Source organism: Pseudomonas sp. 7SR1 (genome assembly GCF_900156465.1).
In the GTDB taxonomy this organism is placed as follows: Bacteria; Pseudomonadota; Gammaproteobacteria; order Pseudomonadales; family Pseudomonadaceae; genus Aquipseudomonas.
Map to the genome: position 1 here is coordinate 1584256 of NZ_LT707064.1, position 115343 is coordinate 1699598.

91 protein-coding genes (2 of these 91 only partly in view) are annotated in these 115343 nt (G+C 61.7%); 50 read left to right on the top strand and 41 right to left on the bottom strand.

Annotated elements, in window-relative coordinates; genetic code table 11:
- Window positions 1–49, top strand: partial view of a glutamine--fructose-6-phosphate transaminase (isomerizing) gene (glmS, locus tag BW992_RS07185; RefSeq protein ID WP_076405874.1) — the final stretch only. Its footprint begins 1784 nt before the window's first position; the window shows 49 of its 1833 coding nt (coding positions 1785–1833); its start codon lies beyond the left edge, outside the window; the stop codon is at window positions 47–49.
- A gap of 85 nt (window positions 50–134) precedes the next feature.
- Here glmS and BW992_RS07190 read toward each other — a convergent pair whose 3' ends face one another.
- Entirely contained in the window at window positions 135–560 is a 426-nt protein-coding gene (locus tag BW992_RS07190) for a VOC family protein (protein ID WP_072397477.1), read from the bottom strand.
- A 163-nt stretch (window positions 561–723) separates the two neighbouring features.
- Between BW992_RS07190 and nudK the strand changes: the two genes are divergently transcribed.
- A complete protein-coding gene (gene nudK, locus BW992_RS07195) occupies window positions 724–1320 on the top strand; it encodes a GDP-mannose pyrophosphatase NudK (protein WP_072397475.1) in 597 nt (198 codons plus the stop codon).
- 24 nt (window positions 1321–1344) lie between these two features.
- Here nudK and ftrA read toward each other — a convergent pair whose 3' ends face one another.
- Window positions 1345–2340 carry a transcriptional regulator FtrA gene (gene ftrA / locus BW992_RS07200; protein ID WP_072397473.1) on the bottom strand — a complete coding sequence of 332 codons (996 nt, stop codon included), beginning with the start codon at window positions 2338–2340 and terminating at the stop codon, window positions 1345–1347.
- 328 nt (window positions 2341–2668) lie between these two features.
- On the opposite strand from ftrA, the gene BW992_RS07205 reads away from it, so the two are divergent.
- The 5 genes from BW992_RS07205 (at window position 2669) to BW992_RS07225 (ending at window position 7566) form a co-directional block, all read left to right on the top strand.
- Window positions 2669–3895, top strand: coding sequence for a cation:proton antiporter domain-containing protein (locus BW992_RS07205; RefSeq protein ID WP_072397471.1), 1227 nt, complete (start codon window positions 2669–2671; stop codon window positions 3893–3895).
- A 58-nt stretch (window positions 3896–3953) separates the two neighbouring features.
- Window positions 3954–4748 (top strand): HalD/BesD family halogenase, encoded by a 795-nt coding sequence (locus BW992_RS07210; RefSeq protein ID WP_072397461.1) that lies wholly within the window; start codon window positions 3954–3956, stop codon window positions 4746–4748.
- A gap of 82 nt (window positions 4749–4830) precedes the next feature.
- Window positions 4831–5577: an iron-containing redox enzyme family protein gene (locus BW992_RS07215; protein ID WP_072397459.1), complete on the top strand. Its 747-nt coding sequence runs from the start codon at window positions 4831–4833 to the stop codon at window positions 5575–5577.
- Window positions 5574–6503 carry an EamA family transporter RarD gene (rarD, locus tag BW992_RS07220; protein WP_072397457.1) on the top strand — a complete coding sequence of 310 codons (930 nt, stop codon included), beginning with the start codon at window positions 5574–5576 and terminating at the stop codon, window positions 6501–6503. The genes BW992_RS07215 and rarD overlap by 4 nt, the downstream gene beginning before the upstream one ends.
- A 73-nt stretch (window positions 6504–6576) precedes the next feature.
- Window positions 6577–7566 (top strand): aspartate-semialdehyde dehydrogenase, encoded by a 990-nt coding sequence (locus BW992_RS07225; protein ID WP_072397455.1) that lies wholly within the window; start codon window positions 6577–6579, stop codon window positions 7564–7566.
- A 59-nt stretch (window positions 7567–7625) separates the two neighbouring features.
- Here the strand turns inward: BW992_RS07225 and BW992_RS07230 are convergent, their stop codons facing one another.
- Window positions 7626–9839 carry an LTA synthase family protein gene (locus BW992_RS07230; protein ID WP_083714545.1) on the bottom strand — a complete coding sequence of 738 codons (2214 nt, stop codon included), beginning with the start codon at window positions 9837–9839 and terminating at the stop codon, window positions 7626–7628.
- Between the two features lie 228 nt (window positions 9840–10067).
- Between BW992_RS07230 and BW992_RS07235 the strand changes: the two genes are divergently transcribed.
- Together BW992_RS07235 and BW992_RS07240 are read left to right on the top strand one after the other, a co-directional pair.
- Window positions 10068–10970 carry a LysR family transcriptional regulator gene (locus BW992_RS07235; protein WP_072397436.1) on the top strand — a complete coding sequence of 301 codons (903 nt, stop codon included), beginning with the start codon at window positions 10068–10070 and terminating at the stop codon, window positions 10968–10970.
- 126 nt (window positions 10971–11096) lie between these two features.
- Entirely contained in the window at window positions 11097–11723 is a 627-nt protein-coding gene (locus BW992_RS07240; protein ID WP_076405876.1) for a glutathione S-transferase family protein, read from the top strand.
- Between the two features lie 78 nt (window positions 11724–11801).
- Here BW992_RS07240 and BW992_RS07245 read toward each other — a convergent pair whose 3' ends face one another.
- Genes BW992_RS07245 through BW992_RS07280 form a run of 8 tightly spaced genes read right to left on the bottom strand, consistent with a single transcriptional unit; the run spans window position 11802 to window position 20805 of the window.
- The gene (locus BW992_RS07245) at window positions 11802–12932 is read right to left on the bottom strand and encodes a glycosyltransferase family 4 protein (RefSeq protein WP_072459056.1); all 1131 of its coding nucleotides are present in this window, start codon (window positions 12930–12932) and stop codon (window positions 11802–11804) included.
- Window positions 12933–14063 carry a glycosyltransferase family 4 protein gene (locus BW992_RS07250; RefSeq protein WP_076405878.1) on the bottom strand — a complete coding sequence of 377 codons (1131 nt, stop codon included), beginning with the start codon at window positions 14061–14063 and terminating at the stop codon, window positions 12933–12935.
- Window positions 14054–15421, bottom strand: coding sequence for a glycosyltransferase family 4 protein (locus BW992_RS07255; RefSeq protein ID WP_076405880.1), 1368 nt, complete (start codon window positions 15419–15421; stop codon window positions 14054–14056). The genes BW992_RS07250 and BW992_RS07255 overlap by 10 nt, the downstream gene beginning before the upstream one ends.
- The gene (locus BW992_RS07260) at window positions 15418–16683 is read right to left on the bottom strand and encodes an ABC transporter ATP-binding protein (protein WP_072397410.1); all 1266 of its coding nucleotides are present in this window, start codon (window positions 16681–16683) and stop codon (window positions 15418–15420) included. The genes BW992_RS07255 and BW992_RS07260 overlap by 4 nt, the downstream gene beginning before the upstream one ends.
- Window positions 16683–17480, bottom strand: a complete 798-nt coding sequence (locus BW992_RS07265; RefSeq protein WP_072397409.1) for an ABC transporter permease — start codon at window positions 17478–17480, stop codon at window positions 16683–16685. Before BW992_RS07265 ends, BW992_RS07260 begins: the two co-directional genes overlap by 1 nt.
- Entirely contained in the window at window positions 17480–18922 is a 1443-nt protein-coding gene (locus BW992_RS07270) for a mannose-1-phosphate guanylyltransferase/mannose-6-phosphate isomerase (RefSeq protein ID WP_072397408.1), read from the bottom strand. The genes BW992_RS07265 and BW992_RS07270 overlap by 1 nt, the downstream gene beginning before the upstream one ends.
- A gap of 3 nt (window positions 18923–18925) precedes the next feature.
- Window positions 18926–19894, bottom strand: a complete 969-nt coding sequence (gene gmd, locus BW992_RS07275) for a GDP-mannose 4,6-dehydratase (RefSeq protein ID WP_072397407.1) — start codon at window positions 19892–19894, stop codon at window positions 18926–18928.
- Window positions 19891–20805: a GDP-mannose 4,6-dehydratase gene (locus BW992_RS07280; protein WP_072397406.1), complete on the bottom strand. Its 915-nt coding sequence runs from the start codon at window positions 20803–20805 to the stop codon at window positions 19891–19893. Before BW992_RS07280 ends, gmd begins: the two co-directional genes overlap by 4 nt.
- 407 nt (window positions 20806–21212) lie before the next feature.
- Here BW992_RS07280 and BW992_RS07285 point away from each other — a divergent pair, with 407 nt between their 5' ends.
- The 7 genes from BW992_RS07285 to BW992_RS07315 all read left to right on the top strand — a co-directional run bounded on the left by BW992_RS07285 (window position 21213) and on the right by BW992_RS07315 (window position 30394).
- Window positions 21213–22850 (top strand): glycosyltransferase, encoded by a 1638-nt coding sequence (locus BW992_RS07285; protein WP_072431335.1) that lies wholly within the window; start codon window positions 21213–21215, stop codon window positions 22848–22850.
- Window positions 22844–24136: a glycosyltransferase gene (locus tag BW992_RS07290; protein ID WP_072431336.1), complete on the top strand. Its 1293-nt coding sequence runs from the start codon at window positions 22844–22846 to the stop codon at window positions 24134–24136. Before BW992_RS07285 ends, BW992_RS07290 begins: the two co-directional genes overlap by 7 nt.
- Entirely contained in the window at window positions 24133–25014 is an 882-nt protein-coding gene (locus BW992_RS07295; protein WP_072397384.1) for a class I SAM-dependent methyltransferase, read from the top strand. The genes BW992_RS07290 and BW992_RS07295 overlap by 4 nt, the downstream gene beginning before the upstream one ends.
- Complete coding sequence (locus BW992_RS07300; protein ID WP_072397585.1) at window positions 25011–26165, top strand: acyltransferase family protein; 1155 nt, start codon at window positions 25011–25013, stop codon at window positions 26163–26165. The genes BW992_RS07295 and BW992_RS07300 overlap by 4 nt, the downstream gene beginning before the upstream one ends.
- Window positions 26159–26971: a class I SAM-dependent methyltransferase gene (locus tag BW992_RS07305; protein ID WP_072397366.1), complete on the top strand. Its 813-nt coding sequence runs from the start codon at window positions 26159–26161 to the stop codon at window positions 26969–26971. Before BW992_RS07300 ends, BW992_RS07305 begins: the two co-directional genes overlap by 7 nt.
- An 80-nt stretch (window positions 26972–27051) precedes the next feature.
- Window positions 27052–28245: a DUF3142 domain-containing protein gene (locus BW992_RS07310; RefSeq protein ID WP_072397365.1), complete on the top strand. Its 1194-nt coding sequence runs from the start codon at window positions 27052–27054 to the stop codon at window positions 28243–28245.
- Window positions 28232–30394 carry a hypothetical protein gene (locus tag BW992_RS07315; RefSeq protein WP_076405882.1) on the top strand — a complete coding sequence of 721 codons (2163 nt, stop codon included), beginning with the start codon at window positions 28232–28234 and terminating at the stop codon, window positions 30392–30394. The genes BW992_RS07310 and BW992_RS07315 overlap by 14 nt, the downstream gene beginning before the upstream one ends.
- 57 nt (window positions 30395–30451) lie before the next feature.
- Here BW992_RS07315 and lpdA read toward each other — a convergent pair whose 3' ends face one another.
- Entirely contained in the window at window positions 30452–31852 is a 1401-nt protein-coding gene (gene lpdA, locus BW992_RS07320) for a dihydrolipoyl dehydrogenase (RefSeq protein WP_072397363.1), read from the bottom strand.
- 212 nt (window positions 31853–32064) lie between these two features.
- Here lpdA and hflK (BW992_RS07325) point away from each other — a divergent pair, with 212 nt between their 5' ends.
- From hflK (BW992_RS07325) to cfaB, 5 genes are all read left to right on the top strand, one after another.
- The gene (hflK, locus tag BW992_RS07325) at window positions 32065–34026 is read left to right on the top strand and encodes a protease modulator HflK (protein ID WP_076405884.1); all 1962 of its coding nucleotides are present in this window, start codon (window positions 32065–32067) and stop codon (window positions 34024–34026) included.
- Window positions 34023–35045, top strand: coding sequence for a protease modulator HflC (hflC, locus tag BW992_RS07330; protein ID WP_076405886.1), 1023 nt, complete (start codon window positions 34023–34025; stop codon window positions 35043–35045). Before hflK (BW992_RS07325) ends, hflC begins: the two co-directional genes overlap by 4 nt.
- Window positions 35042–36094, top strand: a complete 1053-nt coding sequence (gene hflK / locus BW992_RS07335; RefSeq protein ID WP_072459047.1) for a protease modulator HflK — start codon at window positions 35042–35044, stop codon at window positions 36092–36094. The genes hflC and hflK (BW992_RS07335) overlap by 4 nt, the downstream gene beginning before the upstream one ends.
- Complete coding sequence (locus BW992_RS07340; protein WP_076405888.1) at window positions 36091–37986, top strand: heavy metal translocating P-type ATPase; 1896 nt, start codon at window positions 36091–36093, stop codon at window positions 37984–37986. The genes hflK (BW992_RS07335) and BW992_RS07340 overlap by 4 nt, the downstream gene beginning before the upstream one ends.
- A gap of 188 nt (window positions 37987–38174) precedes the next feature.
- The gene (gene cfaB / locus BW992_RS07345) at window positions 38175–39362 is read left to right on the top strand and encodes a C17 cyclopropane fatty acid synthase CfaB (RefSeq protein WP_076405892.1); all 1188 of its coding nucleotides are present in this window, start codon (window positions 38175–38177) and stop codon (window positions 39360–39362) included.
- 89 nt (window positions 39363–39451) lie between these two features.
- On the opposite strand, the gene cls is transcribed toward cfaB, so the two are convergent.
- Entirely contained in the window at window positions 39452–40891 is a 1440-nt protein-coding gene (cls, locus tag BW992_RS07350) for a cardiolipin synthase (RefSeq protein WP_072397354.1), read from the bottom strand.
- A 141-nt stretch (window positions 40892–41032) separates the two neighbouring features.
- Here cls and BW992_RS07355 point away from each other — a divergent pair, with 141 nt between their 5' ends.
- A complete protein-coding gene (locus BW992_RS07355; RefSeq protein WP_072397352.1) occupies window positions 41033–41554 on the top strand; it encodes a DUF3617 domain-containing protein in 522 nt (173 codons plus the stop codon).
- A gap of 13 nt (window positions 41555–41567) precedes the next feature.
- On the opposite strand, the gene BW992_RS07360 is transcribed toward BW992_RS07355, so the two are convergent.
- The 5 genes from BW992_RS07360 to BW992_RS07380 all read right to left on the bottom strand — a co-directional run bounded on the left by BW992_RS07360 (window position 41568) and on the right by BW992_RS07380 (window position 45407).
- Window positions 41568–42443 (bottom strand): metal ABC transporter substrate-binding protein, encoded by an 876-nt coding sequence (locus BW992_RS07360; protein ID WP_076405894.1) that lies wholly within the window; start codon window positions 42441–42443, stop codon window positions 41568–41570.
- 10 nt (window positions 42444–42453) lie between these two features.
- Window positions 42454–43320 (bottom strand): metal ABC transporter permease, encoded by an 867-nt coding sequence (locus BW992_RS07365; protein ID WP_072431345.1) that lies wholly within the window; start codon window positions 43318–43320, stop codon window positions 42454–42456.
- Window positions 43320–43988 carry a metal ABC transporter ATP-binding protein gene (locus BW992_RS07370; protein ID WP_076405897.1) on the bottom strand — a complete coding sequence of 223 codons (669 nt, stop codon included), beginning with the start codon at window positions 43986–43988 and terminating at the stop codon, window positions 43320–43322. Before BW992_RS07370 ends, BW992_RS07365 begins: the two co-directional genes overlap by 1 nt.
- On the bottom strand, window positions 43985–44881 hold the full coding sequence (gene folE2, locus BW992_RS07375; protein WP_072431347.1) for a GTP cyclohydrolase FolE2: 897 nt from the start codon (window positions 44879–44881) through the stop codon (window positions 43985–43987). Before folE2 ends, BW992_RS07370 begins: the two co-directional genes overlap by 4 nt.
- A 106-nt stretch (window positions 44882–44987) precedes the next feature.
- A complete protein-coding gene (locus tag BW992_RS07380; RefSeq protein ID WP_076407331.1) occupies window positions 44988–45407 on the bottom strand; it encodes a glutamine synthetase in 420 nt (139 codons plus the stop codon).
- A 106-nt stretch (window positions 45408–45513) separates the two neighbouring features.
- Between BW992_RS07380 and zigA the strand changes: the two genes are divergently transcribed.
- Together zigA and BW992_RS07390 are read left to right on the top strand one after the other, a co-directional pair.
- Complete coding sequence (gene zigA, locus BW992_RS07385) at window positions 45514–46722, top strand: zinc metallochaperone GTPase ZigA (RefSeq protein WP_076405899.1); 1209 nt, start codon at window positions 45514–45516, stop codon at window positions 46720–46722.
- A complete protein-coding gene (locus tag BW992_RS07390; protein WP_172834651.1) occupies window positions 46722–47369 on the top strand; it encodes a DUF1826 domain-containing protein in 648 nt (215 codons plus the stop codon). Before zigA ends, BW992_RS07390 begins: the two co-directional genes overlap by 1 nt.
- A 73-nt stretch (window positions 47370–47442) precedes the next feature.
- Here the strand turns inward: BW992_RS07390 and BW992_RS07395 are convergent, their stop codons facing one another.
- Window positions 47443–47796 (bottom strand): NADH:ubiquinone oxidoreductase, encoded by a 354-nt coding sequence (locus BW992_RS07395; protein ID WP_072397335.1) that lies wholly within the window; start codon window positions 47794–47796, stop codon window positions 47443–47445.
- A 28-nt stretch (window positions 47797–47824) separates the two neighbouring features.
- Between BW992_RS07395 and BW992_RS07400 the strand changes: the two genes are divergently transcribed.
- Entirely contained in the window at window positions 47825–48790 is a 966-nt protein-coding gene (locus BW992_RS07400; protein ID WP_072397333.1) for a CobW family GTP-binding protein, read from the top strand.
- Window positions 48791–48802: 12 nt separating this feature from the next.
- Here the strand turns inward: BW992_RS07400 and BW992_RS07405 are convergent, their stop codons facing one another.
- A complete protein-coding gene (locus BW992_RS07405) occupies window positions 48803–49225 on the bottom strand; it encodes a DUF3301 domain-containing protein (RefSeq protein ID WP_072397331.1) in 423 nt (140 codons plus the stop codon).
- A gap of 119 nt (window positions 49226–49344) precedes the next feature.
- Between BW992_RS07405 and pdxY the strand changes: the two genes are divergently transcribed.
- Window positions 49345–50217, top strand: a complete 873-nt coding sequence (gene pdxY, locus BW992_RS07410; RefSeq protein ID WP_072397329.1) for a pyridoxal kinase PdxY — start codon at window positions 49345–49347, stop codon at window positions 50215–50217.
- A gap of 21 nt (window positions 50218–50238) precedes the next feature.
- On the opposite strand, the gene BW992_RS07415 is transcribed toward pdxY, so the two are convergent.
- On the bottom strand, window positions 50239–50724 hold the full coding sequence (locus BW992_RS07415) for an acyl-CoA thioesterase (protein WP_072397327.1): 486 nt from the start codon (window positions 50722–50724) through the stop codon (window positions 50239–50241).
- A gap of 259 nt (window positions 50725–50983) precedes the next feature.
- Between BW992_RS07415 and BW992_RS07420 the strand changes: the two genes are divergently transcribed.
- Complete coding sequence (locus BW992_RS07420) at window positions 50984–52747, top strand: cation:proton antiporter (RefSeq protein ID WP_072397325.1); 1764 nt, start codon at window positions 50984–50986, stop codon at window positions 52745–52747.
- 13 nt (window positions 52748–52760) lie between these two features.
- Here BW992_RS07420 and BW992_RS07425 read toward each other — a convergent pair whose 3' ends face one another.
- The 3 genes from BW992_RS07425 to uvrD form a co-directional block, all read right to left on the bottom strand.
- Entirely contained in the window at window positions 52761–53168 is a 408-nt protein-coding gene (locus tag BW992_RS07425; RefSeq protein WP_072397323.1) for an SMI1/KNR4 family protein, read from the bottom strand.
- A 139-nt stretch (window positions 53169–53307) separates the two neighbouring features.
- Entirely contained in the window at window positions 53308–54183 is an 876-nt protein-coding gene (locus BW992_RS07430; RefSeq protein WP_072397321.1) for a Tim44 domain-containing protein, read from the bottom strand.
- A 296-nt stretch (window positions 54184–54479) separates the two neighbouring features.
- Window positions 54480–56663 (bottom strand): DNA helicase II, encoded by a 2184-nt coding sequence (gene uvrD, locus BW992_RS07435; protein ID WP_072397314.1) that lies wholly within the window; start codon window positions 56661–56663, stop codon window positions 54480–54482.
- Between the two features lie 259 nt (window positions 56664–56922).
- On the opposite strand from uvrD, the gene BW992_RS07440 reads away from it, so the two are divergent.
- The 3 genes from BW992_RS07440 to BW992_RS07450 all read left to right on the top strand — a co-directional run bounded on the left by BW992_RS07440 (window position 56923) and on the right by BW992_RS07450 (window position 61209).
- Window positions 56923–59814: a putative bifunctional diguanylate cyclase/phosphodiesterase gene (locus BW992_RS07440; RefSeq protein WP_072397312.1), complete on the top strand. Its 2892-nt coding sequence runs from the start codon at window positions 56923–56925 to the stop codon at window positions 59812–59814.
- 145 nt (window positions 59815–59959) lie between these two features.
- Entirely contained in the window at window positions 59960–60826 is an 867-nt protein-coding gene (gene hexR / locus BW992_RS07445) for a transcriptional regulator HexR (RefSeq protein WP_003187110.1), read from the top strand.
- 173 nt (window positions 60827–60999) lie between these two features.
- Complete coding sequence (locus tag BW992_RS07450; protein ID WP_072397311.1) at window positions 61000–61209, top strand: PA3496 family putative envelope integrity protein; 210 nt, start codon at window positions 61000–61002, stop codon at window positions 61207–61209.
- Here BW992_RS07450 and BW992_RS07455 read toward each other — a convergent pair.
- Complete coding sequence (locus tag BW992_RS07455) at window positions 61151–62113, bottom strand: LysR family transcriptional regulator (protein ID WP_072397309.1); 963 nt, start codon at window positions 62111–62113, stop codon at window positions 61151–61153. The genes BW992_RS07450 and BW992_RS07455 overlap by 59 nt on opposite strands.
- 188 nt (window positions 62114–62301) lie before the next feature.
- On the opposite strand from BW992_RS07455, the gene BW992_RS07460 reads away from it, so the two are divergent.
- Both BW992_RS07460 and oadA read left to right on the top strand, forming a co-directional pair.
- A complete protein-coding gene (locus tag BW992_RS07460; protein WP_053149054.1) occupies window positions 62302–63717 on the top strand; it encodes an acetyl-CoA carboxylase biotin carboxylase subunit in 1416 nt (471 codons plus the stop codon).
- 12 nt (window positions 63718–63729) lie between these two features.
- Complete coding sequence (gene oadA, locus BW992_RS07465) at window positions 63730–65538, top strand: sodium-extruding oxaloacetate decarboxylase subunit alpha (protein ID WP_072397305.1); 1809 nt, start codon at window positions 63730–63732, stop codon at window positions 65536–65538.
- A gap of 180 nt (window positions 65539–65718) precedes the next feature.
- Here the strand turns inward: oadA and BW992_RS07470 are convergent, their stop codons facing one another.
- From BW992_RS07470 to BW992_RS07480, 3 genes are all read right to left on the bottom strand, one after another.
- Window positions 65719–67842, bottom strand: a complete 2124-nt coding sequence (locus BW992_RS07470) for an autotransporter outer membrane beta-barrel domain-containing protein (RefSeq protein ID WP_076405903.1) — start codon at window positions 67840–67842, stop codon at window positions 65719–65721.
- 211 nt (window positions 67843–68053) lie between these two features.
- Window positions 68054–68890: an amino acid ABC transporter permease gene (locus BW992_RS07475; RefSeq protein WP_072397296.1), complete on the bottom strand. Its 837-nt coding sequence runs from the start codon at window positions 68888–68890 to the stop codon at window positions 68054–68056.
- Window positions 68887–69708, bottom strand: a complete 822-nt coding sequence (locus BW992_RS07480; RefSeq protein ID WP_072397295.1) for an ABC transporter substrate-binding protein — start codon at window positions 69706–69708, stop codon at window positions 68887–68889. Before BW992_RS07480 ends, BW992_RS07475 begins: the two co-directional genes overlap by 4 nt.
- Before the next feature lie 111 nt (window positions 69709–69819).
- On the opposite strand from BW992_RS07480, the gene BW992_RS07485 reads away from it, so the two are divergent.
- Both BW992_RS07485 and BW992_RS07490 read left to right on the top strand, forming a co-directional pair.
- Window positions 69820–70719, top strand: a complete 900-nt coding sequence (locus BW992_RS07485) for a homocysteine S-methyltransferase family protein (protein ID WP_072397294.1) — start codon at window positions 69820–69822, stop codon at window positions 70717–70719.
- A gap of 118 nt (window positions 70720–70837) precedes the next feature.
- The gene (locus BW992_RS07490) at window positions 70838–76147 is read left to right on the top strand and encodes an OTU domain-containing protein (protein ID WP_305955630.1); all 5310 of its coding nucleotides are present in this window, start codon (window positions 70838–70840) and stop codon (window positions 76145–76147) included.
- A gap of 127 nt (window positions 76148–76274) precedes the next feature.
- Here BW992_RS07490 and BW992_RS07495 read toward each other — a convergent pair whose 3' ends face one another.
- The 3 genes from BW992_RS07495 to BW992_RS07505 are packed head-to-tail and all read right to left on the bottom strand — an operon-like array spanning window position 76275 to window position 78056.
- Entirely contained in the window at window positions 76275–76955 is a 681-nt protein-coding gene (locus tag BW992_RS07495) for a GNAT family N-acetyltransferase (RefSeq protein ID WP_076405905.1), read from the bottom strand.
- Between the two features lie 10 nt (window positions 76956–76965).
- On the bottom strand, window positions 76966–77412 hold the full coding sequence (locus tag BW992_RS07500; protein ID WP_072397290.1) for a GNAT family N-acetyltransferase: 447 nt from the start codon (window positions 77410–77412) through the stop codon (window positions 76966–76968).
- A gap of 2 nt (window positions 77413–77414) precedes the next feature.
- Window positions 77415–78056, bottom strand: coding sequence for an FMN-binding negative transcriptional regulator (locus BW992_RS07505; protein ID WP_072459035.1), 642 nt, complete (start codon window positions 78054–78056; stop codon window positions 77415–77417).
- Window positions 78057–78155: 99 nt separating this feature from the next.
- Between BW992_RS07505 and pdxR the strand changes: the two genes are divergently transcribed.
- Window positions 78156–79721, top strand: a complete 1566-nt coding sequence (pdxR, locus tag BW992_RS07510) for a MocR-like pyridoxine biosynthesis transcription factor PdxR (protein ID WP_072459034.1) — start codon at window positions 78156–78158, stop codon at window positions 79719–79721.
- A 35-nt stretch (window positions 79722–79756) separates the two neighbouring features.
- Here the strand turns inward: pdxR and BW992_RS07515 are convergent, their stop codons facing one another.
- From BW992_RS07515 to BW992_RS07530, 4 genes are all read right to left on the bottom strand, one after another.
- Window positions 79757–84370 carry a dermonecrotic toxin domain-containing protein gene (locus BW992_RS07515; protein WP_076405907.1) on the bottom strand — a complete coding sequence of 1538 codons (4614 nt, stop codon included), beginning with the start codon at window positions 84368–84370 and terminating at the stop codon, window positions 79757–79759.
- A gap of 123 nt (window positions 84371–84493) precedes the next feature.
- A complete protein-coding gene (locus BW992_RS07520; RefSeq protein ID WP_076405909.1) occupies window positions 84494–85594 on the bottom strand; it encodes a polyamine ABC transporter substrate-binding protein in 1101 nt (366 codons plus the stop codon).
- 11 nt (window positions 85595–85605) lie between these two features.
- On the bottom strand, window positions 85606–86637 hold the full coding sequence (locus BW992_RS07525; RefSeq protein WP_076405911.1) for a histone deacetylase family protein: 1032 nt from the start codon (window positions 86635–86637) through the stop codon (window positions 85606–85608).
- 350 nt (window positions 86638–86987) lie between these two features.
- A complete protein-coding gene (locus tag BW992_RS07530) occupies window positions 86988–87980 on the bottom strand; it encodes an AraC family transcriptional regulator (RefSeq protein ID WP_076405913.1) in 993 nt (330 codons plus the stop codon).
- Between the two features lie 176 nt (window positions 87981–88156).
- Here BW992_RS07530 and BW992_RS07535 point away from each other — a divergent pair, with 176 nt between their 5' ends.
- A complete protein-coding gene (locus BW992_RS07535) occupies window positions 88157–91582 on the top strand; it encodes a dermonecrotic toxin domain-containing protein (protein WP_148049132.1) in 3426 nt (1141 codons plus the stop codon).
- Window positions 91583–91627: 45 nt separating this feature from the next.
- On the opposite strand, the gene BW992_RS07540 is transcribed toward BW992_RS07535, so the two are convergent.
- The 3 genes from BW992_RS07540 to aspA all read right to left on the bottom strand — a co-directional run bounded on the left by BW992_RS07540 (window position 91628) and on the right by aspA (window position 96083).
- A complete protein-coding gene (locus tag BW992_RS07540) occupies window positions 91628–92632 on the bottom strand; it encodes an asparaginase (RefSeq protein WP_072397274.1) in 1005 nt (334 codons plus the stop codon).
- A 132-nt stretch (window positions 92633–92764) separates the two neighbouring features.
- Window positions 92765–94210 (bottom strand): alanine/glycine:cation symporter family protein, encoded by a 1446-nt coding sequence (locus BW992_RS07545; protein WP_072397272.1) that lies wholly within the window; start codon window positions 94208–94210, stop codon window positions 92765–92767.
- A 448-nt stretch (window positions 94211–94658) separates the two neighbouring features.
- A complete protein-coding gene (gene aspA / locus BW992_RS07550) occupies window positions 94659–96083 on the bottom strand; it encodes an aspartate ammonia-lyase (protein ID WP_072397269.1) in 1425 nt (474 codons plus the stop codon).
- Between the two features lie 204 nt (window positions 96084–96287).
- On the opposite strand from aspA, the gene BW992_RS07555 reads away from it, so the two are divergent.
- The 5 genes from BW992_RS07555 (at window position 96288) to BW992_RS07575 (ending at window position 100098) form a co-directional block, all read left to right on the top strand.
- A complete protein-coding gene (locus BW992_RS07555) occupies window positions 96288–97205 on the top strand; it encodes a LysR substrate-binding domain-containing protein (protein ID WP_072397267.1) in 918 nt (305 codons plus the stop codon).
- A gap of 333 nt (window positions 97206–97538) precedes the next feature.
- Complete coding sequence (gene purE, locus BW992_RS07560; protein WP_003196369.1) at window positions 97539–98030, top strand: 5-(carboxyamino)imidazole ribonucleotide mutase; 492 nt, start codon at window positions 97539–97541, stop codon at window positions 98028–98030.
- Window positions 98031–98042: 12 nt separating this feature from the next.
- Window positions 98043–99128, top strand: a complete 1086-nt coding sequence (locus BW992_RS07565; RefSeq protein ID WP_072397265.1) for a 5-(carboxyamino)imidazole ribonucleotide synthase — start codon at window positions 98043–98045, stop codon at window positions 99126–99128.
- 100 nt (window positions 99129–99228) lie between these two features.
- Window positions 99229–99474: a GlsB/YeaQ/YmgE family stress response membrane protein gene (locus tag BW992_RS07570; RefSeq protein WP_039593587.1), complete on the top strand. Its 246-nt coding sequence runs from the start codon at window positions 99229–99231 to the stop codon at window positions 99472–99474.
- A gap of 87 nt (window positions 99475–99561) precedes the next feature.
- A complete protein-coding gene (locus BW992_RS07575; RefSeq protein WP_072397263.1) occupies window positions 99562–100098 on the top strand; it encodes a DUF3299 domain-containing protein in 537 nt (178 codons plus the stop codon).
- 73 nt (window positions 100099–100171) lie between these two features.
- Here the strand turns inward: BW992_RS07575 and BW992_RS07580 are convergent, their stop codons facing one another.
- Entirely contained in the window at window positions 100172–101071 is a 900-nt protein-coding gene (locus tag BW992_RS07580) for a D-hexose-6-phosphate mutarotase (RefSeq protein WP_076405917.1), read from the bottom strand.
- Window positions 101072–101128: 57 nt separating this feature from the next.
- Window positions 101129–101533: an acyl-CoA thioesterase gene (locus BW992_RS07585; RefSeq protein WP_024777863.1), complete on the bottom strand. Its 405-nt coding sequence runs from the start codon at window positions 101531–101533 to the stop codon at window positions 101129–101131.
- Between the two features lie 470 nt (window positions 101534–102003).
- Here BW992_RS07585 and BW992_RS07590 point away from each other — a divergent pair, with 470 nt between their 5' ends.
- The 9 genes from BW992_RS07590 to BW992_RS07630 all read left to right on the top strand — a co-directional run bounded on the left by BW992_RS07590 (window position 102004) and on the right by BW992_RS07630 (window position 114010).
- Window positions 102004–103302 carry an MFS transporter gene (locus BW992_RS07590; RefSeq protein WP_072397261.1) on the top strand — a complete coding sequence of 433 codons (1299 nt, stop codon included), beginning with the start codon at window positions 102004–102006 and terminating at the stop codon, window positions 103300–103302.
- 157 nt (window positions 103303–103459) lie between these two features.
- Entirely contained in the window at window positions 103460–104458 is a 999-nt protein-coding gene (locus BW992_RS07595; protein ID WP_072397249.1) for a phosphate ABC transporter substrate-binding protein PstS, read from the top strand.
- A gap of 468 nt (window positions 104459–104926) precedes the next feature.
- On the top strand, window positions 104927–106960 hold the full coding sequence (locus BW992_RS07600; protein WP_172834652.1) for an ABC transporter permease subunit: 2034 nt from the start codon (window positions 104927–104929) through the stop codon (window positions 106958–106960).
- Between the two features lie 15 nt (window positions 106961–106975).
- The gene (gene pstA, locus BW992_RS07605; protein WP_076405919.1) at window positions 106976–108646 is read left to right on the top strand and encodes a phosphate ABC transporter permease PstA; all 1671 of its coding nucleotides are present in this window, start codon (window positions 106976–106978) and stop codon (window positions 108644–108646) included.
- A 138-nt stretch (window positions 108647–108784) separates the two neighbouring features.
- Window positions 108785–109618 carry a phosphate ABC transporter ATP-binding protein PstB gene (gene pstB, locus BW992_RS07610; protein ID WP_072397244.1) on the top strand — a complete coding sequence of 278 codons (834 nt, stop codon included), beginning with the start codon at window positions 108785–108787 and terminating at the stop codon, window positions 109616–109618.
- A gap of 109 nt (window positions 109619–109727) precedes the next feature.
- Window positions 109728–110489 (top strand): phosphate signaling complex protein PhoU, encoded by a 762-nt coding sequence (phoU, locus tag BW992_RS07615; protein WP_030139132.1) that lies wholly within the window; start codon window positions 109728–109730, stop codon window positions 110487–110489.
- A gap of 168 nt (window positions 110490–110657) precedes the next feature.
- On the top strand, window positions 110658–111623 hold the full coding sequence (locus BW992_RS07620; protein WP_072397240.1) for a response regulator: 966 nt from the start codon (window positions 110658–110660) through the stop codon (window positions 111621–111623).
- A gap of 252 nt (window positions 111624–111875) precedes the next feature.
- Window positions 111876–112961, top strand: coding sequence for a hypothetical protein (locus BW992_RS07625; protein ID WP_076405921.1), 1086 nt, complete (start codon window positions 111876–111878; stop codon window positions 112959–112961).
- Window positions 112962–113113: 152 nt separating this feature from the next.
- Entirely contained in the window at window positions 113114–114010 is an 897-nt protein-coding gene (locus tag BW992_RS07630) for a peptidoglycan DD-metalloendopeptidase family protein (protein WP_072397236.1), read from the top strand.
- Between the two features lie 84 nt (window positions 114011–114094).
- Here BW992_RS07630 and BW992_RS07635 read toward each other — a convergent pair whose 3' ends face one another.
- Window positions 114095–115343 carry the 3' portion of a hemolysin family protein gene (locus tag BW992_RS07635; protein ID WP_072397234.1) on the bottom strand. Its footprint extends 92 nt past the window's final position, so 1249 of the gene's 1341 nt are visible here — the last part of the coding sequence; its start codon lies off the right edge, out of view; the stop codon is at window positions 114095–114097.

Consider the following 115343-nt stretch of genomic DNA (forward strand, 5'->3'; position numbering starts at 1 on the left):
CGACGTGGACCAGCCGCGCAACCTGGCGAAGTCTGTGACGGTGGAGTGAGTGGGTTGCGCCGGGTGGCTGTACACACACGCTTAAGCCGCCCTGCCGTTAACGTGCTTACGCAAACGGATCTATCCGGCGCACCTCATCCCCGAGGGCCTGAAACAGGAGGCCCTTTCAGCTCCACCTTGTTGCCATCCGGATCATGGCAATAGATGGACGGACCGTTGCCTTCAGCCCCGTAACGCGTGGCGGCTTTCTCCGCCGGTACGCCTACCGACGCCAGGTACTGAAGGATATCTTCCTCGACGAACGGTTCGATGCGCAGGCAGACGTGGTCCACGTTCGAATGCTGATGATCGGCGAATCCGCCGCCTTCCCGGCCGAGGGGACCGTTCAGGTCCACCAGGTCGATCAGCGAAGAACCTGCGGCGAGGTGAATCATGCCCAGGTCATCGCGACGCTTCTGGATGGGGCATCCGAGTTTTTCCGTATAGAACTCCAGGCTGCGGTCCATGTCGAGAATACGCAGTACGACATGGTCGATATGACTGACTTTGAAGGGAGTCATTTTCCTATCTCCAGGGGGCGGGGTCTTCTCCAGTTGCCTGGGCCGGTGAGGCATGGACAAGACTATCAGGAAGTCGTCCGGCACGATTTGTTGTCTGTTCAAGTCGACAGGCTGGCAGGTGCGCTATCGTGCCTTTGGTTTTTCATCCTGATGGAGCGGCTCAATGACACAGGCAAGCAATACCCGGGATCGTGTCCGTATCAAGCAGGTCGAGGTCCTCTCGGACAATTGGTATGTGCTGCGCAAGACTACCTATGACTACCTCGGCCGCAATGGCCAGTGGCGCGAGCTGACGCGCGAGACGTATGACCGCGGCAATGGCGCCACTATCCTCCTGTATAGCAAGGCCAAGCAGACCGTGGTGCTGACCCGGCAGTTTCGCTTCCCCGCTTTCGTCAACGGGCACGATGGCCTGTTGATCGAGACCTGCGCCGGCCTGCTGGACAATGACGATCCGCACACCTGCATCCGCAAGGAAACCCAGGAGGAAACCGGTTACGTCGTCCAGCATGTGCGCAAGGTGTTCGACGCATTCATGAGCCCGGGGTCGGTGACCGAACGGGTGCATTTTTTCGTCGGCGAATATTTCGACGAAGACAAGCAACACGAGGGCGGTGGGCTTGAGGCCGAGGGCGAGGAGATCGAAGTGCTGGAACTCCCGCTCGATCAGGCCCTCGGCATGATCGAGACCGGAGAAATCTGCGACGGCAAGACCATCATGCTGCTGCAGTACGCCAAATTGCATCGGCTGTTGGATTAGATCCGGCAGAGCGCCTGTATGGCTTCAATAGTTGGCCACCCAGGCCGCCTGAGTGCTGACCTCGCCGCCGCCGAACCTTTCCCGATAGGCCGACGGCGGCAAACCGACAGCGTTCCTGAACGCCGCCCGGAAACTTTCCACCGACCGATAGCCACAGGCCTGGGCGATACCGGCTGTGCTCTGGTCGGTGGTTTCCAGCAGTTCCCTGGCACGGTTGAGTCGTTCCTGTTGCAGCCAGGCCTTGGGTGAAAGGCCCGTGGTTTCAATGAAGCGACGCAGGAAGGTGCGCTCGCTCATGGCAACGCGGGCCGCCATCTCGCACACGCTCAGGGGCTTATCCAGGTTTTCGCGGATCCACTGCAGCACGCGACTCAGCTCGTTGCGAGGCGACTTGCATACGGGCGCGACGATGAATTGCGACTGGCCCCCCGTTCTCTGCGGGGCCATGACCAGGCGGCGAGCCACGGAGTTGGCGATATGGGTGCCGAAATCCCGGGCGATCAGGTGCAGGCAGGCATCGATGCCCGCTGCGCTGCCGGCGGAGGTGATGATTTGCCCGGAGTCGACATACAGCACGTTCGGGTCCACCTTGATGAGCGGGAAGCGTTCGGCCAGTTCGCGGGAAAATTGCCAATGGGTCGTCACCGTCTCGCCGTCGAGCAATCCGGTAGCGGCAAGCACGAACACCCCCGAGCAGATCGACAGCAGGCGGGCGCCCCGGGCATGGGCCCTCCTGATGGCTTGCAGCAAGGCTTCTGGGGGCGGATCACGACGATTGCGCCAGCCGGGGACGACGATGGTCTGTGCCGTTTCAAGCTCTTCCAGCCCCGCATCGACGGAGATCTGCAGGCCGCCCAAGGCATGCATCGGCCCCGGATCGACTGCGACGATCCGATGGCTGTACCAGGGGACATCCAGCTCTGGACGAGGCAGGCCGAATATTTCCAGGGCGATACCGAATTCGAAGACGCACAGGCCTTCATAAACAAGGATGGCCACGGTTCCGGGTTGAGCGTGCATTTGGCGTAAAATCACCGTTTATTGTCGTCTGCTGCACTGTAGCGGACTGGCCCATGTCCCTACAATCGCTGACAGGCAATCAGGAAAAAACAAGACGGTTGCACCTTACAAAGGTGACAGTCGCATGACCGGTGTCCACCCCAACACACCGGTAGGGATTGTCACCTTCCAGAATTATTCCTGCTTTATACAAAAAATCGATTGAACGAATGGTTGATGCGCGCGCGCCCCATTGAGGTTTCTCAAGGATGTTGTCTGGCTGGCGATGGCGTTGCGGAAGTTTGACGGTTGTATCCGGATTAACCTGGACGTTGTGAAGGAATGGACTATGTTGCTGATCCAGATACTGTTTGTGATGTTGTCGGCAAAGCTTCTGGGCGCGGTATTCAATCGCTTGGGGCAACCTCAAGTGGTTGGGGAGATGATTGCCGGTTTCGTATTGGGGCCCGTCGTACTGGGGCAGTTGTTTCCGGTATTCCATCAACAACTATTCGATAGTCAGGCCATTACCCAACTGAAGGTACTGAGTGAACTGGGCATTCTATTGTTCATGTTCGTCATCGGTGCCGAGTTCCGTTTCCCATTGACCCAGAGCCGGACTGGTTTAAAGGCGATCATCATCGGTTGCTTCAGCATTGTCATTCCCTTCTCCCTGGGCGCCGCGATTGCCCCCTGGCTATTCGAGCATTTCGCCACGCCCCAGGTCTCCAGGCTGAGCTTCGTCCTTTTCATCGGCACGGTGTTCTCGGTCACTGCCTTTCCGGTGCTGGCGCGGATCCTCAAGGAGCGCGGGATGCTCGGCACGCAAACCGGAGCGATTGCCTTGTTGGCCGCCGCCATGAGCGATGTGGTGGCCTGGATGCTGATTGCCGCCGTGGCGATGGTGAACGGCCAGGACAGTAACTGGATGGCGCTGGCAGCCCGTGGCGCCTGTCTGTTGCTGCTGGTGGCGTTCTCTTTCCTGGTGCTCAAGCCACTGCTGGCCCGCTGGCTCGCCGCCGAAGGACGTCTCGCACAGCCCATGGTGCTGGTGGCGTTGCTGGCCGGTGTGCTGATCTACGGCAGCCTGACCCATGCACTTCAGGTGCACGCGGTGTTCGGCGCCTTCCTGTTCGGGCTATGCCTGCCACGGGAGCAGCGGTTGCTGGACATGATCATCGAACGTCTGGAGCACGTCTCGCTGATCATCCTGATGCCTTGTTTCTTCACGCTCGCGGGATTGAGCACCACCGCTTCGGCGTTCTCCGGCCTGGGCCTCCTGGGATTGCTGGTAATCCTCCTGGTGGCAGTGGTCGGCAAGGTCGCCGGCAGTGGGCTGGGCGCTCGGCTGGTGGGGTGCTCCTGGTCGACATCGTTGACCGTCGGCGCCCTGATGAACACCCGCGGGCTGATGGAACTGGTGGTGCTCAAGATCGGACTGGACATGGGCATCATCGGGAACGGGCTGTTCACGGCCCTGGTGATCATGACCATCATCACGACGCTGATGACCGGTCCGCTGATGAGTCTGCAAAACAGGAAAGTGTTTTCTTCGTGGGCCCTGAGCAAACCGTGATGCACGGTGCCCACATGGATTTGTACAACCGACCGATAACAATGGAATGGAGCGATAAATGAGCGAACAAAAATCCAGCCTGGTAGTCGAGGTAATGGAGCAGCAACTTTCCAAACACTTCCAGGCCCTCTTGCAAGACGAAAACCGCATGAAGCAGATTCGTAATGAATTTCGCCGCGATGGGTATTTCAACTTCAAGAATTTCTCGTTTCTCCCCAAGGATCTTCTGCAGAACGTTCACACTGAAGTTCATGCGCTGTTGGATGAGTACTCGGTCCGTCGCGATGTCACCGTTCCCTCGACCGGTAATACCTATCGCAAGATGTATAACGTCAACCAACCGGAAATCGCCGAGGGTGGCCAATACATTCCGGCGCTCTACAAATCTGAATCGCTGCGCAATTTCCTGGGCAACATCGCCGGCGACGACCTGGCCTCCTGCTGGGAGCAGGAGCAGTACCTGATCACCAAGCTGAGCCATCCAGGCGATACCCACGGCTGGCACTGGGGCGACTACCCCTACACCATGATCTGGATCATCGAGGCCCCCGAGGACCCGGCGATCGGTGGCGTCCTGCAATGCGTGCCGCACAGCGAATGGGACAAACAGAACCCACGGATCTGGGAATACATCCTGAACAATCCGATCAAGTCCTATCACCACCTCAAGGGCGACGTGTACTTCCTCAAGTCCGATACCACCCTGCACCACGTCGTGCCGATCCAGCAGGAAACCACCCGCATCATTCTCAACACCTGCTGGGCCAGCGCCCACGACCGCCGCACCGACGTGGCCCATGAAAGTATCGAAGTGATCTGGGATACCAAGGCCAGGACCGCCGAAGAGGCCTGACCAGTGAACGACCGGGCGGACGGGTGTCCGTCCGGTTTTCTATTCGAATCAACGTTGCCCCCGGGGCTCAAGGAAGCAGGCCATGTCCATTACTCAAGAAACCTTTCAATCCGAAACCGCCTACGTCGTGCGCAACGAAGGTGTCGACCTGGAGCTCAAGCTGTTCATGGATGAGCAGATCGACTACATCCTCAAGCACCGGGCCACCGAACACCCGTTCCTCAATACTTACGCGCAGCACGGCCTGCCGCCGGAGCAGAGCAAGGTGCTGTACCTGGAGACCTTGCACTACTTCAAGTACCTGCCGTTCTACGTGTGTGGCATTTCCACCATCACCCGCGACGAAGCGGTATTGCGCACCATCGCGTTCAACGCCCGTGACGAACTGGGCGAAACCCAGTCCCACTCGGACCTGTATCGCAAGTTCCTGCTCGACAAGGGCATCAGCGAAGAGCAGATCGACTCCTACAAGTGCCTCCCCAGCACCCAGGCCCTGAACGACGGTATCTGCGCGCTCTACAGCAAGCCACCGCTGCAGAAGGCGCTGGGCGGCCTGTTCGCCGACGAAGCGATGTCGGCGTCGATGGTTTCCAAGTACAACGACGGCTTGATCAAGGAAGGCGTGAGCGAGCGCGGCCGTTTCTTCTGGACCTTGCACATGGAAGTCGAAGTCGGCCACTCCAATGCCGTGTTCAACGTCATGGAGAAGCACCTGCAGACCCCGGAGGAGCGTCGTCTTTTCGCCGAGGGCATCGAACAGTACCTGCACCTGATGGAAGTGTACTGGGACGGCATCGAGCGCAAACTCAACAGTGAGGTACGTCAATGACCGTCAAGAACGAATCCGGGCAAGGCGTGGCCTTCGGGCTGGGCGCCACACTGCTCTGGGGATCCTACCCACTCTGGTACAAGCCCCTGGCCGGTCTCGACGCCTACCACCTGCTGTCGTGGCGGGTGGTGTTCGCCGAGCTGTTTCTCGTGGCCCTGGTACTGGTGACCGCACGGGTCGCAACCTTGCGTTCCACCCTCAAGACGGTTCGCCCGACCAACGTGCTCACCGTATCCGCCGTGCTGGGGCTGTGGTGGCTGATGTACATCTACGGAATCATGACCGGGCGGGTGCTGGAGGTGGCTTTCGGCTATTTCCTCAGCCCGATCATGAGCATGGTGGTGTCGCGGTTGATCTTCAAGGAGCGCCTCACGACCTTGCAGACCTGGGCCATTTTCCTGGCCGTCACGGGCGTGACCCTCATGGCGTTCGAGCTGCTGAACCTGCATTCCTTCCCTTGGATCGCATTGGTCATCGGCTTCTGCTATTCCTTCTACGGCATCTTCAAGAAGAAGGTTCCCGGCGATCCGGTGGTCATCCAGACCCTCGAAATCGCGGTACTGTTGCCGTTCGCGGCAGTGTTCCTGCTCTGGGCACAGGCCCAGGGGATGGGGCATCAGTTCCTGCAGTCGGGTACCCGGGATCTGCTGCTGGTTGCGACGGGGCTGATCACAGTATTGCCTTTGTGGTGGTACAGTCTGGCTGCCAAGCAACTGTCGATGATCACGCTGGGCTTCTTGCAATTTGTCCCGCCAATCTGCAACTTCCTGTTGGCGGCGTTCGTTTATGGTGAACCGGTCTCGTCGTTGAAACTGGCGGCTTTCTCGTTCATCTGGCTGGCGCTTGCGCTGTTTACCTGGAACTCCATCCGGGTCCAGCGCGCAGCGGCAGCCGCCAGGTTGTCCGTGCAGATGCGCACGGCATGACGTACCTGCCCGTGCCGCCGCCTGGCGGCGCGGGTTTGTCGGATAAGGTTTTGGATAAGGGAATCGAGTCGAAATGAAGAAAGTGGCCGTAGTGGGTTGTACCGGTGCAGTGGGCATGACCATGCTGCAATTGCTTGAGAACACCGATTACGAAGTGGTCTGCATGGCCTCTGAGCGTTCGGCGGGCAAGCGTTTGAAAGCGGGCAATACCGAGCACCTGATCGAACCCTTTTCGGTCGAAGGCTGTGCCTCGTGCGATATCGTTTTCCTGTGTGTTTCCGGCTCCTTCGCCCTGGAATATGGCGAGCGTCTGGCCGAAAACTCCTATGTCATCGACAACTCGTCGGCTTTCCGTTACCACAAGGACATTCCGCTGCTGGTGCCGCCGATCAACGGCCAGCGCTACAAGGGTGAGAAACTCATCGCCAACCCCAACTGCTCCTCGGCCATCGCGCTGATGGTACTGGGACCGCTGCATGACACCTATGGGCTGGAAAGCGCCATCATCTCCACCTACCAGGCCGCCAGCGGTGCGGGTCAGCCGGCCATGCTGGAACTGCGGGAGAAGGCCAAGGCCTTCAGCGATTATGGCGATCAGGACGGCAGCGAGAACTTCGCCCATAACCTGGCGTTCAACGTGATTCCCCAGGTCGATTCGTTCGAAGACAACGGCTACACCCGTGAAGAAATGAAAGTGGTCTGGGAGCTGCGCAAGGTCCTGGACGAGCCGGAACTGGCCATCAGCACCACCGCCGTCCGGGTGCCAACCCTGCGCTCCCACGCCGAGAGCCTGAGCCTGCGCTTCAGCAAGCCGATCAAGTCACTGGAGCAGGTGCGCGAATTGTTGCGCGCCGCGCCGGGGGTCGAGGTGGTGGATGAGCCTGCGAAGAGCATCTACCCGATGCCGATGACATCTACCTACAAGCACGCCGTGGAAGTCGGGCGGATCCGCTACAACCTGATCTATGGCGAGCACGGGCTGGACCTGTTCATCAGCGGCGACCAACTGCTGCGTGGTGCGGCGCTGAACGCGTTCGAGATCATGCAGTTGGTCAATGACTGATCGATCAACGCCCTGAACAGAAAACGCGCAGCCACATCCAGTGACTGCGCGTTTTTTGTTCAACTGGATTGCGCTTCGCTGTCGTCCTGCATGTCGTCCAGGTATTCCGGCTGGTCCGTCTGCTCCGGCAGTTCGGTGACGACGCTGAAGTCACTGATTTCGATGGCACCCTCCCCATGGCCCAGCAAGTGGAAGGAAAACGCCTTGCGCGCTTGAGGGTTATCGAAACTGATGTCCATCACCAGCGGCTGATCGGAGGTTACCGCCACGTCTGTCGGCAGGTCCATCGGCACATCCCGTTCGAACTCCTTGGCCTTGAGGGAAATGTAGGCCGCATGGTTCGCGTCCACGGCGCGGATATTCAGGCTGACACGGGTCTGGGAACCCTTGGGCATTTCCAGGTACTGGGCGCCGATCAGGTTATCGGTCCAGTCGTTGGAAACCTGGGCTGGAAGCGGGATCCTCTCGGAGCTGCCGAACTGATAGCGCTGGTTCAGGGGCGTGGGCAGCAGGGTCTGGTCCAGTGCCACGGCCCGGGCCTTGATCAACCTGGCGCGCCGGCCGCTGTATTGCCCGGCATAGGTGGCCTGGTCGGCGATGAAGCCTTCGCTGGCGTAATAACGGCACCGTTGCAGGAAGTCGCATTCGGTGAACGTGCCCTTGCCGTCGTGATAACGCAGCTTGCCGTTGGTGAACGACATGATTTCCCGACCCGTCGCGTAGTCCCTGAACAGCGAGCGGCCGGACAGTGACGTAGGCACCGCAAAACCGAAGTAATCGAGGACCGAGGCGGTCAGGTCCACATGGCCGTGCACACCGGGCTTGATCCTGGGCAACGGTTCCGGCGCCAGCGTCAGGTTGAACCCCCAGGACGATGCCAGGCGTATGTCGTCCAGCCCGTGGGACTCGTCCGAGGTAATGACCACCAGCGTATTTTCCAGGATGCCCTGACGTTCCAGGCCCGCCAGGAAACTGTCCAGGGCATCGTCCAGGTAACCCACGGCGGCCTGCTTGGCAGTGTCGTAGCGCAGCAAATAGTCTTCCGGCGCGGAATAGGGCTGGTGCGTACCGACCGTCAGCAGGGTGAGCATCCAGGGCTTGTCCGTTTGTTGCAGCTGCCCGACGTAGTTCAGCGCGCCTTCGAAGAATGTCCTGTCGTCCTTGCCCCAGGGGAAATCCAGGTAGGCCGGCTTGGTGAACCACTCCATGCCCAGGGTCGTGTCGAAACCGATATGCGGCATGATCCGGTCCTTGGCCATGAACCGCAGGCCAGCCCCTTGCAGGAAGTGAGTGGAAAACCCGTGCTGGCGCAGCTGCGCCGGCAGGCAGGCCCGGTTGCGCTGGGTCTGGTTCAGCATCTCGACACCCTTGGGTGTGCCGTCGTCGAGCTTGTCGTAGTCGCCACATAGCATTGCATAGAGGCCACGAATGGTCTGGTGGCTATGCAGGACATAATCGGGGGTGTTCATGCCGCGTTCGGCCCAGGCACTGAGGCGCGGCATCAGGTCTTCCTGGTAGCTGCTTTTCAACGCCTGGCGGTTGGCGCTTATGTAGGCGCCGGGGATGCCTTCCAGGGCAATGATCAGGACGTTGCGCGCCTGCCCCGGCGCTGCCAGCAGTCTTTGTCCATCGAGGTCCAGCCGGGTAAGGCCTTCCATTGGTGGAGTGAGGACGTCTTCACCGCCGTCGAGCCATAGCTGGGCCCGTTCCTGCCCGGCGGCAATGCCTGCGGTCACGAGCTGATGGGGCAGGTTGAACAGGTTCCACTGGTCTGCCTCGCTGGGGCGCCAGGATTGCACCGCGCCGTGGGCCAGCAACAGCAGCGTGGGCAATGCCCAGGCGTGGCGTGGCAAGCGTGGCGCCAGGGGCGGTGGGCTAGTCTTCTGGACCGCCAGCCAGAGCACCAGCGCCGTCAGCTGGAGGGCTGCCAGCCAGGGATGGGCGAAGCCACCGCTGGTGGAGTTCTCGACGAATTGCGGGTCGAGCAGGTAATGCAGGTCCGAAGGGTTGGGCATTCGACCGACCGCGCTGATCAGTTCGATATTGGCCAATGTCAGTGCACTCCAGGCCAGCAGTACGGGCAGTACCAACCATCCGGGACGACGGTGGAGCAGCGCGATCAGCAAGCCGCCGCTGCCCAGGTCCGACAGGTAACCCAGGGGCTCGGACCAGCCCAACGCCAGGCGCATGACCAGAGGAACGAGCAATACGCATCCGGCCAGGGCGACAAGGGAGGCGAGGGGATGGGTCAAAGCACGGTAAGTCTTGTTCATGAAACAGGCCTTTGAAGGGAGTCAGCCGCACACCAACCCTGGGAAGCAGGCTTGTCCACAGGGTTTTGACTTGTCATTGAAAAGGGAATGGTAACAAGCGAAGCCGTCTATGGCCGATTGTCCTGGCGCGTTGCGCTGTGGTTCGCTTGCCCGAGCCTCTACAATGGCCGTGCGGTGCGGCTTCGGGCGCGCACAAAACTTGTATCAGGATTTCTCGTCGGGGGATGGATGGACAGGTTCCAGGAAATGCAGGTGTTTGTCGCCGTGGCCCAGGAGTCGGGTTTTTCCGCGGCTGCGCGGCGTCTCGGATTGTCGGCAGCCAGTGTCACCCGTGCGGTGGCCGCGTTGGAACAACGCATTGGCACGCCTTTATTGGTACGCACCACTCGTAATGTGTATATGAGCGAAGCAGGCCAACGCTTCCTCGAGGACTGTCGGCGGATCCTGACCGACCTGCAGGAGGCAGAAGACTCGGCGGCCGGCAGTCACGCCCAGCCCCGCGGACAGCTGACGATTACCGCCCCCGTGCTGTTCGGCCAATCATTCGTTACCCCGGTGCTGGTGGATTACCTGCAGCAGTACCCCGAGGTCAGCGTCAATGCCTTGCTGCTGGATCGAGTTGTCAGCATGGTGGAAGAGGGCATGGACGTTGCCTTGCGGATCGGCGAGTTGCCGGACAGCAACCAGCATGCGGTGCGTGTCGGCGAAGTACGACGGGTCGTTTGCGCATCCCCGGATTTCTTTACTCGCCATGGCCGGCCCCGGCATCCGGAGGATCTGGAGCGCATGCCGGTGGTGGCATCTTCGGCCATTGGCCAGATCAGGCATTGGACCTTCCTCGACGCCGGGCAACCGTTGACGGTCCGGCCAGTGCCCCGCCTGGTGGTGACGGCCAACCAGGCCGCCATCACGGCGGCCTGTCGAGGCCTGGGGATGACGCGGGTCCTGTCTTACCAGGTGGCGGGTGAGGTCCAGAGCGGTGCGTTGGAAATCGTGCTGGCCGACTTTGAACTGCCGCCCCTGCCGATTCACGTGGTGTACCAGGGAGGGCGCAATGCGCCGGCGCGGGTTCGCAGTTTTGTCGATTTCACGGTTAACGCTCTGCGCAGACACCCGGCCTTGAAAGGCTGAGGCATTATTTCTCTTGGTGAAATGATGGATTGCGTTTCCGGGTGATTCTCCGATGTCCGGTGGAAGGGGAAGATGACCCCATCGACGCCGTTCTGCTGATGGCGTCACTTCCAGCGGAGTCGCCCCATGAAACCCATCAAGCTCTATCATTTCCCCCTTTCCGGCCATGCGCATCGTGTCCAGCTGATGCTTTCGCTGCTCGATCTGCCTGTCGAAGTGATCTTCGTCGACCTGGCCAAAGGCGCGCACAAGCAACCGGATTTCCTGGCCATCAACGCGTTCGGGCAGGTGCCGGTGATTGACGATGACGGAGTGATACTGGCCGATTCCAACGCCATCCTGGTGTACCTGGCACAGAAATATGGCGAAGGTCGCTGGCTGCCCACCGATCCGGTCGGTGCTGCCCAGGTGCAGCGCTGGTTGTCGGCGGCGGCCGGGCCGATTCATTCGGGGCCAGCCACCGCACGCCTGATCACGGTGTTCGGCGCGTCTTACAACGCCGAAGATGTGATTGCCCGCTCCCACGCATTGCTCAAGGTGGTCGACCAGCATCTGGGTGGTAGCGCTTATCTGGCGGGTGATGCCGTGACGATTGCCGACATCGCTGGCTACACCTACATTGCCCATGCTCCGGAAGGCAATGTATCCCTCGAGCAATACCCTCATGTGCGTGCCTGGCTGGCGCGCATCGAAGCCTTGCCAGGGTTCGTGGGCATGCCGCGTACCGCCGTCGGCCTGCAAGCACATGCCTGAAGAAGTGGTCATCATCTGGGGTGGGGGGACGGTTCCTCTCACCCCTTTGGCTTGTTTCCCCTTCGCAGAAAGACCTTTTCAGGCATAGCTGAGCGCTTTTTCCTGCAGCAGCCCTTCATACAACTCCACCCATTTGCGGCCCATTTCTTCAGCGGTGAACAACTGCTTGTAGCGGGCTTCTGCCTTGATACCCATTTCCTGGGCCCTGGTGGGGTTTTCCCACAAGGTGCGCATCGCCTCACGCAATGCCTCGGGCTGACTGGGGGGGACGACAAGGCCGGTTTCGTTATGGATATTGATGTAGCTGGTGCCCGTACCGATCTCGCTGGAGATCATCGGCTTGCCGTACATCGCGCCTTCGAGCAGGGAGATCCCGAAGGCTTCGGAGCGCAGGTGCGAAGGAAACACGATGGCGTAGCTCAGTTCCAGCAGGGCCACTTTGTCCTCGTCCCCCTGGTAGCCGAGAAAGTGCACATTGCGCAGCCCCAGCGCCGCCGTCTGGGCGTGCAATGCCTTTTCCAGTGGGCCTGCTCCCACGATGACGACCGGGTAGTCCACCCCCTTGAGGGCGTCGAGCAGGATATGCAGGCCCTTGTAGTAACGCATCACACCGACGAACAGGAAGAAGCGTTCACCCAGTTTCGCTTTCCACCGGGCCATGCGCTCGGCGTCGGGCTGTGGGTAACTGGCCTTGTTCAGGCCATAGGTGATGACCCGGGTCTTGTCGCGGTACGCCTTCAGTACCTCGCTGGTCTCCACATAGTTGGGAGACGCTGCGACGATGCGATCGGCGCCGTTGAGAAAGCGCCGCATCAAGGGACGATACAACTTGAGCAGGTGCCGCTGGCGAACGATGTCCGAATGGTAGGTCACGACGTAGGGCTTTTTTATGGAACTGCAGAAGTGCACCAGGTCCATCATTGGCCAGGGGAAGTGGTAATTGATCACGTCGGCTTCGGCCGCCAGCTCGCGAAACTTCCTGAATACGCTGTAGGAGAAACCTGTTGAAGCCAGCTGGAAATCCATTCGGGTCTGATGGACGTCATGCTGTCGGATCCTGATCGGTCCTGAGGCGGGATGCTCGCTCAAGGCCAGGACGGTGTTATCGATACCCAACCGGTGACTGCTTTCGCACAGTTGGAAAATGACTTGCACGATGCCACCCATGGAGTCAGGCAAATAGGTTTTGTAAAAGTGCAGGACTCGCATTCAACCTCCCAGAACCTGGCGATACGCGTGGGCGGTGACCTTCGCACAGCGTTCCCAGGTAAAAAGTGCCGCTTGTTGCAATCCCGCTTCCCGGCACACCTGCCAGTGCGAGTGGTCCTCTATCAATCGGCACATGGCGTCGCGCATGCCTTGCGGATCGTCGGGCTGGCAATAATTGCCTGCTTCCCCGGCCACTTCCGGCATCGCCGAGCAACGGGTCGTGATGATCGGTATGCCGCTGGCCATGGCTTCCAGCAACGGAAGGCCGAAGCCTTCATACAGCGATGGGAAGATCAATGCCCTGGCCCCCGCCAGTAAATGGGCGACCTGTTCATCGGGCAGGTAACCTGCCAGGCAAACATGACCGCTGGCCATGGCCTTTTTCAACTCGTCGTTGAGTTGTGCGTGTTGCCATCCGCTCATTCCTACTATGAACAAAGGAAAAGCCTGACGGATGGATTCAGGTAACCTGGCGTGCGCCCGTAGGGCTAGCGACAGGTTCTTTCGCGGTTCCAGGGTGCCGACACATAGGAAGTAGCGGCCTGCTTCCAGGCCATGGGCCTTGAGCACGGAGTCGACCGCCTCTGGGCTGCGCGGGTGGAAGCGCGCCGCAACCCCCAGCGGGGCAACCCTGAGGCGCTCGGCCGGCAGGCCGAAATGCCGCTGGGCTTCATCGGCGATGAACTGCGAGTCGGTCAGGATCAACTGCGCCTGTTGCACCGCATGGTCCAGCCGCCGCTCGATTTCCCTGAGCCGCGCCGGCGGCTGCGTCTCGGGGTAGCGCAGGTGAGTCAGGTCATGCAGGGTCATGACCGTAGGCCCTTCGAAAGCCAGCGGCCACAGGCTTGGCTCGTGGTACAGGTCGATGGTCTCGCAGCGACGTTGATCGAAGCGCCGCTGCTCCATCCAGCGTCGCGCCCGATACGCGCCTGGAACCTGTCGAAGCAGGGGAGCAAGGCGCGAATAACCCGGCAGGGTCGCTTGCGGCAACTCCGAGCTCCAGCCCCAGCCATGGAACAAGGACAGCTGCACGTCCGGTTCCCGGGCCAGGGCCGTGGCCAGCTCCGCCACATAGTGGCCGATGCCGGTGCGAGGTCCCCTGAGGATTCGTGCATTGAGGGCTATCCGCATACCGGTTCCCTGTCGACGACCCCGTTGCCGCTGTGTCGCTCGATGCGTTCCACCAGTTGCTCACTGGCCTGGCGCCAGCTCAACCATTGCCATTGATCCAAGGGGCGGGCGGCCGGAAATACGCCGCTGTGCTCCATGCCGGTGACCAGGTCCGCCAGGCTTTGAGGATCGTCGAGATCGAAATAGGCCATGAATTCACCCCCGATTTCGCGAAACACCTCGATGTCGCTGCCCATCGCCGGAAGCCCGCGCTGCATGGCTTCGACCAGCGGCAGGCCAAAGCCTTCCACATAGGATGGAAACACCAATGCGGTGGCTTGCAGGTAAGCGTGTTCCAGGCTCTGGTCCGAGGCATCGTTGAACACGAACAGGCGTCGATGCAGTTGTGGATGGCGACGGATGCGTTCGATCAGGGCTTCGCATTTCCAGCCGATCTTCCCGATGATGCACAGCCGTGCCAGCGAGCCGGCAGCCCAGGCCCGTTCGAATGCATCGAGCAGGTATGCGTGGTTCTTGCGTGGTTCGATGGTGCTGACCATCAGGAACACCGGTTCGGGCTGCTCGAAGAGGCGCTGTAGCTCCCGGTCAATGGCGCTATCGGCGTCCGCCAGGTCCAGTTCGCTGCCCAGGTGGAAATAGTCGAACCAGCGCTCCTCCACGCGCTGTTCGCCGATACGGCGCACCATTTCCTGGCGTACCTGGTCCCGGATGGTGGCGGAAATGGCGACATAGCCGTCAGCCGTGCGGGCGATCCAGTCGAACCAGCGGTTGAACACCTTGACCAGTCCTTCGTCGCAGAATTGCGGATGGGTCAGGGGGATCAGGTCGTAGATCACCGAAACGATCCGGACGCCATCGCGCTTGAGCTGCTCGGCCAGAGGAAAGAAGTCCGCGTGCCAGGAGGAGTCCAGCATTACCAGGGTGTCGCCGGCCCGATGTTGCAGGGGCACGATGCGCGCCGGGGCCGGTTTATGTCTCAGGAGGCGGTCGATCAGGCGAATCGGAATGCTCAGGCAGCCAAAGGCAAACAGCCGGCAGCCTGCGTAGAGCAAGCGTCGGGCCCACAGCGACTGGTTGAAGGGCCGCCGCGATTCGAGGGTTCGCTGCGCGAGCCAGAAGAGATTGGCGGCTCGTTCCAGGCGCCCGCGCAGGCTGACCAGGTCCAGTCCCCTGTCTGGCAGCGGCGCGAGGCTTTTCACTTCGTAGATCTCGCCCCGGAACATCACCACGGGCAAGCATTCGCGCCCCTGGCCCTTCGTCGGCAGTTCACGGATGACGTTACGTACCACCCGCTGGATGCCGGAGTTCGCCTTGGGATGTTCATAGACATAGGTGCACTCCACCAACAGGCGCGTCATGGCAGCTCCTCTTGCGGTAATGCCTGGGCGGTGGACAGGCCTTGCCTCTGGATGCTGGTACGGGCCTGGAGCCAGGAGCAGCCGACGAAGTCTTCCTGACGGTTGTTGATGACGTGGAACACCAACCCGTAGTCGCGCCACTCGAAATTGCGATCCAGGTGTGAATCCAGGCGCGACAGGCTCAACGCCACGGAATAGTTGCCCTTGCCCAGGCGCATGTCGAAACTGAAACGGAAAGTGACGTGTTCGCCGGCCACCAGGTCGGTCACGGCCTGGTCCTGGCGATGGGTATTGATGCCGTACATGGGTTGTCCCAGGCGGTCCTTGATCAAAAATCCCAGCACCAGCCGCTCGATGTCCTGGCGCACTTCGACCCGGACCTGCAACACCACGGGCTGGCCGACTTCAGCCACTTCCACTGGTTGTCCCTGGCTGTTGAGCAATTGAACGTCGAGGATGCCGGCTTCGCCGGTACCGGAGATGGTACGCACCTGGCCATTGGCGAGCATCTCCTGGCGCACGACCTGGCCTTCGCGCTGGGCCAGCATGGCGTTGTAGTAATCCATCACTTCTTCCGGCTTGCCGCGCATGGCCATGCGCCCGTTTTCCAGCAGGATGGCGGTGTCGCAGATCGATTGGATCGCCGAGCGGTCGTGGGACACGATCAACAGCGTGGTCCCGGCCTTGCGGAAGCTGCGGATGCGCTCGAAGCTCTTGTGCTGGAAGTAGGCATCGCCGACCGACAGGGCCTCGTCGACAATCAGGATGTCCGGGCGTCGGGCGGTGGCGACGCTGAACGCCAGGCGCATCTGCATGCCGCTGGAATAGGTTCGTACCGGCTGGTCGATGGCGTCGCCGATCTCGGCAAACCCTTCGATCTGCGGCATCAGCGTTTCGATCTCCTCGACCTGCATGCCCAGCAACTGACCGGCCATGAGGGCGTTCTGGCGGCCAGTGAAGTCCGGGTGAAACCCCATTCCCAGTTCCAGCAGCGCGGCGACACGCCCCTGCAGCCGGATGTGGCCGCAGGTGGGTTGGGTCGTGCCGGTGATCATCTTGAGCAACGTGCTCTTGCCCGCGCCGTTGACGCCGACGATCCCCACGGCTTCACCGGGCTGGATCTCGAAATCCACCCCCTGCAGGACCCAGTGCAACTGATGGCGCTGGCGGGAAAAGGGGATCAGCCATTCGAACAGCCGGCTCCAGCGGTTCGGATACTGCTTGTAGGCCTTGCCCAGGCCACTGACGTGCAAATATCCCATCAGAGTTCATCCACCATTTCACCGCCGCGCAGGCGAAACATCCGCAAGCCCAGCACGCACAGCAGCAACCCGGCGACCAGCAACGGCAGCAGGGACTGCCAGGCCGGCCACTGGTTGTAAAGAAACAGGTTCTGGTAGCCCTGCATCAGTGCGGTCATGGGATTGAGGGCCAGCAATCGCTGGATCGGCTCTGGCAGGATGGTGATCGGATAAACGATCGGTGTGAGCCAGAACCAGAACTGCAGGCAGATGCCGAACAACTGCCCCACATCGCGGAAAAAGACGTTGAGGATCCCCAGCAGCAGGCCCAGCCCTGCGGCGAATATCATCTGCACCGCCAGCAACGGCAGCAATGCCAGCAACGCCATGCCAGGCCAGCGGCCGGTCAACAGGAGAAAGCCGAGGAACAGCCCGAGGATGATCGCGAAATTGATCCCCGCGTTGAGCAGCACGATCAGTGGCAGGCAGATCCTGGGGAAACTGATCTTCTTCAGCAGATTGGCATTCTCCAGAAACATGCCCTGGCTGCGGGTAGTGATTTCCGCGAAGAAACCCCAGGTGAGCAAGCCGGCGCAGAGGTAGACGCTGTAGGCCATGCCGTCTTCCACCCCCGGCAGGCGCGCACGCATGATGTGGGAAAAGATCACGGTGTAGACCAGGATCATCGACAGCGGGTTGAGCACCGTCCACAGCGCGCCGAAGAGCGAGTTGCGGTACCGGGCCTGGAATTCGCGCTTGACGCTGCCCAGGATGAAGCCGCGATAGCCCCACAGGGCGCGATGCAGGGTCAGCAGCATCAGACGGCCCTGCCGTAGTGGTCTTCGAAGCGGACGATGTCATCTTCGCCCAGGTATTCGCCGCTCTGCACCTCGATGATCACCAGGTCGATCACCCCCGGGTTTTCCAGGCGGTGGCGATGTCCGGCGGGGATGAACGTGGATTCGTTCTTGGCCACCAGGTGTGGGTCGGAGCCGTTATTGGTGACCTTGGCCATGCCTTCGACCACCACCCAATGCTCGTTGCGGTGATGGTGCATCTGCAGTGACAGTGCCGCGCCGGGCTTGACCACGATGCGCTTGATCTTGAAGCGCGGGCCCTGTTCCAGCACGGTGTAGCTGCCCCAGGGGCGGCTGACGGTGCGATGCAGGCGGTAGGATTCGTGCTCCTTGTCCTTGAGCTGGCGTACCACGCAGCGTACGTCCTGGGCGCGGTCGGCGTGGGCGACCAGGATGGCGTCGGCGGTGTCGACGATGATCAGGTTTTCCACACCCAGTGTGGCCACCAGCCGGCCTTCGCCCTGGACGTAATTGTTCCGGCTGTCGATAAACAGCGCCTCGCCGCTGACGCGGTTGTTCTGGGCATCGGCGGGCACCAGCCCGGCGACGGCGCTCCAGGAACCTATGTCGCTCCAGTCGAAGGCCGCCGGGATCACCACGACATTGCCGGAGCGTTCCATCAGGGCATAGTCGATGGAGATATCCGGCATCTCGGCGAAATGGGTGGCGGACAGCTCCTGCTGCACGCAGCCCGAGGTTTCCACGGCAGTGCTGACCGCCACGCAGGCCCGGGCCTGTTCGAGCAGTTCGGGGGCGTGGATCTGCAACTCGGCGAGCAGGGTCTTGACGGAAAAACAGAACATGCCCGAATTCCACAGGAACCGACCGCTCTCCAGATACTGAGTGGCGGTCTGCAGATCGGGTTTCTCGACGAAGCGCACGACCTTGGCCGCACCTTTGGTATCCAGGGGCTTGCCCCGTTCGATATAGCCGAAACCGGTTTCCGGCGTGGCAGGCAGTACGCCGAAGGTCACCAGGTGGCCGCCTTTGGCCAGTTCCATGGCGTGCTCCACCGAGGCCTTGAAAGCGGCTTCGTCGCGGATCAGATGATCGGCAGGCATCACCATCAGGATGGCATCGTCCCCATGCATGGCCTGCACCGCGAGCGTCGCCGTGGCGATGGCCGGCGCGGTGTTGCGACCTGTGGGTTCGAGCACGAAATGACCGCGATGGCGGGTCAGATTGGCGCTTTGATAGTGGTCGCGGCTCTGGAAGTAGTACTCGCGATTGGTCACGGTGACAATGTCGCCCCGGCCATCGAACAGGCTGGCGGCGCGACGGTAGGTCTTGCCCAGCAGGGACTGGCCATCGGGCAGGCGCATGAACGGCTTGGGTTGGCCCTCGCGGGATACCGGCCACAGCCGCGTCCCGGCACCGCCGGAGAGAATCACGGGAATCAGCATGGCCTACTCCTTGGCGACGCGTTTCATGTCCGCATCCATCATCATGCGGATCAGGGTGTCGAGATCGGTCCTGGGCTTCCACCCCAGGACTCTTTTCGCCTTGGCCGGGTTGCCGAGCAGCACCTCGACCTCGGCCGGGCGGAAAAACGCCGGGTCGATCTTCACGAAGTCGCGGTAATCCAGGCCCACATGTTCGAAGGCGATCCTGCACATTTCCCGCACGGTCGTGGTGACGCCGGTAGCGACCACGTAGTCGTCGGGTTTGTCCTGCTGCAGCATCAGCCACATGGCTTCGACATAATCCCCAGCAAAGCCCCAGTCGCGCTTGGCGTCGATGTTGCCCAGTCGCAATTCCTGCTGCTTGCCCTGCTTGATGCGGGCCGCCGCGTCGGTGACCTTGCGGGTCACGAACTCGATGCCGCGCAGGGGCGATTCATGGTTGAACAGGATGCCGCTGCTGGCATGCAGGCCGAAGCTTTCGCGATAGTTGACGGTGATCCAGTGTCCGTACAGCTTCGCGACGCCATAAGGGCTGCGTGGGTAGAACGGCGTATGTTCATCCTGTTGCTCGGCCTGGATCAGGCCGAACATTTCACTGGTGGACGCCTGGTAGAAGCGGGTGCCCGGACTGAACTGGCGAACGGCTTCGAGCAGGTGGGTCACCCCCAGCCCGTCGACGATGCCCGTGGTGACCGGTTGGTCCCACGAGGCCGCGACAAAGCTCTGGGCCGCCAGGTTGTACACCTCGTCCGGTGCGGCCTTGATGACCGCCCGTTGCACCGAACAGGCGTCGGCCATATCGCCATCCAGGTAAACGATCGCGTCTTCGATACCCATCTCTCGCAGACGCCAGCGTGAATCGCTGCTGCGTCGCGCCACCAGACCATGGACCTTATACCCCTTGTCGAGCAACAACTTGGCCAGATACGCGCCATCCTGGCCGGTTATCCCTGTGATCAATGCACTTTTCATTCTTTTTGTACCCGTATCTCCCAGTCGGACAGGATCGCCCGCAAGGATTGTTGTGTTGTTGTTTCAGGTGTCCATCCAGTGGCTTGTCGGAGCTTGGCAGGGCTGCCACACACGCGTCGTTGTTCCGCGCGGCGAAGACGCGCGGGGTCCTGGATCAGTTGCACATCGACCTGGGCAAGATCGCCCAGGTATTCGATCAGGCTGCGAATGCTCTGCTCGCGACCCGAGCAGATGTTGTAGATCTGTCCTGGCGTACCTTGGTCCAGCAGCGCCAGGTAGGCCGAGATCACGTCGTCTACATCGAGAAAATCGCGGGTGACGTCAATGTCCCCCACTTGCAGGCGGGGTGGTTGCAGGCCCTGCTTGATACGGCTGATCTGCCGGGCGGCGCTGGCAATGACAAAACTGTCCTTTTGCCCGGTGCCGATGTGATTGAACGGGCGCGCCACGATCACAGGCCAACCTTCGCTCATGCCCCATTGCAGGCTCAGCAGCTCGGCGGAAAGCTTGCTCACGGCATAAGGGTTGCGTGGTGCGGGAGTGTGCAATTCGGTAATCGGCAACTGGTGGTCGCCGACCTGGCCGTAGACATCGCCGGAGCTGACATACAGGAACGTGCCAGTGAATCCCCGGGCCTTGAGGGCCTGAAGCAGATTCAGGGTGCCAAGCAGATTGATCTGCAGAGTGCGCGCCGGATCGCGAAAGGCTTCGGGAACGAATGTCTGGCCGGCGAGGTGTATCACCGCATCAGGCACGTGCGACCAGAGATTTTCCAGGGTCTTGCCATCAGTGAGGTCGTAGCGAGCGGACACGGGCATCACTTGCCACGTGCAAGCGCAGGTATCCAGGCGCGATTTGATATGACGTCCCACGAAACCGCCGAGGCCCGTAACGAACAGACGTTTTTTCAAGCATCAGCCCTCTTGAGGCAAAACTTCGTCTGTCGCTGGATAAGTAGGAAATATCCGTAAGTTCGGAGAAATTATTCCCAAAAACAGCCCAGATGAAGGGTTTTGTAATTATTTGCTTATCAATCTGTGCCAATTTTGCGGCAATTTCAACACTGCAAGTCGTGACCGGTCAGTTCTCATATTTATAGTCGTTTTATTCTCGCCGAGCGGTTCACGAACCTTGGGAGGATGTGTTTAGAATGCCCCTCGTCAATATGGCTGCCCCGGTTCGATTTCGATTCGAACGACAGGGTGCAGGCCGCTAATAACAAGAACGAGACGGGCTGGTGGACACTCGACAAGCGCGGTGCGGTCCACCACCGTCATGAAAGGAAGTTGCCGGGATTGCGGCTTCCTGATGGGATGCCATGAACTTCATCATTTACTCGGACGTAAACGATCACTCCATCAGCCAGAGCCTTGGCCGCCCTGAGTACAGCTATTACTTCGTACTCAAGGCTTATCGCCCCGTGCTCGAAAGCTTGGGGCGGGTACATGTGGTGGCATCGGTCGCCGAAGTCGATCCGCTGTATCAGACCTTGCAGCAGTCCGGAGAGGATTGCCTGTTTCTCTCGTTTTCACCGCCCCACAAGACCCCCACCGACCTGCTTTGCCCGATGGTCTGCGTGGTGGCCTGGGAGTTCGATTCGATTCCGGCCGAGCACTGGGACAACGATTTGCGCCATGACTGGAGCCGTACGCTGGCCCGCCATGGCCGCGTCATTACCTTGTCCAGTCATACGGCCGAAGCAATCCGCAGGTCGCTGGGCGAGGATTTCCCGGTGCTGGTCCTGCCGACACCGCTGTGGGAGCGTTTCGCGGCGATTCGTGAACAGTACCCGAGTACGCCCATCAATCCGGGCACGGTCCTGGAGATCAAGGGATGCATCATCGACAGCCGACCCCTTGGCCTGTCGGCGGACGGTTTGATCGCGCCCCTTCTCGAAGACGCGCCGCCGGCGGATCCTGTCGTACCTCAGGCTCCTCCTGAGGACGTCGTCCAACCGCTCATCGAGACGCCAGCCCCGACCTGGCGACGTCGTGCATTTCTCAGCCGTCATTACTTGCGCGAAATCCTCCGCGCCTTCAGGGACGACAGCGAGCAAGGACCGTTGTGGCTGGTCAGGCACAACCTGCTGTGCTGGTACCGCGAAGCGGTGCGTGACCTGGTGCCGGTGCCCGTGCGCATTGCCGTGAGCCGGCTTCTGAGGGGGCCGGCCGCGCCCGTGCTGGACGTTGCGTTGCACATCGCCGAGCCGACACCGCCCGAACATCCCCAGGCAATCCTGCCGGATACCAGTCAGAGGGTGGAAACCGAAGTCAGCGGAGTGGTGTATGTCAGCGTGTTCAACCCCGATGACGGTCGAAAGAACTGGCATCACCTCATCACGGCCTTCTGCTGGGGCCTGCGGGACGTCGAGGACGCCACGCTGGTGTTGAAAATGACCCAGAACGACCTGTCGACCTATTACGTCGAGCTGCTCACCTTGTTGTCCCAGTTGTCGCCGTTCAGTTGCCGAGTCGTGGTGATGCATGGATTCCTGGAGGACGAGCAGTTCGCCCGGCTGTATGGCGCGGCGAGTTTCTATGTCAATGCCTCCCGTTGCGAAGGGCTGTGCCTGCCGCTGATGGAGTTCATGTCCTGCGCCCGGCCGGCGATCGCCCCGGACCACACGGCGATGCGTGACTACATCGATCCCCAGGTGGCCTTTATCGTCAAGTCCAGCCGCGAGCCGACCATCTGGCCGGAAGATTCGCGCATCCTTTACCGCACCTTGCGCCATCGGCCCGACTGGGGTTCGTTGAAACTTGCCTACCAGCAGAGCTACGCCCTGGCCCGGCATCAGCCCCAGGCCTACCAGGCCATGGCCTTGGCGGCGAGCGAGCGCATGCGCGGCTATTGCGGTTTTGACCCGGTGCGCCAACGCCTGGCGGATTTCCTGGCGGCGCCCGGTTGCGACGATCCATTGCCGGACGTGATCGAGGCGGGGGCCGCCTCATGCTGATCATCATTTATTCGGAAACCAACCAGAGCAATATCCTGGAAAACCTAGGCAAGCCCGAATACAGCTATTACTTCGTGCTCAAGGAGTTTCGCCCGGTGCTGGAACGGCTGGGGCGGGTGATCGAAGTGACCCGGCCGGACGACGAAGTGGATCAGCTTTATGCCGACTGCCTGGAGCGCGGCGAGGCGTGTGTGTTCCTGTCGTTTTCCCCGCCCCACCGCACCGCGGTCCACTATGCCTGTCCGACGGTTCCGGTATTTGCCTGGGAGTTCAGCACGATTCCCACTGAAAGCTGGCTGGGCGAACCTCGGCACGACTGGCGCACGGTGCTCGGCGCGACAGGCAGGGCGATCACCCATTCCAGTTTCACCGTCGACACTGTCCGCGCGGCGATGGGTGCCGACTTTCCCATCGTCGCCATTGCCGCGCCGGTCTGGGATCGCTTTGCGGCCCGTGGTGCGCTGCTGGCGCAAAGACCGACGGTGGAGCACATGCGTCTGCAACTGCGCGGCCTGTTGATCGACAGCCGCACCACCGACCTGCGGCCCTATGGCCCGCCAGTGCACCGGGCCGGCACCCCGGTGGTGCTCGATGGTCCGGCACAGGATCACGAGTTGCTGCTGGACGGCGTGATCTACACCTCGGTGTTCAACCCGTACGACGGGCGCAAGAACTGGAAGGACATGATCAGCGCGTTCTGCACCACGTTTCGCGACGTGGCCGATGCGACCCTGGTGCTCAAGCTGACTCACCACGATGTCGCCGAAGCGCTGGAGGACATGCTGCACCACGTCTACAAGAACCAGACGTACCGCTGCCGCATCGTGCTGATCCACGGGTACCTGGCCGATGCGGACTACGAACGGCTGGTGGAGGCCACTCGCTATGTGGTCAACAGTTCCTACGGCGAAGGGCAGTGCCTGCCGCTGATGGAGTTCATGTCCTGTGGCCGGCCGGCGATTGCGCCGTTGAACACGGCGATGGCCGACTACATCGACCACGACAATGCCTTCGTGGTGGATTCCACCGAAGAGCTGACCGCCTGGCCTCACGACCCTCGCGCGGCATTTCGAACCTTGCGCTATGTCACGGATTGGGACTCGTTGTGTTCGGCCTATCGTGCCAGCTATGACGTGGCGAAAAACGACCCCGAGCGCTATCGCCGCATGTCGGCCCAGGCCGTGCGCAGCCTGGAGAAATTCTGCAGCCAGGCCAACGCCGAGCAGCGCTTGCGGGACTTTCTCGAGCAGTTGTCCGGGCGGCAGTGGAACGCCGGGCAATCATGATCCGGCGGCTCATGGCCTGGCTCAGGCCTCCCGTGGAGCCCACGCCGCCTGCGCCGGCTGCTGTTTCGCCCCGGGACATCGGCCTTGTCGATGCGACGCTCGACGGCTGGTTCAACAACGCCACCGGCGAATTGCTCAAGGGCTTCGCCATCGGCGCCAACGACACGTTGCTGGATGTGGGTTGCGGTGAGGGCGTGGCCACGTTGTTCGGGATGCGCCAGGGTGCATCGGTGATCTTCACCGACAGCGAATACGACAAGGTGCGCGACCTGGCCCGCCAGGTCGGGCGCCACGCCAGGTCGACCGCAACGCCATTCCTGGGGCTGGTAAGCAATAGCCTGCCGCTGCCCCTGGCCGATGGCTGCGCGGACAAGATCGTGTGCATGGAAGTCCTCGAACATGTCGACCAGCCAGCGCCGTTCATGGCTGAACTGGTGCGCATGGGTCGCCCGGGGGCGCAGTATCTGCTCAGCGTGCCAGCGCCGGTGGGCGAGCGCTTGCAGCAAGGCATCGCGCCGCCGGCCTATTTCCAGGCCCCCAATCATGTGCAGGTATTCGACGCCGAGCAGTTCGCCGCGCTGGTGGAGGACGCCGGCCTGGTGATCGAACATCGCCAGGCCAGCGGGTTCTTCTGGGTCATGGGCATGATCTTCTTCTGGGCCAGCGAAAGGGCGGCCGGACGCATCCTCGAAGGTGCCGTTCGTGACCGGATCCAGGCCCCATACCCGCCGCTGATGCAATCGTGGGCGAGTGCGTGGCAGGCCTTGCTGTCGCAACCCGACGGCCTGGCGATCAAGCAGGTGCTCGATGGGTTCATGCCCAAGAGCCAGGTCATCATCGCTCGTAAACCCGATCCTTGCGCCGAGGCCCCGTCGTGACCAGCAAACGAATCATGGACATCGAATTGCTGCGCGCCGTTGCCGTGATCGGCGTGCTGTTCCATCACATACAAGGCATGCCGTTCCCGGGTGGATGGCCAGGCCTGGCGGCGCTGTCCGGTAGCTTCCAATTGTGGTGGGGCGTGGACCTGTTCTTCGCCATATCCGGTTTTGTCATCGGTCGTAGCCTGATCCCGCAACTGCGCGGTTGCGCAAGCCTCCGGCAATTCTGGGTCGCCACGCGTGCGTTCTGGATCCGCCGGGCGTTCCGTCTGTTGCCGTCGGCCTGGCTCTGGTTGCTGCTGGTGCTGCTTGCAGCGTTTTTCTTCAACCGTTCCGGTGCGTTCGGCAGTGTGCAGGCCAACGTGCAGGCCACCTTGGCCGGGGTCCTGCAGTTCGCCAACCTACGCTTTGCCGATGCGTTCATGCGCTATGAATACGGTGCCAGTTTCGTGTACTGGACGCTGTCGCTGGAGGAGCAGTTCTATCTGATCCTGCCGCTGCTGGTGTTCGTTTCGCGGCGGTACCTGGTCTGGGTGCTGCTGGCCATAGTGCTGGTGCAATTCTTCACCTGGCGTGCGGTGTGGCTGTCGGTCGTGCGTACCGATGCCCTGGCCCTCGGGGTATTGTTGTCGATCTGGAGCCTGCGTCCCGGCTACTGGCGGTTCGAGCCCAGGTGGTTGCGCTGGCCGGGTCTTGGCGTAGCGTTGCTGGCAGGTCTTGGCGGCGTCATGGCCTGGCTCGCCACCGAACAGTTCAATCTGTCCTTCTACCGCCTCGGCGTCATCGCGGTTCTCAGCGCCGTGCTGGTGTGGGTCGCGTCCTATGACCGGGATTACCTGCTGCCCCGTAGCCCGCTGAAAGCCGCGCTGACCTGGGTCGGCAGCCGTTCCTACGGGATCTATCTGATCCACGTCCCGGTGTTTTTCCTGCTGCGCGAGCTGTGGTTCCGTCTTGCCCCGTTGGGGTCGCCGGACCTGGCCAGCCATCCCTGGCTGGCCCTGGCTTGCGGCTTGTCGCTGATCGGACTGTTGAGCGAACTCAACTACCGGCTGGTGGAAATGCCCATGCGCAATCGTGGTGCTCGACTGGTCGAACGCCTTCGAGCCGCACCTTGCGTCCTTCCTGTCTCTGGAGCCCCTTCATGCTGAGCCTTTTGAAGAAACTCACCACGGGCACGCCCGCGCCCGCGACGCCAGCGGCTGACAAGGTCGATCCGTATATGCTCGGGCTGCACGATGCGATGCTCAGCGGCTGGTTCAATCAGCGCACGGGCGAACTGTTCACCGGCTTCCCGGTTACTCCCCAGGACACCTTGCTGGACGTGGGCTGCGGCGACGGCGGCAACGTGCATTTCTGCGGCATGCGAGGCGCGAAGATCATCATCGCCGATATCGATGCCGCCAAGGTCGAGGCCACGCGCCAGCGCCTGGGCGATACGCCGGCGCGAGACATCGAATGCCACGTGACCGATTGCAACCCGCTGCCCATCGCCGACGGCACGGCCACGCGGGTGGTGTCCACGGAGGTGATCGAGCATGTCGACGACCCGGCGCAGTTCCTCGCCGAACTGGTGCGTGTCGGTCGACCCGGTGCGCTGTACCTGTTGAGCGTGCCGCACCCCAGCTCCGAAGAACTGCAGAAGGACATTGCCGCCCCGGAATATTTCCAGAAGCCCAATCACATCCGCATCATCGGTGAAGAACAGTTCAAGGCGATGGTCAGCGAGGCCGGGCTTGAGGTGTTGAGTCACAGCCAGTACGGCTTCTACTGGTCAATGTGGATGCTGCTGTTCTGGGAGGCCAAGGTCGATTTCAGCAATGCCGATCATCCATTGCTCAACCACTGGGCCGACACCTGGCAGGCGGTGCTCAATTCGCCTCGGGGCGCGCAGATCAAGCAGGCCCTGGACGGGGTCGTGGCCAAGAGTCAGGTGATCATCGCGCGCAAGCCTTGATCGATACCTGATTGCTCATAGAATGCCCGGGGCGCTGGACGCCCCCCAGTGTCGATGTGACGCGCAATGCGGTGAAACCCATGACTTCTTTATTCCGGCCAGCGCTGGCGCTCGCCGTTTTGCTTTTATCTGGCTGCGAACGACCCCCGGCTCGTCCTCTCGATCAACAGCTGTACATCTGGCAACGCCAATGGGTTCCGGCCCATGACGCGGCGCTGCGCCAGAGTCATCAGGATTTCTCCGGGTTGCGGGTGCTGGCGTTGCAGGCGTTCCCACAGGCTGGCTGGAGTCGGGCGCGGATCGATGCGGCGTTGCTCAAGGCTGACGGTCGGCCGCTGATTGCCGTGATTCGCCTGGACGGCCAGCTCAAGACGCTGGACCAGGACGAGATCGTCGCGCAGATCCAGCAGGTGCTCAAGCACTGGCAAGCCCAAGGCCTGGCGCCGACAGGGGTCGAGATCGACCATGACGCCGGTAGCGCCCGGCTGCCGGGCTACAGGACCTTCCTGGCCCGGTTGCGGCAAAGCTTGCCGGCCGATCTGAAACTGAGCATTACCGCGCTGCCGGCCTGGCTCGACAGCCCTGAATTGCCCGGCTTGCTGGAAACCGTGGACAGCAGTGTGCTGCAGGTCCATGCGGTGAGCGATCCGCGGCAGGGGTTGTTCGATCCGAAGCAGGCCCTGCGCTGGGCCGAACGTTGGGACCGCGTCACTATGCGGCCTTTTTACCTGGCGCTGCCGGCCTATGGGGTGGCACTGCTGAGCCAGGAAAGTGGCGCGCCGGTGGTGGAGAGTGAGGTGCCCATCGACCTGGGCGGCGAGCGCAAGGAGTTGTTGGCCGACCCGCAGCAAGTGGCCGGGCTGGCCGCCGGCCTGCGGGCCGATCCGCCGGAACATCTGGCGGGGTTGATCTGGTTTCGCCTGCCCTTGAGCGGCGACCGGCGCGTCTGGAGCCTGACTACCCTTGGCGCGGTGGCTCGGGGGGACAAGCTCGACAGCCGGCTGGCCCTGGAGCTGGAAGAAAAGGGTGGCTTGTACGATATCCGCCTGGTTAACCGGGGCAACCTCGACAGCCCCTGGCCCCAGCGCCTGACGCTGGCGGTAGGTGGATGTGATGGGGTCGATGCCCTGGCTGGCTACACGTTGCAACAAACGCCCGGACTGCTTACCTTCACCCGCATTCAGGAAGGCCGCCTGGCCGCTGGCGCCCAGCGGGCCGTCGGCTGGGCACGCTGTACAAAAATTGAACAAGGAACTTTCAATGTCTACCCCTAAGTGGTCTCGTCGCCTGCTCTGCCTGAGCCTTAGTCTGCCGCTGGGCCTGCCGTGGGGCGAGGCGCTGGCCTGTGGCCCCGATTTTCCCGCGCGCCTGCTGGACAACCGCGCCCAGACGCTGGCCGAATTGCCTGAAGGCAGCTTTCGTTTCGAGGTCAGCCGCCTTGGCCAGGCCATCGCGGGGCTCAAGTCGGCCAGCGAGGCGACTCGCAACCCGGACTACAACTATGACGACATGCCTGGCTACATCGCCCAACGTGACCAGGCCGAGCGGATCGGTCTGACCCCACCGCAGCAAGCGGTGGTGGAACGGGTGCGGGCTCTGAACGATATTGACCAGGCCCGCGCCGAAGCGGCGAACCTGCCTGCCGAGTTGCGGCTGTATGCCATTGGCGCGGCGGCGTTCAACCTGGGCGATCACCAGCAGGCGGCGCAGGCCTTCCAGGAGTTGCTGGCGCTACCGGCCGATCAGCGCCCGTTGCGCAGTACCTGGGCCGCATATTCCCTGGGGCGGTCGTTGTTCGCCATGAGTACCGAGGCAGGGCGCGGCGAGCCGGCGACGTTGCGCGATCAGGCGCGTGCGGCATTTCGCCAGGCCCGCGAGCTGAGCATCGGTGGTTTCAGCGACCCGCTGGAACTGGGAATCGCCAGCCTCGGCGAAGAGGCCAGGGTGGCCTATACCGCCGATGACTGGGACAGCGCCATCGAGTTGTACGCGAGCCAGTTCCTGCATGGATCCCAGGTCGGCTACAGCTCGTTGCTGTATCTGGCTGCCGACCTGGCTGCGCAGCCGGACGAGCGTCTGGATGCATTGCTCAAGCGTGCGGGTGTGCAGCGGTTGCTGACCGGTTATCTGCTCAGCCGTGTCGGTTGGTGGGACGGCGAGGAGCCGTCCGGGGAGAAGCGCCTTTTCCAGCGCCTGCAGGCCAGCAGCCGTGCAAGCCTGGACAACGCCGACCGGTTGGCGGCGGTCAGTTATCAGCACGGTGACTACGCTGGGGCCAAGGCCTTTGTGGAGAAGGCCGGCGATACCGGGTTGGCGTGGTGGGTTCGGGCCAAGCTGGCCTTGCGCGACGCGGATAAAGCGGCTGCGGCGGCGGCCTACGCCAAGGCGGCCCAGGCTTTTCCCCAAGAGGAAAACTGGGGCGGCCGGCGCAACGCGGATTGGGATTTCGAGGTGGTGCAGCCCAAGTGTCGGGTCGAAGGCGAAAGCGCGATCCTGGCCCTGCAACGGGGCGATTATCTGCAAGCCTTCGATCAGCTTTACCGTGGTCAGAGCAATTACTGGTACGACGCCGCGACTGTCGCCGAACGGGTGCTGACGGTGGATGAATTGAAACAGTACGTCGACCAGCAAGTCCCGGCCCCGCCGGCGTTGAGCCAGGAGGATCGCGACAATTACGTGCCATTGCCGGTCGCCGCGAGCCTGCGCAACCTGCTGGGCCGCCGCTTGCTGCGTGAGGGGCGCTACGACGAGGCGCCGGCCTATTTCGACAATGCCGACCTGCAGGCCAAGGCCCGGGCCTACGCCCAGTTGCTTCAGCAAGCCGAGTCCAAATGGTGGCCAACCCGCCGGGCCGAGGCCTATTTCAACGCTTCCTGGATCGCGCGCCGATGGGGCATGGAACTGCTCGGCTACGAGATGGCTCCGGACTATGCCACTTTCGAGGGCAACTACAGTCTCGAACCTGTCGAACTCAAGGTGGGGCCGCTGATGGCCGAGGGTGAGGTAAAACGCCAGCAAGCCAGCGCCGCCCAGCCAGACCTGCGCTATCACTATCGTTTTGTCGCCACGGCGTTGGCCAGTCGGGCGGCTGACAACCTGCCCCATACCAGCCAGGCGTTCGCGGCGGTGCTGTGCAAGGCAGTGGGGTATAACTCCAGCCTGGAGGAGCAAAGCGCGTTGTATCAGCGTTACGTGAAAGAGGGGCCCTATGTGACCTGGGCGGGTGATTTCGGTCATCAATGCCAGGAGCCGGATTTCCGCAGCGCTGACAAGCGCTACGTCACCCAGGCCCTGGAGTCGCTGCGCTCTGCGCTTCGACCGTATAAGCGCTGGTTGCAGGTTGGCGGCCTGGCGTTGGTGGTCGCGGTCGGGCTTGGGTTGATCAGCCGGCGGCGCAACAAGGCGCGGGTATCGGCCAGCTGAAGAGCCGCTGTCCTGACTGTCCCGCGGGAACCGCTCCCACGGGACCGTCCTTGGAAGCTACATCTGCGTCGCCATGCCCTCCACATCCATCGCCGCCTGGCGTAATGCTTCCGAGCGGGTAGGGTGTGGATGGCAGGTCAGGGCGATATCCTCGGCCGAGGCGCTGAACTCCATGGCGACGCAATATTCGCCAATCATTTCACTGACGCTCGGGCCTACCAGGTGCACGCCGAGGATTTCGTCAGTCTGCTCATCGGCCAGGACCTTGGCGAAACCTTCGGTCTCGTGGTTGATTTTCGCCCGGCTATTGGCCGTGAAAGGAAATTTGCCCACCTTGTAGGCGCGACCTTCCGCCTGGAGCTGTTCCTCTGTCTTGCCGACGCTGGCCAGTTCCGGGCGGGTGTAGATGACGCTGGGAATCAACGCATAGTTGACCTCCCCGGCCTTGCCGACGATCTGTTCGATGCAGGCCATGGCCTCGTCTTCAGCCTTGTGAGCCAGCATCGGCCCGGACGTGACGTCGCCGATCACCCAGACGCCAGGTGCTTCGGTTCGATGTTGCCTGTTGGCGAGCATGCCGCGTTTATCGGTGCTCAGCCCGACGTTCTCGAGTCCCAACCCCTGAGTGTAGGGCCGACGACCGATGGCCACCAGCACATAGTCGGCTTCGAGAAGCTGCATCTCGCCGCCGGTTGCAGGCTCGATCTGCAACTGCACGCCTTCTGCCGACGTGACGGCACGGGTAACCTTGGACCCCAGCTTGAACTGGATGCCCTGTTTGCCCAAGGCCCGCTGCAGGGTTTTCGCTGCCTCGACGTCGGTGCCTGGGCAAATGCGATCCAGGTATTCCACGACTGTCACCTGGGCGCCAAGCCGCCGCCAGACCGAGCCCAGTTCCAGGCCGATGACCCCCGCGCCGATCACCACCAGGTGCTGCGGCACTTCACTCAAGGACAGCGCCCCGGTGGAATCCAGGATGCGCTGGTTATCGATCTCCACCCCGGGCAGTGGCGTGGGTTCTGAGCCGGTGGCGATAACGATGTCTTTGGCGCTCAGTTGCGTCTTGCTGCCGTCGTCGCCAGTGACGGTCACTTTTCCAGGGCCGTCGATATGGCCCCAGCCTTTGATCCAGTCGACCTTGTTCTTGCGAAACAGAAATTCGATACCTTTGGTCAGGCCCGCCACGCTGGCGTCCTTCTGTTTCATCATCTGCGCGAGATCGAGAGTGGGGCTGACCTTGATGCCGAGATTGGCGAACTCCGATCCTGTGGCCGCTTCGTAGAGTTCCGAGGCGTGGAGCAGGGCCTTGGAAGGCATGCAGCCGACGTTCAGGCAGGTGCCGCCCAAAGTGGCCCGACCTTCGACGCAAGCGGCCTTCAAGCCCAGCTGGCCGGCGCGAATCGCCGCGTTATAGCCACCCGGGCCGCCGCCCAGAATGATCACGTCATAATTGCTCATCGCTGCTCTCCCGTTCGGCCAAAAAATTATGATCGTAATATGAGCGTTTTCGAGGATTACGGTCAAGGCTTCCCATGTTGGCTTTTGGCGCAGCTTTCATGAAGCAAACAAAAACAGAAATTTCACAGGAATCGTTATAGGGTAACGTTCTTCAACGAAGTGGCCGTGGTTTCGCCCACAGCCCGATTGTGTTCCCTTGAAGCTGGGGTGGTATGCAAGTCGATCTAGATGGCGAAGGGGTGAGTGCGGTTGGGCTACCGCGTTTCCAACAGGCACCGTTCCAAGGGCGGCGCCTGAAGGGCATGGCCTGGGTGCTGGGCACCCTGGCGGGCCTGGGGTTGGTGCTGGCATTTTTTATCGGGCTGTTTGCACCGCAATCGTTGTGGCCTGCCCTGCTGGTAAGCCAGTGCGCTGCCTTGCTGGTGCTGGTCGCGGGCTTGCAATCGGCCTGGTGGGTGACGCGATGGCGTACCCGGGCGCTGCTGCCGAGCCAGGATATCCCGGCGGCTGACATTGAGCCTGTGGATGAACTCGGTTGGTACGAGCGACTCCTGGACGGTATCAGTACGCGCTGTGGTCGCCTGCTGGGCTATATCGGTGCTCCTACGCTGTGGTTGATCGGTTGGGCAATGGTGGTGCTGTTGAGCCTGGAACAGGCCTGGAACCTGGCGTTGCCACCCGCCACGCTGGGTGTGGCGGCCAGTATTGGCGCGGTATTTTCATTGACGCTGGCGTTCGGTTTACTGGTTTTCGAACGCCAGTTGGGTCAGCAATCCATCCTCGAATGGCCGGAGGCGCCGCCGCTGGCGCAGCTGACGCGGCTGGCGATTATCGTCCTGGTCGTTTGCGCCTTGTGCCTGTTGTTCGCCTCGCAAACGTCCATTTGGCCGGTACGGTTGGCGGTGTGGGCGGGGGTGTTGCCGGGCGTGGTGGCCGTGGAGCTGCTGCTCAGGGCATTGCTGTCTGTGTTCAGCCCACGCCGGGACGCCCTTGAGCCGACGCTGCTGGGGCGTAGTGTCCTTGCCGACCTGCTGCGCTGGCCGCCGCGTCCCTTGCAGGCGTTGCAACATGAATTGCACAACCGTTTCGGCATCGACCTGCGGCAAGTCTGGGCTTTCAGTTACATGCGCCGTGCCTTTTTCCCGGTGCTGATGTTGGTCTCGCTGGTGGGCTGGCTGCTGACGGGGGTGCATGAAGTGCCACTGCAGGGGCGTGGTGTCTACGAACGGTTCGGTGAGCCGGTCCAGGTCTTCGGTCCGGGCCTGCATGTCGGATTGCCTTGGCCATTGGGCCGGGTGCTGGCTGTCGAAAATGGCGTGGTCCATGAGTTGGCCACCAGCGTTGGCGACAACCGCGGGCCTGCGCAAGCCGAACCGGCGGAGGGGCCAGCCCCGGCGATTGCCAACCGGTTGTGGGACGCCAGTCATGTGAACGATAAATCCCAGGTCATTGCCAGCCGCCGGGCCGACCAGCAGGGCTTCCAGATCATCAACATGGATGTGCGCTTCGTCTACCGCATTGGTCTTGACGACAAGGCCGCGCTCGCGGCGACCTACCACAGCGCCGATGTGCCCGCGCTGATCCGCAGTACCGCCAGCCGTATCCTGGTGCATGAATTCGCCTCCCGCACCCTGGACGGTTTGCTGGGAGCGGATCGTGTCAGCCTGGCCGATGAGATCGGCCGAGCGGTGCAGGCCGATTTGCAGGCCCTGGACAGTGGTGTGGAGATCCTGGCCACGGTGGTGGAAGCGATCCATCCACCGGCAGGTGCGGCCAACGCCTATCACGGGGTGCAGGCGGCGCAGATCGGCGCCCAGGCATTGATCGCCAGGGAGCGCGGCGCGGCAGCGGAGCAGACCAGCCAGGCGCAGTTGCAGGCCGCCATTGCCTATGACCAGGCCCAGGCCAGCGCTCGGGAAATCAATGCCACCGCACAGGCCGCCGACCTGCGCTTCGGTGCTGAGCGCAAGGCCTTCGCCGCTGCGGGTCATGCCTTCGTGCTTGAACAGTACCTCAGCCAACTGAGCCAGGGCCTGGGCCAAGCCAGGCTGCTGGTGCTCGACCATCGCCTGGGAGGCAGCGGCAACGCACCGACCATTGACCTGCGGACCTTCACCTTACCGGCGGACCCTGCCGAGCCGCGTAATCTTGCCCAGCCAGGAGCTGTCCATTGAGCCCTTTTCCCCACGATCACCACGACCACATCGGTCACGATCACGGCCACGCCGGACATCATCACCATCATGGTGAACCCCAGGAAGCCGGGCCGTTCCCTTGGCGCCGAATGGGCTGGGCGGCACTGCTGGTGGCGTTCGCGGTGGCGGCTGCGAGTCTGGTACAAGTGCGGTCCGGAGAGGCCACCGTCATTACGCGTTTCGGCAATCCGGCCAGGGTCCTGCTGCAACCAGGCCTGGGCTGGCGATGGCCGGCGCCGTTCGAGGCGGCAATCCCGGTGGATTTGCGGCTGCGCACCACTTCCAGTGGTTTGCAGGATGTGGGGACCCGAGACGGATTGCGGATCATCGTGCAAGCCTACGTGGCGTGGCAGGTACAGGGCGACCCGGACAACGTCCAACGCTTCATGCGAGCGGTGCAGAACCAGCCGGACGAGGCGGCACGGCAGATTCGGACCTTCGTAGGCTCGGCGTTGGAAACAACCGCTGCCAGTTTTGACCTGTCGGACCTGGTCAACACCAACGCCAGCCAAGTGCGCATCGGCGAATTCGAGACCCAATTGCGCCAGCAGATCGATCAGCAACTGCTCGCCACGTATGGGGTGCGGGTGTTGCAAGTGGGCATCGAACGCCTGACCTTGCCTTCGGTGACCTTGACCGCCACAGTGGATCGCATGCGCGCTGAGCGCGAGACCATCGCCACTGAGCGCACCGCCATTGGCAAGCGCGAAGCGGCGCAGATCCGCTCCGCTGCCGAGCGTGATGCGCGGATCATGCAAGCCGATGCCACTGTGAAGGCTGCCGATATCGAGGCGCAGTCTCGAGTCGAAGCCGCTCAGCTTTACGGCAAGGCCTACGCCGGTTCGCCCCAGCTCTATAACCTGCTGCGTTCCCTGGACACCCTCGGCACCATCGTTGGCCCTGGCACGAAACTGGTTCTGCGGACCGACGCGGCCCCGTTTCGAGTGTTGGTGGACGGGCCGCCGGCCGTGGAACCAAAAGGTGGAACACAACCATGAGTGTGGTTCCACGTGGAACAAACGAGTTGTCCAGCCCCTGGATCCAGGCCGGACGCCTGACATTTCTGGCGCTTTACGCGGTTACGGCCCTGGCCGCTGTGGCCTGGGCGTTTTCCAACGTCCGGCAGATCGATCCGCAGGAACGGGCTGTGGTGCTGCATTTCGGCGCACTGGATCGGATCGAAAACGCCGGGCTTCTATTGGCCTGGCCTCGTCCTGTGGAACAGGTGGTTTTACTGCCTGCGGCGGATCGGGTTCTGGAAAGGCGCGTAGAGAGCTTGTTGCGTTCGGACGCCGCCCTGCAGGCGGACCGAGTCGCCAGTTTCGCTACGCCGGTCAGCGACGCACTGGCCGGGTCCGGTTATCTGCTGACCGGCGACGCAGGGGTGGTGCAACTGGATGTGCGCGTGTTCTACAAGGTCACCGAACCCTATGCCTTCGTACTTCAAGGAGAACACGTGCTGCCGGCCCTGGATCGACTGGTGACTCGTAGCGCTGTCGCATTGGCTGCGGCTCGGGACCTGGACACGATTCTGGTGGCTCGGCCAGAGCTGATCGGCAGTGATAACCAGGCCGCCGAACGTCGCGAGCGCCTGCGTGGCGATCTGGTTCAGAGCATCAACCGTCGTCTGGCCGAGCTGGCGACCACGGGACAGGGGTTGGGAATCGAAGTGGCGCGGGTCGATGTGCAATCGAGTCTGCCGGGGCCTGCGGTGAGTGCGTTCAATGCAGTGCTGACGGCCAGCCAGCAGGCCGACAAAGCCGTCGCCAATGCGCGAACCGAAGCCGAAAGATTGACCCAGTCCGCCCGTCAGGAAGCGGACCGGGCCCTGCAGGTCGCCCATGCCCAGGCCAGTGAGCGGCTCGCCAAGGCGTCGGCCGATACCGCTACGGTGCTCGGCCTGACCAAGGCTCAGGGTAGTGATCCGCAGATGCTGCTGCGCCTGTATCGCGAACGCGTGCCAGCCATTCTTCGCCAGGCCGGTTCAGTGACAACGGTCGATCCGAAAGACGATTCCCACCTGATCATCCAGGGAGCAGAACAATGACCGCACCCCCCATTGCCGCTCCGATGTTGTCTCGCGACGAGCAACGTACTGCCGCGCGGCAACTGACCCTGGCCATGTTGGCCCTTGGTCTGCTTGCGTTGGGTCTGGCCTGGCGGGGATGGGCACCGGAGCAGTCAGGCGTCAGCCAGTTGCTGCTGGGGGTCGCCTCGCTGTTGGTGGCTATGCCAGTGATGAGGTCGGCCTGGTACAGCCTGCGCTATCCGAGCCTGCACGGGATCACCGACCAGTTGATCGCCCTGGCCATGCTAGGCGCCTGGGCCACGGGGGATCTGCTGACGGCCGCGCTGTTGCCGATCATCATGATCTTCGGCCATGTGCTGGAGGAGCGAAGCGTGATTGGCTCCCAGGAGGCCATCCATGCCCTGGGCCGATTGACTCGCAGCCAGGGTCGCAAGGTTCTGGCGGACGGTTCGATCGTCGATGTCGACAACGCGACGCTCCGGCCGGGCGATCTGGTGGAGGTCAGGGCAGGGGACCGGGTGCCCGCCGACGGTCGGGTAGTGTCGGGCCAGGCGAGCCTCGACACGGCTCCCATTACCGGCGAGTCGGTACCGTTGGAAGCGGCGGTGGGCACTCAAGTGTTCGGCGGCGCGATCAATCTCGATGGGCTGCTGCGCCTTGAAGTCACGCGAACCGGCAACGAATCGACGTTGGGCAAAGTCATCGCCCTGATGCAGAACGCGGAGCGCTCCAAGCCACCCATCACCCGGTTGCTGGAACGTTATGCCGCAAGTTATCTGGTGCTGGTGTTGCTGCTGGCGGCAGTGACCTGGTTCATCACCAACGATGCCCAGGCAATGCTGGCGGTGCTGGTGGCCGCGTGTCCGTGTGCACTGGTGCTGTCGGCACCGGCGACGGCGATTGCCGGCATCGCGGTGGCGGCGCGTCATGGCATCCTGATCCGCAGCTCGGCTTTCCTTGAAGAGTTGGCGGACCTCACGTCCCTGGTCGTGGACAAGACCGGCACCCTGACCTACGGTGCCCTGCGTCTGCAATCCATCGAGAGCGACTTGGAGGATCGCGCCTTCCTGTTGCCGTTGGCGGCCAGCCTCGGTTCGGCCAGCAGCCATCCGGTCAGCCGCGCATTGGCCGGGTTGGTGGAACAGGACCAGCGCCTGTCCCTGGCACAGATTCAGGAGCGCCAGGGACTGGGCGTGGTCGCGATGACCGAGCAGGGCGAGGCAGCGCTTGGACGGCCGGAGCTGTTCGCCCGGTTAGGGATCGAGACCTCTGCGATCCCCACCCACGACGGCCCGATAGCCGGATTGGCCCTGAATGGACAATTCCTCGCCTGGTTGCTGTTGGCCGACAGCATCAAGCCGGAAGCACAACTGGCCATGACCGAATTGCGTGCGTTGGGCCTGGGACGACAATTGCTGCTGACCGGTGACCGCGAGAGCGTGGCCAAAGCCCTGGCTCGGGACATCGGCATCGGCGATGTACAGGCCCAGGCTCTGCCGGAAGACAAACTCAAACGGGTCATGGCGGAAATCGATCACGGTTTCCGTCCCATGGTGGTGGGCGACGGTATCAATGATTCACTGGCGCTCAAGGCCGGTGTCGTCGGAATCGCGATGGGGGCGGGAGGTGCAGACATTGCCCTGGCGTCGGCGGATGTGGTGTTGATCGGCAGCGACCTGAGGCGGCTCGGTACCTGCGTGCGGCTCAGCCGCCAATGCCGTCGTACGCTGCAGGTCAACGTGATGATTGGCCTGGGCTGGACCCTGGCGATCGTCGCTTTTGCCGCTTTCGGCTGGCTCGGTGCGGCAGGAGCGATGATCGCTGCGCTGCTGCATAACCTGAGCACTCTGCTAGTGTTAGGTAATGCCGGACGGTTGTTGCGCTTCCATGAGCCTTTGTCGAAAGTTTGAAAAGCGGCCCATTGGACAGAACTGCGCGCGATGTGCAATCAAGGGTGGATAGGGTATGCATCAGGGCCGTCCCGGCTCAAGGAGCGACTTCGGGAGGTAATAGAAAAAGGCTATATATTCGATAGGCAGCTATTTTTCTACGATGGTCTACCCTGATTTCAGACGTCTGAAACAAGGGGGGATATCTCATGCTCGCGCAACTTCCACCGGCCTTACAGAATCTGCACCTGCCGCTTCGGCTACGGCTCTGGGACGGCCATGAATTCTCGCTGGGTGCTGACCCCAGCGTCACGATCGTGGTCAAGGACCCACAGATGGTCGCGCAATTCACCCATCCCAGCCTGGATGCCCTGGGCGCGGCGTTCGTAGAAGGCAAGCTCGAGCTTGAAGGCTCGATCAACGAAGTGATCCGGGTCTGCGACGAATTGAGCCAGGCCCTGGTGGACGAAGAGGGCGACAACCCTCCGGTGCGCTCGGTCCACGACAAGGAAACCGACGCCAAGGCCATTTCCTATCATTACGACCTGTCCAACGCCTTCTATCAGCTATGGCTCGATAGCGACATGGTCTATTCCTGCGCCTATTTCGAGACGGGCAGCGAAACCCTCGAACAAGCCCAGCAAGCCAAGTTCCGACATCTGTGTCGCAAGCTGCGGCTGCAGCCGGGTGATTACCTGTTGGATGTAGGGTGTGGATGGGGCGGCCTGGCCCGTTTTGCGGCACGGGAGTTCGGCGCCAAGGTGTTCGGTATTACCTTGAGCAGGGCGCAACTGGCACTGGCCCGTGAGCGGGTCAAGGCCGAAGGCCTGGAAGACCAGGTCGAACTGCAACTGCTCGATTACCGCGACCTTCCCCAGGACGGTCGCTTCGATAAGGTGGTCAGCGTCGGGATGTTCGAACACGTCGGCCATGCGAACCTGGAGCAATACTGCAAGACGTTGTTCGGCGCTGTGCGTGAGGGTGGCCTGGTGATGAATCATGGCATCACGGCCAAGCACACCGACGGGCGTCCGGTCGGTCGCGGCGCGGGTGAGTTCATCGAGAAGTACGTCTTCCCCAACGGCGAGTTGCCGCATCTGGCGATGATTTCCGCTCACATCAGCGAAGCGGGCCTGGAGATCGTTGACGTGGAGGGCCTGCGCCTGCATTACGCGCGTACGCTGGATCACTGGAGCGAACGGCTGGAAGACAACCTGGAAGCAGCGTCGAAGGAAGTCTCTGAGCAGGCCCTGCGCATCTGGCGTCTGTACCTGGCCGGCTGCGCCTATGCGTTTGCCAAGGGTTGGATCAACCTGCATCAGATCCTGGCGGTGAAGGCCCATGCTGACGGCAGTCATGACCTGCCTTGGACCCGAGACGACATCTACCACCCCTGATCGGGCCATTACGAAAAGCCTTGATACTCGTTCATGCAGCGTTGAAACCGCCTCGCCTGACCTTCGTCTCAAGCTTTTTCGTACGGAGCCTAAAGTATCGGGGAAATGAGCCGGGCGACCCGCATGCCGATCTTTTGCAGACGGTGGGTCTCCCGGCTTTCCTGTTTGGCGATTTCGTGGGCCTGGGCGAAATCTGCCTCCAGCATCTGCTCGACCTCTGTGGCGAAGGGGGTATCCACCGTCAGGAGCATCACTTCAAAATTCAACCGGAACGAGCGGTTGTCCAGGTTCGCGCTGCCGATGGCGCTGATTTCCCGATCGATCAACACCACTTTCTGATGCAGGAAACCCGGCTCGTAGCGGAACACCCGTACCCCGGCGCGGACGGCTTCGAAGGCGTAGAGGCTGGAGGCGGCGTAGACGATCCTGTGGTCCGGCCTGGAGGGCAACAGAATGCGCACATCCACCCCCCGCAACACCGCCAGGCGTAGCGCGGCGAATACCGCCTCGTCAGGAATGAAATACGGCGTCGTGATCCATACCCGTTCGCTTGCCGCATGGATCGCTTCGACGAAAAACAGCGAGCACGTCTCGAAGGCATCCGCCGGCCCACTGGCCAATAACTGGCACAGCACGCCGTCCTCCGGATAGGTGTCAGGCAGGATCAGGGGCGGCAATGAGCGGGCAACCCAGAACCAGTCCTCGGCAAATGATTCTTGCATGCTTGCAACCACTGGGCCGCTCACCTGGACATGGGTATCGCGCCACGGCGCCAGGGGCGGCATCTCCCCTAGATATTCATCGCCCACGTTATGGCCGCCGACGAAGCCGAGGACCCCGTCCACGGCGACGATCTTGCGGTGATTACGAAAGTTCACCTGGAACCGGTTTAGCCAGCCACTGCGGGTCGCGAAGGCTTTGACCTGAACGCCTCCGTCGCGCAGGGCCTGGACATAACGGTGGGGCAGGGAGTGACTGCCGATACGGTCATACAGCAGATAAACCGCTACACCTTCGGCAGCTTTCTTCAACAGCAACGCCTGCAGACGTTGACCGAGGCGATCGTCATGGACGATGAAGAACTGAATCAGGACGGCTTCCCTGGCGTTATCGATGGCTTGGAAGATGGCCTCGAAAGTGGCCTGTCCGTCGATGAGCAAGCGTACCTGGTTGTTCGCCAGGCAGGGCGTGCGCCCCAGTTTCGGCATGGCGCGCAGCGAGGCGTACGCCTGGGAAGCGCGTGCGGCCAGCGCCTCTTCCACCCAGGGGCGCCAGTTCAGCTCGGAGACGGCCTTGCGCATTTCATCGTTGGCCTGCCGGCGTGCCTGGATGTAGCCGTCGAAGGTACTGCGGCCGAAGACCAGATAGGGAATCAGCGTCAGGTATGGGATGAACACCAGTGACAGGGCCCATGCGATCGAGCCTTGGGCCGTTCGCACCGTCAGTACCGCATGAACCGCGGCGATGGAACCCAGGGTATGAAGCAGCGCGATGAGGTAACCGAAAACATGCGGGCCGAAATAGTCCATGGAGTCGTCTTGCTCCTGAATTCCAATTGCTTAACAGACCATGTTCCAGGACGAATGTCGCTAATTAATTCACCTGTGCCAAGCCTGAACCGAAGCCCATGGACGACGTCTAACGGCCACCTGTCCTCTGGAGTTCTTGCAATGAATGTTCGTCTGCTGGGTTTGGCCTTGGCGGTTGGCTTATCTGTTCCTATGGCCGCTCAGGCGCAGATGCTTCAGCCAGGCTTGTGGGAATTGACCACTAGCAACATGAAAGTCGATAACCAGAACCTGCCGGACCTGCAGCTGATCCTGGGCCAGTTGCAGAACCAGATGACCCCGGAACAACGGGCCATGCTGGAGAAGCAAGGCATCACCATGGGCGGGAAAGGGATCCGGGTGTGCCTGACGCCCGAGCAGGTCCAGACCAATGACATCCCCTTGCAGGACCCGCAATCGGGATGCAAGCAGCAGATCACCGAGCGCACCGGTAACCAGTGGAAGTTTCGCTTCAGCTGCCCGAAAGCCCAGGGGAGTGGGATCGCGACATTCCAGAGCGATCGTGAATTCACCACCAAGGTCAACGGTACGTTCAATGCCACCGGCATCCAGCAGAACGGCAGCCTGGATACCCGTGCGGTCTGGCTGGGACAGGATTGCGGAACGGTCAAGCCGAGGGCTTGACCGACCGCTTGAGTCAAGGCCGACTCAACGCGTCGTACAAAGTGTTGAGGTTGTATTCGAACAGGCCGATAAAGGTGCTGGCCGATCCACTGGCAGCCAGGGCATCGGAATACAGCGTGCCACCGATATGCGCGCCACTTTCGTCGGCGATCTGTTTGAGCAGGCGCGCATCCTTGATGTTCTCCATGAATACGGCCTTGACCTTCGCCTGGCGGATCTGGGTAATCAGCGCTGCGACTTCAGCGGCCGATGGTTCCCGTTCGGTGGACAGGCCCTGGGGCGCCATGAACTCGATGCCGTAGGCCTGTCCCAGGTAACCGAAGGCATCATGGGACGTCACGATCTTGCGATTGCCGGGTGGCAGTGAACCGAACCGGGTCCTGGCTTCAGCGAGTAGCGCATAGATCTTGTTCAGATACGCTTCGCTGTTGCGCACGTAGTCGGCTTTGTTGGCCGGATCCGCGGCTTCCAGCGCCTTGCTGATGTTGCGTACATACAACTGCGCATTCGCCAGGTTGTGCCAGGCGTGCGGGTCGGGGACTGTCTCGCCGTCTTCGTCCAATGAACGGGGAATCACTCCGCGGCTGGCGCTGATCACCGGCGCAGCGGTTTCGGTACTGGCCACCAGGCGATCCAGCCACGGCTCGAAGCCCAGGCCATTCTTGATGATCAATTTTGCACTGAGCAGCGCCTTGGCATCGTCGGGTGTGGGTTCGTAGGTGTGGGCATCGGCGTCGGGCCCCACCATGTTGGTGATCTGGACATGCTCGCCACCGACCTGTCGGGTCATATCGGCAAGGATGCTGAAACTGGTGACTACCTGGAGCCTTTCGGCGGCGGACAAGGACATGGATAACAGCAGGCTGAACAGTACGAGCAGGGCGCGCATCGGAAACACCTCATGGGGATGTGAGCAAAGGCGGGCGGCGCAGCAAACCATGTACCGGACCGAACACCACGGACAACAGATACAACCCGCCCGCCACCAGTACGATGGCTGGCCCGCTGGGCAGCGAGAAGTAAAACGACAGCAACAGGCCGAACCCTACCGAGAGACAGCCGAGCATTGCCGCAATGAGCATCAGCGTCGGCAGGCGACGGCTCCAGAAACGCGACGCGGCCGCCGGCAGCATCATCAAGCCTACGACCATGAGTGCGCCGATCGCCTGGAAACCGATCACCAGATTCAGGACCACCAGAGTCAGGAACACGCCATGGGCCAACGGTCCGAGCCGGCTGACGGTTTGCAGGAACAGCGGATCCAGGGTGTCGAGCAACAGGGGGCGGTAGATCAGCGCCATGGCCATCAGGCTGATACCCGACACCCAGAGCATGCCGGTGAGTGTCGGTTCGTCCACCGCCAGGGCCGAACCGAACAACAGGTGCAGCAGGTCCAGACGTTTGCCCGCCACCCCCAATATCAGCACACCGGCCGCCAGTGAAATGGGATAGATCGCTGCGAGACTCGCATCTTCTCGCAGCCCGGTGCGGCGGGTGATCCAGGCAGCCAGTCCGGCCATGCCCAGGCCCGCGCCGAGTCCCCCCACTGTCAGGGCGGGCAGGCTCAGGCCGGCGAACCAGAACCCCAGCGCGGCGCCGGGCAGGATGCCGTGCGCCACCGCGTCGCCGATCAGGCTCATGCGGCGCAGGATCAGGAACACACCCAAGGGCGCCGTGCTGCATGCCAAGACCAGGCCGCCAAGCAAGGCCCGTCTCATGAACACAAACTCCTGGAAAGGCTGCCAGAAGTGGATGGCCGCAAGCATCAGGCCACCCTTGTGCAAGGTTGCTGCGCGATCAATTCATGGCTGCGTCCCAAGGTGCAGCCGGAGTGCTTGATCAACAACGTATGGGGAATATGCTCGCGCACCGCAGCCAGGTCGTGGCAAACCACTACGAGCGTGCGCCCCTCGGCGTGCCAGCCATGGATGTGTTTCCACAGCAACGCCTGGCCTTGTTCATCGAGGGCGGCGTGGGGCTCGTCGAGCAACAGAAGTGGCGCTTCGGTCAGGCTCAGGCGAGCGAGCAGGGCCCGTTGCAGTTCGCCTCCCGACAGCGCCATCAGCGGGCGATGTTCCAGGCCACGCAACGCCCAATCTTCCAGAACGGTGTTGAGCCGCTGGCTGCGCAAGGCTGGCGAATCCCTACGACCCCATGCGCCAGCGACCACCAGCTCCTGAAGGCTGATGGGGAACTGACGATCCAGATGTTGTTGCTGCGGCAAAAACGACACGCCACCGCGGTGCCGGACTTTCAGCGTGATCTTGCCGGACAGGGGCTTTTGCAATCCTGCCATCACTTTCAGCAGGCTGCTTTTGCCAGAACCATTGGCGCCGACAATGGCCGTCAGGCTGCCGGCGGGCCGTTCCAGATACAGCGCGGGCGTTAGCGGTCGTCCTGGAGGCCCCCAACGCAAAGCCTGGCAGTCGATCATGACCGCTCCCGGTTCCAACGACTTTCGGCAACTGCATCATGGGCGTGAAGGCTTTCGGCATGAACCACACGGACATCGAATGCGACAACGTCTTTTGAACGGCGCAAGGCCAGACTGAGTCGTCGAGCGGCATCCTCGCAGAACATCAGGTTCTGGCCGTTGGCGAGGGCGAATGCCTGTTCGTCGGCGCGCTTGACTGCGGTTTGCACGGCGGTGCCCAGTGCCGCTTCGGCTTCGTTGATCAGAAATTGCAACGGCAACTCAATCACGGTCGTAGCCAAGCGTATACCCAGGGTCGCTGTGCTGCGCTGGCTATGAGGGGTGGCGACGATGCCTTTGGAGGATCCTAGCCAGGCCAGAATTTCTGCATGCTCAAGGGCCTTATTGGCAAAGTCGTTCACAAACTGTTGCTGAATCAGCTGACGAGCGAGGGCCGCCGAACAAGGGCACGTAGATGAATAGGGAATCTCGATGTTCAGTTCCACGTGGAACATTGCATGTTTCTGATGAGCCTTGATGCTTATCGGATAGCGTTTCCAGCCGCCAAGGGGACTGACCAGCGCCGGGCGTTTGAGTAGCAATTCGGTATGGACGGTCAGGGACGCAGAGCTCGAGAGGCCTTCATGGCTGGCGAGGAATTGCTGCAGGACTCGCTCCAGCAAGGAAGGCGACAGGGGCTCGCTCTCGAGCATTTCCAAGGCAAGATACAGCCGGGACATGTGAATACCCCGGGCATCAGCGTCATCCAGGCTGACTCCAGCGTCTGCCTTTGCACTCAGGCGCTGGCCTTCGATCAATACCGGTATCGCGACGCCGTGCATGCCCACCCAATCGAGAGGACCGGCTTGGCGTGAGGCCTGCGCAGCGACGTCTGGCAGCGTTAACGCGTTCATGGGTTAGATCCATCGTGAGGTCAGATTTAATGTTATAGTGTAACAATTAGCCCGGCCAGATCTTTTTCATGAATAGAGTTTTAATCTGTTCGTTCCACGTGAAACATCAGCGGGAATCCTGACAACCGCTGACGCGTCCGCATACAAATTCTCCTGCGCTACCACCGGAGCTGGAGAAGCGATTGATGGTCGTCCAACCGACGCGGCGGCTGTAGCCAATCCAACTTTCACCGTCGGAAGCCAGTCCTGTGAAAAAGGTCAATTGCCCATAGCGACTGTTGGTCTGCGCCCAGTAGCGGCGCCTTTCTGCGTCAAACCCCCGAAGATAAATCGTATTTCCGGCAGTCATCACGCTGTAGGTATTGCCGCGCTCATCCGCACACGACAGCAAACTCGCGCTACGTGTGCAGTTTGCTAATAAAGCGCTCTGGCCCTGGGGCGATGCAGGTGATGAAAACGATAGAAAAAGCGCGCAGGGCAATAAAAATACGAAAAAAAACGCATGGAGATTTCCGATGATGGACATTGCAGGGTGGCGTAGATTTATTGTTATAGTATAACGTAAATCACAGAACGAGTCGCAGCACGCTGATGCAGCGTCAGCAACGGCCGCCCCGATGAGGATACAACCCATGCCCAATCGCCTTCCTGTTACGGTGCTGTCCGGATTTCTCGGCGCCGGCAAAAGTACTCTGCTCAACCATGTGCTGCGCAATCGCGAAAAACTGCGTGTTGCCGTGATCGTGAACGATATGAGCGAAATCAACATCGATGGCAGCGAGGTTCAGCGCGATGTCACCCTTAGCCGCGCTGAAGAAAAATTGGTGGAGATGAGCAATGGTTGTATCTGCTGCACGCTGCGCGAAGATCTGTTGGCCGAAGTCGGCCAGCTCGCCAGGGAGGGGCGCTTCGACTATCTGCTGATCGAATCCACCGGCATTTCGGAACCCTTGCCCGTGGCGGAGACCTTCACTTTTCGCGATGAAGAGGGGCGTAGCCTGGCCGATGTTGCCCGACTCGACACCATGGTGACGGTGGTCGACGGAGTGAACTTCCTGGCTGATTACCAGGCCGCCGAGAGCCTGGCCGCCCGAGGTGAAACCCTCGGCGAAGAAGATGAGCGCTCCATCACAGACCTGCTGGTAGAACAGATCGAATTCGCCGACGTGATCCTGATCAGCAAGATCGATCTGATCGGTCGTCAGGAACGGGAAGAACTGACCGCGATTCTCCAGCGTCTCAATACCCAGGCACGGATCCTTCCCATGGTCATGGGGCAGGTGCCGTTGGAGGAAATACTCGAGACCCGTCGTTTCGACTTCGAACGCGCAGCACAAGCACCCGGCTGGCTACAGGAATTGCGTGGCGAGCATGTGCCGGAGACCGAAGAGTATGGCATCGCCTCGGCGGCCTATCGGGCACGCCGACCGTTTCATCCCGAGCGTTTCTTCAGCCTGATCGACCGCCCATGGACCAACGGCAGGCTCCTGCGCTCCAAGGGTTTCTTCTGGCTGGCCAGTAAGCCGGAAGAGGCGGGCAGTTGGTCCCAGGCTGGAGGTTTGATGCGTCATGGATTTGCCGGCCGTTGGTGGCGATTCGTGCCCAAGAGCCAGTGGCCACGGGACGAAGAAAGCACTGCCGCCATCCTGAAGAACTGGCTCCCGGGCACGGGAGATTGCCGCCAGGAATTGGTCTTCATTGGCCAGGACATCGATTTCGAATGTCTCACCGCAGCGCTGGACGCCTGTCTGCTTACGAACGAGGAAATGGCCCTGGGAGTCGAAGGTTGGCGCCTGCTGCCGGATCCATTCGGTGCATGGCACGACGAGGTTGCGGCGTGATCTTGGCGGCCGGCCTGAAACGCGGACAGATCCGCCAGGTCCAGGGCGATACCCCTCGGGCCCTGACGCAGATTCTGGACGATGGCGTCAATCTGGCGGTGTGGCAACGCCAACTCCCGCTGCACATCAGCGATTTTGCCGCGATGGTGCTTTCCATGGAACAGTCTCTGGCGCAGTCGTGGGTGCTCGATCTGCCAGAGGAGGACACCCAGCCGGAGCTGAACGGTCTGGCTGCCGGTTTCAGCGATCTGCAAGGCTACGAAGGGTTCAGGGCTGATGTCGCCTGGCTGGTCGGCGCGTTTGCCTGCCTGCTGGGCGCCACGCGTGTCGGCCTGCGCCTGCGAACCCTGGACAAGGCCATGTGTCCGCGTTTCCACGTCGACCATGTGCCGGTGCGGCTCGTTACCACCTATGCCGGCCCCGGCAGCCAGTGGCTCGAGGAAGGCGCCATGGATCGCCGATGGCTCGCCCACCCTGAGGCCGAGCCCAGGGATCCACAGATGATCCAACAGCTTGGCCACGGTGACGTGGCCCTGCTCAAGGGCGAGAAATGGCTGGGCAACGAGGGATTTGGCCTGATCCATCGCTCGCCGGAACCGACCCAGGGGGAGCGCCGACTGATTCTTACGCTGGACTGGCTTGCCTAGGCTCTTGCAGCTCTGTACTCGGCCGCGCCCCGTTTCGCCTGCCTGGCCTTCCTCACGGGACTTCGCATAGCGCCTAGGGTTTGAGCCAGCTTCCCTGGTTTTTCCCTTCACAGAACGGCTTGAGGTAGGCGGCGTCACTGGCCACACCGTAATAGTGAATATCCTGGCGATAGGGCATATTGGCCACCTGGGCGTCGCTGCAGATGCCGAACGCACCGCCAGGACACTGATCGACGTATTGCACCTCGACTTTCTGCCCGGCCAGGCTTGGCTGGCAGAACCCGTCGGCGAACAGCTTTGGTGGAATGCTGCGGTTCTGCTGGCATACTTTCACGTCGAGCCGCTCCGCCTGGCTATGGACCACGCAAGCCTGGGCCAGCACCTCGCTCGAAGCCAGTGCCAGTAATAAGCAGCCAATCACCCGCATTTTTCACCTCCATCGAAAGCCGTCGCCCATGCTGCAGAACATTCCCACCCATGTCATCGCAGGGCCGTTGGGGGCTGGCAAGACCAGCCTGATCAGACAATTGCTCGCCCAGCGCCCGGCCGACGAACGCTGGGCCGTGCTCATCAACGAGTTCGGCCAGATCGGCCTGGATGCTGCGCTACTGACCCAGGCGGCCGATGGTATCGCACTGGGGGAGGTTGCCGGAGGCTGCCTGTGTTGCGTCAACGGTGCGCCGTTTCAGGTTGGCCTCGGTCGATTATTACGCAAGGCCCGGCCGGACCGATTGTTCATCGAACCTTCGGGCCTCGGTCATCCGGCGCAATTGATGCGCCAATTGCGGCAAGCGCCGTGGCTCGGCGTGCTGGCGGTCCAGCCATGCGTGCTGGTGCTGGACGCCCGGGCATTGTCAGACGACAAGCCGTTGGCTGATGCGCAACGACAGACGCTTCCCACCGCCGGACTGCTGGTGCTGAACAAATCCGAAGGTCTCACGGACGCCGATCGTGCCCGCGTGATGGAGCGGCTGCCGGCGATTCCATCGTATTGGACACAGCAGGCGAACTTGCCCATCAGCCGTTTGCCGGGCCTGGCCGCAACGGGAGGCGGGGTTGTGGGTAACTTGAACGTGCCCAAGGACGTGGGTCAGCTCCCGGCTGTCTGGAGCGATCCAACGGTGCCGATCTGCCTGCACCAGCAGCAGGAGGGGGGCTGGAGCATCGGTTGGCGCTGGCATCCGAGCCAGCGTTTCGACACGGCGGCACTGACGCGATGGCTGCAAGGTCAGGTCTGGAAGCGGGCGAAGCTGGTTATCCACAGCACCGAGGATTGGGTTTCAGCCAATGCACTGGAGGGGGCGGCGCTGGATTGGCAAAGCAGCGAGTGGCGGCAGGATTCCCGGCTTGAATTGATTTTCGGCGAGCCGCAAGACGTTCCGACCCTGCAGGTTGGCCTGGCCAATTGCCGACGGTCATGAGTCAGCGGTGGTTCAAGGCTTCCACTTGTTGTGTTCCTGCCGCCATTGGCTCAACTCGATGACCTCGGCCCGAGGCCTGGCCTGGACCGGTTCAGCCAAGGTTTCGGGCGACTCTTCGAACGGCATCGGATACGGCGCCAGCTCGATGTGTGCGCTGTGGGCGCCGAATTGGGTGATAGTGCCCGAATGGCGGGACTCGCCAGTGACTGTGAACTCGAAATTGTAGATCCGCGCCAGGCGCCGTCGGCCACTGGCATCCTTCACAAACCCGATCTTCTTCAGCGCGACGTTGCCATCCAGCAGCTCGATCCTGAGGTTGGCACAATGCTGCATGACCCTCGCCAATGCCCGTTCGCGCAAGCCGTGGTTGTGCCACAACCAGGCGCCACCGGTAGCCAGCAGCATCAGCACGAAGATGTTTCCAAGAGTCAGCATGAACGAAGTGCTCCAACAAGTTGCCGTCAGCTTAACTGTGTCGCCGGTCTGTCGTACAGGCTGTGTTTAGTCGCATACTGCGCGGCTTGAATTTCAATCGTTTTACGGAAACCACCCGCATGAAACGTACGCCTCATCTGCTCGCCATACAGTCTCACGTGGTATTCGGTCATGCTGGCAACAGCGCCGCCGTGTTTCCCATGCAGCGGGTCGGGGTCAACGTCTGGCCGCTCAACACCGTGCAGTTTTCCAATCACACCCAGTATGGCCAATGGGCCGGGGAAGTTCATGCGCCCCAGCAGATACCGGCATTGATCGAAGGTATTGCGGCGATTGGCGAGCTGGGTCATTGCGATGCGGTTCTCTCCGGTTACCTGGGCAGCGCGGCCCAGGGTCGGGCGATCCTGACCGGCGTGGCCCGGATCAAGGCTGCCAATCCCAAGGCGCTGTACTTGTGCGACCCGGTCATGGGGCATCCGGAGAAGGGCTGCATCGTCGCGCCCGAGGTGAGCGAGTTCCTGCTGGAAGAGGCCGCCGCGGTAGCGGATCTGATGTGCCCGAACCAACTGGAACTGGACAGTTTTTCCGGGCGCAAGGCGCAATCGCTGCTCGACTGCCTGGGCATGGCGCGTGCGCTGCTGGCTCGTGGTCCCAAGGCCGTGCTGGTCAAGCACCTGGCGTATCCTGGCAAGGCCGAGGACAGCTTCGAAATGCTGCTGGTAACCGCCGAAGGCAACTGGCACCTGCGGCGACCATTGCTGGCATTCCCGCGTCAGCCGGTGGGGGTAGGCGACCTGACATCCGGATTGTTTCTGGCGCGGATACTGCTGGGTGACAGCCTGGTGGCGGCGCTTGAATTCACTGCCGCCGCGGTGCATGAGGTATTGCTGGAAACCCAGGCGTGCGCCAGTTATGAATTGCAACTGGTGCGCGCCCAGGATCGCATCACCCATCCACGTGTGCGGTTCGAGGCTGTGCCGATCCACTTGTGACCGACACCGCTCCAGCTTCCGTCAAGGCGCGTCCGCCTTGATCTCCTGATAGCGCTTCTCCAGCTCCTGGCGAATCTGCCGGCGTTGCTGGGCTTGCTCGTAGCGGCGCTTGGCTTCGCTGTTCTGTGGCTGCAAGGGCGGTACGGGGGCGGGTTTGCGCTGGTCGTCCACCGCAACCATGGTGAAGAAGCAGCTATTGGTATGGCGAACCGAGCGCTCGCGGATGTTCTCGGTCACCACCTTGATGCCCACCTCCATCGAGGTGTTGCCGGTGTAGTTCACCGACGCCAGGAAGGTCACCAACTCACCGACGTGAATCGGCTCGCGAAAAATCACCTGATCCACCGACAAGGTCACCACGTAGCGGCCAGCGTAGCGGCTGGCGCAGGCATAAGCGACTTCGTCGAGGTATTTGAGCAGGGTGCCGCCGTGGACATTGCCAGAGAAGTTGGCCATATCGGGGGTCATCAACACCGTCATCGACAGTTGGGCGTTTCCGGGTTCCATAACGTTCTCACGGATCAAGGCAGCGATTAGGGAAGTGCACCTCTGCGGGCGCTGGTCAGTGGCCTGCTCGACCTTTTTGCAAAACCACCGATATCGGGACGCTGCGCCTGTGGCTGCCGTCACGCGTCGATGGATCTGTTTCCTTATATTGCACCGTCTTTTTGTCAGAAGTCGCGGTGTTAACCTGCAAAAGCCCATCGCGAGGGCATTTCCTACAAGAGAAACGGACTTATCCAGTCGGCGACAGGGAGCCCTACAGATGCATGCCATCAACTTCATTCAAGACTTGGCGATCATCATGCTGGCAGCCGGGCTGGTGACGGTCTTGTTTCATCGTTTCAAGCAACCGGTGGTGCTGGGCTACATCGTTGCCGGTTTCCTCATCGGTCCCCATACACCGCCGTTTGGCTTCATCCACGACGAAGACACGATCAAGACCCTCGCTGAGCTCGGGGTGATCTTCCTCATGTTCTGCCTGGGCCTGGAATTCAGCCTGCGCAAGCTGTTCAAGGTGGGTGCCACGGCATTCATCGCCGCGTTCCTCGAAATCGTGTTGATGATCTGGATCGGTTATGAAATAGGCCGCTGGTTCGACTGGAGCACCATGGACTCGCTGTTCCTGGGCGCGATCCTGGCGATCTCTTCGACCACGATCATCGTCAAGGCACTTAACGACCTGAAGATGAAGAACGAGCGTTTCGCCCAGTTGATCTTCGGGGTATTGATCGTCGAGGACATCCTTGGCATCGGTATCATCGCCTTGCTGTCGAGCATCGCTGTCAGCGGTACGGTGAGCTCCGGCGAGGTGTTTTCCACGGTCGGCAAGCTTTCGCTGTTCATGATCGTCGCGCTGGTGATTGGCATCTTGCTGGTGCCGAGGCTGCTGGCCTATGTGGCGAAATTCGACAGCAACGAGATGCTGCTGATCACCGTCCTGGGCCTGTGTTTCGGCTTCTGTCTGTTGGTGGTGAAGCTTGAGTACAGCATGGTGCTGGGGGCTTTCCTGATCGGTGCGATCATGGCCGAGTCCCGACAGTTGCTGAAGATCGAGCGCTTGGTGGAACCGGTACGCGATCTGTTCAGTGCGATTTTTTTCGTGGCCATAGGCCTGATGCTCGACCCGGTCATCCTGCTGCAGTATGCCTGGCCGATCGCGGTGATCACGGTCGCGGTGGTACTGGGCAAGATGCTTTCCTGCGGCCTGGGTGCCTTTATCGCTGGTAATGACGGACGCACATCGCTGCGGGTAGGGATGGGGCTTTCACAGATTGGCGAATTTTCCTTCATCATCGCTTCACTGGGGATGACCCTGCAGGTCACCAGCGACTTCCTTTACCCGGTCGCAGTCGCCGTCTCGGTGCTGACCACGCTGCTGACGCCTTACCTGATCCGAGCCGCGGATCCGTTGTCCGTCAAATTGGCGACCGTGGTACCGCAACGGCTGTCGCGGGTATTGGGGATGTATGGCGAGTGGCTGCGCAACATCCAGCCCCACGGTGAGAATGCGTTGATCGCTTCCATGATCAGGCGGATCTTGTTGCAGGTAGGCATCAACCTGGCCCTGGTGATCGCGATCTTTGTCTCGGGCGGCTATTTTGCCGAGCGCATGTCGGTTCATATGCAAGCCTGGATCAGCGACCCAAGCTGGCAGAAAGCATTGATCTGGGGTGGGGCGCTGCTACTGTCGCTGCCGTTCCTGATCGCCGCGTACCGCAAGCTCAAGGCGCTGTCGATGATGCTGGCAGAGATGGGGGTGAAGGCGGAAATGGCCGGCCGCCATACCCAGCGCGTACGTCGGGTGATCGCCGAAGTGATCCCGATCCTTTCGCTGCTGGTGATTTTCCTGCTCCTGGCAGCCTTGTCGGCCAGTATCCTGCCGACCAACAAGTTGCTGGCATTGATTGCAGTGGTGGCAACGGCCGTAGCGGCACTGCTCTGGCGTTGGTTCGTCCGGTTGCACACCAGGATGCAGGTGGCCTTGCTGGAGACCCTGGACAACCACAAGGAGTCGTCCGGGCATTGACCGGCCCAGGGGGTCAGCTCTCCAGCCAGACATCCCGTGCCCAGTGCCAGACGGACTCCCAGGTTTCCTCGGCAAGCAACTCGTCTTCGGCCTGCCACAACACGACGGTGCCGTCTTCTTCGACGCAGTAGTAGTCGTCGCCGTCCTGACAGATCGGGATCAGGCTGCGGTCGACACCGGCATCCCAGGCGTTGGCGGCCACGTCCGGCAGGTAGGTATGGGATTGTGGATCGGTGACGGTCACCGGCTCCAGGCTGCCATAGACGACATCGCTGACGGTCAGCAAAAACTCTCTGAAGACAAACGGGATGTCGATGAACAGCTGTTCTTCGATTTCTACCAGCAGGTCTTCGTCGGGCAACTCCAGTGGAACCGGTACGGGTTCGTTGGCTTCACGCAGTTGTTCGATAATTTCTTCCACGTCCGGGGATCCTCTTTCTCGATGGCGCGGTTTGTATGGAGCGGTTTATACAGTAGCTCGCCATAGATGCAACCGCGAAATAGAAAACCCCGGCCTGAGCCGGGGTTCTCTTATTTCAACCTGCAAAACGCGCAAAGGTTCAACCGTTCTGGCGGATACCTGCCACCAGCCAAGGCTGGTTGTCGCCCTGGGCGCGTTCCATGTTCCAGCTTTCGCTGAACGCTTCGCCCTGGTCGAAGCGAGAGTTCTTCGATACACCGCTGAAGGTCAGGGTAGCGATGGTCTTGTCGGCGCGATCATCGACGCCGTCCAGTTGTACCTGCAGGTTGTCGATGTAGGTGGACTGGAAGCCGTCACCCAGTTCCGCACGCTCGCGCTTGAGGAACTCCAGCAATTGCGGGGTCACGAACTCGGCGATCTTGTCCATTTCGTTCGCGTCCCAGTGTTGCTGCAGGGACTGGAAGTGGGTACGCGCGGCTTCGACGAAACGCTCTTCGTTGAACCAGGCCGGAGCGTTGATCACTGGACGGGCGGCCACCGGAGCGGCCGAGCCACCGAAGATGGAGCCGGCGGAAGGCTGCTGGTTGAATACTTCACGCTGCATCGGTGCATGGCCGGCCGGGGCGAATTGCTCCTGCTGCTTGCGACGACGGGCGGCAATGAAGCGGAAGACCAGGAAGGCGATGACCGCCATGATCAGGATGTCGAAGATCTGCATGCCCTGGAAGCCATCGCCCATGAACATGGAAGCGAGCAGACCGCCGGCCGCGATGCCGGCCAATGGGCCGAGCCAGCGCGAAGCACCGCTGGCCTTGGTGGCGGCGCCAGCGGCACCGGCCGCGCCTGCGGTGGCGGCAGTGGACCCGGCAGCAGAGGACGGCGCCATCTGGCTGGTCTGGTGAGTCGGGGCCGCGCCCGAGCTTTTACCACCGCCAAAACGCTTGGCGGCATTGGCGTCGATGGCCATCGTCAGGCCGATGCACAACGCCATGGCGATGCTAAGAAAACGTTTCATATAAAGGCATTCCCATTTGTGGATAGCACGCGCGCCATGTTGCACAGGTGAACTGTTGCTGGCTAGCGGCAGAGTGTTTCGGGCTTTTGCGTGACAGGTTAGGTTCAGCTTCAATCGCGCAAGAGGGCTTGTTCGCTTTGGGCTGTAGGAAAGAGGAACAAGTTCTATCGGAAATATTTTCCAGAAAACTGTAGGAGCGAGCTTGCTCGCGATAGCGGTGTCTCGGTCAGCATCCATATTGACTGACCGACGGCTATCGCGAGCCAGCTCGCTCCCACAGGGGCCTACACAACTCTCTAGATCGCTTCCAGCTTGGCGTACCCCAGCATCAGCCATTTGCTGCCTTCGCTGAAGTTCACCTGGACCCTGGCCTGGGCGCCGGCGCCTTCGAAATTGAGGATCACGCCGTCGCCGAATACCGAATGGCGCACGGTCTGGCCCAGGCTGAAGCCGGTCTCCGGGATATCGCTGCCGCCGAACAGGCTGCTGGTGCCTTGCGACTGGCTGCCACCGAATGGTCGACTGACACTGTTGGACAACCGGACTTCCTGGATCAGGCCCTTCGGTACTTCGCGTACGAAACGCGACACCTTGTTGTAGGTTTCGCTGCCGTACAGGCGTCGGGTTTCGGCGTAAGTCAGCACCAGGTTCTGCATGGCCCGGGTGATGCCCACGTAGGCCAGGCGCCGCTCTTCTTCCAGGCGCCCCGGTTCTTCCAGGCTCATTTTGTGCGGGAAGAGGCCTTCTTCCATGCCCACCAGAAAGACGTAGGGGAATTCCAGGCCCTTGGCGCTGTGCAAAGTCATCAGTTGGATGCTGTCTTCATGCTCGTCGGCCTGGGTATCGCCCGCCTCCAGGGAAGCATGGCCCAGGAAGGCCGACAACGGCGACAGGTCGGCGTCTTCTTCGGTGTTCTCGAAGTTGCGCGCGGCGCTGACCAGTTCCTCGAGGTTTTCCACCCGGGCCTGGCCTTTCTCGCCTTTTTCCGCCTCGTGGTAGGCAATCAGCCCGGACTGCTCGATAACGGTCTGGGTCATCAGGTGCAGCGGCATCTCTGCGCACTTGGCCGCCAGGTCGTCTATCAGCTCCATGAAGGCCTTCAGGGCGCCGGCGGCGCGGCCGGTCACGCCTTTGTTGGCCACCAGCTGGCGCATGGCTTCCCACATGGATACGTGGCTATGGCGGGCGTGTTCGCGAATCGCCTCGACGGTCTTTTCGCCGATGCCACGGGTCGGCACGTTGATCACCCGCTCCAGGGCGGCATCGTTGCCGCGGCCCTCCAGCAGGCGCAGGTAGGCCATGGCGTTCTTGATTTCGGCTCGTTCGAAGAAGCGTTGGCCGCCATAGATCCGGTAGGGGATCCGTTCGCGCAACAGGGCTTCTTCCAGGACCCGGGATTGGGCGTTGGAGCGATACAGGATGGCGATGTCGCTGCGGGAGAGGCCGGTCTTCAGCGCGCTCTGGATGGTTTCCACCACATAGCGGGCTTCATCGTGTTCGTTGAACGCGGCGTACAGGTTGATCGCTTCGCCTTCATTGCCGTCGGTCCACAGCTCCTTGCCCAGGCGCCCGGTATTGTGGGCGATCAGTGCGTTGGCAGCCTTGAGGATACCGGCGGTCGAGCGATAGTTCTGTTCGAGGCGGATGACCTCGGCGTCGGGGAAGTCCGCTGAATACTGGTGGATATTCTCGATCTTGGCGCCGCGCCAGCCATAGATCGACTGGTCGTCGTCGCCCACCACCATCAGGCTGTCGCCGCCCTTGGCCAGCAGGCGCAACCAGGCGTACTGCACGGCGTTGGTGTCCTGGAATTCGTCCACCAGGACATGCCTGAAGCGCTTCTGGTAATGCTCCAGCAGGCCCGGATGATCGCGCCACAGGTCCAGAGCCCGCAGCAGCAGCTCGGAAAAATCGATGACGCCGGCCCGTTGGCATGCCGCCTCGTAGGCTTCATAGATGCCGCGCATGGTCGCCAGGAACAGGTCGCCACTGGCCTGGATATGCTGTGGTCGCAGGCCTTCGTCTTTCTGACCGTTGATGAACCATTGGGCCTGGCGGGCGGGCCAGCGCTGTTCGTCCAGGCCCAGCTCGCGGATCACCCGCTTGACCAGCCGCTGCTGGTCGTCGCTGTCGAGGATCTGGAAGGTCTGGCTCAGGCCGGCTTCCTGCCAGTGCGCCCGCAGCAAGCGGTGCGCCAGGCCGTGGAACGTGCCGACCCACATGCCGGCCGGGTTGATGCCCATCAACTGCTCGATGCGATGACGCATCTCGGCAGCGGCCTTGTTGGTAAAGGTCACCGACAGGATCGAATGAGGCGAGGCGTTCTCGACCTGGATCAACCAGGCGATACGGTGCACCAGCACTCGGGTCTTGCCGGAGCCGGCACCGGCCAGGACCAACTGACGGCCCACGGAGGCGGCTACGGCCTGGCGTTGGGCGTCGTTGAGGGAGTTCAGCAGAAGGGAGAGATCATCGCGCATCGGGGCATTCTAGGGCGCGGCGTCACCCCGGGCAAACCAAGCTTTGCAGCAACCGATAAAAGACCGGTCGGGGATGACCGGTCAGTCATGGTGCAGGAGCGTTGCCAGGCCTCGTGCGCAGCGTTCGAGGAACGTCGCAATGGCGAATTTTTTGCGTATTTTTATGAGCCTCGGCAGTGTGGGATAAGCCCGGGCTTGTGTATGCTCGGTGCTCTTTCGGGTTCTCCGTGCCCCTGTGATAAGAACAAGAACAGTGCCTATGACCCTCAATTCCGATCTGGCGGGCCCTTGTGTGGAACCGCGGGTCATTCGCAAGCAGTACGCCACGGAGATGGCGGTAGAGCGTACACGGTTGCTGTACCAGGGCTCGCTGCTGCCAACCTTGTTCATGCTGGTCAACGGCCTGGTCTGCGCGGCGCTGTTGTGGGATCCGTCACGCTATGTCCTGGTCAGCGTCTGGCTGGTGTGGCTGTTGTCCCTGGTGGCGCTGAGGGTGATCCAGGTGGCTGCCTTCGATTCGGCGATCCCGGGCCGCCAGGCGCATCCCATCTGGCTGCGGATGTTTTTGCTGGGCTCGGCGATGACCGGCCTGACGCTGGCCATTGCCGGCATCGCCCTGGCCCCGACCGACAACTTCCAGCAACAGGCCTGGGTGTTCGGCCTGATCGGCGCGGCCACCCTGTCGGCCAGTGTCGCCTATGCGGTGAGCCTTCCCGCCTACCTGTCTTTTACCTTGCCCTGCCTGCTGCCGGCGATCGGTTTCCTGTTCTGGGGCGACGACCAGCAGCAGCACGGATGGGGCTGGCTCGGCCTGGCTGTTCTGGTATCGCTGAGCGTGGTGGCCTGGCAGGTCAATCGACTGATGCAGAACGGCATGCTGCGACGTTTCCAGAATCAGGCATTGATCGAACATCTGCAGCAGACACAGATTCGTAGCGCGCAGCTCAACGAGGCGTTGGCCAGGGAAGTCGAACAGCGTCGTCTCGCCGAAGAGCGGTTGCGCGCCGCCCAGGTTGGCCTCGAGGCGCGCGTGGCCCAGCGCAGCCTTGAACTGGAGGTGGCCAGCCAGGCCCTGAGCAAGAGCGAGGCGCGCCTGGCCTTGGCCCTCAAGGCGAGCGAGCTGGGGTTGTGGGACTGGAACCTGCAAACCGACGAAGTCCACCATACCCAGCTCAAGGAGTTGTTCGGGCTGGAGCGCGAATACGTCACGGCGATGCTCAGCCATCTCACGCCCCGCCTGCATCCACAAGATCTGCCAGCGCTCAAGCGAGCCCTGATCGAGCATCTGAAGGGCCGTAGCGAGGACTACCAGATCGAATATCGCATTCGCCACAGCGACGGGCACTGGGTGTGGATCGAAGACCGCGGGCGGGCCGTGGAACGCAGCGCCAGCGGCCGGGTGTTGCGGATGGTCGGCACTCGACGAAACATCAGCGCCAGCAAAGAGCTGGAACAGCAGCGGCAATTGGCTGCTACGGTGTTCGAGGCCGCCAGCGAAGGCATCGTGATTTTCGATCCCAACTACGCACTGCTGGCCGCCAACCAGGCATTCACCCGGGTCACCGGGTTCAATATCGATGACATGCTGGGTTGCAACGTGGTGGATCTTCCGTGCAGTCGGGACGCCCGGCGGCACTATCCGGTCATTCGCCAGGCCCTCAAGGCGCACGGCACCTGGCAGGGCGAACTGGTCGAGGCTCGGGCCAACGGCGAGCTGTACCCGCAATGGCTGCAACTGAACGTCGTGCGCGATGTACGAGGAAATGTCAGTCATATTGTGGGCTTCTTCGCCGATCTTTCGGCGAGGCGCGAATCCGAGGAGCGGATGCGCTACCTCACCCACTATGATGAACTGACGGGGCTGGCGAACCGGTCGCTGTTCCGCGAGCGGTTGCATGAAGCCCACCAGCGTGTGCGACAGGGAGGGCGGCGCAGCCTTGCATTGCTGCATATCGACCTGGATCGCTTCAAGTTGCTCAACGACAGCCTGGGGCATGACATTGCCGACCAGTTGCTACAGAAAATGGCCCGGCGCCTGATCAACGCGTTGCCCGAGGCCGACACCATCGCCCGACTGTCCGGCGATGAGTTCGGGGTGCTGTTCGATGCCTACGGCAATCTTTCCAGCCTGGCCCGGGTGGCGACCCGCCTGTCCGCCAAGTTGCGCCTGCCGCTGACCATCGAAGGCCATGAGCTGGTGGTCAGCGCCTCCATCGGCATCAGCCTGCTACCCGATAACGCGCGTGAAGTCGCCACCCTGGTCAGCCAGGCAAACATGGCCATGCAACATGCCAAACACCTGGGAGGCAACAACTTCCAGTTTTTCACCGACAGCCTCCAAGCCAGTACGCTGGAGCGGCTGCAGCTGGAAAACCAACTGCGCAAGGCCCTGGAAGAACAGCAATTGAAGGTGTTCTACCAACCCAAGCTGTGCCTGGCGACCGGTCGTCTGAACGCCGCCGAAGCCTTGGTGCGCTGGGATCATCCGACCATGGGCCGGGTACCGCCGGGGGAGTTCATCGGCCTGGCCGAAGAGACCGGGTTGATCGGGCCGATTGGCGAGTTCGTGTTGCGCCAGGCCTGCTGGCAGGCGTGCGAATGGCAGCGCCAGGGGCTTTCGCCTATCAGGGTCTCGGTCAATCTGTCGGTGCATCAGTTGCGCCAGGGCAAGTTGGTCAGCCTCGTGCGGCAAGTGCTGGAAGAAACCGGCCTGGCTCCTCATTGCCTGGAATTGGAACTGACCGAGAGCCAGTTGCTCGACAGCGTCGAACACATCATCGCCACCTTCCAGCAACTGCGAGACCTGGGGGTCAAGCTGGCGATCGACGATTTCGGCACCGGCTATTCCTCGCTGAGCTACCTCAAGCGTATTCCGGTGGATTACGTGAAGATCGACCAGGCGTTCATCCGTGGGCTGGAAGAGGGCGGCGAGGATGCTGCGATCACCCGGGCGATCATCGCCATGGCCCATGGCCTGTCGCTCAAGGTGGTGGCCGAGGGTGTCGAGCACCAGGGCCAGCTGGCGTTCCTGAAGGCTGAACAGTGCGATGAAGTGCAGGGCTACCTCATCAGTCGTCCGCTCGAGTCCCAAGGCCTGGCCGCGTTGTTGCGCGACAAGCCGGGCGATTCATGGCTCACCTCTGCTACATGACGCGCATGCGGCATGGAATCGGGCGATCGAGTTACGTATCGGGCGGGCAAAAAGGCAATTCATGTAGTATAACTACAAGCTTGGCTACATCACTGCTGCATCCGGCATCTGCCAATAACGCCGCCAATAACAAGAGTCCAGTCCCTTGAACCTGTTGCAACACATCGCCCAGTCACGCCACCTGCTGCGCAAATCGGAACTGAAAGTCGCCGATCACGTACTGCTCGATCCTGCGGCCGTGATGCACAGCTCCATGGCTGACCTTGCCCACAGCGTCGGCATCAGCGAGCCGACCATCGTGCGGTTCTGCCGCGCCATCGGTTGCTCGGGTTTCCAGGACTTGAAGCTCAAGCTGGCGCAAAGCCTGGCGGCCGGCGCAAGCTTCGGTCAGTTTGCGATCCATGAGGACGACTCGGTTGCCGACTACAGCCTGAAGATCTTCGACACCACCTTGCATACGCTGATGGAGGTTCGCGAGAAGCTCGACCCGGTGGCCTTGCAAAAAGCCGTGACGGCCATGTCCCAGGCCCAGCGCGTCGAATTCTATGGCTTCGGCGCTTCGGGTGCCGTGGCGGCCGATGCCCAACACAAGTTTTTCCGCCTGCTGCTCACTGCGGCAGCCTATTCCGACCCGCACATGCAGGCGATGTCGGCGGTCACGTTGAAACCCACCGATGTGGCGATCTGCATTTCTCAGTCGGGGCGCTCCAAGGACCTGCTGATCACCGCCAACCTGGTGCGCGAAAGCGGCGCCTCGCTGATCACCCTGTGCCCGAGCCAGACGCCATTGGCCGAGCTCTCGACCGTGAACCTGGCCATCGACGTGCACGAAGACACTGAAATCTACACACCGCTGACCTCGCGTATCGCGCACCTGGTGGTCATCGATGTGCTGGCGATGGGGGTTGCCATGGCGCGCGGCCCGAGCCTGGTCAACCACCTCAAGAGCGTCAAGCGCAGCCTTCGCAGCCTGCGGCTGTCGCCCAAGTCGGTCAAGGCACTGGACGACTGAGCCAATCATCAAGGCAAGCGCCGTTGTGGCGAGGGGACAAGTCTCCTCGCCACAGGCTCAACCCTCCCCAAGATCCCATCGCTCGAATTCATCGTTCTGTAACCCACGCGCCGCCAAAACGTCATCCCAAGCCTTCATCTTGAAACTCCCGTATACGTCTTGGGAGTCTCGACATGACCCAGTCCTACGAAGAACGCAGCGCCGTCAAAACCCGTCGCCAGCAGGAAGACCAACGCCGCATGGCGTTCCGTCGTGCGATCGAAGACCGCTTCGAACAGCGCCAGCTCCTGGCCGAAATCAGCGAATTTCCTGACGCGACAGAATTCAACTACTGGCAGGCAACGCCGGTGGCTTCCCGTCGAAACGCTCAACCAGGCCAATGATCTGGGCGCGCTCACCGCGAACGAACGCCAGGAAGGCGTGGGCCACCGGTGACAAACGCTTCGCCCTGGCCTGCACCAGGCACCAGCTTCGGTAGAGCGGCAACTCTTCCACCGGCAGCTCGATGAGTGCGCCGGACGACAATTCCCGGCTCACGGCGTGGCGCGTCAACAACGCCACGCCCAGCCCCGCCACTACGCATTCGCGTTGGGCTTCGGCCGAGGCCACTTCCAGCGTCTGGGTGAAATGCACCCGCTTTTCCTTGAAATATTCCTCGCAGGCCAGCCGCGTTCCCGACCCGGGTTCGCGCAGCAACAGTGTGTAGGGCTCCAGGTCCTGCAGGCGCAATGCCCCCATGTGACACAGTGGGTGATCCGGCGGCGCCACGGCCACAATCGGATTATTGAGAAACGGCAGGAACTCAAGCCCCATGTCCTGGGGCACCATGGACATGATCACCAGGTCATCGCGGTTGTCCGAAAGCCGCCGGATCACTTGTCCGCGATTGACCACAGTAAGGTTCAGGTTGACCTCCGGATGCTGGCGCTTGAACGCGGCGAACAGGTGCGGCACGAAATATTTCGCGCTGGATTCCACCGCCAGTTTCAATTGCCCCTGCAGCGAGCCCTGCATGTCCGAAAGCTGCATATCGAGGTTCTCCAGGCGCCCGAAGATATCCCGGCTGGCGCGTTGGAGGGCTTCGGCGGCTTCGGTCATGTAGAGTTTTTTCCCGACATACTCGAACAACGGCTGGCCAATCAGCTCTTCAAGGGATCGAATCTGTAGGCTAACGGCTGGTTGCGTGAGAGACATTTCCTCGGCAGCACGGCTGTAGGACCTCAGGTCGCACACTTCATTGAAAATTTGCAGTTGACGCAAAGTCATACGCATCAATGACTTACGCATTTTTCACTCACCTTGGTCCGATCCCGACAACGCAACTATAAGTCTTGGCTTATGCGTGACCCAATAAATATTCATTTTTGTTAATCCCCGCCCGGTACTAGTGTGGAGCTGCGACCAATTGTTACATCTGGTCACGCGTCGGCCTGAACGTCCAGGCCGTGGTATCACCGGCTCAAGGGAACCTCCAATTGATAACAAAGATCCTGATCGCCAACCGCGGTGAGATTGCCGTCCGAATCGTGCGCGCCTGCGCCGAGATGGGCATTCGCTCGGTCGCGGTCTACTCCGACGCGGACCGCCATGCCTTGCATGTCAAGCGCGCGGACGAGGCCCACAGCATCGGCGCCGATCCGCTGGCCGGTTATCTCAACCCGCGCAAGCTGGTGAACCTCGCCGTGGAGACCGGCTGCGATGCCTTGCATCCCGGTTATGGCTTCCTTTCGGAAAACGCCGAACTGGCGGATATCTGCGCCGAACGCGGTATCAAGTTCATTGGTCCGGCAGCTGAAGTCATTCGACGCATGGGCGACAAGACCGAAGCGCGTCGCAGCATGATCAAGGCCGGCGTGCCGGTTACCCCAGGCACCGAGGGCAACGTTTCGGGTATCGAGGAGGCGTTGGCCGAGGGCGACCGGATCGGATACCCGGTGATGCTCAAGGCAACGTCCGGCGGCGGTGGCCGCGGTATTCGTCGTTGCAACAGCCGCGAAGAACTCGAACAGGCCTTCCCTCGCGTTATCTCCGAAGCCACCAAGGCGTTCGGTTCGGCGGAAGTGTTCCTGGAAAAATGCATCGTCAACCCCAAGCACATCGAAGCGCAGATCCTGGGGGACAGTTTCGGCAACGTGGTGCATCTGTTCGAGCGGGACTGCTCGATCCAGCGTCGCAACCAGAAGCTGATCGAAATCGCTCCCAGCCCACAGCTGACGCCCGAGCAGCGTGCCTACATCGGCGATCTGTCGGTGCGTGCCGCCAAGGCCGTGGGCTATGAAAACGCTGGCACCGTGGAGTTCCTGCTCGCCGAGGGCGAGGTGTACTTCATGGAAATGAACACCCGGGTTCAGGTGGAGCACACCATCACCGAAGAAATCACCGGGATCGATATTGTCCGCGAGCAGATTCGCATCGCCTCCGGCCTACCGCTGTCGGTCAAGCAGGAAGACATCCAGCACCGTGGATTCGCCCTGCAGTTCCGGATCAACGCCGAGGACCCGAAGAACAATTTCCTGCCCAGCTTCGGCAAGATCACTCGTTATTACGCGCCTGGCGGTCCCGGCGTGCGTACCGACACGGCGATCTACACCGGCTACACCATTCCGCCGTTCTACGATTCGATGTGCCTGAAACTGGTGGTCTGGGCGTTGACCTGGGAAGAAGCCATGGACCGTGGCCTGCGGGCCCTGGACGACATGCGCCTGCAAGGGGTCAAGACCACCGCGGCGTATTACCAGGAAATCCTGCGCAACCCCGAATTCCGTAGCGGTCAGTTCAATACCAGCTTCGTCGAAAGCCATCCTGAATTGACCAACTACTCGATCAAGCGCAAACCCGAAGAGCTGGCCCTGGCCATCGCTGCCGCCATTGCCGCCCACGCAGGCCTGTAAGGAATCATGACAATGCCCAAGAAGATCCACGTAACCGACACTATCCTGCGCGACGCTCACCAATCGCTGCTTGCCACCCGCATGCGCACCGAAGACATGCTGCCTATCTGCGACAAGCTCGACAAAGTCGGCTATTGGTCGCTGGAAGTCTGGGGCGGCGCGACCTTCGATGCCTGCGTGCGTTTCCTGAAGGAAGATCCGTGGGAGCGCCTGCGCCAACTGCGTGCCGCACTGCCCAACACTCGCCTGCAAATGCTGCTGCGCGGCCAGAACCTGCTGGGTTATCGCCATTACAGCGACGACGTGGTCAAGGCGTTCGTGGCCAAGGCCGCCGTCAACGGCATCGACGTATTCCGGATTTTCGACGCGATGAACGACGTGCGTAACCTGCGCGTCGCCATCGAGGCCGTGAAGGCCGCCGGCAAGCATGCCCAGGGCACCATCGCCTACACCACCAGCCCGGTGCATACCATCGAGGCGTTCGTGGCCCAGGCCAAGCAGATGGAAGCCATGGGTTGCGATTCGGTGGCGATCAAGGACATGGCCGGTTTGCTGACCCCGTACGCCACAGGCGAGTTGGTCAAGGCGTTGAAGGCCGAGCAATCGCTGCCGGTATTCATCCACTCCCACGACACCGCCGGCCTGGCCGCGATGTGCCAGCTCAAGGCCGTCGAGAACGGCGCCGATCACATCGACACCGCCATTTCCAGCTTCGCCTGGGGCACCAGCCATCCAGGTACGGAATCGATGGTCGCGGCTCTCAAGGGCAGCGAGTTCGACACCGGCCTGGACCTGGAACTGCTGCAGGAAATCGGTCTGTATTTCTATGCCGTGCGCAAGAAATACCATCAGTTCGAAAGTGAATTCACGGCGGTGGACACCCGTGTCCAGGTCAACCAGGTGCCCGGCGGGATGATTTCCAACCTGGCCAACCAGTTGAAAGAGCAGGGCGCGCTGAACCGCATGAACGAAGTGCTGGCGGAAATCCCGCGAGTACGCGAAGACCTCGGCTTCCCGCCGCTGGTGACTCCGACCTCGCAGATCGTCGGCACCCAGGCGTTCTTCAACGTACTGGCCGGTGAGCGCTACAAGACCATCACCAACGAAGTGAAGCTCTACCTGCAAGGCGGTTACGGCAAGGCGCCGGGCCAGGTGAACGAAAAACTGCGTCGCCAGGCCATTGGCAGCGAAGAGGTGATCGACGTGCGTCCGGCCGATCTGCTCAAGCCGGAAATGACCAAGTTGCGTGGCGAGATCGGCGCGTTGGCCAAGTCCGAAGAGGACGTGCTGACCTACGCCATGTTCCCGGACATCGGTCGCAAGTTCCTCGAAGAGCGCGAAGCCGGCACCCTGACGCCAGAGGTGTTGCTGCCGATCCCTGAGGCGGGCGGCGTGAGCGCGGCGGCGGGTGAGGGTGTGCCAACGGAATTCGTCATTGACGTCCACGGCGAAACCTACCGCGTCGACATCACCGGCGTGGGCGTCAAGGCCGAAGGCAAGCGTCACTTCTACCTGTCCATCGACGGTATGCCGGAAGAGGTCGTGTTCGAGCCCCTCAATGAATTCGTCGGCGGTGGCAGCAGCAAGCGCAAGCAAGCCACTGCGCCGGGCCACGTCAGCACCACCATGCCGGGCAACATCGTCGACGTGCTGGTCAAGGAAGGCGACGTAGTGAAGGCCGGTCAGGCCGTGCTGATCACCGAAGCCATGAAGATGGAGACCGAAGTGCAGGCCGCCATCGCCGGCAAGGTCACGGCCATTCATGTGGCCAAGGGCGACCGGGTCAATCCGGGCGAGATCCTGATCGAGATCGAAGGCTGAGCGAACAGCCTCGATACAACCGTTTAACCTCGGGGGGGCATGTGCTCCCCTTTTTTTTCGAAAGCCAGGTCACCGGGAGGGTGAAGCCAATTCGCCAAGGCGATGGTGCGACCGACATGCGTGCAGGCGGCTCCACCGCTGTTGCGAGCAGGCCTTTCTCACAGGAAGGCACCGAGGCGATCAGAACATCATTCGCCACTGCCCCATCAAGGCGTGACTGCGGTTGTCGTTGCCCGTTTCACCGCTGTAACCCAATCCCAACGTGTGGCGTGGCGAAACAGCCAGGTCCAGCCCGGCTTCCACCAACAGGCTGTCCCGGTCCAGGTCGGATCCTTGCACCGTATAGGTTCTGCCTCCCTTCACCAGGCTCTGGCGGGCGCTGCCTCTGACATCGCCGTAGAGGTGTCTCCAGCCGACATTCAAGCGAGGGGTCAATTGCGTGCCCTGGTCAAAAGCCAAGGCCGTGGCGAGGCGCAGGCCCAGGGTACTGCTGTAATGGTCCTCGGTCTGGCGATCGACCCTCAGCGCCGAGTCGCCGCCCTTTTCCGTGTAGCGGTCGCGTTGATAGCGCTGATAATCCAGCTGGGCATAGGGTTCAAGATCGTAACGGCCGAGGTCGAAGCGATAGCCGAGTTGCCCGAAGACCTGTTGCGTGCTGGCATCGTAGCGGCCCTTGAGATGATCGTTGAAACCATTGAACACCACATGGCGCTTGGTGCTGCCGTCATGATCGCCATGAACGGCGCCCAGGCGCAGTGCCATCGGTCCGTCCTGGCGCCAGGCGTAAGCGCCCAGGTACCAACTGTCGAGGCCTGCGTCGAGTCGGTGACCGTCCAGCTGTGTCCGGGTCTCGCTGCCCATCATGCCCAGGCGCCATTCAGGGCTGATCGCCCAATCGGTCCCCAGCATCAGGCCCTTTGTGGAATGCTTCAGCGCATCGCTCCCCAATTGCCTGCCGATCGTGCCGCCATGGCCGATGGCCTGGATCCAGACCTGACCGTCGACAGGCCGCTGGCCCATGGCGGACAGCATCCCGGCGCTGATTGGCGCGATGCTGTTCAACGTGGCATTGGCCAGGTTAGCGGTAGTCTGGCCGGCCAGTTGCTCGATGGCATCGGCCGCCACGATTCTGTTGCTTCCCAGCAGCGCGTTGACCGCGGCGTTGGGTGTTCTGGCCGGTGGGGTGACTCGTAGCGCAGCGGCGGGTTTGGAAGGCATGGTGGGCGCATTCGGCTTGGTGGCAACCGCTTTGGCGAGGGCGGGTGTCTCCACGGGCTTGGGCTGTGGTGGCTCGACCGGTTGTGGTTCTTCGATGCTGGCCGCCAATTGCTTCCCGTTGTCGGAAGTTGCGGCGGTCTCGAGGGGGGTGTCGTTGCGGACGTAGGTCAGGCCAACCTGAGTGTCGGTGTAATGCGCAGTGGCCGTCATGAATGGGAGGTTGTCGATGACCGTACCAAACTCACCCACGACGTTGCCCGCACGAATGACGGTATGTTCACTGGAGGAAAGGCTGTCGGCCGGTACGGCGACGATTGTCAGGGTCGAATCATTCAGCGTCGCGGTGCCTTCGACCTGGATCGAGGCACTGCCTCCATTGGCGTCGATGCCATAGACCAGCTCGGCGCTTCTCGACAGTTCGAGATTGCCCGTAATCGAGGGGGCGCCGACATCCGGGCCTACCTCCCACCGTCCCGCCATTGTCAGGAAATCCACGGTTCCGTTGCCGCTGAAACTGGCCGCTTCATGTACATGTATTCCGCCATGCGCGGTGCCTGAATGGGTCATGCGCCCCCCTGGCTCGACCATCACGCCATTGGCCACGGCGCCCTTGTTATCGAATGCACCGAGCACCCCGATCCGTCCGTCGATATGTCCGGTATTGACCAGCGTGGCTTGAGGCTCCACCACACCCCAGCCGGCGAAACGAGCGGTGTGTTCCCATTCGCCCTGGGAGACCTGCAAGGCCTCGAAATTACGGGTCTCCCCCAGGACGGGATGCTTGGCCAGGTCCAGTCGCAGCATGTTGGTTCCGCCGCCGCCATCCATGGAACCGGGGAACTTCGCGTTTGCGCTGACAATCACCAGGTCGTTCTTGCCTGTCCATTTCGCGTTGCCTTTGCGGGGGACGTTGGCGTTTTGTTTCCTGGTGTCGGCCGCTTCGGCGAAGGCCTCCAGGCGTTGCTGTTGCTCGGCGGTCGTGGGGATATGAGCCGGTTGCTGAGCCATCGAAACATTGGCGCAACCCAGGGCCAGGGCAATTGCCAGGGCCAGGCGTCGGGGAAGATATGAGTGTTGGATAGGCATCGAGTACGGCCTCTCAAGGGTGGAGGCCACACTTTAAAAATTCCAACCTGGCCGCGATGCCGGGCGGATTCCCCGGCTTTGGCGGGAGAGAGCAGATCGAACATGTAGGCTGGTCGGGTCGTGCTCAGGTTATCCGCCGCGTTGCCTTCCACGGCTTGTGGCGTTGCCCTACAGTTTCCTCGGACCTGTGCGTTAGACCGTCCAAGAGCCTTTAGCTGCGTTTGAGATACGCCTTCCCATAATGCCGCTCCATCCGCGCCTGGATCAGTTCCAACGCAATGGACATCAACCAATAGATAATCGCCGCCGTCGTCAGCATCTCGATATAGCGATAGCTGGAACGACCATAGGACTGTGCCAGGAACATGACTTCCCAGACCCCCATCACCGAGATCAGGGATGAATCCTTGAGCATGGAGATGAACTGGTTGGTGGTGGGCGGGATGATGGTGCGCATGGCCTGGGGCAGGGTGACCCGCCAGAAGATCACGGTTTCGCCCATGCCCAGGGCCAGCGAGGCTTCGCGCTGACCATGAGGAACGCCGAGGATGCCGGCGCGGAAGATTTCGCTCAGGTAGGCGCCGTAGTTCAGCGACAGGGCGATCACCCCGGCGGCGATGGCACCCGGCACCACGCCCAATTGGGGCAGGCCGAGGTAGATCAACAGGATCTGGATCAGCAGGGGGGTGCCGCGGAAGAACGATGCGTAGAAGCTGGCGATGCCGAACGCCACGGCGCTGCTGGACAACCTTGCCAGGGCCGCGGCGAAGCCCAGCAAGGACGAAGCGACGATCGAACACAGGCACAGGAACAGGGTCAGCGCCGCGCCTTGCAGGAAGCCGTTGGGCGCCAGATGCAGGCCGATCAGGTTCGGCAGCTTGTCCAGGATGATGGAGAACTTCAGGTCGAAGGTCAGGAAAAAGCTCGCGAACAGCACCAGCATGGCTGCCCAGGTCAGGTACAGCCGTGTGCGGAAACCGAAGATTTTCTTCAGGCGCGACTCAGCCACCGGTTGCGGTGGCTGAGAAGAGGGCGGGAAAGAGGTCATTGGGTGATGTCGGCGCCAATCCATTTCTGCGAGAGTCTGCTCAAGGTGCCGTCCTGTTTCAACTGCGCGAAAACCTCACGCACCTTGCTGTTCCACTGGGCATCGCCCTTTTCGATGGCCACCGAATTCGGCTCGGAATACAGCGGTGCGCCCGCCAGCTTGAAACGTTTGTCTTCGGTCAGGCGCGGCTGGGCGGTCACCAGGTTGGTCAGCACGGCATCCAGCCGTACCCCGGCGCCCAGGCCCAGGTCTTGGAACGCCACGTTGTCGGTGTCGTACGGGGCGATCTGCACGTCGTCGAAGGGATAGCTCAATTGGGTGTCTTCGGCGCCTTCGATCACCAGGTTCTTGTTCAGGTAACTTTCATAGCTGGAGGCGCTGGTCAGACCGACTTTCTTGCCGCTCAGGTCCTTGGCGCCCTGGATGCTGTCGTCCTTGGCATTGACCACGATAACCGCGGGCGAGGCGTAATACTGCACCGGGAAATCGAACACCTCGGCGCGGGCCTTGCTCGGGGTCATGGAGCAGATGCAGATGTCGTAGCGTCCGCTCCAGTGGCCGGCGGCGATCACGTCCCAGGAAGGCGTTTCCAGGCGCAGCTTCACGCCCAGTTTCTGCGCCACGGCCTTGGCCACGTCCACGTCGAACCCGTCGAGCTGGTTCTGGTCGTTCAGAAACGAGAAGGGCGGGTAGCTTTCCATCAGGACGCCGACCAGTTCTTTCTTCTGTTCGATGCGATCGAGCGTGGCTCCGGCGAGCGCTTGCGACGAAGCGGCCAGCAGAATAAGGCCCAGGGCCAGCAATGGTTGTCGTTTCATGTGGAGTCCCTGGTAGAAAAAAGTTGTGACAAATCGAAGAGTGCGTATTAAATAGTTATAAGAACGACTCCGGTAGTTAGTTATTTTCATAAGCTTATGAGTGAATCGAATATGGGCGCAGCAACCACAGTCATTCTCGACGGCGGCATGGGCCGCGAATTGCAACGTCGTGGCGCACCGTTCCGGCAGCCCGAATGGTCGGCGCTGGCCCTGAGCGAAGCGCCCGAGGCGGTGGAAGCGGTGCACGCGGCCTATATCGCCAGCGGCGCGGACGTCATCACCAGCAACAGCTACGCGGTGGTGCCGTTTCATATTGGCGAGGCGCGTTTCGCCGCCGAGGGCCAGGCACTGGCGGCGCTGGCCGGGGAACTGGCGCGGCGGGCGGTGCAGGCTTCCGGCAAAGCGGTACGGGTGGCCGGTTCATTGCCGCCGCTGTTCGGTTCCTACCGCCCCGACCTGTTCGACGCCTCGCGCGCCACTGAACTGCTCGCGCCTCTGGTGGCCGGCCTGGCCCCGCATGTCGATCTATGGCTGGCTGAAACCCAGAGCTCGACGGTCGAAGCCAAGGCGATCCATGCCGGCCTGCCCCAGGACGGCAAGCCGTTCTGGCTGTCGTTTACCTTGAAGGATGAGGACACCGACGAAGTGCCGCGCCTGCGCTCCGGCGAACCGGTGGCGGACGCGGCGGCGGTCGCGGCCGAGCTGGGCGTCGAGACACTGCTGTTCAACTGCAGCCAGCCGGAAGTGATCGGCGCGGCCATTGATGCGGCGCGAGACACCTTCGAGCGTCTGGGGGTGAAGATCCACATCGGTGCCTACGCCAACGCCTTCCCGCCGCAACCGAAGGAAGCGACGGCCAACGACGGGCTGGATCCGCTGCGCGACGACCTCGATCCGCCCGGTTATCTGCGGTGGGCGGCCGATTGGCAGAAGCGCGGCGCCAGCCACCTGGGCGGTTGCTGCGGCATCGGCCCGGAACACATCGCGGTGTTGGCGCAGAAGCTGGCCTGATCCCTTCAAGCAGATATGGCGGCTTACATTTTCCCGCCGCCGCGATACATATGTATGTCATCGCCGATCGGACGAGGCGATAGGTTCCCGGTTCCTCAACAACAACCGGGACCTATCCTTGAAACCCATCAGCCTGCTACCCAACGGTATTCGATTTCAGCCGCATAAATTCGCCGATCAATGGCTCGGCCAATGGGGCCTGACTGGCGACGCGCAGGTTCAAGTCACTTATCAGGAAGTGGTGACCGTCGATTCGGCCGCCGAACGGAGAACCGCATCGGTTCCGTTGCGGGACGCTGTCACACAAGGCTTTCTGGCCGCCCATCAAAGCAGGCCTTCTTCCTCCGCCTTCTCGCCCCGCGAGGGTTGGGTCTATCCCCATCGCAGTCATATGGCTGTGGATTTCTCCTCGCTGCGGGCCAACGGCAAAGCCCTTTCGCAGGAAGTCCTGCAGCAGTTGCGGGCCGGCATCGCGCCCGGTTACCAAGGCATCGGACAGCCCGTCATTACAGAGGTGGATGCCGAGGGCAATCTGCTCGGCGCCCGTGAAAAGGAGCAACTGCGCCAACTGGGGTTGCTGGATGCCAACCAGGTGCAACTGGCCCGGTTGTTCGCCGCGCTTCCAACGTTCGATACGGTGCTCAAAAGCCTGCTGGTGGGCAGGTTCGAGGCCAGTTTCCCCCAAGGGAAATTCCGTGCTTCGGTGCTCGAGCAGATGGACCCGGATCACTGCTACGTGAATCATTTCGCCGTCGACTCGATGGGCAAGCGTTCATTGACGTCTTCCCAGTGTTTCACCGACGTCATGCTGGAGTGCCTGGCATCGGATACGCCACCCACCTACACCGTCGGCAGCGTGGGATTCTTTACCCGCCCCAATACGCTGGAAGAGACTGACAGCCTGTTCGTCAGCCCGCTGGACCGCAAGACCGCAGCGACCCTGGAGTCGGTTTTCTATATCGCCCAACCTGTTGCCAACGAAAGCCTCAAGCGCCAGTTCCTCGACGAGCTTGTCGCGTTTCGCGTGAACAAAAACGTAGCACGCGCCCTCGATACGCCCAGCCCATCCACGGCGCAAGCGGCGCTGGCGTATTTCCTGGGGCGGCGCTTCCTGTATCTGTTCGATCTGTACAAGGCGGATCGGGACCCGGCCGTTGCACTGACCCAGGATGAGCGGAACCTGCGCAACGACGAAGACCGGCTGTTGGACATCATCACGACCCATCCCCGCATGTCAGACAGGAACCGCCTGTTGCGCTCGCCCATTCCCCATGCCTATGCCGTCATGCTCGACATGGGGGCCGCGACGCCACGCAAATGGCCGGCGGCAATGGTCATCAAACGGGCCGACCAGCCTTTCCTGTTCCTCTATTCGCTGGAAGGGGGGATACGCAAATTCCGCTCCTTCCAGGAACTGGTCCAAAAGACAAACCCTGTCTTAGAAGGGCTGGAACGCAAGATCCGGGATATCTCCACCGAGTTGTCCGGCCACGTGTTCGAAACAGCGGCAGATGACTTGCTGCGCTTGCAAAGCGCCGCGTTGGAGGCATTCCTGAATGCCCCGGCAAACGAAACGCTCGCCTTGCCCGCCTTCGCCCTGGGTGTCGACGATGCGCTCGAGCTTGCGATGTTGTCCCTTGCCGGGCCCTTGGCTGCCCGCCAGGAGGCACTGGTGGAAGACAATCGCCCCGACTTCTTCAAAGCGGCGAGTGCTTCCCAGCGATCCCATTACCGCAGTCTGGAGCTGCGGGTACTGGAAGCCTCCCATGCGCTGGCGGGCAGCGATATCAAGACCTTGCTGCCGTTCACTCGCCAGAAGATCAGGCAGTACCTGCAGGCCACCGTGCATCCGGACATCGATCCCGATCCGGACCAGTCCATGGTCACATTCTTCTATGGAGCAAGGGCCAACCCGAGGCAGTCCCGTGTCACCAGCCTGACCCAGTTGCTATTGGATAACCTGCGGCCGTCCCAGTACCCGAACGCCATGAGGGAAGTGCTCAGTGTCTACATTGTCGATCCGGACGGCGTGCGCATCCGGAACCCGGCCAACGGTTATTTCGTCACGATGAGCGGGCGCGAACTGGCCAGGATGGTGACGAGCATCGATGCCGGTGGAAGTTATGAAGCCATGCTCAGGGAAGAAATGAATAAACCGGCCTACAAGAAGGCCTGGCAGACCGCGTATCTGGCGAATCTGAAATTCAAGGGGCAGGAGGCGTCGCTCAAGGGCGACGTGGTGTTCAAGACCCGGGTGGTCGATCAGGCGTTCAACCCACCGAAAACGACGAAACAACTCGCCCTCTGGCTGGATGCCGTCCTGCGCTCGCCATCGGCCGAGGCGCGCGCTCCGGTCATGGGGCGCAGGGTGCATGTCTATGGGCTGGTCCTGGGGGGCAGCATGGCCGCCGGCGATCGGCATGCCCATATGGGCAATGGGAACAGCATCAACGGAGTGCTGGTGTTTTCCGATCAGGAAGGGCCCGTTATCAAGGGCACCGTGGGCGTTTATTTCCCCGACAGTCCCGAGGGCGAGGATTTCCATGAGTTCGCCGATCTGAGCGATGGGGTTGCCGAGCTGTTGCCGCGAGAGGACTGGCAAGCCTATTTCCGCTCGCGCATCTCCACGAACGACCCGGCGCAGATAAAGCGGACCCTGGGCCAGCAGGGCGGACGGCCGCTGATCCGCGGCGCGTTGATCGCCGGCGATCTGCTTGAAGTGCTCCATCGGGCCCACGTGAATTTCCACAGTGCCCATGCCGATCACCGCTCCAACAGTAACCGCAATGTCCGTCATCAAACCTATGGCAGGCTCGGGCAGATGGTGATCGAGATCGTCATGGAACTGGCCGGTATGTTCCTGGCGCCGGGTTTCCAGATGCTCAAGAGCGCCATCAAGACCGGCTTGCTGGTGTACCGGACCGGGGCGATCCCGTTGAACCTCAAGACCCTGGCGCTGGTGCATGCCGTGGCGAACCATGGCGGATGGCGCCTGACCCGAGCCTCGGCGGTGTCCACCCGGGGGCAGTCCTTTTTCCGGGCGGTGACCGCGCATCAGGGCCAGGATGAAGCCTTGGCCGGGCTGCCCCTGGACGCAGCGATCTATGGTCCTTACGCCGTGACGGATGCATCGGTGATACGCGGCCTGACCGCCGATGCCCGGGGCTTCTACCGTGCCACGATCAGCAATGCCGCCACCGGCAGTGTGACAGCGCGCCCCGTGTACGTGCGACAGCCCGACGGCACGGTCTTCCGGGTGCATGATCACACCAGGCTGGATGCGACCGAAGCCACCCTGGTCAACCCGATGACGGGTCTGGACATCCGCTCCAGCGGGGTGATGCGCAGCAGCGTGTCGCGGATGGCCGATGGCGAGTGGCGGGCCGTGGGCTTTGGTCGCGGCGGCGGTAAACGGCCGGGCGATCCGGCTCCCCAGCCGGGCCCCTCGAAACCCAAGAAAGTGGCCTTCTCGTCTACTGCCCTGGCCGCACGGATCCGTACCCCCGGCACCTGGAACAACCAGCTGATGGACCTGATTCCGTCCATCATGACGCGGCTGCCAAGCTGGCCGCAAAACCGGAGCCTGCTGATCGTCAATCGGCAGGTGCCTGAACAGATCTGGTCGGTGCGCTTCAGCCCCGGGCGGGATGAAACCATCTATCCGATGGAAAACCATCCCGATGCAACGGACACGGATATCGTCTTGACCCGCCTGACCCAGCACCATTACAGCCTGGAGCTGAGCGGTGAGGTCGTGGAGATCCCCGCCGATGGCGATTGCTTCTTCAATGCCGTCACCCGAGGGCTGAACGAAGGGCAGGCCCAGCCTGCATTCTCGATGCAGGGCTTGCGAAACGAAGTGGCAGACTATGTCGACAGTCACCCGCATATCGAGCAATACGTGGCACCGCCGCCCAGCCGGGCTCAGGAGGCGCTCTTCGAGAATGCGTCTTCGCTGGACAACCTGATGGGCCATGCGGCCATGCTCGACCTCACCCGTATCGTCTATGGCGCGCCCAACCCGTATCGCCTGTTCGAGCCGACCTTGCGTTACCTGGAACTGCACGCGAACAGTTCAGTGCGCACCGCGATCACTGCGACTCCTGCGTCCAGGTTGCCGACGGAAATTCTCCAGCAGGTCGGGCGCCTATTGTCGCAACGGCCTGCCGCGAGATTGGCGCCCAGTATCAACGCGCCGTATTCCGGGCAGGAAAGACAAGCCATGCAGCAACTGTTCGAGGACCTTCTGATAGGGCCTGTGGAGCCTCAGCTTGTCCAGCGACTGCTTGATGACCGGTACCTCCTGATGTCCAACGACGTGGCGCATATCATGCTGGAGTATGGTGTCACTGCCAGGCAGTTGATCGATCATCACCCGAACAACAGTTCGGCTTATGTCTTGTATGAGGACGCGCTGCACGGCCGTCTCGGCGAGGATCAGCTTGAAGCGCTGCTCGATGGGGCCTACCTGGTCGACAGTGATGATCTGGATGATGCCAAGGCCCTATTGGTGGCCGATGGCGGCAGCTACGTCGACGACACTTCGCAGCTGTTCGATCATTTCATCTACACGGACAAGGCCGACCGGACCGTCGATCTGTTCAAGACTGCCCTGCTTCGCTTCCCGGTCTTGCTGAGGCGGGCGAATCTTCTCCTCAGGTCGCCCATCATTTCCCACAACCTGGGGGGCCTGCTGCGGGTGAGCGAAGTGGCCAGGTGGATAAGAAACCCTGCCTTGTCCGACCTGCGGTTCCAGCTCCTCGCCGAGTATGCCAGTACCCGCTACACCGAGTTGCAGCGCACGAGGAACATTGATGTCGATTGGATGCAGCTGTTCGACGACCGCAACCTGCAGAACATCGTCACGCATCAAGAGGCATTGGCGGATTTCCTGACGTTCCTGGGGGGCGCCTGGGGGAATATCATGGACAACGACATACCGGCTATGGCCAAGCTGTTCAGCTTTGCGGGGCAGCCTCCGTCCAACGACAGGGTCGCCTTGTTGTTCAATACCCCGAATCTCTGGAGCTCCCTGCAGAAACTCCGTCAGGAGTATGCCAGCCAGATCTGGGCCGACCTGGTCGGGCCGCATTTCAATGATGCCACTCTGCGCCGGGCGCTTGCCCAGCCCAGGGCACTGAATTCCGAGCTGCATCTTGCCCTTGCCTTGAGAAGCAGCCTTGCCCCGGACGAATTCCGCGCGAATCAGATTATCCAGCGGCTGCTGTCCATCGGCCAGCGTCGGGCCCAGCAGTACCTCTACAACTTTGATTTCCCGACCGATCGCCTGGGCCATAGTCGCCTGGATTTTGCCGTGTATGTGGAAAGCCACCTGACCATCCCGGACTGGGCCTGGCAGTACGCAAGACGCGGGGTTACCGCCGATTCGCTCAAGCAGATCGGCGAGGTGAAGCCCAAGCCTGAGTGAATCATGTATTCACCGCCAATCCCTGTGGGAGCGGGCTTGCCCGCGAAAGTGTCGGATCAGCCTGCATCGGTGCTGAATGGATCGACGTCTCGCGGGCAAGCCCGCTCCCACGTTGGGTCCTTGGCGTTCACAAATGCTGCGCCCGGCACTGCGCCAAGCTGCGCACCTGCCCACCCTCGTGCAGGTTCTCCTCGCTCAACCAACGCTCGAACCCCGCGCCAATTGCGGGCCATTCCGAGTCGAGCATCGAGTACCAGGCCGTATCGCGGTTCTGTCCCTTGACCACCATGTGCTGGCGGAACACCCCTTCGAAGGTGAAGCCCAGCCGTTCGGCGGCGTACCTGGAGCGGGCGTTGGCGTTGTTGCATTTCCATTCCAGCCGACGATAACCCAGGGCAAATGCCTCCTTCGCCAGCAGGTAGACCGCCTCGGTACTCTTCGGCGAGCGTTGCATCGACGCGCCGAAGGTCACGTGGCCGATCTCGATGCGGCCCTGGGCCGGAACGATGGACATCAGGCTGAGAATGCCTTGCACGTCGCCACTGGCACGGTCGATCACGGTGAAGAAGTACGGATCGATGTTGCTGGCATGATTCTCTAGCCAGGCATCGAAAGCCTTGCGCTCCGTGAAAGGGCCGTAAGGCAGGTAGTCCCAGAGTTTCGGGTCGGCCCCGGGGCCTTCCAGGGTTTGCCACAGGCCATCGGCATGACGCGCCGGGTCAAGTTTTTCCAGGCGGATGAAACGTCCTTCGATCAACTGGGTGAACGGTGCCGGGACACCTTTCCAGTCGGCGAGTGAAATCGGCATGCGGTGCTCCTCAAAGGGCTTTGCGAAATTGGATGAAGCCTGGGCGTTCGGCGACGCGCTCATACAGCCGGATCGCTGTCGCGTTGGTTTCGTGGGTCAGCCAATGCACCTTGCAGCAACCGTCGGCCTTCGCCGTGGCGTAGACGAACTCGATGAGTTGCCGACCGACCCCGGTGCCCCGGCACTGCTGCGTGACGAGCAGGTCTTGCAGGTAGCAGGAGTTTTCGATGCTCCAGTTCGAACGATGGTAGATGAAGTGCACCAGGCCCACCGCCGTGTCGCCGTCCCAGGCGAGCGCGCCATGGGTCGGCTCGCGGTTGTCGAGCAGCCGCTGCCAGGTACTTTCGCTTACCGCCTCCGGCAGTTTGGTGTCGTAGAACCGCAGGTAGGCCTGCCACAACGGCAGCCACGCGGCATGATCGTCAGCGGTGACGAGGCGGATCCTGGTTTGGCTCATGTTCACTCCTCGGTTGTTGGAGCAGGCATCAGGCGCGAGAGCGCCTGGTCCTGAGGATCTGGGCTGGCGGCGAGCCCGTTGCGTACCCCGGCGACATCGGCGAGGCCGCGGTTCTGGCTGAGCTTGCGTTTACCTTCCAGGCGCTGGATCGGCAGGGCGAAGCCGACGATTGCCTTGAGCATGCCGTCGATGTACTCAGGCGGTGCGTCATCGACTGTCCATGGCTGGGCGCGACCGCTTTCGTGGCGGTCGGTGAGGGCGCTCACCAGGTTGCGCAGGCGATGGGCGTCGGTGAAGACTTCGGCGCTGCCGTAGGCATGTACGGCCAGGTAGTTCCAGGTCGGCACGACTTTGCCGTGCTCGGCTTTGCCGGGGTAGAAAGCGGGGCTGACGTAGGCATCGCCACCGGCGAAAACCACCAGCGCCTCGGCACCGGCCTGCAGATCGCGCCACTGTGGGTTGGCCCGGGCCAGGTGCCCGTACAGGGTGCCATGGGGGCCTTGTCGTGGCTCCAGCAACAGGGGCAGGTGACTGGCCTGCAGGCCGTGCTCCCCCTGGGTGATCAAGACGGCCAGGCGGCAGTCGTCGATCATCTGCTGGAGCTGGGGCAGGTCTTGCACGGCAAAGGCTTTAGGGTTGTACATGACATTTTCCTTGGCGAATGCCCACATCCTAGGCAGGCTATTGGTCTGTTGTAAGAGCCACTTTCAACCAATTCAGTAGGACCATTTTCGGGTGCTGTCATGACCAATGCCGTGCCACCGCTGTCCTTCAATCCCGCTGGAATCGAGCTGGATCGCCGCCAGGGACTCAGCCGCCAGCTCTATCAGGCTTTGCGCTCGCGGGTACTGGACGGGCGCCTGGCCGGTGGCACCCGCCTGCCCGCCAGCCGTGACCTGGCGACGGCACTGTCTATTTCCCGCAACAGTGTGGTGCGGGCCTACGATCAGCTCTATGCGGAGGGTTTCATAGAAGGGCGGGTCGGTGATGGCACTTACGTAGCGACTCTGTCATCCGCGACGCTGCCCATCAAAAACATATCCACAAAAGTGTCCACAGGCATATCAACAGGCTTACCCACAGGTTTATCCACAAAAGTCGCTCCGGACTGGTTGGATTTACCGGTGGCCCCCGCCAGTAAAGTTATCCACAGCGACGCCTTGGCGCGTGTCGAAAAACATCACCTGAACCCGCCTCCCAGCGGTCCGCCCCGAGCGTTCAGGGTCGGCGTACCGGCCTTCGATCTGTTCCCATTCGACATCTGGGCCAAGCTGAACGCCGCTTTCTGGCGCAAGCCGGATCTGCAGCAGTTGTGTTATGGCGACTCACAAGGCGATGCACGCCTGCGGGCCCTTATCGCCGCTTACCTGCGTAGTTCTCGTGGTTTGCACTGCACGGCTGAGCAAATTGTGATCACCAGCGGCGCCCAGCAGGGCATCAGTCTTTGTGCACAGCTGCTGGTGGATCCTGGGGACATAGTTGCAGTGGAAAATCCGGGCTATCGCGCCGCCGGGCATGCGTTTTCCGTGGCGGGCGCCGATTTGCGAGGGGTGTCCGTGGACAACGACGGGCTCGATTGCGCGGCGCTGGAGGGGTTGAGCCATTGTCGGTTGGCCTATGTCACACCGTCCCATCAGTATCCGCTTGGTGTGGTCATGAGCCTTGCTCGACGGCTGGAACTGCTGGCCTGGGCCGAACGCAACGATAGCTGGATCGTCGAAGACGACTATGACGGCGAATACCGCTACAGCGGTGCGCCGCTGGCGCCCTTGGCTGCGCTGGATCGCCAGGGCCGGGTGCTTTATGTCGGGACGTTCGGCAAAGTCGCGTTCCCGGCCTTGCGCCTGGGCTACCTGGTATTGCCTCCGGGCCTGGTGGATGCGTTTGCCCGTCGTCGCGCCGTGGATGTGCGCCACTCGGAAGTCAGCACCCAGGCGGTGATGGCCGAGTTCATGGCCGCCGGGCATTTCCAGCGGCACATCCGGCGCATGCGCCGGGCCGCACTGGCACGACGCGATGCGATGCTGGCCGGTTGGCCGAAAGCTGTCGCCGGCGTGGGGCCGCTGCCGACAGTGGTGGCGGGGTTGCATGTCACGGTGCCGGTGGACAGCGTCGAGCGTGAGCGGGAGCTGATCGTCCAGGCGACCCGGATTGGCGTCGAGATCAATGGCTTGAGCAGCTATTGGCTGCCCGCCACGCAGCCTCCCCTGGTGCGCGCCGGGCTGGTGCTGGGGTTCGCGGCCGTCCCGCCAGCGGCCATCGGTGCCGCGCTGACGAGCCTGGCAAAGGCATGGGGCGCCGGGGATTGAACACCGGGCATCGACGGATGCCCGGTGGGCCAGGGCTATGAGGGCCGTTTCGGAAAGAAGACCGCAATGGCTTGATCCACGGCGATCTCGCTGCGGTAATGGTCGATCAGTTGCCGCTGGTTGAGTTCGTTGGTCGAGTCAGCGGCTTTCCCGAGGTTGACCTGTTCCGGTGTCTTCAAGCGTGCGGACAGGAAAGCGTGAGCCGGTACCCAGTCGGTCGAATAGTGGAAATCGGCGAACCAGAGGGTTTTGTTTTCCTTGAGGTCCTTGATCTCATACCGGTCCAGGTAGCCATAGAACGGTCCCTTGATCCGTTGTCGGCTTTTCTGCTTGCTGATGGAAATCTGATTCCGACTCTTGAGCCATGTGACGCTGCTCATGGTGGGCGGACGTTGCTTGATGACCTTGAGCACGGCTTCGAATCCATCGTCGTAAAGGGCCTTCGCGGCTTTCTTGAGTTCCGCGCGCGTGGATTCGGCAATACGTCGCTCGTCTGCGGGAATATCCACCGTTTCGTTCGAAGTGCTGTCCAGCGCTTTCGTGATCGCGGCGCCGACTTTCTCCATCCGGCTGGCATGGGCGTTCAGGATCACGGCGAGCCCTGCAGGAGAGCGCTCAGGCTCCTGGAGGTTTTCCGCGACCTCGGTCTTGAACGCCGTCAAGCCATTGATCAGGGCCTTGCCCTTGGTCACGCTGGTCTTGAGTGGTGGAACCACCGACGGCATGGCGGCCGGCGGGGAGTCGGCATTGATATGGGGCACCCACTCGCCGTTGTCCTTGCGATGGAACGTGGCGATGATCTTGTCCGAGAACGGGTGCTTGACGTCGACCCAGTCGGTTTCCTCCTTCAGCTTCGTCAAACGCGGCTCACCACTGACCAGGCCCCAGAACCGCGCCCTGATGAATCTTTTTCTCGGCCTCGGACGTGCCTCATACGGTGCCCCCGTGGTCCGTTGGTTGCTGCGTTCGTCGAGGGCCTGGGCCAGGTGACGCAGGGTTCGTTTCTTGAGCAGGCCGACCTGCTTGACCAGTCGACTGAGCTCCACCAGGCGAACGCTGTCCTTGTATTCACTGGCGATGTATTCAAGGTGTTCCTCGATGGCGGAGAACTGTTCCGTCAGGCTGCCGAAGGCGTCGATCTGCTCGTCGAGGCGAATCACGCTGCGTTCCTCGATGGCGTCATGCAGGCTCTGGAAAGCGACCGTGACGTTATCCACGACCTGATTGAGGTCCGCCCAGCCTTCGGGCATGGTGCCGACGCTTTCGAGCGACAGGCAAAGATGCCGGTACATGTCCAACTGGATCAGCCGGATGGCGTCACTCCTGTAGGCCGGCATCTTTGCACGGTGCTGGCGCAGGAATTCGAAGCCTTCGCGTCCCAGCTTCTTGAGCCTGGCGAAGCGGGTCTCCATGTAGTCCAGGCGTTCGATCATGTCGTCGCCGACCCTGATCATGGTGTCGGCGGCATCGATATGCTCCTGCTCCAGGATTTCCACACCGGAGGTGGTCATGTCCATGGCCTTCCTCAGGGCCGGGGTGAATCGCTCGTTCAATGCGTCTATCTCCTCGAACGTGAAATTGATCTGCGCATTGAGGTAACCCAGCCTGGCCTGGGGGGCGTCGGGCCTTGATTGGAACACCGGCCATTCGGTCAATATTCGCAAGGCTTCGTCGTAGCTCTCACGTTGTGTCTTCAAGGTGCTGAGGTACACGTCGCGCTTGGTTTCCTTGGCGGCGCCCGATGCCTTGTTCATTTCTTCGGCATTCATGGTCAGCAGCTTCTGGTTCTGCGGTTTGCTGTTTTCGATCCGGTTCAGCTCTGCAAGCAGTTGCGTGCTGAGGCGCTTTGCCTCGGCGACGACCGCCTGCCTGGCGTCTTTCGAACCGATGCCACGCAAACGCAGACGGGTATCGACATGCCATCTTCCATGGGCGTCGCCCATCAAGGCAGGACCGATGCGTGCGGGATTGGCCTCATCGACGATGAAGGCCTGTTCCCCCTCCACCGCCACCTTGAACCAGGTATGCGCCACCTGTGCGTACCAGTCATCGCCCTTTGGGTAGAGCCCTTTGAATGCGCCCTGGGTTTCGGGTTGCTCCAGCCTGTCGGGTTTGTCGATACGGAAGGTTTCCAGGAGCTTCACACCTTGCCCCGACTTGCTGATCAAGGCACCGCTGGAATGAATGACGGCGTAGTGTTCGGGCAACAGCTCGGTACCCTTGAGCGGTGGGCGCTTTTCGATGACCAGCTCGGTTTTTTTCAGGTCTTCCAGCTCGACCACCACCTCCGGCGCCGTCGATCGGCGGCTGCGTTTGCCTTCCCTGGCGCGGGCGATGGCGAACGCGGTGATGGCCATTGCCATGTTCAGCAGCAGGTCGACGAAGGCTTCCCATGTGGCCTGGCTGTTGAACGTTTCGTCGTTCTGCGTCAGCGACTCCACGTCGTCCAGGATCTGCCAGAACCAGGCCGCGGTGCCTACGGCTGAGCCCAGGTAGGGCAGCGCCAGGTTGAAGATCAACCAGCCGGCCTGCTTGAAGGTCTGCCAGCGATGCTCACTGTTGGAAATCGATTGGCGATCGGCCAGTTCCACCAGGGCGTCGGCATTGGCCTTGAACAACTGCGGCAGGAAGTCGGCTCCGAGCGTCTCTTCACTCAAGCTGATGGGGGCGCTGTTGGCCCAGGCCGAAAAAGGATCGGTCACGAAATCGATAATGGTCCAGGGGGAGGGCAGAGGGCCTGAAAACACGTATCGGCTGTAGTTTTCACGCACGCCGTCGGGTAGCCAGGCCAGTACCGACTGGCGCAAGGAAGGGGTTTGCTTGATGGCATAGATCAGGTTGCTGAACGATGGATACTGGCACAGCTGCGGTTCGAGCAGCGGCCGGTACAGCAGGCAGGGGCCGGCATCCGGGTTCTGGGGGCCGATCACGAACATGTTGGTCACGACGTCCTTCGAGTGCCTCTGTTCGGACACGAACGCCAGTTTGCGGATCACGATGGCCTGCCCGTCGATCTTGCGATCGGCCGGCTCGGGCTCCATCAGGGCGCATACATAGCGATAGCCCCGTTCATCGATGTAGCAGGCTCCGCGAATCTTGCTTTCGAGCGCCAGCATGGGTAGCTGGACGCGCAGCTGGGAGGTATACAGATTCTGGCGACGGCTTGACTCCTGCGGGTCGTCCAGCAGCTTGCGCTTGACCAATTCGGGGTAGACACGACCGATATCGATCTTGCCGATGACCTTTTCCAGGTAGTCGATCGTCATCCAGCCAGGCAGGGCGGTACCGTCGATCGATCGAACCGTTCTATCTCCCGGAGGCAGCGCGATGAGGTTTTGCAAGGCCAGTTCAACCAGGCTGAACCGAGCGGTTTCGAATTTCCCCGGCACGATGAAGGTACCCCAGGCAACCAGGCTGCGGATCTGGACCTGGATTTTCTCCAGGTCGAGGCTCTCGGCATCGGCGTGTTCCGATTGCATCTGTTGCTTCAGGGCCGCCAACGTGTAGCGCTTGATAGATGGGATCTCGTCCAGGTAAGTCTTGCCGGCATGAGAACTGCTCAGCGCCGAGAGGCTTTTCATGTGTTGGGCAAACAGCATCTGGTCCGATACCGATGCTGTCTTCAACCAGTCAGGTATCTGCTTCTGGAACCAGTCTTCGGTCGGGTCGTTATCCGTGTCCAGCTCATCGGAAGCGTTCTGCTCGTTCTCGCTGGGTATGAACCTCTGCATGAAGCCCGGGGAGCCGATGATCTCCACTTGCATGGCAATCAACCCGCAAGCCTTGTGATCGAAGATATTGCCGCTGGGTTCGTAGAGCCGCCACTGGATCTTCTTGCGTACCCCGGTCCCCAGGTGAGTGGGCAGGGATTGGCCGAGGGCGTGTTGGGAGTCGAACTTCTCGTAGCCGTTGCGCAGCGAGTAGGTGAGGATGACTTCCTGGCCGTCGATTTTGCCGATCAGCACCACGACCGAGTTCTCGTTGACGCGGGACACCTTGTCGCCGTTGACTTCATCGATATCGATCAGATACGCATGGGTGTCGAAGCGGTCATGCTCCTTGCGATCCTGCAGATCGGGATAAAGGTACAGCAGTCTGGCCATGGTGCATTCGGTCGCGGTCCAGCCCTTGACCTGCCTGACGTCCCAGAGCTTGCGCAGCGTGCGGGACAGCTCATGCCAGCGCGGACCGGAGGCGCCGAGGGAGGCGTTCCAGTACAGCAGTTGCTGCTCCTGGCTGGCGGACAGCATGGTCGGCACCAGCTCGTTGATCATGTTGCCGATCTGCCCGATGCGCACCGGAAGATGCACCTCGGGCGTGGTCAGCGGCAGTTGGGTCAGATAGTGCAGGCCGTCCACCAGCAAGGTGGAATCGCTCTCGCCCACCCGCTCGGCCACCATGCTGCTCAAGGTTTCGTAGCGTGTGGGGCGCTCGACGATTTCGCCATCGACAATGTCCCAGTCCGGCTCCCCGACGACGGTGTTGTGCGGGTCGAGGTCCAGCGCCGGATAGAGTCGCTTGAGGGCTGTGCGCAAGAGTACGGCGGCCACTTCCGGTGAGGTCGGACCGGCCAGCAATTGATTGAGTACAGCATCCCTGAGGCTGGCTTCGGGCGTGGATTGCCCGGTGGTTCTTAAGGTTCTTGCCATTTGAGTCTCCCTGTCTCGCGGTACATGCAATCCTCGAAGCCAGATGCTTCGGGGATTGCATGCTAGGAGCGGGCAGGACAGGGAGGGTGGTAACTATGTATATGCCGGATACAAGGTGCCGGGCTATTGGCCGGACTTGATCCGTGTCCAGGTTCGCGTCCGTGCTCGCTCGGCATCCCTGGGCAAGGGTTGCAGGGTGTAGAGCGTAGCCATCGCCGTCTCGGTCGGGTACAGGTTGGGGTTGCTGCGGATCGCGGGATCGACCTTGTCCGTGGCGTCCTTGTTCGGGTTCGGATACCCGACGAAATCGCTGATCGGGGCGATCACCTGGGGTTGCAGCAAGTAGTTGATGAAGGTGTAGGCGTCGCCCGGGTTCTTGGCGTCCTTGGGAATGGCGAGCATGTCGAACCAGATCGGCGCGCCTTCCTTGGGCAGGCGCATGTCCACCGTCACACCATTCTTGGCTTCCTTGGCCCGGTTGGCCGCCTGGGAGAAGCTGCCGGAATAGCCCACCGCCACGCAGATATCGCCGTTGGCGATGTCTGCCATGTACTTGGACGAGTGGAAATAGGTGATGTAGGGGCGGATCTTCAGCATCAGCGATTCGGCCTTGGCATAGTCCGCCGGCTTCTTGCTGTTGGGGTCCAGGCCCAGGTGCTGCAGGGCCAGGGGCAGGATCTCCGACGGCGAATCCAGCAGCGCCACGCCGCACTGCTTGAGCTTGCTGATGTTCTCTTCCTTGAAGATCAGGTCCCAGCTGTCCACCGGCGCATTGTCGCCCAGGGCGGCCTTGACCTTGTCCGGGTTGAAGCCGATCAGGATGGTGCCGTACATGTAGGGCACGGCGAATTTGTTGCCCGGGTCGTTGGCTTCGATCAACTTCATCAGCTTGGGATCGAGGTGGTTCCAGTTGGGCAGTTTGCTGCGGTCCAGGGGTTGGAAGACGCCGGCTTCGATCTGCTTGGCCAGGAACACATTGGACGGCACCACCACGTCGTAGCCGGAATTGCCGGTGAGCAACTTGGCTTCCAGGGCTTCGTTGGTATCGAAGATGTCGTAGACCAGCTTGATCTGGCTGTTCTGCGCCTTGAAGTCGTCCAGGGCCTTGGGCGTGATGTAATCGAACCAGTTATAGACCCGCAGGGTTCGTTCCTCGGCCTGGGCCGTTGTGCAAAGCAGCGCGGCGCACAGGGCCGGGGCCATTAGACGCTTGAGTCTTTTCATGCTTGTGTTCCTCATTGGGCGCTTTGGAAACCTTCGAGTACGTTCACGGCATTGATGCCGATCTCAGCCACCGCATAGCCGCCTTCCATCACGAACAGGGTCGGCTTGCCTAGCGCGGCGATACGTTTGCCCATCGCCAGGTAATCCGGGCTGTCGAGCTTGAACTGGGAAATCGGGTCGTCCTTGAAAGTGTCCACGCCCAGGGACACGACGATGACATCCGCGTCGTAGCGCCGGGTTTCGTCGCACGCCTGCTCCAGGGCCGTGCTCCAGGTGTCCCAGCCCGAACCGGCTGGTAGAGGGTAGTTGAAATTGAAACCTTCCCCGGCGCCTTCGCCGCGTTCATCCGCGTATCCCAGGAAGAACGGAAACTCGGCCTCCGGGTGGCCGTGGATCGAGGCGAACAACACGTCGCTGCGCTCATAGAAAATCGACTGGGTGCCATTACCGTGGTGGTAATCCACATCGAGGATCGCAACCTTCTCGTGACCTTGGTCGAGGAACGCCTGGGCGGCGATGGCGGCGTTGTTGAGGTAGCAATAGCCGCCCATCAAATCGCTGGCGGCGTGGTGCCCCGGCGGGCGGCACAGAGCAAAGGCACTGCGGGCGCCGCGCTGGATTTCAGCCTGGGCGGTGAGGGCCACCTGGGCGGCGCTGTAGGCCGCTTGCCAGGTGCCGGCGGTGATCGGCGCACCGCCGTCGAAGCTGTAATAGCCCAGCTGGCCATGCAGGCTGCGGGGGATGACAGTGCGCAGGGTCCGGGCCGGCCAGGTGTAGGGCAGCAAATCGCCTTCGCGGTTGTACTCGACCCAGCGATCCCAGGCCCCGCGGAAAAACTCCAGGTAGGCCGCGGTGTGGATGCGCTGGATCGGTGCGAGGCCAAAATCCGTTGGCGCCTCCACCGGGCCCAATGCCCGGGCCTTGACCCGTTCCAGCACATGATCGGCCCGGGAGGGCATTTCGAAGCAAGGCATCAGTTGCCCGTCCATCAACTCGCAGCGGCCATGGTGCAAGTGGTGATCATCCGAGTAGATCGTCAGCATTTGTTGTTCTCCGCAAAGGGCTGATCGGTTGACCACAGTCTTGCGGCGGGCGGCGTTTCAGAGAACGGCAGGAGAGGCCAAAAGGGGATCGAAATGGCCAAAAGGTTTGACCGTAAATCGCCCCTTGATGGCGCAGTTGTGCGCGGGGTTGGGGCATGAGTGATGCTCCGATGGTTGTCCGCAACGTGGCGAGGGACCTTGCTCCCGCTCTGCGGCGCAGCCGTCGTAAATCGGCCGGTGCGGTATCTGCGCACAAATGCGTCAGTCTGTTTTGGGGTGACTGCGTACCCAACGGGGATAAGTCCCCTCGCCACAGGGGGGATGTTGTACATGAAAGCGATGTAGGGGGATCAGGGCCTGAACTGACTCGGCGCCACGCCGCTCCAGCGCACGAAGGCGTGACGGAAGCTGGCTGTTTCGCTGAAGCCCAGTCGTTCGGCGATACGGTAGATGGGCAAGCGATCCTCGCAAAGCATCTGCTTGGCCCGTTCGAAGCGCAGGTCGTCCAGCAGTTCCTGGTAGCTGCAGCCGCAGTCCTTGAGGTGCCGGCGCAGGGTGCGTGCCGAGCAGTTCATCTGTTCGGCCAGGCGTTCCAGGCCTGGGGCGGCGTCCAGCTGGACGGCGAGCAACTGGTGGATCCGCCCCAGCCAGGCCTGGCGTCCGGTGAATTCGGTGTTCTGCTTGCGGCAGCGTTCGACCATGGCGTTGTGGGTGATGGGGTCGGCCAGGGGCAGGGGGCGGTCCAACCAATGACGGTCGAAGGCAAAGGCGTTGACGGTGGCGTCGAAACGCACCGGGCAGTCGAAGTAGGCCACGTAGCGTGCCCGGTACTCCGGTGCAGGATGTTCGAAGCGCGCTGCATGCAGCGGCAATGCGCGGCCAAGCAGGTCATTGCAGATGACCTTCAGCGAGACCATGCAGAATTCGGCATTGAATGCCGCCAGGGCGGGATTCTCCCGGTAATCGCTGGCGCTGAGCCAGATGTGCTCGCCATCGTCCTCCAGGGCCAGGTCGAACAGTGTTCCCAAAAGAGCCGGATAGCGCAGTGCCAACCGCAAGGCGTCACCTAAGGTGGCACTGGTGAGCAAGGCATAGCCGAGCATGCCGTAGGACGAAACATGCATGCGCAAGCCCAGGTCCAGGCCGATGTCGCGCTTGAGGGCCACGGCGTTGGCGCAGACCTGCATTTCCTGGTTGGTGGTGATGCGCGTGTCGGCCCGGTTCAGGTCGGCCGCACTGATGCCGCTGCCGGCCAGCAACGCTTCACTCGGCAGGCCTTCGTGCTTGAAGGCATCAAGCACCAGGGAGACGGCGTTGAGAGTAGTGAGGTGGGAATGAAGCATGTTCGTTTCCAGCCTTGGGGAGGCTGGATATCGAGCAAGTTGTATGCCGGGAAAAACGATAACCCGATACCGCACAACGCCTCAACGGGCTGCTTACGCTCGCAGGTAACGGTCGCGGTTCGCTTCTTTAGGCGCGCTGAAGACTTCCACTCATTGCCTGCCAATGGAAAAAAGCCATGTCGACTTCAAGCCCCACTCCTTCGATGACAAGCTCGCCACGCCCCCTGCGAACCGATGATGAGATCACCTCATGGGCCCTGAACGTGCACCTGCTGTTCGCGTCACGCCCGTCGCTGACGGACGTCGCACGGACGACGCTGCAAGCGCTCCTCGATGAACGTTACCCAACGTTGGCGCCAGCCGCCGCAACCGCCGTGATCCTTGAACCTCAATGGCGCATGGACGGCGGGCAACCGCACAAGGTCGGGTACAACACCCATGGATTGGCCGACCTGTTGCTCGAGCGCTGCAGGGGCGTGGGGGCAAGGACGTTCAGCCAGGGCAGCTTTCTTGCGAAATTCCCTGGCGCAGAGACGCCCCAGGGCGAAAAGGTCCCCTTGGATGAACTCCAGCAAATGCTCGAAGAAGGGGCCTCCACGCTGCTTGAGGGCTATCAACAGCACCTGGTGGATTTCTGGAGCACGGACGCTCCCAGTGTCTGGCGACAACTGTCCGATCTGTTCAAGGCGCAGTTGCAACAGGCCGCTTCGGCGCTCGTAGGCGAGGAACTCGCCACCGTCCAGGCCGTCCTCGACTACCCGGAGCCGGCTCGGCGACAACGAGCCCTGGGGCAGGGCACCACCCGAGCCTGCGTCACGTTTGTCTACGAGGGCGACAGCAACGTTCCTCATCCGAGGGATGTGCTGGTGCTGGCCATGTCGCGCCGTCTGGGTGAGCGAGAAATCGCTTTGCTCTACACATTGACTGGCGGGATCGAGGTGTTCGGCTCGGTGGCGGCAATGGAAGCATCCTGGTTCGGTGCGCGCCGGGCGGACGATTCGAAGCTGAGAAACTACACCCCCGAGCAGGACATCTTCGACGCCTTGACCCTCTGTCTCCTGGAGCGTCAGTTGCAACTGCTCGCCAGGATCCAACCCTCGGCTTATCCCGACACGGCCAGTCTTGAACGCGAAGTGGCGCTGGTTTCCGGTCCCGGCACGCTGCTGGGGGCCTTTCGCTCGGGGCATGAGTCCAGGCTGTCGAAACTGCAGCAGGTGCTTCCATCCTGGCTGAGGAATGCACCGTTGGCGGATCGCGGCGCCTACGGTCGTTTGTTGTCATCGCTGGCGGCGCAGCATCGAAGGTCCGTGTCATTCATGGCGGGTATTTCGAACATCCTTGAGTTCGCTGACCAGGCCTTGAAGGAAAAGATGCTGGAGGATGACCCTTCGCGCACGGATATCTCGGTGAACGAAATTGAAGTGACGTTATCCCGGTCGAGCAATTCCCCGTTCGAGATCATCGATCCGCCGTTTCCGCCCCCTCGCAGTGCAACTCAAACCCGGACTTTCCCCGAGATGGCGATCCGAAATCTCGAAGCTTTTCCCTGGAGCCCATCGAAGATCACTTACCGAGGGGGCGAACCACCCGCCTGGATGACCTATGAATATCTGCGGGACCTGACCTCGCGAGCCGACATCGGCCAGCACTATCCCGAACTGCTGCAGCGCAAGTTACTGAACGATCCCCTGGATGTGGCCCGCAGGCAGCAACGTTTCGCTGATCGCCTCGCCATCCTGCTGCCATTGCAGGCATTGGAACTGAAGATCAAAAAGAACCTTACCGATATGGCTTATCGCTTTGTCGTGGCGGTGTTGCGGCCGACCCTGTCGGCCGGTTTCGCTGCCGGGTATGAACCGGTCATCAGGCCCCTGGCTTTCCTGACCGATGCCCAGGCAACGCCCAATGTGGTCGCCGACATGTTTGTGATCGGCCCCGAGGATGCCAGCCTGGGCCCTCATGTGCTTTACAGGCCTGCTTCGTCAACGCCCCTGATGGAATTTGCCTCGCGAGCCGCTCTTTTCGATGCCATCAAGCAGGCCGGAGCGTTACAGGACAGCGTACTTGCCGGGCTTGAACCTTCTGCCCGTCGGGTCTATGCCAACGGTGGTTTCCAGGAGCCGCACATCGGCCGGGTGCTGCTTTCGGATGCCACCGCTCCCCGGTCTCCGGAACCTGCATTGCTCGGCCGCGAGCCGTTACAAGGCGATATCGTCGGTGCGTTGTACAAAGCCTGTGCCCGGGCCTTGATCGAACAGGCCAAACGGGCTTCGGTGTCCGACTCGCAGACGCGCTGGGACAGTTTCATGCAGTTTGGCTGGGTAGCGTTCAACCTGTTGCTGCCGCTGCTGGATGGTCCGGTAATGATGATCGGTTTGCTGGCCCAGCTCACGGAGCAGCTTGATGAGTTCATTGACAGCGAGGGGGTGCAAGACAGCGCGGAAGCCTTGGCCGCGGCGTTGATGGGCCTGGCGTTGGTGCTGGTGCAGGGAGGGGCGCGCCTGGGAGCGATCAGCCGACTGGAGTCGCGGGCAAGGATCGAGCATGAGGCTCCGGTTGCCTTGCCTGGCAATGCGATCATCAAAGAGCCGGCGTTAGCTGCGTCCGCTAGCCCTTACGGGGCGAAAGCGCGGCTGGTCTATGGCTGGTCGAGCCCTCGTACCCATTTTTCCGCCCCTGAGCTGGCCCGCCTCGATACTTTCCAACTGGCGTCTCCTTCTACGTCGCAAGGCCTGGTGGTTTCGGGTGAATACCAGGGGCTCTATCAACGGGGCAGCCTGTGGTTTGCCCAGGTCGAAGGCAAATGGTATCGAGTGTCACGCCGGCTTGAGGGGGTGGTGATCATCGACGCCGCCCATCCGGCGCGGACCGGTCCCTGGCTTGAACATGACGGGCAGGGTCGCTGGCGCCTGGGACTCCGCCCGCGATTGCTCGGTGGTGCGGGTGGACTGAGTATCCGTGCCGCAAAGAAACTCAAGAGCCTGGAGAAGAAAGGGCGCGATCTGCTGGGCACACTTGATCAACAAATGTCTGACGTCGGTTGGTTGTCCAGAAGTGAGCGTCCGCCTATCGACGTAGAGGATCTCATCGTAGGCAAGGCAACCGGGTTCGACCGCTGTGCCGAGGAGATCGAGCAGTTGACGCAAGCGCTGGGTGACCAGGTTCCGCGAATGTTGATCGAGGAGCTGAGGGCCGGTGCCAGGCGTCTGCGGGAGTTGGGGCGAACCACCCGCATCATGATGACCAAGGCGAAGCTGCCCAACGTTGGCGCGGTGGAGTACTTGCTACAGGAACAGGAGATCAGCATCCGCAAGGCCGGTGGCCGGGTGGATATTTCAGACAATAAAGGCAACGACTTCCTGCAGGTCTACGAGATTCGCGAGAGGCGCAACAACCGCGTGCTGTGGTTCGCGCACTTCCATTATCTGAAACAGGATGCAGCGGCGGATGCCTTTACCAAGGCTCACCTGAAGACATTCGAGCAGGGCGGGCGGGGGCTTGAGTTCCAGAAAGCCCAGCAGAAGGCCGGCCAGGCGGTTGAGCGGATCTGGCGTGCCGACATTGGCAGCGCCGCCGCCAAGGCGTTGTTCCTCTCGGTGTAGCGGTGTGAGGCGCGAGGAGACTCGCGCCTCAGCGGTTTGCAGGGCTCAGCTCAGCTCGCCGCATAGGTCCAGCTCAACCAGCCGGCGGACATCCTCCACGGCCAGCCCGGCGCCTATCAACGCTTGCAGCTTGCCGAACGCCGCCTCGCGGGTCATGCCGCCACCGGACAGCACCCCAACGCCTCGCAAGCGGCTGCCGGCTTCGTACACGTCCAGTTCCACGCCGCCTTCATGGCATTGAGTCACCGCCACCACTACCACGCCGCTGTCCCGTGCCCGCTCCAGGCTGGCGAGGAAGGCCGGGTTGTCGCTTGGCCCGGTGCCGCTACCGTAGCACTCCAATACCAAACCCTGGATACCACTGCCGAGCAGGCCATCGAGGATCTCGGCGCTGATGCCGGGAAACAGAGGCAATGCCGCGATATTGGCCAGTTGTCTTGACTGCCGGTAATTCAGCTCGGCCGGCAGGGACGTGGCTTTCGCTGCGCCGCCCTGGCGCTCCAGGCGCTTGAACGGATGGCGACCGAAACTGCGCACTTTCGCGCACCGGGTCGGTGCCAGCAGCTCCCCGTGGAAGTACAGGTGCACGCCCGGGGCCAGGCCCTGGCCGAGGGCGACCAGCGCGCCGCTGAGGTTCTCCCAGGCGTCGCTGTCGGTCACGCCGGCGGGCAGCATGGAACCGGTGAAACATACCCGGGCATGCAGGCCCAGCAGTTGGAAACTCATCGCCGCCGCGCTGTAGGCCAGGGTATCGGTGCCGTGCAGGATCAGCACGCTGTCGCAACCCTGTACATCCACGGCATCGACCACCGCTTCGCGCAGTTGCTGCCAGTAGGCCGGGGTCATGTTCGCGCTGTCGATCAGAGGCGACATCTCCCGGAAGCGCCACTGCGGGATCACGAGTTCGGGTTGGCTGTGCAGGTAATCGCGCATGCGCGCTTCGAAGCCGGAAGCCGGGGCCAGGCCCTGGGCGCTGGCCTGCATGCCGATGGTGCCGCCGGTATAGAGCACCATGACGTGCTGGGCGGCAGGGTAGGTCGAGCAATTCATGGTTGTTCTCCGAGGACGAAAGCGGCAGCTTCGTCGAGCTGCCCCAACATAAGGTCGAGCATGACGCCGACCTTACGCTGTGTCACGCCGGGCGCAGGGGATGCGCCCGGTTTTTTGCAACAAGCCTGCCGATCAGCGTTGCGCTGCGGTCGCGCCGGTCACTGCTTCAGGCTGGGGAGCCGAAGACGGGTTGGCTGGCCAGGCCTTGCGGTCCAGATCCAGGTCCGGGAACCTGGCGGAGTCGAAGACCGGTACCTTGATGCCGCAAGAGCGCTGGTCGTCGTAGTCGCGCAGGATGCGCATGCCGACCTTGAACAGCAGGAACAGCGCGATCAGGTTCACGAACGCCAGCAGGGTCATGGTGATGTCGGCGAAGGCAAACACGGTGCTGAGGTTTTCGATGGCACCCCAGAAGATCAGCACCAGGACCAGCGCGCGGTAGCCGATCAAGGCCTTGCGGTTTTCACCCACCATGAAGCGCAGGTTGTTCTCGCCCAGATAGTAGTTGTAGAGAATCGAGGTGAAGACGAACAGCGCCAGGGCCACGGAAATGAACATCCGGCCCCAGTCGCCCACGACGGCAGCCAGGGAGTTCTGGGTCAGGGCAATGCCGTCGCCTTCGAAGCCAGGGGTGTAGAAGCCCGACAGCAGGATCAGCAGCGCGGTGCAGGTGCAGATCACGAAGGTGTCCAGGAAAACACTGAACGCCTGGACCACGCCCTGGGCGACCGGGTGCTCGACCGAGGCGACAGCGGCCACGTTAGGCGCACTGCCCAGGCCCGCTTCGTTGGCGAAGACGCCACGCTTGACGCCCATGACGATGGCGCTGCCGATCAGGCCGCCGAAAGCCTGGTCCAGGCCGAAGGCGCTTTTGACGATGGTCACGAGCATGGCCGGTACATGGTCGAACTGCAGCACGATCACGTAGATGGTCACGGCGATGTAGGCCAGGGTCTTCACAGGCACCAGCAGGTCGGCGACCTTGGCGATACGCTTGATCCCGCCGATGAACACCAGGCCCAGCAGCACCGCCAGGCCCAGGCCGGTGTAGGTGGTGTCGAGACCGAAGGCGTTGTTCAGCGAGTGGGTCACGGCGTGGGCTTGCAGGCCGTTGAAGGCAAAGCCGAAGGTGACCAGCAGCAGGAACGCCATGATCATGCCCAGCCAGCGTTTCTGCAGGCCGTGCTGGATATAGTAGGACGGGCCGCCACGGTACTGGCCTTCGGAGTCGCAGCGCTTGTAGAGCTGGCCGAGGGAGCATTCGAAGAAGCTGCTGGACATGCCGACCAGCGCGGTCACCCACATCCAGAACACCGCGCCGGGGCCGCCGAGAGTCACGGCGATGCCGACACCGGCGATGTTGCCCGCGCCGACACGACCGGCGAGGCTGAGCATCAGGGCCTGGAAGGAACTGAGCTGGTCGGTGCTGCTCTTGAGGCTGTCACGGAACACCGAGAACATGTGGAAGAAATGACGGAACTGGACGAAACGCGAGCGGATCGTGAAGTAGCCGCCGAGCCCGACGATGAGCACGATCAGCACTTTCCCTGAGAGGAAGTCGTTGATGACTTCAAGCATGAGTATTCCTCGCTGTTTTTTGTTTAAGCAAATGCTGGCCATTTGGAAACATCACGTTACATCCGTCGGCGCACGGCTTGACAGGTGAGGCGAGGTTTCGTCCCGGTCCAATTCGCGGGTTGTTATTAGTTCGGGTTTCGCATGTTTAAGGTCTCGCTACCGACGACCACTCATGCGAAGAGGGGCGGCACTATACCTATCAGTGCCGTGCCCGTCTGCACGGTTGTGGTGCAAGCGACGAAACGTCGTGCCGCAATCGGTACGAATCGCAGCCTTCGACAGCCCATCAAAGGAGCTGTCGAAGGCTGAGATCTGTCCCGATGTTGTCAATTTCGGCATAAGCCCTCCCTGGCGATGGCAAAAAAAGGGCTTGGGGAAAAAATTCCCCAAGCCCTCAAAAGGTGAGAGGTGTCTAGTCCCTCGACCTGGTGAGCAATGCTCGCATCTGTCACGCCTTGAGCGGGACCAGACGCGGAGCGATCATGTTTTCCGGGCGCAGGATGTCGTCGAGCATGGCGTCGTCGAGCAGACCTTCTTCGCGCACCAGTTCCAGCACGCCGCGTCCGCTTTCCAGCGCGACGCGGGCAATGCGAGTGGCGTTTTCATAGCCGATGTACGGGTTCAGCGCGGTGACCAGGCCGATCGAGTGCTCGACCAGTTCACGGCAGCGCGCTTCGTTGGCGGTGATGCCGACGATGCAGTGTTCGCGCAGCATGTCCATGGCCCGTTGCAGCAGGCGGATCGAGTCGAAGATCTTGAAGGCGATCAGCGGCTCCATCACGTTCAGTTGCAGCTGGCCGCCTTCGGCCGCCATGGTCAGGGCCAGGTCGTTGCCGATGATCTGGAATGCCACCTGGTTGACCGCTTCCGGGATCACCGGGTTGACCTTGCCGGGCATGATCGAACTGCCTGGCTGACGGGCCGGCAGGTTGATTTCGTTGATGCCGGTGCGCGGGCCGCTGGACAGCAGGCGCAGGTCGTTGCAGATTTTCGACAGCTTGACCGCGGTGCGCTTGAGCATGCCGGAGAACAGCACGAAGGCCCCCATGTCGGACGTGGCTTCGATCAGGTCGGCGGCGGGCACCAGCGGCTGGCCGCTGATAGTGGCCAGGCGCTGCACGGCCAGGGCCTGGTAGCGCGGGTCGGCGTTGATGCCGGTGCCGATGGCGGTGCCACCCAGGTTCACTTCGGTGAGCAGTTCGGGCGCCAGGGTTTTCAGGCGCGCCAAGTCTTCGCCCAGGGTCGTGGCGAAGGCGCGGAATTCCTGGCCGAGGGTCATCGGCACGGCGTCTTGCAGCTGGGTGCGGCCCATTTTCAGGACGTGGCTGAACTCTTCGCCCTTGGCGGCGAATGCCTGGATCAGGCTTTCGAGGCTGGCCAGCAACGCATCGTGGCCCAGCAGCAGACCCAGGCGGATCGCGGTCGGGTAGGCGTCGTTGGTGGACTGCGCCATGTTCACGTCGTTGTTGGGGTGCAGGTATTGGTACTCGCCTTTCTGGTGACCCATGGCCTCCAGCGCGATGTTGGCGATGACTTCGTTGGCATTCATGTTGGTCGACGTGCCGGCGCCGCCCTGGATCATGTCCACCACGAATTCTTCGTGGAAATCGCCGCGGATCAGACGGGCACAGGCTTCGCTGATGGCTGCATGCTTGGCTTCGCTGAGCTGGCCCAGCTCGCGGTTGGCATCGGCGGCGGCCTGCTTGACCATTGCCAGACCGACCACCAGCTTGGGGTAATGCGAGATCGGAACGCCCGAGAGGCGGAAGTTGTTCACCGCTCGCAGGGTCTGGATGCCGTAATACGCTTGCGCTGGTACTTCGAGTACGCCAAGCAGATCTTTTTCTGTGCGGAATGATGCAGCGGAAGACATGATGGAAAATCATCTCGATAAGGACCCGGACTGTGCCGGAACGCTGTGGATCCTAGGCCTTCAGGAAAATAAGGGCCAATGCTGTTAAACACTGCCCTATGCATATTCGGCATAATGCACATGTGACGCCGGGCGAACGGCGAACGTGTGACCTGTTTTGGTGCGTGTGTCGTGCATGCGTTGGGCATGTGCAGGGAGAACGTGATGAATCTTGAAAGCAAATGGCTCGAGGACTTCAGTGCCCTGGCCGCCACTCGCAGTTTCTCCCAGGCGGCCGAGCGCCGCTTCGTGACGCAACCGGCTTTCAGCCGACGCATCCGCAGCCTTGAGGCGGCGCTGGGGCTGACGCTGGTCAACCGCTCCCGCACGCCGGTGGAACTGACGGCGGCGGGGCAGTTGTTCCTGGTGACGGCACGCACCGTGGTGGAGCAACTGGGCGAGGTGCTGCGTCACCTGCATCACCTGGAGGGTGGACAGGGCGAGGTGATACAGGTGGCGGCCGCGCATTCCCTGGCCCTGGGCTTTTTCCCACGCTGGATCGCCCAACTGCGCAATGAAGGCATGAACATCGCCACCCGGCTGGTGGCCACCAACGTGGGCGATGCCGTCCATGCCCTGCGCGAAGGCGGCTGCGATTTGATGCTGGCCTTCTATGACCCGGATTCGGCCATGCAGATGGATCCGGAGATCTTCCCGTCACTGCACCTGGGCCAGACCGAAATGCTGCCGGTATGCGCCGCCGATGCCGATGGCAGGCCGCTGTTCGATCTCGAAGGCGAGGCCAGCGTGCCGTTGCTGGCCTACAGCGCCGGGGCGTTCCTCGGACGCTCGGTGAACCAGTTGCTGCGCCAGCGGGCGCTGCGTTTCACCACGGTCTACGAAACGGCCATGGCCGACAGCCTCAAGAGCATGGCCCTGGAAGGCCTGGGCATCGCCTGGGTGCCGCAACTGAGCGTGCGCGCCGAGCTGGCCCGAGGTGAACTGGTGATCTGCGGCGGTACCCAATGGCATGTACCGCTGGAGATCCGCCTGTATCGCTGCGCCCTGGTGCGCAAGGCCAATGTACGACTGCTCTGGCGCAAGCTCGAGGGGGGCGTGGCCCAGGGTGCCATCGGATCCTGAAAACAACACGCAACCCCTTGTGGGAGCGAGCTTGCTCGCAATGGCGTTGGCTCTGCAGCATTGATGGCGACTGACACACCGCTATCGCGATCAAGCTCGCTCCCACAGGGATGCGGGCTGTTCCCTCGCTGACCTGCGAGTCAATAAAGCCGCCGCTTCAGCCCAAATGACAGATGGTCGGCGAAGATGCGTTTAACGCACCGTTTTCGGTATACTGCCCGGCCTTCGGTCGGTTCGCCCGGCCATAATTCGTACAACAAGCCACGCTGGTTTCCCGCGTGGCTTGTTGTTTTTTGACGCGCCCGCGGGCGCCCAGAGAGAAGAGGCACGACGATGAGTGCACTGGTTGGCGTGATCATGGGCTCCAAGTCCGATTGGTCCACCCTTAGCCACACCGCCGATATGCTGGAAAAGCTCGGCATCCCCTATGAGGTGAAAGTGGTTTCCGCCCACCGCACCCCGGATCTGCTGTTCCAGTACGCCGAAGAGGCCGAGGCTCGTGGCATCGAGGTGATCATCGCCGGTGCCGGTGGCGCGGCCCACCTGCCGGGCATGTGTGCGGCCAAGACGCACCTGCCGGTGCTGGGCGTGCCGGTACAGTCGTCGATGCTCTCGGGAGTCGATTCGCTGCTGTCCATCGTGCAGATGCCGGCCGGCATTCCGGTCGCGACCCTGGCCATCGGCAAGGCTGGCGCGATCAACGCGGCCCTGCTCTCGGCGAGCATCCTGGGCGCCAAGCACCCACAATTTCATACCGTATTGAAGAAATTCCGCGCTGAACAGACAGACAGCGTCCTGGACAATCCGGACCCACGCATTGCCTGAGGTGGTTGACGAATGAAGATCGGTGTAATCGGTGGCGGCCAGTTGGGCCGCATGTTGGCCCTGGCGGGTACGCCGCTGGGGATGAACTTCGCTTTCCTGGACCCGGCCCCGGACGCTTGTGCCAGTGCCCTGGGCGAGCATCTGCGGGCTGACTACGGCGACCAGGACCACCTTCGCCAACTGGCCGATGAAGTCGATCTGGTGACCTTCGAATTCGAAAGCGTCCCGGCCGAGACCGTTGCCTTCCTGTCCCAGTTCGTTCCGGTCTACCCGAGCGCCGAGGCCTTGCGCATCGCGCGAGACCGCTGGTTCGAAAAGAACATGTTCAAGGACCTGGGCATTCCCACCCCGGCCTTCGCCGACATTCAGTCCCAGGCCGACCTGGACGCCGCCGTCGCGTCCATCGGCCTGCCGGCCGTGCTCAAGACCCGCACCCTGGGCTACGACGGCAAGGGCCAGAAAGTCCTGCGCACGCCCGAAGACGTGGCCGGTACATTCGCCGAGCTGGGCAGCGTGGGCTGCCTGCTGGAAGGCTTCGTACCATTTACCGGGGAAGTCTCGCTGATCGCCGTGCGTGCCCGCGACGGTGAGATCCGTTTCTATCCGCTGGTGCACAACACCCACAAGGACGGCATCCTCAAGCTGTCCGTCGCCAGCACCGACCACCCGCTGCAGGCACTGGCCGAGGACTACTCCAGCCGGGTGCTCAAGCAGCTCGATTACGTCGGCGTGATGGCGTTCGAGTTCTTTGAAGTGGACGGCGGCCTCAAGGCCAACGAGATCGCCCCTCGGGTGCACAACTCCGGGCACTGGACCACCGAGGGCGCCGAGTGCAGCCAGTTCGAAAACCACCTCAGGGCGGTGGCCGGGCTGCCCCTGGGTTCGACCGCCAAGGTCGGCGAAAGCGCGATGCTCAACTTCATCGGCAAGGTGCCGGACACCGAGAAAGTCCTGGCAATCGCCGACTGCCATCTGCATCACTACGGCAAGGCGTTCAAGGCCGGACGCAAGGTCGGCCACGCCAACCTGCGGTGTGCCGATCGGGCCACGCTGGCCCAGCAGATCATCAAGGTCGAGACGCTGATCGCCGAGCATTGATCCGCAACATTTTGGAACCATTCGTCGGCAGGATTCTCTCATGGCAAGGTGCCAAAGCCTGACTAGGCTTTGGCATGAGTCCTACTCAAGAGGAAATGCCATGGGAATCATCGGAACCATCTTTATCGGCTTGATCGTTGGCCTGCTGGCGCGCTTCCTGAAACCGGGTGATGACAGCATGGGCTGGATCATGACCATTCTGCTCGGTATTGGCGGTTCGTTGGCAGCCACCTATGGCGGCCAGGCCCTGGGCATCTACCAGGCGGGCGAAGGTGCCGGCTTCATCGGTGCCCTGGTGGGCGCGGTCGTATTGCTGGTGATCTACGGCCTGATCAAAAGAAACTGAATCAAATGCGTCAAGGCCCTCTCTACGGCGCGTAGAGAGGGCTAGAATGCCCGGCGTCCTACCTTTCACTCTTTGCCGAGCCCTTTCATGCGCCGTCTAGTGTTGACCCTTCTTTTGCTGGGCAGTGCCTTGGCCCATGCAGCCGAACTGCCGGAAACCGACTGGCTCGAGCTGATGCCCAAGTCGGACCAGAAAGCCCTCGAGGCCATGCCCGAGATCGACCACAACTCCCCGGAAGCCGATGGCACCTTCACTCAGAAAGGCGGCCTGAAACAGAGCAAGGGCTTGCCGGCGGTGATGTATTCGACCAAGACCGTGGCGTCGATGAACGACAAGCACATCCGCATCGGCGGTTATCCGGTACCCTTGGAAACCGATGCCAAGGGTCACAGCACGCTGTTTTTCCTGGTGCCATACCCTGGCGCCTGCATCCACGTTCCGCCACCGCCGCCCAACCAGTTGGTACTGGTGCGTTACCCCAAGGGCCTGAAGCTGGATGACATCTACACCCCGTTATGGGTGACCGGCACGCTGAAGATCGAAAAGGTCGACAACGACCTGGCGAGCGCGGCGTATGCGCTGGACGCGCAGAAGGTGAGGGTAGTGCAGGACGCGGATCTGTAACCGACTGCTCGGCTGACCCAAAACCATGCGGGAGCGAGCAGGCTCGCTCCCGCTGTGGTTTTTGTGGCGTGGCTTAGAGCGGCTTGCTGCTGATGCTCACGCCAAGGGTATGGCTGGCCTCTGGCAGCAAGGTCACCACATCGTCCATCACATTCGCCGTTTCGATGCACAGCATGCGCTGCCAGCCATCGTCGGCCATGTCGCTGAAGGCCTTGGCGCGTTCGGTCCAGGGGTTCCAGATCACCGCCGAACGCGAACCGCTGCTGGTCAGTTCGATCCGTCGTGTCCAGTGCGGGTCCACGATGCTCAGCGTCGGCGGGGTATCGAGATAGATGCGATCCGTCTCGCCGGAAAAATGCAGGTCACCGGCCTGGGTCGCTGTGTTCCAGTCGTCCAGGGTCTCGATGTAACTCAGGCCATCGACCCCTTGGACATGCACGTTGCGGACATCGCTGACGGCGAAATAGCTGTGTAGCGCCTGGCTGAGGCTGACGGTCTCGCTGCCACGGTTATGGCTGGTGAGGCTGATGTGCAACTGCGTGTCCATCACGATGGCCAGCGTCAGGTCCACCTGATGGGGCCAGCCCGACAGGCCGTTCTCAGGATAAGGCAGCACGAACTCCACCTTCAGGCTGTCGCCTTCGGCTTCGATGCCCTTCAATGTCCAGTCCATAGCCCGCACTAGGCCGTGGGCGGTGGCTGGCTCGTTGCTCACGCGCATGGCTTGTACGCTGTCGGGGTTGCGGGTGAGGTTGCCGAACCATGGCCAGCACACCGGGACACCGGCGCGGATGCTCTTGCCGGTCTTGAAGGTGGCCTGGTCGTTGAGCCAGATCAGCGGCGGCTGGCCGTCCACTTGATAGCTGAGGATATGCGCGCCTTGCTGGGCCACCAGCAACTCGGCCTGGCCGTGGCGAATGTGCCATCCATTGAGTTCATCCAGTTTGACGGCTTCGACATTGGGCGTAGGCATGCTGCAAATCTCGCTCGGGAACAGGAACTGCAATGGACCGCAAAACGGTCGCCGTGTTTAACGGGCGCGGGGCGGAACCGAACGGGTGCGACCGCTGCCATCGATGGCGACGAACACGAACACGGCCTCGGTGACCTTGCGCCATTCACTGGACAGCGGATCGTCGCTCCAGACCTCGACCATCATCTGGATCGAGCTGCGACCGATTTCCAGGGTCTGGGTGTAGAACGACAGTTGTGCACCCACCGCTACCGGCACCAGGAACGCCATGCGATCGATCGCCACGGTCGCCACGCGCCCGCCGGCTACCCGGCTGGCCATTGCCGTGCCGGCCAGGTCCATCTGGGACACCAGCCAGCCGCCGAAAATATCGCCAAAGCCGTTGGTGTCACGGGGAAGTGCGGTGATCTGCAGGGCCAGGTCGCCTTGCGGGATTGGATCTTCTTGCTCGAGCTCTATCATGCCGAAGGGGCCTCTGACCCGTAACTCTGTCTTGTACTTCAGGTGAATAGCCGTCTTTGTAAAAAACGATTCAGCCCGAACATGCTGCGTTCGTCACGTTTTTCGTAAAGGCGTGCCAAAGGGATACTCTGCGAAACCGGCTGGTTTTTCATTGCGCCCACCAACGACGTTTTCGCACAGCAACCCCTTACAGAGTGTCGCAAGCTTGCGAGTATATCGGGCGATAGACGTCGAGACGACCACTAGTGCCCTCATTCCCCAATAAGGTTCTCCTTTGATGGCGTCCCTCGCCGTCATGCTGCATTGCCGCTTCTCAAGGCGCCCGTTTGCGCAACTGGACACCCGGCTCCGATTTTCGATGCCCAAGGGCACGTCTCCATGTGCTTTTTCGAACAATTTGCTATCGTGCCAAACCTTGCCCCAACCCGTATCGGTGGGTTGCGGAAACGACTATAAGAGAAGCCCCTCCCATGACCACTGCGCCTTCGAGCACGGCAACACCCGCGCAACCCGCCCGTCCGCTGACCCGCAATGATTACAAGACCCTGTCGCTATCGGCCCTGGGCGGCGCGCTGGAGTTCTACGATTTCATCATTTTCGTGTTCTTCGCCACCGTGGTCGGGAAATTGTTCTTTCCCGCCGAAATGCCCGAGTGGCTGCGCCTGATGCAGACGTTCGGCATTTTTGCCGCCGGTTACCTGGCCCGTCCGCTGGGCGGGATCATCATGGCTCACTTCGGCGACCTGCTGGGACGCAAGAAGATGTTCACCTTGAGCATCTTCATGATGGCGGTGCCTACCCTGATCATGGGTCTGTTACCCACTTATGCGCAGATCGGCATGTGGGCGCCGATCCTGCTGTTGCTTATGCGGGTGATCCAAGGGGCGGCCATCGGTGGCGAAGTGCCGGGGGCTTGGGTATTCGTTTCCGAACACGTTCCGGCGCGCCACATCGGTTATGCCTGCGGCACCCTCACTTCCGGCCTGACGGCGGGGATCCTGCTGGGGTCGCTGGTGGCCACCGCCATCAACAGCCTTTATACGCCCGTGGAAGTGGCGGAGTTCGCCTGGCGGATTCCGTTCCTGCTGGGCGGCGTGTTCGGTCTTTTCTCGGTGTACCTGCGCCAGTGGCTGCACGAGACTCCGGTATTCGCGGAGCTGCAGCTGCGCAAGGCATTGGCCGAAGAAGTGCCGTTGCGCGCAGTGCTGCGTGACCATCGAGGCGCCATCATCGTTTCCATGCTGCTGACCTGGTTGTTGTCCGCCGCCATCGTGGTGCTGATCCTGATGACCCCGACGGTCCTGCAGACGGTCTATCACTTCCAGCCGACCACCGCCCTGCAGTCCAACAGCCTGGCGATCGTGATGCTGAGCATCGGCTGCATCCTGGCCGGTGTGCTGGCCGACCGCTTCGGCGCGGGACGTGTCTTCGTGTTCGGCTGCGCCGCATTGCTGGCCAGTAGCTGGACCTTCTACCACAACCTGGCCGAGCATCCGCAGTGGCTGTTCCCGATGTATGCCCTCACCGGTCTTCTGGTGGGCACCATCGGCGCGGTTCCCTATGTCATGGTCAAGGCCTTTCCGCCGGTGGTGCGCTTCAGCGGCCTGTCGTTCTCCTACAACGTTGCCTACGCGATTTTCGGCGGCCTGACGCCAATGATCGTCAGCCTGCTGCTCAAGGAAAGCCCGATGGGACCGGCCTATTACGTGGCGGTGCTGTGTGGCGTCGGGATGGTGGTAGGGGCCTATCTCTGGAAAAAAGGGCGCTAGACCGGTTCTGTGGCGAGGAGATAAATCCCCTTGCCACGACATCTTGTAAAACTCGATGCTGGCCTTTCATCCAATTGTCATATTTCAGCCATAGAGTGTTCACACGGCTTACAGATACTTGGCCGACTTAACACACCCTATCTGCTAGGAGTAAGGCATGAAACTGAAGCGTTTGATGGCGGCAATGACTTTTGTCGCTGCTGGCGTTGCGACTGCCAACGCGGTTGCCGCTGTTGACCCTGCGATCCCGAGCTACACCAAGACCACTGGTGTGTCGGGCAACCTGTCCAGCGTCGGCTCCGATACCCTGGCCAACCTGATGACCTTGTGGGCCGAGAACTACAAGAAAGAATACCCGAACGTAAACATCCAGATCCAGGCCGCCGGTTCCTCCACCGCGCCGCCCGCACTCACCGAAGGCACCTCCAACCTGGGCCCGATGAGCCGCAAGATGAAGGACAACGAACTGCAGGCCTTCGAACAGAAGTACGGCTACAAGCCAACCGCTATCCCGGTTGCCGTGGACGCCCTGGCCGTATTCGTGCACAAGGACAACCCGATCCAGCACCTGACCATGGAGCAGGTCGACGCGATCTTCTCCTCCACTCGTCTGTGCGGCGGCAAGACCGACGTCAAGACCTGGGGTGACCTGGGCGTGACCGGTGACCTGGCCAACAAGCCGGTCCAACTGTTCGGTCGTAACTCGGTATCCGGCACCTACGGCTACTTCAAGGAAGAAGCCCTGTGCAAAGGCGACTACAAGCCAAACGTCAACGAGCAACCAGGTTCGGCTTCGGTCGTGCAGTCCATCAGCTCTTCGCTCAACGGCGTGGGCTACTCGGGCATCGGCTACAAGACCGCCAGCGTGAAGACCGTGGCCCTGGCCAAGAAAGGCAGCACTGAGTTCGTCGAGGACACCGAAGAGAACGCCCTGAACGGCAAGTACCCGCTGTCGCGTTTCCTCTACGTGTATGTCAACAAGGCTCCGAACAAGCCTCTGGCTCCCCTGGAAGCCGAGTTCGTGAAGCTGATCCTGTCCAAGCAAGGCCAGGAAGTCGTGGTCAAGGATGGCTACATCCCACTGCCAGCCAAGGTAGCCGCCAAGGCCCTGGCTGACCTGGGTCTGTCGGAAGGCGGCAACGTCGCCAAGAAGTAAGCCCTGAGCCCGGGCCGGCGCCCGGGCTTTTGTGGAAGCGGGCCTGCTCGCGAAGAGGCCGGTGCATTCGACGTCGATGTCGACCGGCCCGATGCTGTCGCGAACGGGCTCGCTCCCACACACAAATTCCTGTCCGCTGCCGGTTTGTTCGGCGGCGGATTTGTTGCGTCACTGCATTGTCATCTTTCTGTCATACAGGATCGCTAGGGTGTGCGCATGAATGATCTGGCCAATTCCACAATGACTACGACTTCCCCTCCCAAGCGCATTGATTTCAATACGCCTGAGCTTCAACGCAAGCGTCGCGTCCGCGCGCTCAAGGATCGCCTGACCCGCTGGTACGTGCTGGTGGGTGGCCTTGCCGTCCTGGCGGCCATTACCCTGATTTTCTTCTTCCTGGCCTATGTCGTGCTCCCGCTGTTCCAGGGTGCGGACCTGACGGCCAAGGACTCCATCACGCCGGCCTGGATGCAGGACGCCGGCAAACCGCTGATGATCTCCATCGAAGAGCAGAACCAGGTGGCCATGCGGGTTTCCGACAAGGGCCAGGCGCTGTTCTTCGACCTGACCAGCGGCGCCGAACTGCGCCGTGTCGACCTGCCGGTCCCGGCCGGCGCCAGCGTGACGTCCATTGGCGAAGACCAGCCCGGCAGCCCGCTGGTGGTGATCGGCCTGTCCAATGGCCAGGCCCTGGTGTTCCGTCATACCTATAAGGTCACCTACCCGGACGGCAAGAAAACCATCTCGCCTGCCGTCGAATATCCTTATGGTGAGACGCCGATCGTCTTGAGCGAGCAGGGCGCGCCCCTGGAGCACGTCAGCCTCAACGCCACCGATTCGACCCTGTTGCTTGCCGGTTCCAGCGGTGCCCAGTTGCAGGTGCTGTCGCTCACCAGCGAAGAAAACATGATGACCGGCGAGATCACCAGCGAGCAGACGCGCATCGAGCTGCCGCAGATGACCGAGCCGGTGAAGAACATCTTCGTCGACCCTCGCCAGCAATGGCTGTATGTGGTCAACGGCCGGGCCCAGGCCGACGTGTTCAACCTGCGGGACAAGAGCCTCAACGGCCGCTACAAGCTGCTGGAAAACGCCGAAGCCCAGATCACCGCCGCCGCCCAGCTGGTGGGGGGGATCTCGCTGATCTTCGGTGATTCCAAGGGTGGCCTGGCCCAATGGTTCATGGCCCGCGATGCGGACGGCGAGCAACGCCTGAAGCAGATCCGCACCTTCCAGATGGGCACCACGCCGATCGTCGAGATCAGCGCCGAAGAGCGCCGCAAAGGCTTCGTCGCCCTCGATGCCGCCGGCAAGCTCGGCGTGTTCCACAGTACCGCCCACCGCACCCTGCTGGTGGACCAGGTGGTCGATGGCCAAGGTCTGTTCGGCATGTCGCCGCGGGCCAACCGCCTGATCGTGGAGCAGGGCGGCAAGCTGCAGCCGCTGACCCTGGACAACCCGCACCCGGAAGTGTCCTGGAGCGCCCTGTGGAGCAAGGTCTGGTACGAGAACTACGACGAGCCTAAATACGTCTGGCAATCGACCGCCGCCAACACCGACTTCGAACCCAAGCTGAGCCTTTCCCCGCTGACCTTCGGTACGCTCAAGGCCGCGTTCTACGCCATGCTGCTGGCCGCGCCGCTGGCCGTCGCCGCCGCGATCTACACCGCCTACTTCATGGCCCCCGGCATGCGCCGCAAGGTCAAGCCGGTGATCGAGCTGATGGAAGCGATGCCGACGGTGATCCTCGGTTTCTTCGCCGGCCTGTTCCTGGCGCCGTACGTGGAAGGGCATCTGCCAGGTATCTTCAGCCTGCTGATGCTGTTGCCCATCGGCATCCTGGTGTCCGGCTTCGCCTTCAGCCGCCTGCCCGAGTCGATTCGCCTGAAAGTGCCGGACGGCTGGGAGAGCGCGCTGCTGATTCCGGTGATCATGTTCGTGGGCTGGCTGTCGCTGTACATGAGCCCGTACATGGAAGCCTGGTTCTTCGGCGGCGACATGCGCATGTGGATTTCCCATGACCTGGGCATCACCTATGACCAGCGCAACGCCCTGGTGGTGGGCCTGGCGATGGGTTTCGCGGTGATCCCGAACATCTACTCCATCGCCGAAGACGCCGTATTCAGCGTACCTCGCGGCCTGACCCTGGGCTCCCTGGCCCTGGGTGCCACGCCGTGGCAGACCATGACCCGCGTGGTGATCCTCACTGCCAGTCCGGGCATTTTCTCGGCACTGATGATCGGCATGGGCCGGGCGGTGGGCGAGACCATGATCGTGCTGATGGCCACCGGTAATACGCCGGTCATGGAAATGAACCTGTTCGAAGGCCTGCGCACCCTGGCGGCCAACGTGGCGGTGGAGATGCCCGAGTCTGAAGTCGGTGGCAGCCATTACCGCGTACTGTTCCTGTCGGCACTGGTGTTGCTGCTGTTCACCTTTGTCATGAACACCCTCGCCGAGCTGATCCGTCAGCGTCTGCGCAAGAAATATTCGTCGCTTTAAGAAAGGTAGAAGTCTGTGAAACAGCACTCCCTGAAAGGATGGTTCAAGAGCGGCGCCCCCGGCGTCTGGATCAGCGGTGGCGCGGTGTCCATCGCGGTGATCATGACCATTGGCCTGCTGGCAGTGATTGCCGTGCGCGGCCTGGGCCACTTCTGGCCGGCGGACCTGATCCACGCCAGCTACAACGTGCCGGGCATGCCCAGTCACCTGGTGGTCGGCGAAGTGGTGCAGAAAGAAGAAGTGCCTCGCGAGCGGCTGAAAAGCGCTGGCCTGCCGGTGCCCGACGAAGGCCCCGAGTTCATGACCCGCGAGCTGGTGAAGGTGGGTAACCGGGACCTCAATGGCACCGACTTCACCTGGATCGTCGGCGACTGGCTGACCAACCAGACCACGCCACCGGAGCTGATGGCCATCGAGCGCCGCGAGTGGGGCAACTTCTACGGCTACCTGGTCAACGTCAAGGAGGAGGGCAAGGTCGTTGCCGAAGGCGAGGCCGCCTGGCCGCAGTTGCAGGCCCGGGTGGAGCGCGTCAACCAACTGGCCGCGGAGCTCAAGACCCTGGAGAAGGTCGAGATCGGTGCGATCAACGCCGGACTGGAGCGTATCCGCCTGCACGGTCGCAAGCTGGAGCTGGACGGCAAGCTTGACGCCTCGGCCCAGGCCGACCTGGACAGCGAGCGTGCCGAGCTCAACGCTCGCTACAAGGACATCGAGGTACGCCTGACCGACCTGCACGCCCAGTTCAACCGCGACAGCCTGACCGCCCGGGATGCCAACGGCAAGGAAGTGGAAATCAGCATCGGCAAGGTGGTGCACGCCTATCAGCCGAACGGCATGGGTACCTTCACCAAGCTGGGGTTCTATTTCAGCAAGGTCTGGGAGTTCCTCAGCGACGACCCTCGTGAAGCCAACACCGAAGGCGGGATTTTCCCGGCGATCTTCGGCACCGTGATGATGACCCTGATCATGGCGATGATCGTGACGCCGTTCGGCGTACTGGCGGCTGTATACCTGCGCGAATATGCGCGCCAAGGCACCATGACCCGGCTGATCCGTATCGCCGTGAACAACCTGGCGGGCGTCCCGGCCATCGTGTACGGCGTGTTCGGCCTGGGCTTCTTCGTCTACGTGCTGGGTGGTTCGGTCGACCGGCTGTTCTTCCCCGAAGCCCTGCCGGCGCCGACCTTCGGGACTCCTGGCCTGCTCTGGGCGTCCCTGACCCTGGCGCTGCTGGCGGTGCCGGTGGTGATCGTGGCGACCGAGGAAGGCCTGGCGCGTATCCCGCGGACCGTGCGCGAAGGCTCCCTGGCCCTCGGCGCGACCAAGGCCGAGACGCTGTGGAAGATCGTGCTGCCCATGGCGAGCCCGGCGATGATGACCGGCATGATCCTCGCCGTGGCCCGCGCCGCGGGCGAAGTGGCGCCGCTGATGCTGGTGGGCGTGGTGAAACTGGCACCTTCGCTGCCGCTGGACGGTAACTACCCGTACCTGCACCTGGACCAGAAGATCATGCACCTGGGCTTCCATATCTATGACGTGGGCTTCCAGAGTCCGAACGTAGAAGCGGCGCGGCCGTTGGTCTACGCCACGGCGCTGCTGCTGGTACTGGTGATCGCGATATTGAACCTGTCGGCGGTGTGGATCCGTAACCACCTGCGCGAGAAGTACAAGGCACTGGATAGTTGATTACGCACTGATTTTCTGTGGGAGCGAGCCTGCTCGCGATGGCATCGCCTCGGTCCAGCGCCGGGCCGAGGTGCCAGAAACGCGAGCAGGCTCGCTCCCACACAACCGAACCGAATTTGTTAGCACAGGGAGCCTCCCATGCAACACGAAGCACATACACACGGCATCAACATGTCGGCCCTGGGCCGCGACAAGCAGAGCCTGAACCTGGCCGAAGAAACCGTCGCCATCGAAGTGCCCGGCCTGAACCTGTTCTACGGCCAGAAGCAGGCGCTGTACGACGTCAGCCTGAACATCCCGAAACAGCGCGTGACCGCGTTCATCGGTCCGTCGGGTTGCGGCAAGTCCACCCTGCTGCGCACCTTCAACCGCATGAACGACCTGGTGGACGGTTGCCGCGTCGAGGGTGAGATCAACCTCTACGGCAACAACATCTACCGCAAGGGCGAAGACGTGGCCGAGCTGCGCCGTCGCGTGGGCATGGTGTTCCAGAAGCCCAACCCGTTCCCCAAGACCATCTACGAGAACGTGGTCTATGGCCTGCGCATCCAGGGCATCAACAAGAAGCGCGTACTCGACGAAGCCGTGGAGTGGGCGCTCAAGGGCGCGGCCCTGTGGGATGAAGTCAAGGATCGCCTGCACGACTCGGCCCTGGGCCTGTCCGGTGGTCAGCAGCAGCGTCTGGTGATTGCCCGCACCATCGCCGTGGAGCCGGAAGTATTGCTGCTCGACGAGCCTTGCTCGGCCCTGGACCCGATCTCGACCCTGAAGGTCGAGGAGCTGATCTACGAACTCAAGTCCAAGTTCACCATCGTCATCGTGACCCACAACATGCAACAGGCGGCTCGGGTCTCCGACTACACCGCGTTCATGTACATGGGCAAACTGGTGGAATTCGGCGATACCGATACGCTGTTCACCAATCCGGCCAAGAAGCAGACCGAAGACTACATCACCGGTCGTTATGGCTAGTCGAGGCCGTTGCAAGCCGCAGAGCACAGGCGGCAGATGCGATCCGGATCAACATTTAACTGCTTGAAGCTTGCAGCTTGAAGCTTGCAACTTTCGCGGAGCGAACAAGATGATTTCGAAGGAAGGCCTTACTCACCACATTTCCGCACAGTTCAACGCCGAGCTGGAGGAAGTGCGCAGTCACCTGCTGGCCATGGGCGGGCTGGTGGAAAAGCAGGTCAACGACGCGGTGACCGCGCTGATCGAGGCCGATTCGGGCCTGGCCCAGCAAGTGCGCGAGATCGACGACCAGATCAACCAGATGGAGCGCAACATCGACGAGGAGTGCCTGCGCATTCTGGCCCGTCGCCAACCCGCTGCTTCCGACCTGCGCTTGATCATCAGCATCTCCAAGTCAGTGATCGATCTTGAGCGGATCGGCGACGAAGCCACCAAGATCGCTCGCCGCGCCATCCAGTTGTGCGAAGAGGGCGAGGCGCCGCGCGGTTACGTCGAGGTTCGCCACATCGGTGACCAGGTGCGCAACATGGTGCGCGATGCCCTGGACGCCTTTGCCCGTTTCGACGCCGACCTGGCGCTGTCGGTGGCCCAGTACGACAAGATCATCGACCGCGAATACAAGACCGCCCTGCGCGAGCTGGCGACCTACATGATGGAAGACCCGCGTTCCATCTCCCGGGTGCTGAGCATCATCTGGGTCCTGCGTTCCCTGGAGCGTATCGGCGATCATGCGCGCAACATCTCGGAACTTGTGATCTATCTCGTGCGTGGCACCGATGTACGGCACATGGGGCTCAAGCGAATGAAGGAAGAAGTTGAGGGCACCCCGTCCGAAACCGCTAATGTTCCGGGTGAAACTGACGATAAGTAAGATTGCCCAAGAAAAGCGCCCGGCCTTCTGGTCGGGCTTTTTTTTGTGGCCTTTTTAATCGAAAGCAGCACCCCGCGAACGAAAAGTCCCGGCGTGACTGACGGTTTTTGGCAATATGCCATCAGTAAAAGCGGTATGCTTGCCGGGATTTTTTAGAGGTGGATCTGGATGAGTAAGGTCAGTGTGTTGGTCGTGGACGATGCTTCGTTCATTCGTGACCTGGTGAAGAAGTGCCTGCGCAATTACTTCCCGGGCATCCGTATCGAGGACGCGGTGAACGGCAGGAAAGCCCAGGCCCTGCTGGCCCGTGAGGCATTCGACCTAGTGCTGTGCGACTGGGAAATGCCGGAGATGTCCGGTCTTGAGTTGCTCACCTGGTGCCGCCAGCAGGACAACCTCAAGGGTATGCCGTTCGTGATGGTCACCAGCCGTGGCGACAAGGAGAACGTGGTCCAGGCGATCCAGGCCGGCGTTTCCGGCTACGTCAGCAAGCCCTTCACCAACGAACAGTTGCTGACCAAGGTCAAGCAGGCCTTGCACAAGGTCGGCAAGCTCGACACCCTGATGAACAGCGCCCCGACCAAGATGAACTCGGCGTTCGGCAACGACTCCCTCAGCGCACTGACCGGCGGCAAGGGCGCGCCGGTAGTGACGGCTGCCGCGCCAGCTCCTGCTGCCGCCAGACCGGCCGCCGCTGCCCCTGCCGCTGCCGCACCGGCTGCTCCCGCCGCCGCGCCGGCCCGTGGCTTGCTCAACAGCCCGCCCGTCAAGGCGCCGGCCGCCTCCGCAGCGACCGCCAACCGCGGCCAGGGCCAGTTGCGCCTGTCCAGCGGCACCCAGCAATGCGTGATCAAGGCCCTGAGCCTCAAGGAAGCGCTGCTGGTGGTCAAGCGCACCGACACCCTGCCTCAGGTGCTTGAAAGCTCCGTGCTGGACATGGAGCAGGGCGACAACGCCGAAACCGCGCGCCTGAACGGTTATCTGCACGCCATCGTCGCCCATGAGCAGACACCGGATAGCGAATGGCTGCAACTGACCTTCCGCTTCGTCGACAAAGACCCGCAGAAGCTCGACTACATCTCCCGCCTCATCGCCCGCGGCACGGCGCAGAAGCACTTCGTTCCCGGCGCCTGATCCGGCGACGGCCTCCAGCCCGCTGTCGCGAGCGGGCTCGCTTCCACATTGGTCTGCAGTATCCACAGTCCTCTGTGAGAGCATGCTCAAGACCGGCTCCTCCAATCTTGAGTGCAACATGCTCGTCATGTCGGACAGCAAGACTGACCATTGGTCCGGACTGTTATTTCCTACAGGTTGCTCTTCAGGTTTTTTCTCATAAGTTGCTGCGGACAGTCGTCCTGATGGTTGCCTGCACAATGGGAGAGCGTGATGAGCCTATTTATCAGCCTGGAAGAAAGAAATCGAATAGCCGATGCATTACACCGTGATCAGGCACCGTTGCTCGAGGCTTCGATCGATGAAGCCGTGGACGGGAAAGTCTCGTATGCCGATCTGGAGACGGGATTGACCATCCGTATTCCTTTTGTCGATGGGATGCGGGTGGATGGTCGATATCATGTAGTGCTGCAATCGGTGGATGGGCCTGGCAGGTTTGGTATGGGTGGAACAATCCAGGAAGCGAACCAGGACATCGTCGTGGACGTGCCGGCTGACCGGGCGTTGGGGTTCCAGGGGCAGCAGGCCGCACTCTATTATTTCTATCTGGAATATCCGGTCGAAGAGACGAAATCGCCAGTCGTCGTGCTGTCAATGGAGGGACAGATATATAAGCCTGTAGTGGATGAAGCGGTTGACGGCATGATTCCCCTCCCGGTGGTTGTGCAAGGCGTCAGGCTGCGCATCAGAGCCGGCTCATCGCTCACGCCGGGTGCTCTTGTTTCTGTCTATTGGTGGGGTTCGAGCGCGGATACCTGTTTCGTCAAGCACATGGTTATTGGGCCGGGTCCGGTGGAGGATCTGGTCGTGCCCGTGGGGGCGGATTTTCTGGTACCGATCAAACACGGCACTGTCAGGGTTATCTACACGGTGCAATCGACAACGGGAACGAGGGTATCCCCTGTCCTTGAACTCGGTGTCGCTGGCGACCTGGCCGTGCCCGCTGGGATCCACCAGCAAGGACAGGAAACTCGTAGCGTGGTCTATCTTTCGGCCATCAGTGAGGGAGGCTCTTATCCGTTTCGGCTGTTGACTCAGGGAATGGTTGCGGGCGATGTCGTGATATTTTTCTTCACCGGCTATCGGCTCGGCTCTGAACTGGTGATACGGCATACGGTCAAGCAATCGGATATCACCGCTGGCCTGATAATGTTCGGGGTACCGATTTCGTATTTATCGTTGCAAGAGAGTGCCTGGGTTTGGAGTATGGTTGATCGTCCGGAGGGTGGTGCTGTAGGGTCTCCTGATCTGCCTTTGTTCCTTGTGTCCCCTTCCCGAAGCGGGGGCCAGTGCCTGTAGATTGATTTTGGGAACCCATCTGCTCGCGATCTGGCCATGGGCCTGAGCAAAGCGCTTGTGGCCTGCAATTTTGAAACATCCGTCGACTACGCTGGTCCATCCCAGCTGCTAGGCTGCTGTGCAGGCCTTCACTTTTCGACAGAATCTTGCCCATGCTCGTGCCTTTGCTGTTTGCCTGTGGTCTTGTCCTGGCCTCCACGTCGGCCGTGGCCATGACAATCTACAAATCCACCGATGCCAATGGCGTGGTGTCCTATAGCGACCGCCCCAGCAAGGGCGCCCAGGTGTTCGTGTTCCGTGATCGCATGGTCGAGCGCCTGGAACGACAGGTGTTTCTTGATATCCGCAAGCAAAAAGGCGCGGACGCGGTGTTCGTGCGCAATGACCTGTACGCGCCGGTGGAGATCGAGTTGAGCTTCGCCGGGTTGAGCAACGTCAGTGGCGCGCCGAGCCGGCCGATTCGTCGGGTGTTGCCGGCGCGCAGCAACCTGCGCCTGGCGCTGCTCACGGCCACGCAGCCCGGCCGGCCCCTGGTGTACACCCCGCGGTTCGAATACTCCCTGGGCGACCCCGCCGGCACGGCGCAAGCCTACCGCTACCCATTGCCGTGGCGCGGCGGGCCGTTTCGCCTGAGCCAGGGCGCCAATGGCCAATACAGTCATTACGGCCCCAAGAATCGCTACGCCATGGACATCGCCATGCCCGAAGGCACGCCGATCATCGCGGCGCGTGGCGGCGTGGTCATCAAGACTGAAAACGAACAGACCGGCAGGGGGGACGATCCTTCGGGCAACTTCGTGCGGATACTGCACGACGACGGGACCATGGGGGTCTACCTGCACCTGCAGAAAGGCTCGGTGAGCGTGCGGGAAGGGCAACGGGTGGGGGTGGGTACGCCGTTGGCGTTGTCCGGCAACACCGGCAACAGCTCCGGTCCGCACCTGCATTTCGTGGTGCAGCGCAACACCGGCTTGGGGTTGGTGTCGATTCCCTACCAGTTCAACCAGCCCGTGGGGGACTTGCCCAACTTTGCGGTGGGCAAGCAGTAGCCTCTGCAGCAGCAAAAGCGCTTCTGTGGCGAGGGGACAAAACCCCTCGCCACAGAAGGGTCGTCGCCGCAAAGGTGTTGATGCTCAATCGAGCATCAACACCTTCGCCAGGATGATCTTCGGGCCTTTCATCTTCTTGATGATGATCCGCAGGCCTTCGACTTCCAGCACTTCTTCCTCTTCCGGCACCCGCTTGAGGGTTTCATAGACCAACCCTGCAAGCGTCTCGGCCTCGATGTGATCCAGGTCGATGCCCAGCAGACGCTCGACCTTGAACAACGGCGTGTCGCCCCGTACCAGCAGCTTGCCCGGCTGGTAGGCCAGGATGCCGCGCTCGGCCTTGCGGTGTTCGTCCTGGATGTCGCCCACCAGCACTTCCAGCACGTCCTCCATGGTCAGGTAGCCGATGATGTTGCCGTCGGCTTCCTCCACCAGGGCGAAGTGCGAGCCGCCCTTGCGGAACTGCTCCAGCAGCTGCGACAGCGGCATGTGCCGCGACACACGCTCCAGGGGCCGGGTCAGTTCGGCCAGGTTGAACGATTCGGGGATGTGGTCCAGGGCCGCCAGTTCCAGCAGCAGGTCCTTGATGTGCAGCAGGCCCACGAACTCCTGGCGTTCGCTGTCGTACACCGGGTAGCGGCTGAATTTGTGACGGCGGAACATCGCCAGGATTTCCTTGAGCGGCGCGTTGAACTCCAGCGTCACCAGGTCTTCCCGGGAATTGGCCCAGTCCACCACCTCCAGCTCGCCCATTTCCACGGCCGAGGCCAGCACGCGCATGCCCTGGTCGCTGGGGTCCTGGCCACGGCTGGAGTGCAGGATGAGCTTGAGCTCCTCACGGCTGTAGTGGTGCTCGTGATGGGGGCCCGGTTCCCCTTGGCCGGCGATGCGCAGGATGGCGTTGGCGCTGGCGTTGAGCAGGTAGATGGCCGGATACATGAGCCAGTAGAACAGGTACAGCGGCACGGCGGTCCACAGCGACAAAAGCTCGGGTTTGCGGATGGCCCAGGATTTGGGCGCCAGTTCGCCGACCACGATGTGCAGGTACGAAATGATGAAGAACGCGGTGAAGAAGGAAACGCCCTTGATCACTTCCGGCGATTCGACGCCCACCGCGCCCAGCAGCGGTTCGAGGATGTGCGCGAACGCCGGCTCACCGACCCAGCCCAGGCCCAGGGAGGCGAGGGTAATGCCCAGCTGGCAGGCGGACAGGTAGGCGTCGAGCTGGCTATGGACGGTGCGCAGGATGTGCCCCCGCCAGCCGTTCTGCTCGGCGATGGCTTCGACCCGGGTCGAGCGCAGCTTGACCATGGCAAATTCGGCCGCAACGAAG

Coding starts and splice junctions, on each gene's coding strand:
- BW992_RS07575 (WP_072397263.1), top strand. CDS start 99,562: ATGCGCCGTCTAGTGTTGACCCTTCTTTTGCTGGGCAGTGCCTTGGCC.
- BW992_RS07485 (WP_072397294.1), top strand. CDS start 69,820: ATGGGCGCAGCAACCACAGTCATTCTCGACGGCGGCATGGGCCGCGAA.
- BW992_RS07475 (WP_072397296.1), bottom strand. CDS start 68,890: ATGACCTCTTTCCCGCCCTCTTCTCAGCCACCGCAACCGGTGGCTGAG.
- uvrD (WP_072397314.1), bottom strand. CDS start 56,663: ATGCGCGATGATCTCTCCCTTCTGCTGAACTCCCTCAACGACGCCCAA.
- BW992_RS07255 (WP_076405880.1), bottom strand. CDS start 15,421: ATGACGCGCCTGTTGGTGGAGTGCACCTATGTCTATGAACATCCCAAG.
- BW992_RS07520 (WP_076405909.1), bottom strand. CDS start 85,594: ATGAAAAGACTCAAGCGTCTAATGGCCCCGGCCCTGTGCGCCGCGCTG.
- purE (WP_003196369.1), top strand. CDS start 97,539: ATGAGTGCACTGGTTGGCGTGATCATGGGCTCCAAGTCCGATTGGTCC.
- BW992_RS07585 (WP_024777863.1), bottom strand. CDS start 101,533: ATGATAGAGCTCGAGCAAGAAGATCCAATCCCGCAAGGCGACCTGGCC.
- zigA (WP_076405899.1), top strand. CDS start 45,514: ATGCCCAATCGCCTTCCTGTTACGGTGCTGTCCGGATTTCTCGGCGCC.
- BW992_RS07505 (WP_072459035.1), bottom strand. CDS start 78,056: ATGTACAACCCTAAAGCCTTTGCCGTGCAAGACCTGCCCCAGCTCCAG.
- BW992_RS07310 (WP_072397365.1), top strand. CDS start 27,052: ATGACTTCTTTATTCCGGCCAGCGCTGGCGCTCGCCGTTTTGCTTTTA.
- ftrA (WP_072397473.1), bottom strand. CDS start 2,340: ATGCACGCTCAACCCGGAACCGTGGCCATCCTTGTTTATGAAGGCCTG.
- BW992_RS07590 (WP_072397261.1), top strand. CDS start 102,004: ATGACCACTGCGCCTTCGAGCACGGCAACACCCGCGCAACCCGCCCGT.
- BW992_RS07525 (WP_076405911.1), bottom strand. CDS start 86,637: ATGCTGACGATCTACTCGGATGATCACCACTTGCACCATGGCCGCTGC.
- pstB (WP_072397244.1), top strand. CDS start 108,785: ATGCAACACGAAGCACATACACACGGCATCAACATGTCGGCCCTGGGC.
- BW992_RS07315 (WP_076405882.1), top strand. CDS start 28,232: ATGTCTACCCCTAAGTGGTCTCGTCGCCTGCTCTGCCTGAGCCTTAGT.
- aspA (WP_072397269.1), bottom strand. CDS start 96,083: ATGTCTTCCGCTGCATCATTCCGCACAGAAAAAGATCTGCTTGGCGTA.
- phoU (WP_030139132.1), top strand. CDS start 109,728: ATGATTTCGAAGGAAGGCCTTACTCACCACATTTCCGCACAGTTCAAC.
- BW992_RS07225 (WP_072397455.1), top strand. CDS start 6,577: ATGAAGAAAGTGGCCGTAGTGGGTTGTACCGGTGCAGTGGGCATGACC.
- BW992_RS07515 (WP_076405907.1), bottom strand. CDS start 84,370: ATGGCAAGAACCTTAAGAACCACCGGGCAATCCACGCCCGAAGCCAGC.
- BW992_RS07430 (WP_072397321.1), bottom strand. CDS start 54,183: ATGAAACGTTTTCTTAGCATCGCCATGGCGTTGTGCATCGGCCTGACG.
- BW992_RS07495 (WP_076405905.1), bottom strand. CDS start 76,955: ATGCCGATTTCACTCGCCGACTGGAAAGGTGTCCCGGCACCGTTCACC.
- BW992_RS07260 (WP_072397410.1), bottom strand. CDS start 16,683: ATGGGATATTTGCACGTCAGTGGCCTGGGCAAGGCCTACAAGCAGTAT.
- BW992_RS07295 (WP_072397384.1), top strand. CDS start 24,133: ATGATCCGGCGGCTCATGGCCTGGCTCAGGCCTCCCGTGGAGCCCACG.
- BW992_RS07500 (WP_072397290.1), bottom strand. CDS start 77,412: ATGAGCCAAACCAGGATCCGCCTCGTCACCGCTGACGATCATGCCGCG.
- BW992_RS07555 (WP_072397267.1), top strand. CDS start 96,288: ATGAATCTTGAAAGCAAATGGCTCGAGGACTTCAGTGCCCTGGCCGCC.
- cls (WP_072397354.1), bottom strand. CDS start 40,891: ATGGACTATTTCGGCCCGCATGTTTTCGGTTACCTCATCGCGCTGCTT.
- BW992_RS07480 (WP_072397295.1), bottom strand. CDS start 69,708: ATGAAACGACAACCATTGCTGGCCCTGGGCCTTATTCTGCTGGCCGCT.
- BW992_RS07420 (WP_072397325.1), top strand. CDS start 50,984: ATGCATGCCATCAACTTCATTCAAGACTTGGCGATCATCATGCTGGCA.
- BW992_RS07600 (WP_172834652.1), top strand. CDS start 104,927: ATGCAGGACGCCGGCAAACCGCTGATGATCTCCATCGAAGAGCAGAAC.
- BW992_RS07400 (WP_072397333.1), top strand. CDS start 47,825: ATGCTGCAGAACATTCCCACCCATGTCATCGCAGGGCCGTTGGGGGCT.
- hflK (WP_076405884.1), top strand. CDS start 32,065: ATGCAAGTCGATCTAGATGGCGAAGGGGTGAGTGCGGTTGGGCTACCG.
- BW992_RS07355 (WP_072397352.1), top strand. CDS start 41,033: ATGAATGTTCGTCTGCTGGGTTTGGCCTTGGCGGTTGGCTTATCTGTT.
- BW992_RS07210 (WP_072397461.1), top strand. CDS start 3,954: ATGAGCGAACAAAAATCCAGCCTGGTAGTCGAGGTAATGGAGCAGCAA.
- BW992_RS07205 (WP_072397471.1), top strand. CDS start 2,669: ATGTTGCTGATCCAGATACTGTTTGTGATGTTGTCGGCAAAGCTTCTG.
- lpdA (WP_072397363.1), bottom strand. CDS start 31,852: ATGAGCAATTATGACGTGATCATTCTGGGCGGCGGCCCGGGTGGCTAT.
- folE2 (WP_072431347.1), bottom strand. CDS start 44,881: ATGAACGCGTTAACGCTGCCAGACGTCGCTGCGCAGGCCTCACGCCAA.
- BW992_RS07380 (WP_076407331.1), bottom strand. CDS start 45,407: ATGTCCATCATCGGAAATCTCCATGCGTTTTTTTTCGTATTTTTATTG.
- BW992_RS07340 (WP_076405888.1), top strand. CDS start 36,091: ATGACCGCACCCCCCATTGCCGCTCCGATGTTGTCTCGCGACGAGCAA.
- BW992_RS07405 (WP_072397331.1), bottom strand. CDS start 49,225: ATGCTGACTCTTGGAAACATCTTCGTGCTGATGCTGCTGGCTACCGGT.
- pdxY (WP_072397329.1), top strand. CDS start 49,345: ATGAAACGTACGCCTCATCTGCTCGCCATACAGTCTCACGTGGTATTC.
- BW992_RS07190 (WP_072397477.1), bottom strand. CDS start 560: ATGACTCCCTTCAAAGTCAGTCATATCGACCATGTCGTACTGCGTATT.
- BW992_RS07305 (WP_072397366.1), top strand. CDS start 26,159: ATGCTGAGCCTTTTGAAGAAACTCACCACGGGCACGCCCGCGCCCGCG.
- BW992_RS07290 (WP_072431336.1), top strand. CDS start 22,844: ATGCTGATCATCATTTATTCGGAAACCAACCAGAGCAATATCCTGGAA.
- nudK (WP_072397475.1), top strand. CDS start 724: ATGACACAGGCAAGCAATACCCGGGATCGTGTCCGTATCAAGCAGGTC.
- BW992_RS07235 (WP_072397436.1), top strand. CDS start 10,068: ATGGACAGGTTCCAGGAAATGCAGGTGTTTGTCGCCGTGGCCCAGGAG.
- rarD (WP_072397457.1), top strand. CDS start 5,574: ATGACCGTCAAGAACGAATCCGGGCAAGGCGTGGCCTTCGGGCTGGGC.
- gmd (WP_072397407.1), bottom strand. CDS start 19,894: ATGAAAAGTGCATTGATCACAGGGATAACCGGCCAGGATGGCGCGTAT.
- BW992_RS07625 (WP_076405921.1), top strand. CDS start 111,876: ATGAGCCTATTTATCAGCCTGGAAGAAAGAAATCGAATAGCCGATGCA.
- hflK (WP_072459047.1), top strand. CDS start 35,042: ATGAGTGTGGTTCCACGTGGAACAAACGAGTTGTCCAGCCCCTGGATC.
- BW992_RS07440 (WP_072397312.1), top strand. CDS start 56,923: ATGACCCTCAATTCCGATCTGGCGGGCCCTTGTGTGGAACCGCGGGTC.
- BW992_RS07620 (WP_072397240.1), top strand. CDS start 110,658: ATGAGTAAGGTCAGTGTGTTGGTCGTGGACGATGCTTCGTTCATTCGT.
- BW992_RS07570 (WP_039593587.1), top strand. CDS start 99,229: ATGGGAATCATCGGAACCATCTTTATCGGCTTGATCGTTGGCCTGCTG.
- BW992_RS07270 (WP_072397408.1), bottom strand. CDS start 18,922: ATGCTGATTCCCGTGATTCTCTCCGGCGGTGCCGGGACGCGGCTGTGG.
- BW992_RS07595 (WP_072397249.1), top strand. CDS start 103,460: ATGAAACTGAAGCGTTTGATGGCGGCAATGACTTTTGTCGCTGCTGGC.
- BW992_RS07360 (WP_076405894.1), bottom strand. CDS start 42,443: ATGCGCGCCCTGCTCGTACTGTTCAGCCTGCTGTTATCCATGTCCTTG.
- BW992_RS07455 (WP_072397309.1), bottom strand. CDS start 62,113: ATGCGTAAGTCATTGATGCGTATGACTTTGCGTCAACTGCAAATTTTC.
- BW992_RS07230 (WP_083714545.1), bottom strand. CDS start 9,839: ATGAACAAGACTTACCGTGCTTTGACCCATCCCCTCGCCTCCCTTGTC.
- BW992_RS07370 (WP_076405897.1), bottom strand. CDS start 43,988: ATGATCGACTGCCAGGCTTTGCGTTGGGGGCCTCCAGGACGACCGCTA.
- BW992_RS07215 (WP_072397459.1), top strand. CDS start 4,831: ATGTCCATTACTCAAGAAACCTTTCAATCCGAAACCGCCTACGTCGTG.
- BW992_RS07395 (WP_072397335.1), bottom strand. CDS start 47,796: ATGCGGGTGATTGGCTGCTTATTACTGGCACTGGCTTCGAGCGAGGTG.
- cfaB (WP_076405892.1), top strand. CDS start 38,175: ATGCTCGCGCAACTTCCACCGGCCTTACAGAATCTGCACCTGCCGCTT.
- BW992_RS07245 (WP_072459056.1), bottom strand. CDS start 12,932: ATGCGAGTCCTGCACTTTTACAAAACCTATTTGCCTGACTCCATGGGT.
- BW992_RS07530 (WP_076405913.1), bottom strand. CDS start 87,980: ATGCTTCATTCCCACCTCACTACTCTCAACGCCGTCTCCCTGGTGCTT.
- BW992_RS07240 (WP_076405876.1), top strand. CDS start 11,097: ATGAAACCCATCAAGCTCTATCATTTCCCCCTTTCCGGCCATGCGCAT.
- BW992_RS07545 (WP_072397272.1), bottom strand. CDS start 94,210: ATGCTTGAAGTCATCAACGACTTCCTCTCAGGGAAAGTGCTGATCGTG.
- BW992_RS07285 (WP_072431335.1), top strand. CDS start 21,213: ATGAACTTCATCATTTACTCGGACGTAAACGATCACTCCATCAGCCAG.
- pdxR (WP_072459034.1), top strand. CDS start 78,156: ATGACCAATGCCGTGCCACCGCTGTCCTTCAATCCCGCTGGAATCGAG.
- BW992_RS07365 (WP_072431345.1), bottom strand. CDS start 43,320: ATGCTTGCGGCCATCCACTTCTGGCAGCCTTTCCAGGAGTTTGTGTTC.
- BW992_RS07250 (WP_076405878.1), bottom strand. CDS start 14,063: ATGCGGATAGCCCTCAATGCACGAATCCTCAGGGGACCTCGCACCGGC.
- BW992_RS07470 (WP_076405903.1), bottom strand. CDS start 67,842: ATGCCTATCCAACACTCATATCTTCCCCGACGCCTGGCCCTGGCAATT.
- BW992_RS07535 (WP_148049132.1), top strand. CDS start 88,157: ATGTCGACTTCAAGCCCCACTCCTTCGATGACAAGCTCGCCACGCCCC.
- BW992_RS07415 (WP_072397327.1), bottom strand. CDS start 50,724: ATGGAACCCGGAAACGCCCAACTGTCGATGACGGTGTTGATGACCCCC.
- BW992_RS07565 (WP_072397265.1), top strand. CDS start 98,043: ATGAAGATCGGTGTAATCGGTGGCGGCCAGTTGGGCCGCATGTTGGCC.
- BW992_RS07540 (WP_072397274.1), bottom strand. CDS start 92,632: ATGAATTGCTCGACCTACCCTGCCGCCCAGCACGTCATGGTGCTCTAT.
- BW992_RS07580 (WP_076405917.1), bottom strand. CDS start 101,071: ATGCCTACGCCCAATGTCGAAGCCGTCAAACTGGATGAACTCAATGGA.
- oadA (WP_072397305.1), top strand. CDS start 63,730: ATGCCCAAGAAGATCCACGTAACCGACACTATCCTGCGCGACGCTCAC.
- BW992_RS07450 (WP_072397311.1), top strand. CDS start 61,000: ATGACCCAGTCCTACGAAGAACGCAGCGCCGTCAAAACCCGTCGCCAG.
- BW992_RS07630 (WP_072397236.1), top strand. CDS start 113,114: ATGCTCGTGCCTTTGCTGTTTGCCTGTGGTCTTGTCCTGGCCTCCACG.
- BW992_RS07265 (WP_072397409.1), bottom strand. CDS start 17,480: ATGCTGCTGACCCTGCATCGCGCCCTGTGGGGCTATCGCGGCTTCATC.